Genomic DNA, 115,343 nt, shown 5'->3' with positions numbered 1-115,343 from the left:
GGCGGTTCTTGCCAGCCATTTCACTGAGGTAAGTCGCGCTCGCGCCATATTCGCCACCGACACTGATGCCCTGCAGAAGACGGGCGAAAACCAGAATGGCAGGGGCTGCGATGCCGATCGCGTCATGGCCGGGGGTGATGGCAATCAGCAGCGAGCCGAGACACATCAGCGTGACCGACAGTGTCAGGCCGGCCTTGCGGCCCTTGCGGTCGGCATAGGTTCCCATGAACCATGCGCCGATGGGGCGCATCAGAAATCCGACGGCAAAAACGGCAGCTGCGCTCAACAATTCGGCGGTCTGGTTTCCGGAAGGGAAAAACACCGGCGCGAAATAAAGGGTGAAGGCCGAATAGACGTACCAGTCGTACCATTCAACGAGGTTGCCCGCAGATCCGCCGATAATGGATTTCAAACGGGTTTTCTGGTCCGGTGCCGTGGCAGGACCATTTGCCATAATATTCACGGTTTAACTCCAATTCATCTTCGTCTGGGAGATGGAAGGGCGAAAGGAAGGTGTGATAATTTGTCGCTCTCGGTGGGGGTATATACCCGTCATATTGCAATGCGCAAGCTTATGCCGCATCGCAATATGACGGGCGTAATGACGATAGGGGTGGATATTATCGCGATTTTTGGTGTTCGGGTACTGTGAAGTTCGGCATGTTTTAAAGCCGATGCCGCGACAGCAAAACCAGAGACCTGTTATCAATCTTGTCACCCGCCTTTGCTCAAACTAAAAAATATCAATGATTTACGATATATCCGACGTCCAGATCGAAAAGCTTCTCATACCCGCCGCCCGCGCGGGCGAAGCACTGGCGCGGCTGGACGAGCGGATCAGCCGCTCGCCGATGAAACAAGGCTTCATCGAAAGACAGGATTTTACCGATGCCATTTCATCCATGTGGGTGGATGGCGAACTCGTCCATATGGAAGATCTGGTCCTACATGACGCCCATATGGACGTGCGGGTGCCAACCCACGAGATGACGGCGGCGCACCGCATCCTGCGCTCGAGGCGACTGATATTTTCCAATGCGACCGGCTGGGCCTTCACCGCGCAGGGTCTTTCCCGCCTGCGCGGCAAGATGGCAATTGCCGCCGACGAGACGGCATTTGCGAGTAAAGCGGTCGCTCAATCCAACAGCGAAGAGGCGGAAACGGATGGAGAGACGCCGCTGGACGGGGCTTTTTCTGAGCTGGATGCGTTGCTGGCGCGAAGCGCCGCAACGCTGAGCGCCATCACCGCCGGCACGACGCCTGCGCCTGCGGCACATCGGGAAGAGGCCCATCCGATGGTCAACGATCCCGACTGGGATGAGGAGGAAAGGCTGAAGGAATGGCGGCAGGTCCACAGCCAGACGGAGAAACTGCCGACGATCCTGCGCACCGCAATCCTGCTGGATGCCTGGAACATGATCGAGGTCCTGCAGCGCAGTCCCTGGCTGGGCAGGCTGCTGGCGGCGGCTTTTCTGCGCGACGGAGCTGTTTCTCCCGATCATCTGCCGGCGCTCAGCACCGGTCTTCGCGCCGTTCCACGCGAGCGGCGGCACGCCAGAAACCAGACGCAGCGCCTCCTCGCCCTTCTCGACAGCTTTTATGAAGCAGCATTCGCCAGCATGAAGGAACATGACAGGCTGACCCATGCGCGCGAGCGCATGATGCGCAAGCTGGTTGGCCGGCGATCTTCCTCGCGTCTGCCCGAACTGGTGGAGCTTGTGGTCTCCCGGCCGGTGGTCTCGGCGGCGATGATCGTCAAGGAACTCGGCACCACGCCACAGGGCGCAATCGGGCTCGCCAATCAGCTGGAATTGCGGGAAGTTACCGGTCGTGGCCGTTTCCGCGCCTGGGGCATGCTGTAGGCCAGCCACCCTTAAAGGCCTGCGTGACACGGCAAACACACGTTTTATCCGCCCCTTTTTATAACTGAAAAATGCCTCGGGAATGCGGCGATCACGAATCTTAACAAAATTTAACTATTGCGTAGGTGGACGAAGCGTCTATGTTCCTCGCTGCGTTGCAGCACCAACTTATTCTCCGGCAACGCGGTCGCATTCGGTCCGGCAACTTTTTTCTGCCGCCCGCATTAAAGTGTCCATCATGAGGGAGATGCAAATGACAATTTCAGTCTCACAACCCGATTCAGATCAAGAAACAGATGCTCCTTTTGCCAGAAAGGTTTTGACCGCTCGCAATCTCGCCGGTTATACCGTCGAGCAGCTTGCAATAACCTGCGGCCTGACAACCAGCGAAATTCGCGCCCTGGAAGACGGCACGGACAGCGATCCGCTCCGCATCAGGCGTGTTGCCGCCGCCCTGCATATTCCCGTAGAAACCGTAATCTGATCGTTCAGAACGATCACAGCAACTTTCAGCGCCGCCGGGGACGATGTTCACACAAACATCCGGGCGGCGCGCGCGGCTGAGCATTGGCAGCCGTTGCGAACATTTTCCGGATCGCTCTCTTAACATTTCCGTTACCCGGCACCACATGTTGTCCGCACGGGCCATGCTCCGCATCTGGCCCGCCCGCACGAGAGCAGCAACAACCTCCGGAATCCTGCCATGACATTTAATCTCGACACCGAAGAACGGGTTTCTTCAGCTTTGGATGAATTATGGCCGGCGGAGAAAACGGAAATTCTCGACTGGCTCATCACCGGCACGAAGGATGAGCGTTTTATCGACGAGATTTTCGTCGAGCTTTGCAGCAGGTTGCGGGCAAGCGGCGTTTCCGTCGCCCGCGGCGTGCTCGCTTTCCGCATTCGTCATCCGCAATGGCTTGGCGCACGGATTTTGTGGAAAGCCGGCATGTCGTCCGCCGACATCGCCACCTATGGCTATGGCTCGGAAAGTACGCCGGAATATCTGAACAGCCCCATCAATGACATCCATCAGGGGGCCACAGAGATTCGCCTCCGCCTGGATGATGAGGGAGACGATGAAACCGGCTACACGATCTATGAGGAGTTGCGAGCCGACGGATTGACGGATTATCTGGCGTGGCCCATCGAACATACGTTCGGCAAGCGCCATGTCGCGACATTTTCCAGCGACCGGGCGGGCGGCTTTACGGAAGCGGAAATTCTCGCCTTGAAAAACCTGCTGCCGGCGCTCGCGCTGGTGAGCGAAATACGCCTGAAGAACCGCATGACGCGCACGCTGCTGGAGACCTATGTGGGTCCCCATGCGGGCGAAAAAATCCTCAATGGCGCAACGACGCGCGGCAGCGGCATGACGGTGGGCGCGGCGATCCTGATCTGCGACCTGCGCAACTTTACCCATATTTCCGACCTCTGGCCGCGCGACGACGTCATCGAACTTCTGAACGGTTATTTCGACGCCATGTGCGATCCGATCGAGGAGTTCGGCGGGGAAATCCTGAAATTCATGGGCGACGGGCTGCTGGCGGTTTTTCCGCTCAGCGATCCGAAGGCCTGTGAAAACCTGCTGAAAGCCATTGCCAGCGCGCAGAAAAGCCTCGTCGCGCTTAATGAAATCAATTGCCAGAAGGGCCACGATCCTCTGGGCTACGGCATCGGCGTCCATGTCGGCGATGTCATGTACGGCAATATCGGCTCAAAAACCCGTCTCGATTTCACCGTCATCGGCCCCGCCGTGAACATCGCCTCGCGGCTTGAAACCCTGACGAAGGAAACCGGCCGCAGCGTGCTTTTTTCCGAGGACTTCGTCCGTATGGCCGGATATCGGGACAAGCTGGAAAATCTAGGGCCATGGCTGCTGCGCGGCCTTGAAACCCCGGTCGAGGTTTATGCGCTTCCCCAAAATACGGTTACGGCGTCTACCACCGACTGATTGCCCCACCGGCCTTCAACGCCTCACGTTTTGTTTTTTCACCGCGACAGACCACCCGTGGCGGGCAGCCTGTCGCGGAATGATTTCGGTCGTCTCGACCATCGTCAAAACGCTTGACACGCCTCCGATGTCGATCTAGCAAAATGGAACATATATTCCATATCGAAACATTGTTTGCGTTCATATTCTGTCTTTCCGGGAGTGAGGGACGGGTGTGAGGAACCGGAGGAAAGATGGTTACGAAATTGGCACTGCTCGGCGCTGGACGGATCGGCAAGGTCCACGCCAAGGCGATTACCACCGACAGCCGCGCGAAGCTGGTTGCCGTCGTGGACGCCATGGCCGGTGCTGCGGAAGCAATCGCCCGCGAAGCGCAGTGCAAGGTCAGCACGATCGACGAGGTTCTGGCCGACAAGACGATCGACGCCGTCATCATCTGCACGCCGACAAACACCCATGCCGATCTGATCGAGCGTTTCGCCCGCGCCGGCAAGGCCATCTTCTGCGAAAAGCCCGTTGATCTGGATGTTGCCCGCGCGGAAGCCTGCGCCAAGGTGGTTGAAGAAACCGGCGCGAAGGTGATGCTCGGTTTCAACCGGCGTTTCGATCCGCATTTCCAGGCCGTGCACAAGGCAATCGAAGATGGCCGCATCGGCAAGGTTGAAATGGTGACCATTACCAGCCGCGATCCCGGCCCGCCGCCTGCCGAATATATCAAGGTTTCCGGCGGTATTTTCCGTGACATGACCATTCATGATTTCGACATGGCCCGCTACCTGCTCGGTGAGGAAGTGGAAAGCGTGTTCGCAACAGGTTCCGTTCTCGTCAATCCCGAGATTGGTGCACTTGGCGATTTCGACAGCGCCAGCATCATCCTGACGACGAAGAGCGGCAGGCAGGCGATCATCTCGAATTCGCGGCGCGCGACCTATGGTTACGACCAGCGTATCGAGGTGCATGGTTCGCTCGGTTCGGCAGCGGCTGAAAACCAGCGGCCTGTCTCCATCGAAATCGCCAATGCCGAAGGCTACACCCGTCCGCCGCTGCATGATTTCTTCATGACGCGTTATACGGCAGCCTATGCTGCGGAAATCACCGCTTTCATCGATAGCATCGAAAACAATGTCGCACCGGCACCCTCCATCAAGGACGGCCTGATCGCGTTGAAACTGGCTGACGCCGCGCTGAAATCCGCGACTTCGAAGACGGCCGTGACGATCGGCTGAAGGCTGCCGAACTGCGTTCGCGCAGCGCATTCTGAACATCCTGTCCGCCGCGCAATCGCTGACGGCGGACAGCACATTTTACCAGGTCCCCGCCAATGGCGGCGGCACTGTTTCGCCAGTCTCAACGTCACCCTCGGGCTTGACCCGAGGGTCCAGGGTTTCGACGTTTATGGATCCTCTGGTCAAGCCCGAGGATGACGGAGCGGAGGTTGTCGGGAAAAGCCCAATCACGGGCGGCAGCCGGCGATCATAGGCTATGAATCCTCTGACACGACGACACATCCAGCCAGCAGCCTGCCTTGAAAAAGCAGCCACCGCACTTGCATAGCAGCCATTCGGAAAATAAGGTTGTCTGACAAGATGCGGCCGTAACATATGGCGGCTATCACCTCATTCACGCCGATTTCGCCGGCAACATCCCGACGGTTTCTTATGCCATCTCACAAGACCGGTTATCTTTATGCGCTTGTCGCCTTCACGATCTTTGCGGCGCAGGATGGCATATCGAAACACCTGGGCACCTTCTATCCGCCCGTCTTCGTCGCCATGCTGCGATATTGGGCCTTCGCCGTCTTCGTTCTGCTGATGGCTGCAAGATCTTCTGGCGGCATCCGTGGCGCCGTCATGGCCAACCGTCCGTGGCTGCAAATAAGCCGCGGCGTCCTGCTTGCCGTTCAGATCGTTTTTTCCATCTTCACCTTTGCCGTTGTCGGGCTGGCGCACAGCCATTCCATCCTCGCCTCCGCCCCGCTGATCGTTGCGGCTCTTTCGGTGCCATTGCTGGGAGAACATGTGGGCTGGCGGCGCTGGTGCGCCATTTTCGTCGGCTTCATCGGCGTTCTCGTCATCCTGAAGCCGGATGGCGAGGGTTTCGACAACAGCCTGCTGATCACCTTTGTCGCCGTCTTCATGCTTGCGCTTTATAGCGTCCTGACCCGCCTCGGCAGCAAGCGCGACTCAGCGATGACGAGTTTTTTTTATACCGGCGTGGCCGGTGCGGCAGCACTGACGCTGGTCGGCCCGTTTTACTGGGTAAGCATCGCACCGCAGGATTGGGGATGGATGCTGGCGCTCTGCATTACCGGCATGAGCGGCCATTATTGTCTGATCAAGGCATTCGAACTGGCGGATGCAGCCTCGGTACAGCCCTTTTCCTATTACCAGCTGGTGCTTGTCTCCATCATCGGCGTCACCGTCTATGGCGAGGTCGTGACGTCGAATATGGTTCTGGGCGCAGCGATCGTGATTGCCGCCGGTCTCTTCACCATCTGGCGCGAACATGTGGTCGGCCGGAAGGAACGCCGGCAGGCGGACTAACGTCATCCGCGCCGGACAACCCTCAGACGAGAGCCGCCTCGCAACGCAGCAGCATTCCGAACAGGTCGCGCGGCTCGTCCGGATCGGCCAGCAAGTCAAGCTCGGTATAAAGCCCGGTCGCTGCCAGTTTCGAGCGCACATAACGCAGCGCCGAAAAATCCTCGGTCGCAAAACCGACGCTGTCGAAGAGCGTGATCTGCCTGTCGCTTACCCGCCCCTGTTTTTCCCCGGTCATGACCTGCCAAAGCTCGGTAACGGGATAGTCCGCCGGCAATTGCTGGATTTCGCCTTCGATGCGCGTCTGCGGCGGGTATTCGACGAAAATATCCGATCGCAGCAGAATATCCCGGTGTAATTCCGTCTTGCCGGGACAATCGCCGCCGACGGCATTGATGTGAATGCCGGGACCAACCATGTTGTCGGTGAGAATCGTTGCATATTGCTTGTCGGCCGTGACGGTGGTGATGATATCGGCACCTTCCACCGCGCTTTGCGCGCTATCGCAAATCTCGATGGTGAAGCCCTGCCCGGCAAGATTGCGGGCGCATTTTTCACTGGCCGAGCGGTCGATATCGAAAAGCCGCACCGTATCGACGCCAAGAATGGCCTTGAAGGCGCGCGCCTGAAACTCGCTCTGCGCACCATTGCCGATAATGGCCATCGAGCGGGCATTTTTACGGGCGAGATATTTTGCAGCGACGGCGGAGGTGGCGGCGGTGCGCAGCGCCGTCAGGATCGTCATTTCGGTCAGAAGCAGCGGATAACCGTTGCCGACATCGGAAAGCACGCCGAATGCCGTCACCGTCTGGCGGCCTTCCTTCATGTTTTTCGGATGGCCGTTGACATATTTGAAGCCATAAAGCGTCCCGTCACTGGTGGGCATCAACTCGATGACGCCCTCCTTGGAATGCGAGGCGATACGTGGCGTCTTGTCGAAGCTTTCCCAGCGGCGGAAATCTTCCTCCACCACATCGGCAAGCTCACGCAGGAACGTATCTATCCCCACCCGAAGCACGAGTTTCATCATGTGATCGACGCTGACGAAAGGCACGATATTGAGGTTCGGTATTACCGTCATCGGATCATCCCTTTCAGCCGGCCCGCGTGGGGCGGTCCATGACCCGCTTGCCCATGAGGCTGGCCGCGAGATCGACCATCAGGGTTGCGGTCCTGCCGCGCTCGTCGAGGAATGGATTGAGCTCCACCAGATCGAGACTGCACACCAGCCCGCTATCATGCAGCATTTCCATCACCAGATGCGCCTCACGGAATGTCGCGCCCCCAGGAACCGTGGTGCCGACCGCGGGCGCAATCGAAGGCTCAAGGAAATCGACGTCGAGACTGACATGCAACAGGCCGTTTGCCGCCTGCACCTTCGCCAGGAATGCACGCAACAGCACGGCCACGCCATGTTCGTCTATGGAGCGCATATCGTGAACGGTGATGCCGCTTTTTTCCAGCGCCGCCCTCTCGGCCGGATCAACGCTGCGGATACCGATCATGCCGATATTTTCTTCGGGAACCGCATGGGACAAAGGTGGGAAATAACCCGCAAACCCGTCGCGGCCGCTGAAATAGGCGACCGGCGTACCATGCAGATTGCCGCTGCGCGTCGTTTCCAGCGTGTGACAATCAGTATGGGCATCGAGCCAGAGCACGAAAAACGGACGGCCGCTTTCGGCCACCCGGCGCGCCATGCCGGCGACCGTTCCGGCCGAAATCGCATGGTCGCCACCAAGAAAGATCGGCACGGCCGAAGCGCTCTCGCGATAGGCGGCGTCCGTCAGCGCCTCGGTCCAGGCCACAGTCTCAGCGAGGTGATGCACCGCTGGATTGGGGTGGGAAAATTCCTTTAGCGGCGCTGGCGTCACATTGCCGGTATCAACCACGCGATGGCCCAGATCTTCGAGAGCGCGCGTGAGACCGGCGATGCGATAGGCACTCGGCCCCATCTCACATCCCAATTGCCCGGCACCGATTTGCAACGGCGCACCGATCAGCCTGATATCCATTTGAACCCTCGCTTTTCAATCGACCCTCAATAGACCACAGAGACATGGCGGAATGAACATCAAATATTGGCAATCTTATCGAAGAAGGCTATCAGTTTGGTAAAATCTATTTCTCAGAATGGCTATGTATGGATATTCTCGACGAACGGCTCGTGACCCTTTTGCGGCACAATGGCAGACGCAGCATTTCCGATCTGGCGATCGAGACGGCGACTTCGCGCGCGACGGTGCGGTCGCATATCGAAAAAATGGAAAATGACGGCACCATCATCGGTTACACCGTCATTCTGCGCGCCGATGCCGTGGAGGCAGCAATCCGCGGCATCATGATGATCGAGATTGAAGGCCATGTGACGGACCGCGTCATCCGCACGCTTGGCGGCTTCCCGGAAATATCCGAGATCCACACCACCAATGGGCGCTGGGATCTGATCGTAGAACTCAACGCCGCGACGCTCAGCGATTTCGACGCGGTGCTGCGCCGCATCCGCCTCGTGCCCGGCATCACCGGCAGCGAGACAAGCATTTTGCTCTCCACCCCACGCTCCACCCGCGCGCGGCTGTAATCAACAGACGAAGCACAAAAGAGCGGGTGAAAACGCATTTTTCGATTTTTTCGACTTGCGCGGCGCAATAAATCATCTATATGACGACCCACCAAAGCGAACGCGGCAACGCGCTTCGGGCTTTTGGGGAATAGTTCAATGGTAGAACGACGGACTCTGACTCCGTTAATCTTGGTTCGAATCCAGGTTCCCCAGCCAATCTTCTTCATCGATCAAATCAAGAAATTAGACAGGCCGAAGTGCCGAAATATCCGGTATTGCGCATTATGACGGCTGGTCCGGGACGATCCACCAGAATAGTTGCACGAGGTCGTTCCAGAGCCTGACGGTGTCATCGATCATCGCTGTCACTTCTGTATAGGCGTAAATGGCCAAAAGCGTCAGAACCGCCAGCAGCAGCCACGGCCAGATTGGGCGTCTTGGCTGTGTTGCATCATGTTCTTTTTCATCGAGGTTCAATAGCAGCCTCCCGGTTTGCTTTGAGACTATGACGAAAAGCAGCGGGGCCGCAATGACATGCGCAGCCCCGTTCACGCGATGCGGCCTGTCGTTTTTTGAGTTGGCTTAAACTTGATAAATCACTGCACCTCCGGTCAGGCCCGCCCCTGCCGCAGTCAATAACAGCGTCTCTCCCTCAACAAAGCGTCTTTCAGCATTGGCAACCGAAAGCGAAAGCGGAATGGTGGCAGCGGACGAATTACCGAAAGTCTCGACCGTACGCACCGTCTTTTGCCGGTCAATGCCGAGATTGCCGCAGACAGCGTCGAACATGCGTGCATTGGCCTGATGCGGAACGAAACGGTCGATACTGGCTGCTTCAATTCCAGCCTGTTGCAGCACCTGCTGTGAAGTCTGCGTCATCATGGCTACGGCGCGGGAGAAGACTTCCCGGCCATCCCGCATCGTCATCAGGGCATCTTCGGAGGGCATCCCAGCGGAAAAAGGCTGGCTGCTGCCGCCGGCCGCTATCTGGATAAGGTCGTAACCGCTGCCATCAGAAACGAGATCGGCGGAGAGAAGTCCGCGTTGCGCGTCCCGGCACGGGGCAAGCACGACGGCCCCGGCGGCATCGGCGAACAGAACCGCGCTCGCCCTTTCCGCCGGATTGATGCGGCGGCTTAAAATATTGGCGGCGACGACGAGTACCGCGCGGCCGTGGGTGCGGACAAAACCATCCGCAAGGGTGAGCGCATAAAGAAAACCGGAGCAGGCACCGGCCAGATCGATTGCGCCGGAGCGTGTCAGGCCCAGCTGATGGGCAAGCAATGGTGCGGAAGGCGGCAGAAGGTGGTCTGGAGTTGACGTCGCCAGCAATGTCAGGGCGATGTCCTCAGAGCCAAGTTTCGCGTCCTCCAGCGCCATGCGCCCGGCTCTTGCCGCAAGGCCGCTTAACGTGTCGCCCTCTTCGGCCCAATAGCGTGTCCGGATGCCTGTCCGCCGCTCGATCCAGCCCGCTTCCAGCCCAAGACGCGTCTCAATCTCGGCATTGCCGACACATCGCGCCGGGACGGCATGTCCGAAACCGGCCATGCGGGAAGAACGTGTCTGCATTGTCAGGCCTTTCGGAAATTCTTGAAAAATGCGGCTGTCCGGCTTACGCGATCCCGGCGACACGAGAATTTGCCGGCATGGCCTCGGTTACGATCGCGGCCACTTCATCAATGGCGTCGAAGACGTGGGTCAGGTCCTGCGCCGTCGTGCAATAGGGCGGCATCAGATAGATGACGTTGCCTAGCGGGCGGATGATGAGCCCACGCTCCCGGAACAGTTTCCGCATGCGCGGGCCGGCCTCGGCGAGATAACCGCCGGAGGGCACCGCGAGGTCGAGCGCCGCTATGGTTCCCGCCTGGCGAATATTGGTGAAACGCCTGTCCCCCGCAAAACGCCCGAGGTTGTTTTGCAGGGCTTCTTGCAGTTGCCCGATGCGCTGCGCTACAGGCTCATCGCGCCAGACCTGCAGATTGGCAACGGCGGCGGCGCAGGCGATCGGGTTGGCGGTGTAGGAACTTGAATGGAAAAACGTCTTGCGGCGATCGGTTGAAAAATGCGCGTCGAAGATGCCGCCGCTGCACAGCGTTGCCGCAAGCGGCAGCGAACCGCCGGTAAGCCCCTTGGAAGTGCACAGAATATCCGGTGAAATCCCGGCCTGTTCACAGGCGAAGATGGTTCCCGTTCTGCCCCAGCCCGTCATCACCTCATCGGCTATGAGCAGGCAGCCGTAACGTTCGGCGATCTGCTTCAGCCCGGTCAGAACCTCCGCGCCGTAAATCTTCATGCCACCGGAGCCGAGAACCAGCGGCTCGATGAGCAGGGCGGCAATGCGGCCCGAACGGCAGTAACTCTCGAACATGTCGAGCGTCTCCTGCTCGCGGCCATGTTCTGGAAAAGCGAGCCGGTCGACACCAAAAAGCAGCGCTTCATAAGCGGCATTGAACACGCCGCGCTCACCCGTCGACATGGTGCCGATCGTATCCCCATGATAGCCGTGCTCCATGACCACGATGCGGTCGCGCTTTTCCTCGCGATTGTGAAAATAACCGAGCGCCATTTTCAGCGCCACTTCCACAGAGGTCGAGCCGCTATCGGAATAAAACACATGATCCAACCCGGCAGGCGCGCGTTCGATCAGCCCTTTCGCCAGCGTTTCTGCCGGTTCATGCGAGAATTCGGCGAAGATGATCTGGTCGAATGCCTCGGTCGCGGCGCGAATGGCTGCCATGATCGCCGGGTGCCGGTGGCCGTGGGTGATGACCCACCAGGACGAAATGGCATCGAACAGCCGCTTGCCATCCTCATCGACCAGAAAGGCGCCTTCCGCCGAGACGATGCGTTTCATCGGCGGTTCCAGCCCATGCTGGGTGAAAGGATGCCAGACAGGGGAACGGCTCATGCCGGCACCTCCAGAAAATCAGCGCGATCGAATTGTTGGGCGAATGTCTGGTGGAGCGTCTTGGCGCTCATCTCCGGCAGGTGCGGCATCCGGCCAAGTGAGCGCACACCGCCAATATCGGCGATGATGCGCTGGTTTTCCCGGTTTTCGTCGCCGATGAAAACCACACCGTGGACCGGAATTGCCCTTTGCCGCAGGGCCTCAAGCGACAGCAGCGTGTGGTTGATGGTGCCGAGTGAAGTTCTGGCGCACAGGATCAGCGGAATTCTCCAGCGGGCGAAAATATCGGCGAACAGCAATTTGTCGGTCAGCGGCACCAGCAGACCGCCCGCGCCTTCGATCACCAGCGGCCCGTCCGTTTCCGGCGGAATCAGACGTTCGGGATCGATCGTCACGTTTTCAAGTCGGGCCGAAAGATGCGGTGAGGCCGGCATTTTCAACCGATAGGCTTCCGGCAGGATACTTGCGCGGTACGCGCCGCCCAGCCGTGCCACCACTTCGCTATCGGTCTCTTCATCGAGACCGGATTGCACCGGTTTCCAGTAATATGCCTGCAGGGCATGGGTGAGCGCGGCGGAAAAAATCGTCTTGCCGATACCCGTATCGGTGCCGGAAACGACGAAACGAGGGCTCATCGTTCCTCCTCCATAGCCAGGGCAAGCCGCCCGATCATGGCGGCGATCTGGTTCTCATCGACATTGAGCGTGATGGAGATGCGCAGGCGCGCCGTGCCTTCCGGCACCGTCGGCGGGCGGATTGCCCTGACGTCGAAACCGCCATCCCGCATACACGCGGCAATCCGCATCGCACGGGCATTGTCACCTATCATCACCGGCAAGATCTGCGAGCCGCTGGGTGCCATACCAAGCCGGGCATGCAATTGTTCGCCGGCAAAGTTCATCAACTCTTTCAGCCGCGTGCGCCGCCAGGATTCGTCGGTGACGATCCGCAAGGCCTCCCGCATCGCCGCCGCCATCAGCGGCGACGGGGCGGTCGAATAGATGAAACCGCGGGCTCGGTTGGTGAGATAATCGGCAAGAATCGCAGGCAGGCTCAAAAGCGCGCCGGAGAGGCCAAGTGCCTTGCCGCAGGTATGCAGCGCCACCACATTGTCCCGGCCTTCCAGTTCCGCAGCAAAGCCACGCCCGCCGGGGCCAAACACGCCGGTGGCATGGGCCTCGTCGACGACAAGGACGCCTTCGTGTTTCCGGGCGAGATCGGCAAGGGCCGCAAGCGGCGCGCAATCTCCATCCATGGAATAAAGGCTTTCCACCGCGATCCACGGTCGACCTTTGCCGCCCGCCTGTCGCCAGCGGTTTATTTCCCGCTCAAATGCCTCGACCTGATTATGCGACACGGCGACCGCATTCGCCTTGCCCGCCGCAATGCCATCATGCACGCTGGCATGGATCAGTTCATCGTGAAGCACGAGATCGTCCCGAAGCGGCAAGGCAGAGAAAAGCGCGACATTGGCGGCAAATCCGCTGCCGAAATAGATCGTTCTTTCGGAACCGAAGAACATCGCCGCCTCCGCTTCAAGCGCCTCATGTTCCGGATGGTTACCGCGCAGCAGCCGCGAGCCACCGGCTCCGACGGGCACACCCCGGTCGATCGCGGCGGCAATCGCTGCCTTCAGCCGGGGCGCATCGGCAAGCCCCAGATAATCGTTGGAGGTGAAGTCGATCCCCTCCTGAGGGGAGAGCGCGCGCAGCCGCGATTTGCGTCGCAGGCCAGCGAGCTTCGTCTCATAGGGAGAGAGCGCCGAAACGGTCACCGGCACCCTCCCGCCTCCGCAGGCTGCAATTCCATAGGCTTCAGACCCAGCCGCCGGAACAGCGCCGTATCGTGATCCTCACCCGGATTATCCGCCGTCAGCAGCGTCTCGCCAATGAAGATGGAATTGGCCCCGGCCAGGAAACAGAGCGCCTGCGTCTCATCGCTCATTTCCGTGCGCCCGGCGGAAAGTCGCACATGCGACGTTGGCATCAGGATGCGCGCAAGCGCAATGGTGCGGACGAAATCGATCGGGTCGACCGGATCGGCATTGGCAAGCTTCGAGCCGGGGATCGGGATCAGCATATTGATCGGCACGCTTTCCGGCGGGACCGGCAGATTGGCGAGCGTCACCAGCATCGAAATACGGTCATCAACCGTCTCCCCCATGCCGAGAATGCCGCCTGCGCAGACCTTTATGCCGGCATCACGGACATTGGCGAGCGTTTCCAGCCGGTCCTCGAAGGTGCGGGTGGTGATGATCTGCGAATAGAACCGCTCCGACGTGTCGACATTGTGATTGTAATAATCGAGCCCGGCATCGGCGAGCCGTTCGGACTGTTCCGGCGTCAGCATGCCGAGCGTCATGCAGGTTTCCATGCCGAGCGCCTTGACGCCTTCGACCATGGCCACCACCGCTTCCATGTCGCGCTCCTTGGGATTGCGCCATGCCGCCCCCATGCAATAACGCGTCGCCCCGCCCTCCTTCGCCTTGCGCGCCTCGGCCAGCACCCGCTCCACCTCCATCAACTTGGAGGCCTTCAGACCCGTCGGATTTCGGGCGGACTGGCTGCAATAGCTGCAATCCTCCGGGCAGCCGCCAGTCTTGATGGATAAAAGCCGGCTCATCTGAATGGCATTGGCATCGAAATGACGGCGATGCGCCTGCTGAGCGCGGAAGAGGAGATCGTTAAATGGTAAATTATAGATAATTTTTGCTGCTGCGAATGACGTATCCGCTTCAATGACGGGAGTCGACACCATATCCGGCTCCATTTGCGCGACAATCTGATCCATTTGGCGGTCTTTCGATTAAAATAAATAGATAGAACTCCTTTTTATCTATTTTTTTTAACGCGTCTTTTGCAAGTGCTTTTTTCGCGAAAATTGTCGGCCTCAGAAATCGAAGGGAATATGCGCAGCCAAATCGCCGGGCTTCGAAGGGTAATTCAGCAGATGAAAAAACACTTTTTGAGAAAGATCAGAATCACCCCCATGGCGCGAAAAGCCGGTAATTGCTAAGGGAAAGCCATGATTACACTTCGCACTTCCGACACTCGCGACACGGGCCGCATCCTTGAGATATGGCGCAAGGCCGTTGACGCCACCCATGGTTTCCTTCGCGCCGAAGATCGCATCGCAATCGAGGACGAAGTTAAGGCTTTTCTTCCGCAGGTCCCTTTGACACTCGCGGTCGATGCGTCGGATCAGCCGATTGGCTTCATGTTTCTGCATGAAGGGCATATGGAGGCGCTTTTCATCGATCCGGGCCATCATGGCAAAGGGATCGGAAGCGCGCTCGTGCAGGCGGCGCTCGCAGCGCATCCGGCGCTGACCACCGATGTCAACGAACAGAATGCGCAGGCCATGGGCTTTTATCGCAAGCTCGGTTTCGAACCGACGGGACGTTCCGATCTCGACGGGCAGGGACGGCCCTACCCACTCGTTCATCTGCAATTTCGCGCGACGGAAAAATAAGCCGCCGGGGCCGGGATCATCGGGGAGGAGGACGTCACGAACACCATCATCCGCTTCGCAACCGAGGATTTTCTGCCCGAGCACCGCTTCGATCAATGGCGCGAAGTGCGCGGCAAAAGCCTGTTCGGCGTGACGATCGAGCTTGCGCCGGATCGTCGCCACAGCTTCAAGGGTTCGTTTCAGGCGCGCGCCATTGCCGGCGCCGTCGTGAGTGAGATGCGCGCTTCCTCCTATCGGGTCAACCGCACGCAGGCCGATATCGCCCGCATTGCCGGCAACAGCCTCTGCATCGGCCTGCAGGTGACAGGGTCTGGGCTCCTGCATGCAGGCAGAGACCGGGTCCATTCCGTCAGCGGCGGAGACATCACCATCAACTATTCGGATTTGCCCTATGACGCGATACCGGGCGGCGAGGCGGATTTTCACTATAAGATGCTCAAGATCCCCGTCGACGACGAGCTCATGCTTGGCCAGACGGCCGATGACCTGTTTGCGACGCGTTATGGCGACAATACCGCATTTTCCCGGCCGTTTCGGGCGCTCTTTAATGCGCTGAACGCCGAGCATGGCAGGCTCATCGATCCCGCTCGTGATGTGGCGCATGTCGCGCGGCTTGCCATGACGGCGCGCGGACGCCTTTCGCCCGCCATGCCGGAAGTGCGAGCCGCACTCCGCACCGGACTTTGTTATGCGGCCCAGGACATCATGATGCGCAAGAAATCAAGGCAGAACCTGACGCCTGCCACGGTGGCAAGGGAGCTCGGCATTTCGCTTCGGCAGCTGCACGTCGTTTTCGAGGGCGCGGAACTTTCGTTTTCGCGGACACTGTCCTCCATGCGGATAGAGGAAGCGAAACGCCTGCTGCTGGAATTTCCCGCTTTGCCAATAACGCAGATCGCCTATGGCTGCGGCTTTGACAGCCTCGCCACCTTCTACCGGGTGTTCAGCCGCACCTATGGCATGGCGCCCGGCGAAGTCCGCACGATCCGCCTGCCGACGGCATAAAATTCGCCTCTGCGCGCAATGAGAAGACGCCTCATCATCACCTCTGTAAAGCCCATGGATCGTGCAGTCCAGGCCGGCAATTCGAGGAGCGCTTCCCATGACCAATTTTTTCGATTTCGCGATTTCCGGGCTGCCGGATGTCACCGCATTTCGCCGCAGCCCGCCGCCCAGCGAAATCGAGCGGCTGATTCGAACGGAGTGTTTTGCCGCCGCGCTGCGTCTGCTGTCGGGAAGTTTCATTACCCTCTACGAAGGCTCGCCCGAGCTGACCGGGCTTTTCGCCACACGCCAGAGCCGGCTGCTTTGCCACGCGCTGTTGGCGCTCTATTTTCAAAAGCGCGATACCTGCACGAACGGAGCGGGGGAACCTGCCCTGACTCGGGAAGATTTCGGCCGCCTCGCATTGCGCCATGGCCTCGCCAGCGACGATGTCGCTTATGCCTTTTTCAAAGAGGCGCTGAAACGCGGGCTGACAATTGAGGTGAAAGCCAGCGGACAGGAGACCGATGGGGTAACGCCTTCACCGCTGACACTGGCAATGCTTGCCCAATGGTACGATGTGCATTTTCAGGCACTGGACCTCATCGACGAGGGGTTCAGGGCCTCAAGGTTCATCAAGCAATCTCAAACCATGCTCGCACACATCCATCCGCGTGTGGCGGACGCGCTGCTTTCCAATCCGGAGGTACGTTGCCCGGGCCCGCTTTCCATCATCTTCAACTGGTTCGATGCCGGCGGGTTGCTGATGGACCGCCTGATCGCAGGGATTGACTGGGAAAAACCGACCGAACAGGGCAGGCACCTGACAGATGTAAAAACGGTATCGGAACTGGCAAAACCGCTCTGCCTGACCCGCACCCATGTCGCCCGCAAGCTTGACGCGGCCGAACTGATCGGCGGCATCGGCTGGAGCGGAAGGCGGGGTCGCTCGGCGCTCTGGATATCCCAGGGCTTTTACGAGGAATATGCCCGCATGCAGGCGCGCAAGCTCCTCATTCTCGATGATGCCTTCATGGAGACGACGTGAGGTTGCGGAACCGGAGGGCACGGTATTTGTCGATGGTTATGAGTGATACCCATTGACAAAATTCGAGAACTACGGCTCTTCTACTGTCCATGCGTAAGATGTTGCAAACATCGAAATTGACGGCACTGCTGTTTAGACTGGTGATGATACTGTCACTGGCGGGTTACAGCGTTTCCACCGTCAATGCCGCAATGCATGGCCCAGACGCTGCGGGAATGCCGCATGACCAATCGGTCAAGATGGATCATGGCGCGATGAAGAGCCACGGTGGTTCGGCCATGGCGTCCGATGATCATCACAAGATGGATGCGGCAGAGCATGACAGCGGCGTTAAAAAGCCGGTCAAGCCGGAATGTTGCGGCGATTTCTGTCTCGGCATGGCCGTGCTGATCGCTCATGATGCGCTGGGCAAACCCGTCGTCAATTCCATCCGTTCCTTCCTCGACGACAGCAAGGCCGTGGGCGAGATCCCGCTCCTTCACCGTCCACCGAATATCTGAACAGGCAAGGCCCGCCTTCTGGGCAATGACCGTGCGTGAGCGGCTTTAGCGCCGTCGCGCCGTTACATCTCCTGTTCGGACATTACCATGAATCCTATTTACATCGTGGTGGCAGCGCCCCTGCTTCTGGGCGGCTGCACAGCCACATCGTCAATGAACGAGGCTGCCTCGTATGAAGACGCGGCGAACCCGTCGCTCGGCGTCGCACCCATCCGTTATCAAACGCCGGTCACGGGTTATACCCACCGCGCGCCGGCGGATCCGAAGCCCTGGCGTAACCAGAACGATGCGCAGGCTCCGAAAGGAGACGCATCATGACAATACGCCTATTCAAACTCGCGGCCGCCCTTTCCTTCCCCGCCATTCTCGGCGGCTGTGTCACGGCCGCCGAGTACTCCTCGAAGAATGCGGGCTTCACCACCGTCTCGGCCAAAACATCCGAAGCGACCGGCAAGCAGACGGTCTGGATACAGAACCGGGCCGAGGCGCAGGCAACCGCAACCCGCGTCAAATCGCTGATGTCAGCGAAGACCATCGATGTCGAGACGGCGGTTCAGGTCGCACTGCTCAACAATAAAGGCCTTCAGGCGGCCTATACGGATCTCGGTGAGTCTGCCGCAACCGCCTGGCAATCGACCATGCTGGTCAATCCGAGGGTCGGTATCGGGCTGACGGGCATCGGCACTCCGGGGCTCAGGGCCTACAAGGCGATCGAGGGTGTAATCGTCACCAATATTCTGGCGCTGGCAACCCTCAAACAGAATGTCGAAATTGCTGATACCGGCTTCCGCAAAGCCCAACTCGCCGCCGCGCTGAAGACGCTGCAGCTTGCGGCAGATACCCGTCGCGCCTGGATCACCGCCGTTGCGGCCTGGGAAAATGTTGGCCAGCTGGCTCAGGCGCAGGCTGCGGCGGATGCCGCCTCGGAACTTGCCAAGAAGCTTGGTGAGGCGGGCTCGCTCAACAAGGAAGGCCAGGCCCGCGAACAGGTCTTTTATGCCGAGCTGACAGGCCAGATCGCCAAGGCGCGGCTTGAGGCCCGCCTTGCGAAGGAGGAACTGACAAGGCTGATGGGACTGTGGGGAGGAGACATCGAATACACCATCCCCAACCGCCTGCCGCAACTTCCGAAGGATCTGGCCAAACGCGACATGATCGAGGCCGAGGCGCTGCAGCGCCGCGTGGATTTGCAGATCGCCAAACTCGATCTGGAATCGACCGCCCGGTCGTTCAAGCTCACCGAGGCCACCCGATATGTCACCGATCTCGAACTTCGTTCCGGTTTTGAAACCGAACGCGAGCGCGATGAGGACGCCATAAACAAGCAGACGACGGGCAATGCCGAACTGGAATTCGTCATTCCGATCTTCGATTCCGGCCGGGCGAGAATGCGGGAATCCGAACTTGCCTATATGCGCGCGGCAAATCTGCTGGCGGAGAAGGCGGTCAATGTCCGCTCCGAAGCCCGCTCGGCCTATCAGGCCTATCGCTCGAACTACGACATCGCCCGGCACTATCGCAACAGCGTGGTGCCGCTGCGAACGAAGATCGAGGAAGAGTCGCTGCTCACCTATAACGGCATGCTCACCAACACCTTCGAACTGCTCGCCGACAGCCGCGAAAAGGTCAACTCGAACCTGCTCGCCATCAATGCCAAACGCGACTTCTGGCTCGCGGAAGCCGGCCTCGCTCCCGCCATCTATGGCGGTGGCGCGGCTACGGCAGGGGCAGAAACAGAAGTTGCCGCCGCTGGTGGCGGCGGTGGCGGACATTGAGAAAGGAAACGGCCATGTTCAATAGAAGAAACTTTCTGGGTGTCGGCGCCGCAATGGTCTCCACGGCGGCCTGGGCAAAGACATCGAATAGCAGCCTGCCGGAAGCGGCCGTGATGGAAACGGCGGCGACCCAGGCGCCGGTCAAGCCAACCACCGGTCCCGATTACAACCCGGTCGTCACCCTCAATGGCTGGACCCTGCCCTTCCGGATGAACAACGGCGTCAAGGAATTCCACCTTGTCGCCGAGCCGGTGGAACGCGAAATGGCGGAGGGCATGACCGCCCGCCTCTGGGGCTATAACGGCCAGTCTCCCGGCCCGACCATCGAGGCCGTCGAAGGCGACCGGGTGCGCATTTTCGTGACCAACAAGCTGCCGGAACATACGACGATCCACTGGCACGGCATGATCCTGCCATCAGGCATGGACGGCGTCGGCGGCCTGTCACAGCCGCATATCCCCGTCGGCAAGACCTTCGTTTACGAGTTCGATCTCGTGAAATCGGGTACCTTCATGTACCACCCGCATTCGGACGAAATGGTCCAGATGGCGATGGGCATGATGGGCTTCTTCGTCATCCATCCGAAGGATCCGACATTCATGCCGGTTGATCGCGACTTCGTGTTCCTGATCAACGCCTATGACATCAACCCCGGCTCCTATGTGCCGAAAATCATGACGATGACGGATTTCAATCTGTGGTCATGGAACAGCCGGGTGTTTCCGGGCATCGATCCGCTGGTGGTTTCCAAGGACGACCGGGTGCGCGTGCGCGTCGGCAACCTGACCATGACAAACCATCCGATCCACATGCATGGCTACGATTTTGAGGTGACCTGCACCGATGGCGGCTGGGTGAGGCCCGAGGCGCGGTGGCCGGAAGTGAGCATCGACATCCCCGTCGGCGCGATGCGGGCCTATGAATTCGACGCCAAATATGTCGGCGACTGGGCGATCCATTGCCACAAGTCGCATCATACGATGAACGCCATGGGGCATGACGTCCCGACCTTCATCGGCGTCGACAAGAAAACCGTCACCGAAAAGATCCGCAAGGTCCGGCCGGAATATATGCCGATGGGTACCGCCGGCATGGCCGATATGGGCGCCATGGAAATGGAAATCCCTGAGAACACCGTTCCCATGATGACCGGCTGGGGTCCGCATGGCCCAATCGAGATGGGCGGCATGTTCTCCGTGGTGAAGGTCCGCGAAGGCATCTCCGCCAGCGATTACTCAGATCCCGGCTGGTACGAAAACCCGCCCGGAACCCAGGCCTGGGAATGGACCGGCGACGTGCCGGCGACCGAAAAGACCAATGATCCCAAAACACAGATCACGCCGAAACCGATGAAACACGGCTGATCGTGCAGACCACCCCCACAAAACCAAGGAAACCAAGCAATGACCAGACTGAAACTTGCACTGCTTCTCACCGCTCTTGCCACGCCCGCCTTCGCCTCCGGCACCCACGGCGGTGGCCACGAAGCGATGGCGATCGGCGAACCCGGTGACAAATCCAAGGTAACGCAGACCATACAGGTGACGATGAAGGAAACACCTGACGGCAAGATGCTGTTCACCCCCGCCAAGTTCGAATTCAAGAAGGGCAAGACCGTGCGTTTTGCCGTGAAGAATGTCGGCGAGCTCGATCATGAATTCATTCTCGATGAACAGAGCGCCAATCTGGAGCACAAGGCCGCCATGGAAAAGGCCCCGGAGATGGAACACGACAATCCGAACGCGATCAGCCTCGCACCGGGCGAAAGCGGCGAAATCATCTGGAAGTTCACCAATGACGGCATGTTCGAATTCGCCTGCCTGAAGCCCGGGCATTACGAGGCCGGCATGCGCGGCGATCTCAAAGTTTCGGCAAAGTAACCCATTCACCAAAGGAATCTGACCATGAAGACAATCGTTAGAATCTCCGTTGCAGCAGCGTTCCTGCTTGCCGCTCCCTTCGGCGCATTTGCACAGGAGTTCACCAAGGGCACGGTGAAGAAGCTCGACGCCGCCGCCAAGAAAGTCACCATCATCCATGAGGAACTGAAGAACCTCGACATGCCGGCCATGACGATGGTGTTCCGCGTCAAGGACGATGCCCTGCTCGCCAAGCTCAAGGAAGGCGCGAACATTGAGTTCGTCGCCGAACGTGCGGACGGCAAGCTGGTCGTCGCCCAGGTGAAATAAAGCCTCCACAGCCTGCACACACCCGTGAGGTCCAAAAGGAACCGGAACGGGTGTGTGCGATATCATATTCCCACAATAGTCTGGCCGCCGGGCCCGAAGCAGAATTGCAGGTTTTGAAAACGCCTGACGTATCGTGCCCGATCACCCCCCTAAACGTGGACAGGCTTTCGCGCCGGGCCGAAAACCACGAAGCTGAGAGCAGCCAGCAGCCAGACACTGATGCCGGCATAGAGCATGACCAGACCGAAACCGTCGGCCAGCGCCTGATGGACGAGCACGTCAGAAACATGTTCTGCCGACGATCCCGCTGTTCCCGCCGCAATCTTCTCCGCGAGCGAACGCAGGTCGTAAGCATCCATGCCGGACGGCAAATTCGCCTGAAGCGAAGACCAGACACCCTCGACCAGAATAAAACCCATGATCGGGATGTTGATGGCAAGCGAGATCATTCTGGCGCTCATGTCGATGCCGGAGGCCATGCCGGAACGGGCAGCGGGGACCGCACCCGTGGTCGTGTTGGTCACCGGCGTGTTGGTAAGGCCAAGCCCGACACCGGACAGAATGCAGCCGGGCAACATGGTCAGCCAGCTCGCATTTGCGGCATCGCTGCCGAGCTTCATCAGCATGAAACCGAGACCGATGGTGAACAGCCCGGCCGGGACGACAAGGCGGGGTTGATAACGCAACGACAGGCGCTCCGCCAGCGGCGGCACGACCAGTGCGGGCAGCGTATAGGCGAGCAGACCGAGACCGGCGGTGACACTGTCATACCCTAGACCCGCCTGAAACCAGATCGGCAGATAAATCATGAACGGCCAGAAACTGATGTTCATCGCCGCTGAGCCGATGATCGCGCCGGAAAAAGGCCGGATGCGAAACACGGAGAAATCGAACATCGGCCTTGGCGTGAGCTTTTCGACGATGACAAAGGCGATGAAACTCGCAGCCGCAACACCAAGGATCAAAAGCGCCCCTGGGCTGGCAAATCCGAGTTCCGGTCCCTGGGTGATGAAAAAGGCGAGGCAGAACACGGCAGCAGAGAGCGTCGCAATGCCCGCAAGATCAAGGCGTGTCGCCTCCGGGTCGTGCGATTCCTTCACACCGCCCATGGCAAGCAGCAATGTGACGATGCCGAGCGCCACGTGAACGAGGAAGACCCATTCCCAGCTCCACAGGGCAACAATGGCGCCGCCGATGATCGGGCCGAAGCCCAGCCCCACGCCGGAAACAATGCCCCACCAGCCAAACGCCATGCCACGCTCGCGCGCCGTGCGGAATTGATGGGACAGGATGGCGATCTGGCACACCAGCATCGCCCCGCCGCTTAAGCCCTGAAGAAAGCGCGCGCCAATCAGCACCGCCACACTTTCCGTCATTCCGCAGGCGAGTGAGGAAAGCGAGAAAGCAACGATGCTTCCGATGAAGACCCGTTTGCGGCCGAAGCGGTCGGCCAGCGCGCCGGTTGCCATCAGCACCATCGTCACGCCGATCGTATAGGCGTTCATGATCCACTGAAGCTGCCGGAAATCCGCATGCAGAACCTGTTCGAGCGTCGGCAGGATTGCCGGCACGCTGGAGATTTCCAGTCCGAACATCAGCGCGGAAAGACAGACGGCAGCAAGCGCAAGCGCGCTTCTGCTGGCGGTTGGGGCGGTAACGGCAAGGGTCACTTCTTCAGCCTTTCGTGGTTCAGACCGCGGCGGTAAATCCGGGCATGACGGGGTGCGCTCGCTGCGGTCGATATGTTGCAATGTCGAAGGCAAACTAGTGAAAGCTTGACCATAACTGAATTGGATGATTGGATATTTCAGAGACAACAAATTTGGATCATTGCCATGACCACGCTGGATGTGGATGCCGTCCAGGCTTTCGTCACCATCGCCGATCTGCAGAGCTTCACCCGTGCGGCCGAAACGCTCGGAACCACACAGGGCGCCATCAGTGTCAGGCTGAAGCGGCTTGAAGACCGGCTCGGCCAGCGGCTCCTCGAACGGACACCGCGCTCGGTGAGGCTGTCTGCGCAGGGCGCCGTATTTCTCGCACCCGCGCGCGAATTCCTCGCCGCGCATGATCGCGCCATGGCCGGGCTTTTTTCCACGCGCCGACGCTTTGGCCTTGGCATCTCCGCCCATGTTGCCGGCCCGGAAGTGCCAACGCTGCTGGCGCGGCTCAACGCGCATGATCCCGGACTGACGATTGAGGTGCGGATGGACAATTCCCGCACGCTGCTGGATGCCTTCGACCGCGGCGAGATCGACGCCGCGATCATCCGGCGCGAGGATGACAGGCGGGATGGCGAAGTACTCGGGCCAGAGCATTTCGGCTGGTTCGCAGCCCCGCAGTTCGAGCATCGTCAGGGCGAGCCGTTGCGTCTGGCGGCACTTTCGCCCGCCTGCGGCGTGCGCGACATCGCCGCCCGCGCGCTCGACTCCGCCGCCATCGCCTGGACGGAAGTCTTTCTTGGCGGCACCTCCTCGATGGTGACCGCGGCCGTTTCGGCCGGTCTCGCCATTTCTGCTTTTTCCTGCCGTCTGGCGCCGCCCGGCACTGTCGAGGTCAGCCAGCGTTTCGGCCTGCCGGCGCTGCCTTCCACCGAGATCATCATGTTCTCGACCCTGACCGACAGCAGATCCCGCGAGGCGCTGCGCACGCTCGCCGCCGCTTTCCGGGAGCATCGGCCGACATTGTGAGCAATGAGAATTGCCGAACTGCCGGGAAACCGGATTTGACTTGCCGGGCGATCGCTGCGGCGCTATAGAAAAGCGTCGAAAAAGGCACGACTTGGTGTGGTCTAGCCCAAGTCCTTTCGGAAACGAAAGCTCTGTCCATGCTCCGTGCATGAGTCCCACGACGAACAACGACGCTGTTCAGGCGTCAAATTGTTCGTCCGTGTGGTTCTCAAAAACGACGAGCCGCTCCGGTCGAACGACCCAAAAGAGCAGTTCATGTCAAATACCCCAGAGACTTACGATGTTGTCATTGCCGGTGCCGGTCCGGTCGGCCTGTTTCTCGCCTGCGAGCTGTGTCTCGCAAACCTCTCGGTGCTGGTGCTGGAGCAGGGGTCGGACCCTTACTCGCCGCTAAAGCAACTTCCCTTCGGCATGCGCGGTCTTTCCGCACCCACGATCGAAAGCTTTGACCGGCGCGGCCTGCTGGATGAGCTTACCGAACGGCAGCGCGCGAAAGAGCAATCGAGCACCGGCCAATCGGCCGCACACTGGATGCATCAGCAGCGCCGGCCGGGCGGCCACTTCGCCGGCATTCAGTTCTTCCACGACAATATCGACATTTCGAAATGGGCCTATCGCCTTGCGGATTCGACACCCGTCACCCTGGCTTCCAGCATGGAAGAAATCGAAGCCGTTCTGGAAAAACGAGCAACCGCAATGGGAGCCGAGATCAGGCGTGGCGCCGGTGTTGAGGGCTTCGAGCAGTCGGAGGAGGCCTTGACCATTCGCGCCGGCGGCGAGACATTTCATGGGCGGTGGCTCGTTGGCTGCGATGGCGGCCGCAGCACCGTGCGCAAGGCTGGCGGTTTCGATTTCGTTGGCACCGATCCCGAATTCACGGGCTATTCCGTCGAGGTCGACATGGCGGATGCGGAAAAACTCACTTCCGGCCGCCACTACACGCCGACCGGCATGTACACCTATCAAAAACCCGGAACCATCGCGATGGTCGATTTTGATGGCGGCCGGTTTCACCGAACCCAGCCGATCACGCGTGAGCATGTGCAGGCCGTGCTGCGGCATGTTTCCGGCACCGACGTCACAGTCTCAAGCCTTCACATCGCAACCACCTGGACGGACCGCGCCTATCAGGCCACGACCTATCGGAGAGGCCGTGTATTGCTGGCGGGCGATGCCGCGCATATCCACTCTCCGCTCGGTGGGCAGGGGCTCAATCTCGGGCTGGGCGATGCGATCAATCTCGGCTGGAAGCTTGCAGCGACGATCCGTGGCGATGCACCGGACGGATTGCTGGACAGCTATACGAGCGAACGGCACCCATTGGGCGCACAGATCCTTGACTGGTCGCGTGCCCAGGTTGCACTCATGCGCCCAAGCCGGAGTACTCGGGCGCTCGCAGCCATCATTCGCGATCTCATCGAGACCCGTGATGGCGCGACATACTTCGCCGAACGCGTATGGGGCGTTTCCATCCGCTATGAGCTTGGCGGCGAACATCCGCTTGTCGGCCGCAGCGTTCCTGATTTCAAACTGGCAGACGGGAGGAGGACCGGAGAACTTCTGAGGGAAGGAAGCGGTCTGCTTTTGAACTTTGCCTCGGACGCATCCCTTGAAGCGCTGGCGCATCGCTGGAATGGACGGATCGCCTATGTCGCAGGCGATGTCGAAGACCGGTTGGGATTGAGCGCTGTTCTGGTGCGACCCGACGGCATCGTCGCCTGGGCCACGGAGTCCATTCCTGACGAGGCGGAAATCGCGGAGGTAGCGGCCCGATGGTTCGGTGAAATTTGACGTTCAGCTGAAGCAGGAACTGGCATTGCGTAGCGATGCGAAATCGACAGGGATTTTGCATCGCTACATTTTCCGCGCCGGCAATTTGACCAATTCTTCCAGCGACTTGTCGATCTTGAGCTGAAACCGTCTACTGCCTCATCACTCGATCACTTCCCCTCGCATCAGAAACTTTGCGAGCGCGACTGTCGAAACGAAGCCGAGAATTGCAAGGATGAGAATAAAGGGGAGATAGAGGGCGTTTCCGGTTTTGATCGCCAGCACCAAGGCCTGCAATATTGCCAGATTGTAGATCGTGTCGACAGCCATGACGCGATCCTGCGCCCGTGGCCCCTTGATCAGGCGATATGTGACGAGCGCCATGGAAAGTAGAAGCATTCCCTGCGCAAAGGTGGTCGACCAGTAAATGATATCCGAACTCAACATCGCCGGCACCGCTCAATGCGGTCGCGCGGGAGAAAAAAGACAAATCTGCTCAGGGTAATTGCAAGGGATCATGGCTTTGCTCCTCGTGTTCTCTACACACGGGGCCGTCCCCTCTTGATCCGGATGGCGCAGGTCGTCCTGCACGGAAGTGTGCTATCATCAGCGGCACAGATCTTCAAGGTAGGCATTCCAGCACCATTGCCTTCAAGAACCCTGTCATGATATCGCTAGCCGCAACTGCTTGACGAAGCTTCGTTCGGGACGACCCGAATGCGACAGATTGCCGGGGACGACCCCAGATGAGGTCGCCTGCAATGTCAGATACAAAATCTCCATCATTTATCCGGGGCGCCTGGCCCAAACTCGTCGTGGCTTGGCTGGTCGTCGTGGTTTTTCAGTCCGCCGGGACGTCGTGGCTTTCGCCGGATATGACCCCGACAGTTGCAATATCCTGCTTTCTCGTTCTCTTCGCCACCATTCTGATGGCGGCTTTCGGGGTTGTGAAAGAAGCCGATGAACTGGCCCATCAGTTGGGCGAACCCTACGGAACGCTCATTCTCACCCTGTCGATCGTTGCAATCGAGGTGATCCTGATTGCCGCCGTGATGCTCGGGCCAAACGAGGCCCCGACGATCGGAAGAGATTCCATATTCGCCGTGATGATGATCATCCTCAACCTCGTGACGGGTATCTGCCTGCTTGCGGGCGCGATACGGTATGGCGAGCAGGAATATAATGCGCCGGGTGCCGTCTCCTTCATCGCAATGACGGTCGTATTGGCCGGTGTCGCGCTTCTGGTTCCGAATACGCTGCCGGCTGCCGATGGCACGTTCACCGCTCTCCAGGCCATTGTAGTTTCGGTCGTAACCGTGATTGTCTACGGCGGTTTCCTCGTGCTTCAGATGGGCCGTTACCGCAGCCATTTCATGCAGCCCGCGCCGGGACGGATGTCGATCCGGCTGGCGGAGCCAATTGCTCGCCCGGCCCCAGAGGCCGATATTGCGACGGGTGGCGGAGCCCGCAAAAAGAACATCGTTCACTCGGCGATGCTGATCGGGTTGATGTTACCGATCGTGCTGCTCGCGCACGACCTTGCCATCGTCATCGATTTTGGCGTCGCCCGGGCCGGTGCTCCCGTTGCGGTTGGCGGCGTGCTCATCGCGATCATCGTCTTCACGCCGGAATCGATCACGGCCGTGAAGGCTGCGCTGAAAAACGAGACGCAACGGGCAATCAACCTGTGCCTTGGGGCATTCGTCTCGACTGTCGGGCTGACCGTGCCGGCGGTTCTAACGGTCGGCCTCCTGTCCGGCAAAATGGTGATCTTCGGAATTTCGCCCACGGAAACCATCCTCTTTGCGCTGACCATCGCGCTGACGACCCTGACATATCTTGGCCGGCGGACATCTGCGGTGCAGGGGCTGCTGCATCTGATGCTGTTTGCAATCTTTGGGCTGCTCCTGTTTACGGCCTGAGAACGTCCGGCATCGCGGGACGACCCGCGCTCTGCAAACCCACACGGGGACGACCCCACAATCGTGAGATTCATGATGTGGAAAACGCAGCAGACGCTTTATCGAGACATTTCGAATACGGCCATGCGAAGTGCACACGAGCGCACTGCAAGCTGGAAAACGCTGATCTCAGCGGCCGTGATCTTCATTCTTGTCGCCAACAACGCGGTCAGACTTTCCCGCGCCGATGCATTTGCCCGAAAGCCATTGCCACCCGCCGACGATTTGGCTAGAAAGCGCTCGCGCGGGACGACCCGCGCCTTGAAACGTTCCGGGGACGGCCCTGATTCTCAAACTTGGGATCAGGATGACCGACATAGCGAACACCCTCCTCATTTCTGATGCTCCACCACACACGCGGTCTTCCTGCGTCCGGCACAGCCGCGACCTGGAGCATCAGCATATTCCTGTCATTGCCGCAAGTTACTGAAGGACCCTCCATGGCCGGCCCTATCGAGCAATTCGAAGTCAAACCTCTCGTTGAAATTACCATCGGTGATATCGATCTCAGCTTCACCAATGCCTCGGCATACATGTTCCTCACCGTCACCCTGGCGAGTTCGTTCCTGCTGCTTGCCACGAGCAGGGCGCGCCTCGTGCCCGGCCGGTGGCAATCCAGTGCTGAAATGCTTTACCTGTTCGTCGCCAAGACCCTGCGTGACAATGCCGGCGAGCAGGGAATGCGGTTCTTCCCCTTCGTTTTCTCGCTTTTCATGTTCATTCTGTTTGCGAACATGATCGGCATGTTTCCTTACGCTTTCACGGTTACGAGCCAGATCATCGTCACATTTGGCTTGGCGATGATGGTGTTCGGCACCGTCACGCTGTATGGCATCTTCAAACACGGCATCCGTTTTCTCGGCCTGTTCAAACCGGCGGGAATACCGGCAATCCTCGCGCCCATCATCGTGCCGATTGAAATCATCTCCTATATTTCGCGACCGGTCAGCCACTCCGTCCGCCTGTTCGCCGTCATGCTTGCCGGTCACATCACCCTGAAGGTCTTTGCCGGTTTTGTCGTGTCGCTGGCGAGCGTCAATGCTCTCGGCATGATCGGCGCCATCGCGCCGCTTTTCATGACGGTCGCAATCACGGCGCTGGAGTTTCTGATGGCCGCAATTCAGGCGTATGTGTTCACGATGCTGACCTGCATGTACCTCAATGACGCCCTGCATCCGGGGCACTAGAGCATCGATCTGGAAAACGGCCATCTCCTTGTCGACAATTCCGGGTGGAAAATTTAGCATTGCGTGACAAACAGACGACAGACGTATCTTTCGGCCCTCGCCGCACGGAGCAAGCATGTCCCTTCCCCAAAAGATCGGTTTTATCGGAACCGGAGCGATCACCGATGCCATGGTAAGGGGCCTACTCGGCAAGCCCGCCGCCGTGCCGCATGTCATGGTGTCCCAGCGCAGCGCAGATATCTCCGCCAGGCTTGCCAGCGATTTCCCGCAGGTGATCGTGTCCGGCGATAATCAGGCTATCATCGACGGCTGCGACACCGTCATGCTAGCGATCCGTCCGCAGATCGCCGAAGAGGTCATCCGCGCCTTGCGATTCCGGGATGGGCAAAAGGTCATAAGCGTCGTTGCCGCGACAGACCGGCAGGCCCTTCTCGACTGGATCGACGCGGATGTGCGCCTCACGCAGGCGATCCCCCTGCCCTTCGTTGCCCGGCGCAAAGGCGTCACTGCCCTATATCCGCCCGATACGGATACGGCGGCGATCTTCAACGTGCTCGGCAATGCGGTGGAATGCGAAACAAAGGCGGAATACGACCTTCTCGCCGCCGCAAGCGCGTTGATGGCCACCTATTTCGGCATCATGCAGCACACGACGGAGTGGCTTGTTGAGAACGGCCTGCCGGAAGAGAAAGGTCGCGCCTATCTTGCACCTCTCTTCGCCGGCCTCTCCGAAGTGGCGCTGAATGCCGGCAGGGACGCCGACTTCATCGATCTCAGCCGCGAATTCGCCACCAAAGGCGGGCTCAACGAGCAGGTCTTGAACGATTTCAACGACAATGGCGGTTCGGACGCGCTGAAGCAGGCTTTGAGCCGCGTTCTGGACCGAATTACGCAATAGGCGCAATTCGACGCCTACAGCGCCTTTGCCCACTCGTGTTCCGGGTGGAGGCGCTCGAGACAATCCCGCAGCCACCGACGCTCCGCCGCGGGCAATTTCGGCACGGCGTATGCGAAGTCTTCCTCGTCCTTGGGCCGGCGGTGCTTTGCCTTGAACAGCAGCACGGCGGCGGGGTTGAGGTAAGGAATCCCGCCCGCGGTCCGCGAGACCATTTCGGTGCGGGGCCGGCTAATCTGCGGCTCCCTCTTATAGACCCAGCTTTCATCCGTTCCCGGCTCGATCATCATATCAACCCGCCAGCGGAGGGCGGCACGATCAAAACACCATATCTGGAAAATCTCCGTCGCCGGTTCCCGGTCGGCGGCCAACCGTTCGAGCACGCCGTCATTGACGGTATAAAATTCCACATCGTTCAATTCGCGCCGGAAAATGTCCAGATCCGCACGAAGAATCGTGAATTCCAGATCCTCGTGCTCGCGTGTCTTCTTCCCATGCCAGAGATCGAGCGCCCAGCCGCCAACCACGCACCAGGGTCGCGATACACTGCTCAATCGCCGGAAAAGCTCGGCAGGGCTCCAGGCCTCCCAGGCATCCTGGTCCGGGACGGGGGTTTGATTATTCATGCTGGCAGGTCTCTTTATGCGGTTGTCATGGTGGTGAGTTTAGTCTCGGTGGCCGCCGGGATGTTATAGGCATCGGGATGTGAGACAAGTTCGTTCGCACCGAAGAAAGAAACGGCTCGGGGCGGGGCGCGCCTCCTCGATCGACCGCGGCGACGTAGCGATATCAAGACGATTATTCTGCTGCAGCATTTCGCCCTTCGGCTTTTACAGGAAAACGAGGGGTCTGCAGACAATAAAAAGGGGCCTGTCGGCCCCTTTTCCAATTCAAGCTTTCCCAGGACGATTGATTGTCAGGAAGTGCCGCACGACCGGTCTTTCCAGCCCCGAGTGATAGGCGAGTACCTTGCCCTGGAGATCCGCATCGGCATTGGAGACCCGCTTGTGCTGGCGCAGGTGCTCCGCCCAGGATTCGACCATGAACCATTCGACGATCTTCTGCGGATCGGCGGAGTCTTCGGTCACACCCCACCCATAGGCGCCATCACGCCGACGCTCCTGGGAGAGTTCGTCAAGCGCATGCAGGAATGCGCTGCGGTGATGTTTTTCGACATTGTATTCGATCAATATCAGAACCGGGCCGCGGTCATGGGCCACCGGCTCGGCAATGAGCGGCTCCGGCCAATGGTTGGAAGGCACCATATCCGCATCACCGGTGGGCAACTTCAGGCGATGCATGACGAGACCGGCGACGAACAGACCGGCCGCGCCGATCAGCAAGGTTCCCGGCACGCCCGCCGCTTCGCCAACCGCACCCCAGCCGAGGCTGCCCGCCGTCATCGCGCCGTTAAAGACGGTGAGATAGACCGCAAGGCCACGGCCGCGGACCCAGTTGGGCAGGACGGCCTGCGCAGTGCCATTCAGCGTCGTTAGCGCCGTGATCCAAGCGCCGCCGAGGAAGAGCAGGATGATGAGGGCCAGCCATTGGGGCGGAGCGAACGACAGCCCGGCCATGACGAGCGCAGTGATGAGGGCAGCCCCTAGAAGCAGGGCGTCGGCATCAAAACGTGCGCGCAGTTTCGGCATGATCAGCGCGCCGCCGATGGCGCCGGCACCGACGGCACCCAGCAATATGCCATAAAAGCTCGCATCTCCACCCAGCAACTGGCGGGCAACCAGAGGCAAAAGCGCCCAGACGGCACTGGCAAAAGCGAAGAAGATCGCGGCCCGCAGCAGGACGACATGCAGCGGACGGCTGGCACGTGTATAACGAAGGCCTGCCCGGAACGCGCCGAAGAAACCTTCGGCCAGCGCATCATTGGCATTCTTCGCCCTTGGCCACCACAGGAGCGCCGCGATAACGATGAAGTAACTTGCGACATCGGCACCATATGTGACGGCCGCACCGAAGGCTGCGAGCAGGATGCCGCCGACCGCAGGACCGATGGAACGGGCGATATTGATACCCAGCGAATTCAGAGCGACCGCGCTTTTAATGTCCTCACGTTTCACCAGTTCCGGCACGATGGCCTGCCATGTCGGCCCCATCAGCGCCGCACCGATACCGCCGAGAAATGTAAGCCCGATCAAGGCGCTGACTGACAGCATTCCAGTGTGCGCAAGAACCATGAGACTGACGCTTACCGAGGCCAGCAGCAGCTGGATGGCGATCAGGAACTTGCGGCGATCGAGAATATCGGTCAGCACACCGGCTGGGATGGCCAGCAGAAAGATCGGCAGGGTTCCGGCCGCCTGAACCATGGCGACCGCCGCCGGCGAGGCCGAGAGATCGGTCATCAGCCAGGAACTGGCGACATCGCGCATGAAACTGCCGGTATTTCCCAAAACCGTCGCCGCCCAAAGAACGGCGAAGACCGGCTGTGCTAGAGGAGCAAAGCTGCTCGTTGAAGATTTTGCGGCACTCATTTGCCCGTCCCTTTCGTGAGATCGATTGCGGCGACGACAATGAAGGCGCCGGCCAGGCCGAGATGTTCGAAGAAGGCATTGGTGGCCATCATGCGCTCCATGCCGGGCGCCATTTCCCAGAAACGAAGAGCGATGAAAGTGGCCAGAAGCGTGAAGCCTGCCAATGCCAGAGCACCGGCCCAGCGCAGGAACCCTGACACCACCATTGCGGAAGCGGTGAGCTCAAAGACGATGACGACGATAGCAAACGCGGCGGCCGGATGAAGGCCGAAGTGGTTCATCTCGGCGATCGCGCCGGGGAAGTCTAAGATCTTGGTGAGCGGGCCCTGAATATAGGCCGAACAAAGCGCCAGAAGCGCCAGCGTTTTTGTGGCAGGCGCGGCGACGATATCCGCAAGAAACCCGCGAAGGCGAAGCGTTGAAGATGGATCGGTCATTTTTTGCTCCCGTGATTCTGGCCGGTCGTTTCGAGCGGCGCTGCGTTCATCTGATGGAGCGATATTGGTCGAAACTATTATCGCCAACAATTGCATCAATAGTTTCGATATAATTGCGATATACGCAATATTAGACCGTCGGGGGCCGTCTGTCCGTTACACCGCAGAAAACGGGCAGCGAAAAGCCGCTGCCCGCCGGATTTTGTATTCGTGGCCTAAACTCAAACCGCCCAGCAGGAGCAACCCAGTGCTCCGAAGAAACCCTTCAAGTCGGCGATCGGCAGTTTGGATGTCCAGGCGCCGGCATGATCGTGGCCATGGACACCGCAATCACTGGCACAGCCGCACGTCGAAATCGCCGTCCGGCGCAGCGAGCGAGCGCCGGCCCTTGCGGCTCGCCCCAGGCGGCGTAACCACCGAAAGCGCGCACGGGAGACCAGTCGGGCATGGCCGGCGGAACGTCGTTTTCATCCAGCGACTTGAAGTCCCCGGCGCCATAGACGATTCTGCCGCCAACCATTGTCAGATCGGATGTGAGGAAGGAAATTTCATCCTCGGCGCAGGAGAAATAATCCTTGTCCGGCACAACGAGATCGGCGAACTGGCCCTTCTCAATGCGGCCCTTTTTTCCTTCCTCGTTCGAGAACCACGTGACCTTCTCCGTCCACATGCGCAGCGCCGTCTCGCGGTCGAGGCAATTGGCGCGCGGATAGAGCTGCATGCCGCCCACTGTCTTGCCCGTCACCATCCAGAACAGCGAAACCCACGGATTATAGGAGGCGACGCGCGTCGCATCCGTGCCGGCCGAAACATTGACGCCCTTCTCAAGCATGCGTTTGATCGGTGGGGTCGCTTCGGCAACGCCATGACCATAACGCTCAACAAAATATTCGCCCTGATAGGCCATGCGGTGCTGGGTCGCGATGCCGCCGCCGAGAGCCGCGATGCGGTCGATCGACCGTTCAGAGATCGTCTCGGCATGATCGAAGAACCAGTTCAGCCCTTCGAGCGGAATGTCCCGGTTGACCTTTTCGAAGACATCGAGAGCACGGGAGATCGTCTCGTCGTAGGTGGCGTGCAGACGCCAGGGCCAGCGGTTTTCCGCCAGAACCCGGACAACCTCTTCGAGTTCGCCCTCCATTTCCGGTGGCATGTCCGGTCGCGGCTGACGGAAGTCCTCGAAATCGGCAGCGGAAAAGACCAGCATTTCGCCTGCGCCATTGTGGCGGAAATAGTCGTTGCCCTGTTTGTATTTCACCGACGAGGTCCAGTTGAGGAAGTCCTCCTTTTCCTGCTTGGGCTTCTGCGTGAAGAGGTTGTAGGCGAGACGCACGGTCATCTGGCCTTCGTCGGAAAGCTTCTGGATCACCTCGTAATCGTCAGGGTAGTTCTGGAAGCCGCCGCCCGCATCGATGACGCCGGTGACGCCCAGCCGGTTCAGCTCACGCATGAAATGGCGGGTGGAATTGACCTGATAGTCGAAGGGCAGCTTCGGCCCCTTGGCGAGCGTCGAATAGAGGATGCCAGCATTCGGCTTGGCCAGCAGCATTCCCGTGGGATTGCCGTTCACATCGCGAGTGATCTCACCGCCGGGTGGGTTCGGCGTATCCCTTGTGTAGCCGACGGCCCGAAGGGCTGCGCCATTCAGCAGCGCGCGGTCGTAAAGATGCAGCAGGAAGACCGGCGTGTCGGGCGCCACCGCATTGATTTCCTCGATGGTCGGCAGTCTTTTTTCGACAAATTGATGCTCGGTAAAACCACCGACGACGCGCACCCATTGCGGGGCGGGTGTGATCGCCACCTGACGCTTCAGCATGTCCATGGCATCTGCGAGCGAACGCACGCCATCCCAGCGCAGTTCCATGTTGAAGTTCAAGCCGCCGCGAACGACGTGGGTATGGTTGTCGATCAGGCCCGGCAATACGCGCTTACCCTTCAGGTCGATGATCTTTGTCTCCGGTCCGGCGAGCGCCATGACATCGGTGTCCGTTCCCACCTCCATGAACAGGCCATCCTTGATGGCGACTGCGGTTGCATTCGGGTTGGCGCGATCGAGTGTCGTCAGGCGGCCATTATGAAGGATGGTATCGGGATACATGGAACGGGCTCCTGTCTGAATGGGGTCAGCCGCACTAGCGGGTGAAAACAGATGGGGGAAGGCGAGGCTCGATGCCGCGCCGAGAAAGGTGCGTCGCGTCGGCATCAGCTTCTCTCCCTGTCTGCAGGCCGTTCAGCCTTGGCGAGATCTGTGCGCTCTTCGCTACCCTTCGGCAAATGGCCGAACATATGCGGCTTGATCTGGTTGATCCACGAAACGACGGCCGGCTCCTTGCCGATGATCGTCCTTGCAAAGGGAATAATCTGTTCTCCAACCAATATGCCGAGCAGGCCGACCAGAGCAATGACGGGCGGTGCGGGCGAACGCACATTGAGCAGGCTGTAAACAATGCCGACCAGCAGACCGGCACCAAGGGACAGAAGATAGACTTTCATGGAAACCTCCTCGATCAATGAAGGCCGCACCGGACTGGATGTCATCCAGCCGGCACGGCACGGTTGAAAGCTTATTTGTTGGCCGGGTTCGGGCCGATGCGCTTGCCATGCTTGACGCGTTCCTCACCGCCATGGACATGGGTGACGGCGTAGTCGATGCCCATGCCGTAGGCGCCTGAATGTTCCTTCACGAGCGAGGTGACGGCATCGTAGGTTTCCTTGCGCGCCCAGTCGCGCTGCCATTCAAGCAGAACCTGCTGCCAGGTGACGGGAATGATGCCGGCCTGCACCATGCGGTCCATGGCATATTTGTGTGCATCGACAGAGGTTCCGCCGGAGGCGTCCGCCACCATGTAGATCTCGTAGTCCGCGACATCATGGAGCGCCGAGAGCGCGAAGGTGGTGTTGCACACTTCCGTCCAGAGGCCGGAGACGACGATCTTCTTGCGGCCGGCCGCGGCATTCTTCGCCAGCGCGTCGCGAACATTCTGGTCATCCCAGGAATTCATCGAGGTGCGCTCGAGAATGTCGTTTTCCGGGAAGACCGTGAGCAGTTCCGGAAAGGTGTTGCCAGAAAAGCTTTCCGTTTCAACCGTGGTGATGGTCGTCGGGATATTGAAAATCTTTGCCGCCTTTGCGAGGCCGACGACATTGTTCTTCAGTGTCTGCCGGTCTATCGACTGCACACCGAAAGCCATCTGCGGCTGCTGGTCGATGAAGATGAGCTGGCTGTTGGCGGGGGTAAGGACTTCGAGCTTGGACATTTTCAGTTCTCCGTTCAGGTGGTGATTGCCGATCTGCGGCGGTGGAAATTGAGAAGGCTTCGCCGGTCGGCTGCCCGGCAGGGGCAGCCGTCTTGAAAAGCGCAAATCTGTTTCGGTCAGTGGATGCGGGTCAGCGGCCCGGTCTATGCCGCAAGGGGAGCGAGGTTCGCCTCGATCTGGTTGCGAAAAGGCTCGTAGCGGTTCGGAAGCTTGAGCGCTTCACCCAGATGCGCGGTATCCTCGTCCCGGTCGAAGCCGGGTTCGTTGGTTGCGATCTCGAACAGGACACCGCCCGGCGTGCGGAAATAGATCGCCCAGAAATAATCGCGGTCGATGACGGGGGTGACCTGATAGCCGGTATCCATCAGCGCCTTGCGCACTTCGAGCTGCTTTTCGCGGTTTTCGACTGCGAAAGCGATATGGTGGACCGAGCCGGCTCCCGGACGGGCAAAGGGGGTCTTCGGCAGGGCCGCAAGATCGATCGTATCTGCCCCGTTACCGCCGGGAATGACGAAACGCGTTACATTGCCTTCAACCTCAGTCCGCTCATATCCCATGAAACGCAGGAGTTCTTCGGTCGCAGCCGTATCATGCAGATTGAAGCGTGCGCCGGTGAAACCGCGTATGGCGTTGTCTTCGGAAATGCCTTCGGCGAGCCAGCCTTCACGGGCGTCATCGCCTGTTTCGATTAGTGCAAGGCCATCGCCGTCAGGACCGGTGAAGCGCAGGCGATTGGCGCCAAAGACCGTGTCGGCCTGAATGCCGGTGGCGCCTTTGGCAATGAGACGCTCTTTCCAGAAGCCAATTGCACCCTTGGGAATGGAGAACTGGGTCTCGCCCACTTCGCCGACGCCTGGACGGCCGGTCATCATTTGAGCGAAGGGAAAATAGGTCATCACCGTGCCCGGCGTTCCCTTTTCGTCACCGTAATAGAGGTGATAGACGCTGGGTTCGTCGAAGTTGACGGTCTTCTTTACCCGGCGAAGCCCAAGCGTTTCGGTGAAAAATCTGTTGTTCTGCCGCGCATCCGACGCCATGGACGTGACGTGGTGCAGACCCTTGATATCCTTGATCATGGCCGGAGCCTTTCTACTGGTTGTCCGTTTCGCTGGACAAAGATTTAACCCGCTTGATTGCATCGCGGAATTGCAATATTTTTCTCGAATGAATTGCGGATTTTGAAATAATCAAATGAACGACCACAAAGCTCTCAAAACGTTTCTGATGGCGGCCGAAAAGCGCAACTTCGCGCAGGTGGCACGCGAACTGGGCATGACGGCGGCTGCCGTTACCCGGGCCATCGCCGCGCTCGAAGATGACCTGGGTGTGCAACTGTTTGTCCGCACCACGCGTCAGGTGTCGCTGACGACGGACGGCGCCGTCTTTGCCGCCCAGATTCAACCGGCGGTCGAGGCACTCGAAAATGCGCGGCGCGATGTCCGCAATGCCCACAAGGCCGATGAAGGGCGGCTTAGGATCAGTGCGCCGACATGGCTCGGCAAGACGGTGCTGCCGCCGATCCTCTCGGGCTTCCGCGAATTATATCCGAAAATGTGCTTCGAGATTTCCCTTTCGGACGGCCTCGTCAACATCGTTGATGACGACTACGATCTCGCGATCCGCATCTCGTCCGCCCCCTCCGACAAATTCACCATCTGGCGCAAGATCAGGGCCGTGCCGAGAATATTGGTCGCGGCACCGGGCAGCCGGTTTGCGCAGATGGAGCATCCAGGCGAACTAACCCCTGACGATTGCCTTGCCTATAGCGGTGAAAGCCGGCGGGAAAACTGGGCGCTCTCGGACGGCGGATCGAGCATCAGCATCGCGGCCGGCCGCGCATTCAGCGCCAATAATGGCGAGGTTCTGGCTGATATGGCTGCGGATGGTGCGGGTGTGGCCATGCTGCCGGGATTTCACATTGCCGAACATCTCCGCAGCGGCCGGCTCGTTCACGTTTTGCGCGGCTGGGCGCCGCCGGAACTCTGGCTGACGCTCTATTATCCGCCCTACCAGGCCCTGCCACCCCGCATCGCCACTTTTTCGAAATTCTTCGAGGAGCAGCTGCCGGCCTATATGGTTGCGCTCGAATAGGCAGCGCGCTGTCGCATGATCGTCGCACGTTACCAAAGGCCCGAGCAATAAATCGCGTCAGTACAGCGCCTAAGCCTCCATCCTTTTGATTGCAAAGCCGCATCTCGCCCCGAAATTGCTCGGGCGAGAGTTGGCTTACAATTGCAAGTTAAAGCCTTACGCTCCCCGCATTGCAGACCTCTCAAGCTGCATGAGAGCGCCGGCTCTTCAACAAAGACATCCACTCCTCCAGCGCCTAAGGCGAGCTCATTGCCCATTCGCACCGATCGGCAGCAACTGCCACTTGACTCACCAAAACACAACAGATATGTCATAACAACATCTGATATCTCAGTTTGGTAATTGATATGTCTAACCCCATCGAATTTCCATCGCTGCCGCTGTCCGAACTCGTCACCCCGCAAGACCTGCCGGCTGAGGGGAACATGACCAATCGGATCCATGCCTTGCTTCGCAAACTGATTGTCGAGGTGAAGCTGCTTCCGGGGCGGGCGCTGTCGGAAAAGGAAATCGCGGCACTGCTGCATGTCAGCAAGACGCCCGTGCGCGAAGCGATCATTCGCCTTTCCGAAGAAGGTTTTGTGACCGTCGTGCCGCAGGGTGGCACTTACATCTCGCCGATCGACGTGCAGCGTTACATGGAAGCCTGCTTCATCCGGTTCAAGCTGGAAGAGGGCGCCGTCATCGAGGCGACCAAGCGGCATTCGCTGGAAGATATCGCCCGTCTGAAAACCTGCATTTCCCAGCAGCGCACCGCCGCCGAAGACGAGGAATTCACGGACTTCTTCCTGCTGGACGAAGAGTTCCACCGCACCATCTTTGCGGCCGCCCGCCTTCCCGGCGCCTGGAGCGTCGTCAATCAGGCGAAGGGCGAAATGGACCGGATGCGCCACCTGAAGCGCGTTTTTGCAGTGCGACGCACCGAAAAGGTGATCGAAGAGCACGAAGCGATCGTGAATGCCATCGAGTCGGGCGATGTCGAGGCCGCACGCGAGGCTGTCCAGCGCCATCTCGGATCCCTCGAAACCAAAATCGCAGAACTCTCCAAGAACCCGAAGATCTGGACCTTCATCGAGCAGGTCAACACGCGTGTCACGAGGAAGCGCGTTTCACGGGGGCGAAGACGCCTGACTGAACATTCAAGGCTTTTGAGGAGGGGCCTTTCATGTCCGCAGTTCAAATCAACGATGTCGTCAAGCGCTACGGTGCTCTCGAAGTCGTCCATGGTATCAATCTTTCCATACAGCCGCAGGAATTCGTTGTCCTCGTTGGTCCTTCGGGATGCGGAAAATCCACCACGCTGCGCATGCTTGCAGGTCTGGAAGACATCTCGGACGGCACGGTTTCGATGGACGGCCGAGTGGTCAATAAGATCGCCCCGAAAGACCGCGACGTCGCAATGGTATTCCAGAACTACGCGCTTTACCCGCATCTAAGCGTTGCCGATAACATCGCCTTCGGCCTGCGCGTCAGGGGCGAGAAACGAGCCGTCATCGACAAGGCGGTTGCGGAAGCTGCACAAATCCTCGGGCTCACCGAATATCTTACCCGCAAGCCGGCTGATCTTTCCGGCGGCCAGCGTCAGCGCGTCGCCATGGGCCGCGCCATCGTGCGCAGGCCGAAAATCTTCCTGTTCGATGAACCGCTCTCGAACCTCGACGCCAAGCTGCGCACCCATATGCGCGCCGAGATAAAGCTTCTCCACAAGCGGATGCATGCCACCAGCATCTACGTTACCCATGATCAGGTCGAAGCGATGACGCTCGCCGACCGCATCGTCATCATGAATGGTGGCCATATCGAACAGGTCGGCTCGCCGATGGAGGTCTTCCTCGAACCGGCAAATACGTTTGTCGCAAGCTTCATAGGCTCGCCGCCGATGAACCTTCTCGATGGGATCATCGAGAAGCGGGATGGCAGCGTGAAGGTTACGCTTACGGGCGGTTCCGGCCAGCACTTCAGCATTCCCGAAGCTTTCGCAAAGAACGCCACGGAAGGGCAGCCGGTCAAACTCGGCCTGCGGCCGGAAATCATGTCGGTAGAGACCGAAGAGGGTCGTGAAACATTAAATTGCAGCATCGACCTCGTGGAGCCGCTGGGTGCGGAAGCGCTCCTGCATGGCACCGCCGATGGCCAGCCATTTATCGCCAAGGCCGAAACGCTCTATGGCGATCATACACTCAACGGCGTCAGCCAGCTTAGCATCGATACCACCCGCGTCCACGTCTTCGATGCAGCGACCGGCAGGTCGCTGAAAGCCAAAGGCGGAGCGCGGGCATGAAACAGGGTTTTCAGGAACGTCTTGATGATCTCCAGGAAGATGTGCGCCGCGACTGGCAACTCTACCTGCTGCTGGCGCCGATGATCATCTGGTTTGCGGTCTTCCTCTACAAACCCATGTACGGGCTGGTCATCGCATTCCAGGATTTCTCGATTTTTCGCGGCATCGAAAAAAGTCCCTGGGTCGGTTTTGCGAATTTCGTCGAACTCTTCCAAAATGACATGTTCGTGCGCTCCTTCTGGAACACCATCAAGATCAGTGGCCTTGGCCTGATTTTCGCCTTTCCCGTCCCCATCATCCTGGCCCTGATGTTCAACGAGGTTCAAAGTGGCGTTGCCCGCCGCTGGGCGCAGACGGTCGTTTACCTGCCGCACTTTATTTCGGTGGTGATCGTTGCCGGCATCGTCATCAACTTCCTGTCGCCATCGATCGGCATCGTCAATCTCCTGCTGAAAGGCCTTGGATTCGAGCCGATCTACTTCCTGACCCAGCCGGAATGGTTCCGTCCGATTTACATCGGCTCGTCCGTCTGGAAAGAGGCAGGCTTCGAATCCATCGTCTATCTCGCCGCCATCGCAGGCGTGAGCCCGACGCTTTACGAATCCGCCCGGGTTGACGGCGCATCGCGCTGGCAGATGATGTGGCGGATTACCCTGCCCTGCATCCTGCCGACAATCGTGATCATGCTGATCATCCGCATCGGCAATCTGGTCGAGGTCGGGTTCGAATATATCATTCTGCTCTATCGCCCATCCACCTACGAGACGGCGGACGTCGTTTCCACCTTCATCTACCGCACCGGCCTGCAGGGCACCCAATATGACCTGGCCACGGCCGCCGGACTGTTCAACGCCGTCATCGCTTTCGTTCTCGTCTATTCGGCCAATCGCATCAGCCGAAAAGTCTCGTCGACATCGCTGTGGTGAGGAGCTGAAACATGGCTAACTTCAATCTGTATTCCCGCGGCGACCGGATTTTTGGCTGGGCTAACGCCATTCTTCTGGGCCTCTTCGTCCTGTCGACGCTTTATCCCTTTATCTATGTGCTGTCGGTCTCGCTGTCTTCGGGTGCCGCAGTCACCGCTGGCCGCGTCACCTTCTGGCCGGTCGATGTCACGCTTGCCGCTTACGACAGGGTATTGTCCGACAGGATGTTCTGGGTCGCCTATGGCAACACCTTCATCTACACCTTCGGCGGCACGATGATGAGCCTGCTGATCATGATCCCCGGAGCCTACGCCCTTTCGCGCAAGCGCCTGCGCGGCCGCACCTTCTTCAACATCGCCATCGCGTTTACGCTTTGGTTCAACGCCGGCATGATCCCCTTCTTTCTGAACATGCGCGATCTCGGACTTCTCGACAGCCGTTTCGGCATCATCCTCGGCTTTGCTGCAAACGCCTTCAACGTCATTCTGCTGCGCAATTTCTTCGAGGCCGTTCCGAAGTCCTTCGAAGAAGCCGCCAAGATGGATGGCGCCAGCGAATTACAGCTGCTGTGGAAGGTATTCATTCCGCTTTCCAAACCCGCCATCGTCACCGTTGCGCTGTTCTGCATCGTCTCGCGCTGGAACGGTTATTTCTGGGCCATGGTGCTGCTGCGCGGCGAAGAGAAAATCCCGCTTCAGGTCTATCTGAAGCGCGTGATCGTCGATCTGAATTCGAACGACGAATTCGCCTCGAGCCTGCTCACCGCCCACTATTCGTTCGAGACGGTGACGTCAGCGATCATGATCGCTTCCATCATTCCCGTCCTCATCATTTACCCCTACGCGCAGAAGTATTTCACCAAAGGAATTCTGCTGGGCGGAGTGAAAGAGTAGCAGCACAAGGGAGGAGAACCTGTGAGAGCACTACGAAAAGGCGCGCCCCTACTGGCGTTGATAACAGCCGCGACCCTGGCCTTGCCGGCATTGGCACAGGATTCGGGCAAGATCACCGAAGACCCGCTAGAACTGACAATCCATTTCCATTTCCGTGACAAATACGTCTATTCGGAAAAATGGCCGGTGGAGCAGAAGGCGGCGGAAATCACCAACATCCATGTCCGCAACGTGGCGTCGCTGGCAACCACCAGCAGCCGCGATGCCTTCAACCTTCTGATCGCCTCTGGCAACCTTCCCGATATCGTCGGCGGCGACGCCACCGGCGGGCTGAAGGAAGACTTCATTCGTTACGGGCTGGAGGGCGCATTCATTCCACTCGATGACCTGATCGAGGAAAATGCCCCCAACCTCAAGGCCTTCTTCGACAGCCACAAGGAAATCCGCAACGCGATCTCCGGACCGGACGGCAAGCTTTATTTCATTCCCTATGTGCCTGATGGCAAGTTCTCGCGCGGCTGGTTCATCCGTCAGGACTGGCTCGACAAGCTTGGCCTCAAGCAGCCGGAAACGCCGGAAGAAGTCTATGAGGTTCTCAAAGCCTTCCGCGACAAGGACCCGAACGGCAACGGCCTCAAGGATGAAGTTCCTTATTTTGCCCGTGAGGAAATCGATGCCGTCCGCCTCATCAATCTGTGGGATGCGCGCGTGTCCGGATCCGAACGTTATGGTGACTTTGCCGTCTATGACGGACAGCTGCGTCACCCTTGGGCGGAGGTAAACTACAAGACCGGCATTTCCAATGTGGCCAAGTGGTACAAGGAAGGCCTGATCGACAAGGAGATTTTCACCCGCGGCGCCCGCTCGCGTGAATATCTTCTGGGCAACAATCTCGGCGGCATGACGCATGACTGGTTCGCCAGTACCTCGACCTATAACGACGCCCTGTCGCCGAAGATCGACGGCTTCGCGCTGAAGCCGATGCTGCCGCCAAAGACGGTCTCCGGCCAGCGCTTCGAAGATTCCCGCCGCCTGCGTGTCCAGCCCGTCGGCTGGGCCATTTCGGCGACCAATGAGCACCCGGTCGAAACCATCAAATATTTCGATTTCTGGTTCTCGCAGCAGGGCCGCATCCTGTCGAATTTCGGCGTCGAAGGCCTGACCTACGAGATGGTCGACGGCAAGCCGCAGTTCAAGAAGGAAATCCTCGACAACAAGGATCCGGTCAATGCCCAGCTATGGGCGGTCGGTGCGGCGATCCCGCGCGGATACTGGATGGACTACGAATATGAACGCCAGTGGACGAACAAGATCGCGCTCGAAGGCATCGACATGTACAAGAAGTGCAATTGCCTCAAGGACGAATTCATGGGTGTTTCCCTGAACGCCGAGGAGAAGGCGACCTTCGACCGCTACTGGCCAAGCATCCTCACCTACATGACCGAGATGCAGCAGACCTGGATTCTCGGCGCGCAGGACGTCGATACCGGTTGGGACGCCTACAAGAAGCGCCTCACCGCCCTCGGTTACGACGAGGTCATCAAGATGATGCAATCGGCCTATGACCGCCAGTACAAGGCGGCGCAATAAACCCTCCGACCACGATGGCGGCTTTGTCGCCGCCATCCTTTTCCTTCCGTTTTCATAGGAGTTAGAGCGCAATGCGTCCCTCTGCCCCGGCCATCTCCAGACAGACACTTCTCGATGAACCCCGGCCGGGTTCATTGACCATTGGCTACGAGCCGAGCGAAGAAGCACCACCGACGGAGAACCCTCCGCGCTTTTCATGGCTACCCGACATCGACGACGGCGCGCGTTACGTGCTGCGCATTTCCACCGATCCCGGTTTCGCCGACAAAAAAACACTCGTTTTCGAAGATCTCGCCTGGAATTTCTTCACGCCGGATGAGGCCTTGCCGGAAGGCCGTTATCACTGGTGTTATGCGCTGTGGGACCAGACGTCCGCAACGCCGGAGTCCAACTGGAGCGCCGTGCGCAGCTTCGAGATCGGCGCGTCGCTGCCGAAAACGCCGCTGCCCGGCAGACAGGCGCGCCATGCCGCCGCCCATGCCAGCCATCCGAGGCTCTGGCTCAATCCCGAGCAGTTGCGCGCCTTCGCGGACGCCGTGGCAAAGGACCCCAACCATTGCGGCTGGTCCGAATTCTACGAAAAATCGGTAAAGCCCTGGCTGGAGCGGCCGGTCATGCCGGAGCCACAGCCCTACCCCAATAATATGCGCGTCGCGTCGCTCTGGCGGCAAATGTATATCGACTGCCAGGAAGTGATCTATGCGATCCGGCACCTGGCGATTGCCGGCCGTGTGCTCGGACGCGACGATCTGCTCGATGCATCCCGCAAGTGGCTGCTGGCCGTCGCCGGCTGGGATCCGAAAGGCGCGACCTCCCGGGCCTATAATGACGAGGCGGGATTCCGTGTCGTCGTCGCACTCGCTTGGGGTTATGACTGGCTCTACGACCATCTGAGCGAGGACGAGCGCGAAACCGTGCGGTCGGTTCTTCTCGAACGAACGCGGGAGGTTGCCGACCACGTCATCGCGCATGCCCGCATCCACGTATTTCCCTATGACAGCCACGCGGTGCGTTCGCTTTCGGCAGTCCTGACACCGGCCTGTATCGCGATTCAGGGCGAAAGCGACGAGGCGGGCGAATGGCTCGATTATACCGTTGAATTCCTCGCCACCCTCTATTCTCCCTGGGCTGGAACCGATGGCGGCTGGGCGGAAGGGCCGCATTACTGGATGACCGGCATGGCCTATCTCATCGAGGCCGCCAATCTCATCCGCTCGTATATCGGCTACGACCTCTATCAGCGGCCGTTTTTCCAGAGCACCGGTCGCTTCCCGCTTTACACCAAGGCGCCGGGAACCCGCCGCGCCAACTTTGGCGACGATTCCACACTTGGCGATCTTCCCGGCCTGAAGCTGGGTTACAATGTTCGGCAATTTGCCGGCGTTACCGGCAACGGCCACTATCAATGGTATTTCGATCACATCAAGGCCGATGCGACGGGTACGGAAATGGCCTTCTATAATTACGGCTGGTGGGACCTGAACTTCGACGATCTCGTCTATCGCCACGACTACCAGCAGGTGGAAGCCGTTTCACCGGCCGATTTACCCGCACTCGCGGTTTTCGACGATATCGGTTGGGCGACCATCCAGAAACACATGGACGACCCGGACCGGCATCTGCAATTCGTCTTCAAATCCAGCCCCTATGGTTCGCTAAGCCACAGCCATGGCGACCAGAATGCCTTTGTCCTCTATGCCCATGGCGAGGATCTGGCGATCCAGTCCGGTTATTACGTGGCGTTCAATTCGCAGATGCATCTGAACTGGCGACGCCAGACACGGTCGAAGAACGCCATCCTGATCGGCGGCAAGGGACAATATGCGGAAAAGGACAAGGCGCTCGCACGCCGCGCCGCCGGCCGCATCGTCGCGGTTGAGGAAAAGCCCGGACATATCCGGATCCTCGGCGATGCGACAGCCGCCTATCAGGTCGCGAACCCGCTGGTCCTAAAGGCAGAGCGCGAAATTCACTTTGTCAACGACAGCTACTTCGTGATTGTCGATGAGGTGGAATGCTCCGAGCCCCAGGAACTGCAATGGCTTTGCCACACGACGGGGGCACCGCAGACCGGCAGGTCGAGCTTTCGCTACAATGGCCAAAAGGCGGGCTTTTACGGCCAGTTTGTCTTCTCGTCAGCCGGCACACCGCAGATCGCGGCCGTCGAAGGTTTTCCCGATATCGATCCCAAGGAGTTCGAGGGTCTTGATATCCACCATCACGTCTGCGCCACGGTTGCGGCGGCCACCCGGCATCGGCTGGTCACCCTTCTGGTGCCCTACAGTTTGAAGGAGCCGAAGCGCATCTTCAGCTTCATCGACGACCAGGGTTTTTCGACCGACATCTATTTCAGCGATGTCGACGACGAGCGTTTCAAGCTCTCCCTTCCCAAGCAATTCTAACCATACGAGGTTTTTCAAATGCAGCGTTTTACCAACAGGACCGTTGTTGTCGCCGGTGCAGGCCGGGATATCGGCCGCGCATGCGCCATACGTTTTGCGCAGGAAGGCGCCAATGTCGTCCTCACCTATAATGGTGCGGCCGAGGGTGCAGCCACGGCGGTTGCCGAAATCGAAAAGCTTGGCCGTTCGGCTCTGGCAATCAAGGCGGATCTGACAAATGCAAGCGAAGTCGAGGCTGCGATTTCTGCTGCCGCAGACAAATTCGGCGAGATCCATGGCCTCGTCCATGTTGCCGGTGGCCTTATCGCCCGCAAGACAATTGCGGATATGGACGAAGCCTTCTGGCATCAGGTCCTCGACGTCAACCTGACGTCGCTATTCCTGACAGCCAAAGCCGCACTGCCCAAAATGGCAAAGGGCGGCGCGATCGTCACCTTCTCGTCGCAGGCGGGCCGTGACGGCGGCGGTCCGGGTGCGCTTGCCTATGCCACCTCCAAAGGTGCCGTGATGACCTTCACCCGCGGACTTGCCAAGGAAGTCGGCCCGAATATCCGCGTCAACGCCGTCTGCCCGGGCATGATCTCGACCACCTTCCATGACACCTTCACCAAACCCGAGGTACGTGAAAGGGTGGCGGGTGCCACATCGCTGAAGCGGGAAGGCTCGAGCGAAGACGTTGCCGGTCTGGTGGCTTTCCTTGCGTCCGACGATGCCGCCTATATCACCGGCGCCTGCTACGACATCAATGGCGGCGTCCTGTTCTCCTGATATCCCGGTAAAACCATGTCCGTATCGTTACCAAGGGCGAGCCGGATTGCCATTCTCGGCACCTCGCTCGTCCAGCAGAACCATATTGCTGACGCCAGTTCGCTTGCCACATCGGCACGCGGCTGGATGAGCTGGGCCGAGGTCCTGTCGCATGGCAGGCTTTGCTGCCCTGTATACCACGATCCAGGCGTGCCGCCCGGCTGGGAGCCGAGCAATCGGCCGGGTGTCAGCCGGTTCTTTTCCGGCCTCAATTTCGGGGTTTCCGGCCAGAAGGCAATCGAGATCGAACGGCGGCTGACGCGACTGCTGCAATCGGATTTCGACCTGATCATCGTCGATGCCGGCACCAACGACATGATGGTGGAAACACGCCAGACGATTGCCGATACCCGGGCGCGGATCGTCTCGGCTTTGCTCGACGCGGGCAAGGTGGTCATCCTGCTTCCGATCCTCGCCCGTGGCGTCGGGAAATGGCCGGCTGGCGGTGCGGAGCGGGCAAAGGCGCATTGGATCAACCGGCAAAGCATCGAATTTGCCGCAGATCACGCCAATTGCCATGTCTTCGACTGGAACTCGGCCTGGGTCGATCCCGAAAGTGAATTCGGCGAGCCCCATCCGGGTTATTCGGACGACGGCACCCATTTTGCGGTGACCGGCGCCTTTGCTGTCGGAAAGCTGCTTGCGAACTATCTGCAGACGATCGTGCCGCGTGCGCCAGCCCGTATCCTTGCGAGAGACGATCGTTTTGACAAGGTGAACAATCCAGCAGGCAATCTGGCATCGGATTTTTCAGCCCTGACAGTCACGGAAATGCGTGAGCAGAGCCACCGTCTCGGCGGGCAGCTTGTCCATCCGGGCACAGGCTCCTGGGTGGAGGCCATATGCGATGTAGAGGTGCCGGCGCATAGCGACGTGCTCGGAATATCGCTCCGCCTGAAAGATGCGGCAGCCGAAGGGCAGGAGGCAGTCGCACTTGCGCCTTTCCGTGGAGAGGACGGCACATTTTTTCCTTTCCCAGCCACCCAATGGAGCGGCGCGCTTAGAACTCCCTCCCTGAAACTCAGGGCAGGTGAAGCCCCTCCCGAGCTTTTTCTCGATGTGATCCTGCGGCCCGGTTCTCGACCGATCGAAATCGACGTCGCCCGTATCGAGCTTCGCCCCCTTTCAAGTCCGGTGCGCCCATGAGACAATATCAAGACAAGCCACGGCTGTTGATCGCCATGCGCAACGAGCTTCCCGAAGGTTTTTTCGGTTCGCGCGAATGGGCACGGTTGAATGCCGTAACCGACATCATCCCCGGCTTCCCCTATACGGATTTCGACACGGAAGCGGGCGCCGAGGCGCTGGCCGAGGCGGATATTCTGCTGGCCGCCTGGGGCACGCCGTCCCTGACGCGCGCGCGCCTCGCCCGTGCGCCAAAGCTCAGGATGGTTGCCTATGCCGCATCCTCGGTGCGCACCGTCGCACCCGCCGAATTCTGGGACACATCCGATATCCTCATCACCACGGCGGCATCCGCCATGGCCGTTCCGGTTGCCGAATTTACCTATGCGGCAATCATCATGTGCGGCAAGGATGTGTTTCGTCTGCGAGACGAACATCGGGCAGAGCGCGGCACGGGCGGTTTTGGCAGCAGGCGTGGGATGAGCCTGCCCTATCTCGGCAATTATTCGCGCAAAGTCGGCATTGTCGGCGCATCAAGGATTGGCCGGCTGGTCATGGAGATGCTGGCGCGCGGAAAATTCGAGATCGCCGTCTACGACCCCTTTCTTTCGGTGGAAGACGCGGCCGCACTTGGTGCTACGAAAATGGAGCTCGACAAGCTTCTCGCCTGGTCCGATGTGGTCTCCCTGCACGCGCCGATCCTGCCCGAAACCCGTCACATGATTGGCGCCCGCGAACTGGCGTTGATGGCCGATCATGCAATCTTCATCAACACGGCACGGGGCTGGCTGGTCGATCACGACGCATTGCTGGCAGAGGCGCTTTCCGGACGGCTGCGTATTCTGATCGATACGCCGGAGCCGGAACCCTTGCCGACGGATAGCCCGTTCTACGATTTGCCCAATGTCGTGCTCACCCCCCACATTGCCGGGGCGCTGGGCAATGAATTGCGGGCACTTTCCGATCTCGCCATTACCGAGATCGAACGTTTCGTCGCAGGGCTTGCCCCGCTTCACCCAGTCCATAAACGGGATATGGAGCGCATGGCATGAGCGCTTTCGATTATTGTTTTTCAACGCTTGGCTGCTCCGAACTCAGTCTGCACGAAACGGCCGATCTGGCACAGCGACATGGCATCGCGCATGTGGAGTTGCGCACGCTGTCCGGCACGGTCGACCTGATCCCGGCGCTCACGGTCGAGTTTGCCACTCCTTCCAGATTTGCAGCCTTTCTGGCCGAACGCGGTCTCAAGGTCGCCGCTCTCAACACGTCCATTCGGCTGTTCGGCAGCACCGATCTTTCCGCCGTCGAGCCTTTCATCGACTGGGCGGAAGCCGCAGACATTTCCTATCTGCGCATCTTCGACGGCGGCAAACAGGTGGGACTGGACGAGATGACACTGGCAGCGCGCCTGTTGGACGACTGGCGGGCGCTGCGACAATCACGCGGGCTGAATGTCGACCTGATGATCGAGACACACGACGCGCTGGCGGACTTCGAGCAGCTTCTCGCCTTCGTCGCGCGCGTGCCGGCAGCCAGGATTTTGTGGGACACCCACCACACCTGGGCCAAAGGCAGCGATCTCAAAACCCTTTGGCAGCATATCGCACAAAATGTCGTCCATCTGCACGTCAAGGATAGCACGACGGACAGCGATGGCCGACGACGCTATGTATTGCCGGGCCATGGTGATTTTCCCATGGCGGACCTGCTTTCGATTTTACAGTCGGATGAACGACAAATCCCCCTCAGTCTGGAATGGGAGCGCCACTGGCATCCCGAACTGCCCCCGCTGGACGATGCGCTGAAGGCGGCGCGCGGCTGGTGGCGACAAGGAGCTTTTTGATGCGTATAGCCGAAATTCATCTCACGCCGGTCGCCATTCCCGACAGGCCGCTGCTGAACTGTAAAGGCGTGCATCAGCCCCATGCGCTGCGCACCGTCATCGAGGTCATATGTGACGACGGCACGGTCGGCCTCGGGGAAAGTTACGGAAGCATCAAGGCGCTGGATGGGTTGCGACGCGCAGCCCCCGCTCTGATCGGGCTCGATCCGTTTCATCTTCACGCGCTGAAATCGCGCGTCCTCACCGCATTGCCCGGCAGCGGCGGCATCAATGCCAAATCGGCGGTGGCCGATCACAAGCTGACGGACGTGGTCGCCTCGGCTTTCGAAGTCCCCTGCCTCGACATTCAGGGCAAGCTTCTCGGGCGGCCGGTCTCAGACCTGCTTGGCGGTGCGGTCCGCACCAGCGTTCCCTTCAGCGCCTATCTGTTTTTCAAATTCGCGGCCCATATTGGGGAAGCCCGGGATGAATGGGGAGAGGTTCTGACACCCGATCAGATGGTTGGCGAAGCCCGCAGGATGGTCGATACATACGGCTTCCAGTCGCTGAAGCTCAAGGGCGGCGTGCTGCATCCCGATCTCGAGATCGAGACCATGCTGAAGCTTCGGGAAGTCTTTCCCAATCATCCGCTGCGGATCGATCCCAATGGCGGCTGGACCGTGGAAACTGCGATCTACATCGCCAGCAAGCTCGAAAACATTCTCGAATATCTCGAGGATCCGGTCATCGGCATGGACCAGATGGCGCAGGTCGCAGCCTCGACGTCTATCCCGCTCGCCACGAATATGATCGTTCTGGAATTCGACCAGATCGCCGCTGCCTTCCGCAAAAACGCGGTGCAGATCGTGCTGTCCGATCACCATTACTGGGGCGGGCTGCGCGCCTCGACCCATCTCGGAAAGATCTGCGAGACACTGGGGCTCGGCGTCTCCATGCATTCCAACTCGCATCTCGGCATCACCCTTGCGGCAATGATCCATGTGGCCGCCGCAACGCCGAACCTGAGCTTCGACTGCGACACACATTACCCCTGGACCGGCGTCGACGTGATCGAGGGCGCACCGTTCACGTTCCGTGGCGGTCGCCTGGATGTACCCAAAGGGCCGGGACTTGGCGTTACGCTCGACCGGCGGAAACTCGCTGAACTCGCGGCTCTTTATGATCAGACCGCGATGAAAGAGCGCGATGATACAGCCTATATGAAGCTCTTCGATCCAGCCTATGAAAGGCGGGTGCCGCGCTGGTAACGGATCATAGGCGATGTGCTTGGCCGTTTTGGATTTGCTCATCGCCGGCAGAGCCGGCCTCACCTTGTTTTAAAACCGGATCAGAAGATCGCGAACCGGATCGTCATGGCGACCCCTCATCGCTTCGGATTGTTTCAAGCGGCACAGGGCGATGCCTGTTTACCATACGGGTTCCATCTTCGTGCGGCGATGCGCACCAGCGGGCCGCATTGGAGAGGACCCGATGGATTTCCGGCATGAAATAGATCGGAAAGCTTTCATGGCCGGGACTGAAATAGAAAATGCGCCCGCGTCCCCTGTGATAGCAGCAACCCGATCGAAAAACCTCTCCGCCCTCAACCCAACTAACGAAAACCAGGTGGTCCGGCTGCGGGATATCGAAGGGCTCGCCGTACATTTCCGACTGGGGAACAACAATGGATTCCGGCAGGCCTTGTGCAATGGGATGTGCGGGGTCGATAACCCATACCCGTTCACGCTCGCCGCCTTCATGCTCGCGCCAGCTAAGATTGCAGGAGGTACCCATGAGCCGTGCAAACAGCTTCGAATGATGTCCGGAATGCAGGACGACGAGACCCATGCCATCGAGAACCCGCTTCTGTACACGGGTAACGAGTTCGTCAGGTATTTCCTTGTGAACCACGTGGCCCCACCAGAACAGCACGTCGGTCTCAGCCAGAACTTCGTCGGTCAGGCCGAATTCCGGGTCGAAGAAGGTAGCCGTTCTGATCTGGAAATCTTCTGCCGCTATTCCGTTTGCGATGGCGCCGTGTATCCCCTCCGGATACACCGCCCGGATTTCTGGCTGCTTGGTCTCATGCCAGTTCTCGTTCCATATCGTAATGCGGATTGGTCTCGTCATTTCAGGTCTCCAGGCTTGGTTTGCAGCGTCAGACGCTCACCGCCATGTTGCGAAGATTGCTTGATCAGATCCCACAGTTCTGCGAGATGCAGGCTTCGCTCGGCGGTGGATGGATTGGCGCGGCGACCCGCGCAGGTATCAGCGAAGATTTCGAGAACAGCGTTCAGGTCTTCCCCGGCGGTTTCACGTATGGATATCTGTCCCTGGCGCAGCTCCGACCATTTGCCCCAGATATCGACGCGGAGAATGGCCCTTTCGTAGAAGAGCGTCAGGCAGGATTCACAGCCGGGAATCGTGTCGCCGCAGAAAGTCAGATTTACGGTCGTTCCATTTTCCAATTTGGCGAAAACGCCTCCGACCAGTTCAAAGTCGCGGCCGCGGTTATCGAGGCTCGCGGAAACGCTCTGATAACCAATTCCGGTCATCTGCAGGACCGCGTTAAAAAGATGCGAACCGGTGTCGAAGATGAAGCCACCTCCGGAAAGGGCTGGCACCTGCTTCCAGCTGGTGCCGTAGCGGCTTTGCCAATTCTCCCAGACCTCGCCGTGAACCGCCAGCAGCGCGCCGAATTCACCGGCATCGGCCCGTTCCCGCATGCGCCGTAGAAGCGGCGAGAGCGAGGACTGATAAGCGACAACGACCTGGCGACCGGCGCGTTCACGGGCCTCCAGAATTTCGCGCGCCTCATGCGAATTGAGCGACATCGGTTTTTCGAGGAGCAGATCCAGCCCATGTTCCAGAGCCGCTTTGGCATAGCCGGCGTGAAAGGCATGCGGCGTTGAGATGTAGATGGCATCGAGATTGGCCGCCTCCGACGCCAGCAGCGCGTCGGCCGTGTCATATACTTTCGGCTCGCCGCCTTGCCGAACGATCTCGACAAAACGTTCTACCGAAGCGGGGCTGGTATCGGTCAGGGCGACGAAGGTGGGAGCAAGCGGACTTTTCACCCATGCTCGCGCGTAGCCAGCGGCCTTCAGGCCACAGCCAATAACTCCGAGTTTCAGAGGCATGTTTTCTCCGTATCTAGTGATTTTGAAAGCGCTGGATCGCTCGACCGGATTGGTCGAAGAGATGGCACGCGAGGTGGTTAATCTTCAGGGGCACGGGCTCCCCGGTTCCGATCCGATGATCTCCGACAATTCTGGCGATCGCCGGAGTGCCGTCGGTTTTGAAGGAGATATAGGTCTCCATACCGAGACGTTCCGACAGGAGGGTTTCGGCGGTAAAGTCCGCATCCGAAGGATCTGTGAGAGAAAGGTCCTCCGGGCGAAGTCCAAGTTGCACGGCTCGCCCGGGGACAAGCTCTTTGAACCCTTCCAGGCGCACTCTCCATCCCTCAACGGTCAGTATCGTGGCGATGGCGTCGTTTACAGCTTCGACATGCGCGGAAAATACGTTCATCCTGGGGGAACCGATGAACTGGGCCACAAAAAGGTTGTCTGGCTCCTTGTAGAGTGCGATCGGATGATCCGCCTGCTGTACCTCCCCGTCTTTCAGGACGACAATACGATCAGCGAGTGTCATAGCCTCCACCTGATCATGGGTAACGTAGATGATGGTGGAACCTGTCGTGCGGTGCAGCTCCTGTAACTCCGCGCGCATCTGGACCCGTAACGCAGCGTCCAGATTGGAAAGCGGCTCATCAAACAGGATCACCTTGGGCTCTTTTATGATTGCCCGACCGATCGCCACCCGCTGACGCTGACCGCCGGACAACGCCTGAGGCTTGCGATCGAGCAGCGCGCTCAACTGGAGTTTTTCCGCCACCGCACCGACTTTCCGCTTGATGTCGGCCTTGTCGACGCCTTTCAGATCAAGGGAAAAGCCGATGTTTTCCGCGACCGTCATGTGCGGGTAAAGCGCGTAGGACTGGAAAACCATCGCGAGCCCCCGCTTGTCCGGCGAGACATCGTTCATGAGCTCGCCATCAAGGCGGAACTCACCACCACTGATCGATTCCAGGCCCGCGATCATGCGCAGGAGCGTGGACTTGCCGCAGCCGGAAGGGCCGACAAAGACTGCGAATTCGCCTTGCTTGATCGAGATGTCGACGCCTTTGATAATCTCGAGTGCGCCGAAGCTTTTGCGAATTTTGCTGAGGGTAATGGAAGACATCAGTGTTATCCCTTCAATCCGCCGCCGAAGGTCTGAACCAGAAAGCGCCGTGCGAAGGCAAAAGCGATTATGGCGGGGATGGTGTAGATGGTTGCGATCGCGGCCAGAAGGCCGTAGTCGATCTCGCTGGTGCGCAGAAAGGCACTGTAGATTCCAAGCGGGAGCATCCGCAGTTCCGGCGACGAGATGAAAGTCAGTGGCAGAAGAAAGTCACCCCAGGCGGCGATGAAGGCAAAAAGACCTGAGGCGGCGAGACCCGGCATTGCGAGTGGAATAAGCACGCGACGCAGGCGTTGCGCGAAGGTTGCGCCATCCATGATCGCCGCCTCTTCATATTCCCGCGGAACCGTGTCGAAAAAGGTCTTCATGATCCAGAGCGCCAGCGGCAAATGCATCGTCGCCATCAGCACTATCAGCCCAAAATAGCCGTCGATGAAACCAACGATACGCATCGTCGCCCGGAAATATTCAGGATCGACAACCGGGCGGACAACACTCGCGATAAACTGATTGCCGCTCAACATGACCTTGTAGAGCGGAACGATGAGCGCGGTCGTCGGGAGGACCCGGATGAGTATGATCGAATAGAGAAACGGCCGTTTCCACCAGGCTTGCGTCCTCGACAGAGCATAGCCCCCGAACCCCGCGAGGAAGAGAACGAGCACGGTCGACAGGCCACAGACGATGAGGGAGTTCATCAGCCATCGCAGCCCGTCCTGCTCCAGGAAAACCCGGAAGACGTTGGTCAGGCTGAACTGCGCAGGCATTTTCAGGAACAGCGTCGCATCCGCGTCGAAGGCGGCTGCAAGAAGCCAGAGGAAGGGCATTATACAATAGAGGCTAATGACGAGGAGGAGCCCATAACGGCTCGCGGCTGCCTTCGCGGTCTCGGTGCGTTCAGCCATCAGACTTCCACCTTCAGCGCGCGGACATAGATCATCCCGATCACCAGCGAGAAGGCCAGCACCACAACGGCGACCGCCGAACCATATCCGAGTTGATAGGCGTTAAATGACTGATTGTAGATGTAGATGCCGATGATCTCTGTTGCCCCGGCCGGCCCACCTCGGGTCAGCGCGAAAACAAGGCCGAATATTCCTATGGTGGAGACCGTCGAAACGAGAAGATAGAGGAAAATGGTTGGAACAAGCAGAGGCAGTGTGATGCGGCGGAATATCTGGCTGGCACTGGCGCCGTCCATCCAGGCCGCTTCATAGAGTTCGTCCGAGATCGCGCTCAGGCCCGACGTCATCAGGATCATTGCAAAGCCTATGCCGCGCCAGATGTTGATGATGACGATCATCGTCAACGGAAAGGTCGTCAGCCAGCGCTGCGGATCGATACCGAACCAAGCGACGATGTTGTTGAGCGTGCCATATTCCCCGGCCGCGAGCATCGATGCCCACATCAAGGCCGCGACGACTTCCGGCACCGCATTGGGCATCAGGATGATGGCGTTGATCAGGGGTCTCAGTGCAAAACGCCGCCGCAACAAGATGGCGGAGAGGAGACCGAGCAGAAGCTGGCCGATCACGGCTGAGAACAATACGAACCAGAAGGTGATGGCCAGCGAGCGCCAGAAGTTGCCGTCGGAAAGAAGCCTGGAGTAGTTCGCCAGACCGATAAAACGGGGGCTCATTGCGGCAGGTCCCGTCAGGGCCGCGTTGGTCAGGCTCGTTTGAATTGCAACGAAGGCGGGATAGATCACAAAGGCTGTCAACAGCAATACGGAAGGCAGGATGAGCAATCGGTTGCGCCATACCTCCCTGTGTCTGAAGCTCTCTGACATGTTTCACTCGTCTTTCATGAAAGATGTGGCCAGGCCAGCCGTTGATCGACCGTCGCAGAGCGGACCGTTTCGTTCGGTGGCGACCGGGGCGCTTGCCGTGCCCCGGTCTCGAGATGGTCGGTCGGCTTACTTGACCACATCGTCGCCGAGCGTCGCCTTGACGTAATCGACGAGGATTTTTTGGGCGCCGGCTGCGTCGGCCTTTTCGAGCAGCAACGCCTCCGTGGCTCGACCGACACCTTCCATAACCGTCGAGAAGCCCGGTGCGCTTTTCAGATAGGCACCGCGATCCAGGTCCTTCATGAGTGGGACGAGTGCTGTGAGTTTCTGAAATTCCGTATCGTCCACCGCATCCTTGCGCGAGGGCAGATTGCCTTCGTTTGCGGCATAACTAACCATGAGCTTGACCGAACCCATGGCTTTGAGGACGTTCTTGGCAGCATCCGGATCTGAAGCCGAAGTATTCACCGCCCAGGGATGGCTGAGATCCACCATCACGTATTGGCCACCGTCCTTACCGGGAACCGACCATGTACCCACTGTCTTGGTGACATCAGGAATAGGGTTCTTGCTTTTTGGACCCCAATCGAAAATGTAGCACCAGGATCCACAACTCGTGATCAACAACTTGCCCGCAGGAAACATCTCGTATTTCGGGATCACCCAGGGCTCTGGGCCAAGCAGCGGATCGACCGGCAGGAGCTTGTTAGCCACCATCTGCTCATAGAAGCCAAACACCTCACCGACCCCCTTGCTGGTCAGATCGAGCTTCCCACCGGCGGACGCAATCTGCGGTGTGGAGCTGCCGGCAATTAAAAATCTGAAACTCTCAACGAAAGACCCCGAGCCCCAGGTCACGCCCATCGGCAGCATCAGAGCGTAACTGCCGGTTTTTGCCTTTGCGTCAATCGAACGCTGCAGCAGGTCGTTCCAGTCCTTGGGCTGTTCCGTTGAGATGCCCGCCTTTTCCAGAATGTCGCGGCGAAAAAACAGCTGCTGCACCGACAGCATGGTCGGCATCACATAGATTTTGCCGTCATCGAATGTGGCGGCCTTTTTGGTGATATCGTAGAAGTTGCTATAGGCGTCCGATGCCTTCACCTCTTCGGTCACGTCCTGCAGATAGCCGGCGGTCGCGAAATCGACGACCTGACTGATGCTCGGCAGAGAAAACACGTCGGGGCCAGCCCCGGCGGCAATCTCTGTCAGCAATTTTGAAACATACTCGCGATCAGGGCCTGGATATTCCACAAGTTCAATGTCGACACCGGTCTGCTTTTCGATGTCCGGGATAACAGCTTTCAGGGCTTCGATCCTGGCCTGCCGGTGTTCTGCAATTCTGACGGTTGCGGCAAAGGCCGGAGTGCCAACGACACTCAATGCCAGGACACAACTCGCCCACAAAACTTTCTGCAACATCTGCGTTCTCCTCCCTAGTCATTGTCCAAACCGCTTCCCCGTTGGAGCCGCCTCTCCCAGACGACTGATCCAACAACCACGACTTGACAATCATTGACAATGTTATTCAGATACTCCCAGATTTCTTGGGCCAGCTTGATAATTTTACGGGATTATTTGATGTGAGTAAGCGTTTCACAATCAGTCTTGCCGCAAAGATCGGGCCAAATGAAGCATTCCATGTCAATCGACCTTGGATCGAACGGACACCCCCTCCTGCGCTTCACGATCATGATTTTTTCGAGTGTTTCTGGATTGTCACCGGCAGTTGCTCGCATTTCATCAATGGTGCGGTCGAGCGAGTCGAATCCGGTGGGCTGATGTTCATTCGCCCGTCGGACCGTCACGCGTTTCAAAACACCGAGGAAGCACCCTGTCGGATGGTCAACGTTGCATTTAGCCTGGAGACCGCAGCGCATCTTCTTGACCGCTACGTAGGCGAGTTGGCAGGACGTTACTTCTGGACAAATGGCCGGATGCCGGCCGCATTCCGGCTGAATGCTACGAAGCTCAGAGAATTGTCCGCTTTGGAACAGATCCTTGACCGCGGGAACAGATCGCTCGCACGTATCGAATCTTTCCTGCTCGCGTTGATGACTGATCTGCTCATCGATGCGGTGGATGCAGCGCCTGCAGAGGCACCGGACTGGATGATGCGGGCCTGCGATGCGATGGCAGATCCGCAAGCATTACGGAGTGGCGTGCCGGCGCTCGTCAAGTTTTCCGGCCGTAGCCATGAACATGTTTCGCGCACGTTCCGCCGGCTTCTGGGTCAAACGCCCTCTGCCTATGTCAATACCGTGAGAATGGACCACGCCGCCCGGCATCTGGCGACGTCAAACACACCGATTTCGGAGATCGCGCTCGACTGCGGCATCGATGACCTTAGTCATTTCTACAGGCTCTTCCGACAAATCCACGGCATCAGCCCGATGCGATACCGCCGCAAGGTACATGTCGATCTTGTACACCCGCAGGATGCAACATTCTGAAGGCATGGAGGCCGGACAGACGGGCAGAATTCTGGCGGCCAACCTATTTTTCGGGCTCGGAAGTTTAAGATCTATCCCGGCCACTGAAAACTCCACAGTTATATAACCGGGGATCGTCTCCCCGGTTATAGTTCTCGATTCGGCTTTCAAGCATCTCATTTTTTGGCTTTTGCCGCCTTTTCGATGACATCAGCGACGGCTTGCGGGTTCGAGACATAGACCGCGTGGCTGCCGGGAACCTCGGTGACGGTCGCTCCGGCGCGCTTGGCCATCAGGCGCTGGGCGGGCGGCGGGATCATGTGATCATCGGAGGCGACCAGATAGAAGCTCGGTTTCACCTTCCAGGCCGGTTCGGTCACGGCGCCAGCCAAGGCTTCAACACCCCATGGAACCTGGGAGTCGGCCATGAAGGCGGCAGTTTCGGGATCGACGTCGGCGGCGAAGGACGCTGCGAACTTTGCCTTGTCGAGGAACAGGAAGCCGTCAACCGGGGGCAGGATCGGCGGCACCGAAGCGCCTTCCGGCGGATTGGCGATCAGCGAGGAAACAGATTCGCCCTTGTCGGGTGCAAAAGCGGCGATGTAGACGACCGACTTGACCTTCTCGTTGGTGCCGGCCTCACTGACGACAACACCGCCATAGGAGTGGCCGACGAGCACGACCGGACCATCCAGCTGGTCGATGGCGCGCTTGGTAACGGCAACGTCATCCGCAAGGGAGGTGGTCGGGTTCTGGACGATGCTGACCGTGTAGCCATCCTTCTTCAGGATATCATAAACGCCCTTCCAGCCGGAACCGTCGACGAAGCCGCCGTGGACCAGGACGATGTTCTTGACGGCAGCATCATTCTGCGCCGATGCGATGGAGGTGCCGGTGGCGGCCACTGCGATGGAGGCGGCGGCGGCAAGCAGGATATTCTTGAGCATGTGCGTAACTCCTTTTTCTGTTTCGCGATAACCATTATTGCGATAATCATCTTGTACGCCATCACGTTTTATCTGTCTACTTTTTTATTATCGCAATAATGGTTTCTGTGATAATGTCATGAAAACATTCGCAGAAAATTTTGGAGATCCGACATGACCGATGCCCCGACCCTGCCGCTCGACAGCCAATTGTGCTTCTCGATCTATTCCGCTGCCATTGCGATTAACCGGGCCTACAAGCCCATGCTTGACGCGCTTGGCGTCACCTATACGCAGTATCTGGCGCTGAGCGCCTTATGGGAGCGCGACGGCCTGAGCATATCCGCCATTGCCGACCGGCTCGGACTTGAGCCGAGCACGATTACGCCTGCTGTCAAACGGCTGGAAGCTGCCGGTTTTCTGTCGCGGCGGCGCAGCACGACGGACGAGCGTCTGGTCGAAGTGTTTCTCACCCCTAAGGGGACTGAACTCCAGCCCAAGACCGGCTGCCTCACCGATGCGCTGCTGCGCCGCTCCGGATTCACCATACCCCAGATGATCGATCTGAACGAGAAGGTTCAATCACTGCGAGATGGTTTGGTCCGCGCCAGCACCGAGCAGCCATAGGCGCAGCGCGCCGATAATGCCATGGCACATCGCGGCCAGCCGTCATCGAGGGCAGCGGCAGGTGTCGAAGCTCTATAGCGCTGGCTGCGTGGCAGCTCGGCGCAGGCCATCGCATGGAGGCTCGGCAAGGCCCTCGGCTGACAGGCGGTCGAGTACAGCCACGACCTCGCCAAGACCGCGCTCCCCGGCATAATGCATCGGCCCGCCGCGCCATCGCGGGAAGCCGTAGCCATGGATCTTGACGAGATCGATATCGGCGGAGCGCAGGGCGATGTGCTCCTCCAGAATGCGCATCGCTTCGTTGACCATCGGCAGAATGATCGCGTCGGCGATCGATGCTTCGTCCCAAACCCGCTGCGTTCGACCGCCCATCTCCTCGGCGATGATCGCCGCCACGGTTTCGGACGGCTTTGGCGCACGGTCGACCGGCAGGTAATCGTACCAGCCACCGCCGGATTTCTGGCCGAAACGCTCAATGGCGCAAAGCCGGTCCGCCACAGGTGCAAAAGGTGTTTCGCCCCGCGCGCGGGCAGCCTTGCGCTGAAAGGCGGCGATATCGAGACCGCCGAGATCCTGCGCTTCGAAAGGCCCCATCGGCAGGCCGAAAGCGCGCATGGCGGCATCCACAGCCGAAGGCGTTGCGCCGGAAAGCAGCAACCGTTCGGCCTGCGCCCGCGTCACCTTCAGAATGCGGTTGCCGATGAAGCCATCGCAAATACCGGCGCGAACCGGGATCTTGCCCAGCAGCCGGGCGAGCGCGAAGCCGGTTGCCAGTACCTCCGGCGACGTCGTCGCGGTCGGCACGATTTCCAGCAGCTTCATGACGTGAGCGGGGCTGAAGAAATGCAGGCCGAGGAACCGTTCGGGCTGCCTTACGCCTTCGCTGATCGCGTCGGGATCGAGATAGGAGGTGTTTGTCGCCAGCACCGCATCCGGCCGGCAGATGTCGGAGAGTTTTTCAAAGACAGCGCGCTTCACGGCGAGGTCCTCGAATACGGCTTCGATAACGAGATCGGTATCGGCAAGCAGGCCATAATCATCGCTGCCGATGACGCTAGCCGTGCGCTGGTCTGCAACGTCCTTCGTGATACGGCCGCGTTTCACCGATCCTTCGAAGATGGAACGGATATTCGCAAGCCCGCGCTCGACCGCCGCTGTGTCTCGCTCGATGAGGGTGACCGGCAGGCCGGCGTCTAGCAGCGCCGCGGCAATGCCGGCCCCCATCGTGCCACCGCCGATGACGGCTGCGGAGCGAATATCACGCGGCGTAATGCCGGATAGCTCCGGCGGACGTGGCGCCGCGCGCTCGGCGAAGAAGACATGGCGCAGTGCGGTTGCCTGGGAAGAACCACGCAGCTCCAGGAAGGTCTCCCGCTCGAAGGCCATGGCGTCGGCGAATTCGGCCTCGCTCGCCTTGCGGATGGAAGCGAGTGCGCGCAGTGGTGCAACCTCGCGTCTGGCTTTGGCGGCCACGGCTTTTTCAGCGCTTTCCCAAAAGCCGGTTTCGACGGCCGGCACGGCACGGCTGGAGATCGGCTGCGGGAGGGGTTCTTCAGCGACACTTTTCGCGAAGGCAATCGCACCTGCGCGCAGGTCGCTGTCGATCACGGCATCGATGAGACCAAGGTCTCTTGCCCTCTTCACCCCGACCGGGCTGCCACTCGTCACCAGATCGACGGCGGCAGCGGCACCGATCAGCCGCGGCAGGCGCACCGTACCGCCGGCACCCGGAATGATGCCGAGCTTGACTTCCGGCAGACCGAGGCTGGCGGTGGAAAGCGCTACCCGATAGGCGCAGCCAAGCGTCACCTCGAGACCGCCGCCAAGCGCGCTGCCGTGAATCGCCGCGACCCATGGCTTTTTTGCGTTTTCGATACTCGCAACCACGTCCGGCAGATGCGGCGGAAGCGGCGGCTTGTCGAACTCGCTGACGTCAGCGCCGGCGATGAAGGTGCGTCCGGCGCAGAGCAGTACCACGGCCTTCACCCCCGCATCCGCGTCCAGTTCCGCCACCGTGTCGACGAGCGCCTGGCGGAGCGCCTGCGACAGCGCATTGACGGGCGGATTGTCCACTGTGACGACGGCGATGGTGTCTTCGCGGGCGATGGTAACGGTCATTGTCTCATATTCCCAGGTAAGCGGCGCGGATGCGTTCGTCCGCAATCAGGTCTGCGGCAGGGCCGGACATGGTTATGCGCCCCGTTTCCATGACATAGCCGCGATCGGCGACGGACAGCGCGCCGAAGGCGTTCTGCTCGACAAGAAGCACGGTGACACCGCGCGCCTTCATGCTCTTCACCACATCGAATATCTGCGCAACGAGGATGGGGCGAGGCCCATGCTCGGTTCATCCAGAAGCAGACAGGAGGGGCGTGCCATCAGCGCCCGGGCGATCGCCAGCATCTGCTGCTGGCCACCGGAAAGGCCGCCCGCCGCAAGGTTCCGCTTCTCCTTGAGGATCGGAAACATCACGAAGGCATCCTGCATATCGCGCTCCACCTTGTCGTCGGCGAAGAGATAGGCGCCGAGCCGAAGATTCTCCTCCACCGTGAGATTGGTGAAAATCTGGCGACCTTCCGGTGATTGGGCGAGACCGCGTTTCACACGGGTATGCGCCGGAACAGTCGTCAATGCCTCACCCCGGAACATGATGGAGCCTGCCGAAACCGGCTGGATGCCGGAGAGGCACTTCAAAAGCGTCGTCTTGCCGGCGCCATTTGCGCCAACGACAGTAACGATTTCGCCGGAAGCCACGTCGAGATCAATGCCGTGCAGCACCTCGATGCGGCCGTAACGTGAGCGTAGTCCTTCAACCGTCAGCATTCTGGACCTCCGCTGCCTGTGTACCAAGGTAGGCCTCGACAACGCGCGGATCGCGCGAAATCGCCGCCGGTTCGCCCTCGGCGATCTTTTCGCCATGGTCGAGCACGACGATGTGGTTGGAAATGCGCATGACCATCTTCATGTCGTGCTCCACCAGCAGGATCGACACGCCCTCGGCCGCGACCTGCGCGATGAGATGATCGATCTCCTCCGTCTCGACGGCGTTACAACCTGCGGCCGGTTCATCGAGCAGCAGCGCGCGGGGTTTCAGCGCCAGCGCGCGGGCAATCTCCAGGCGTTTCAACGCGCCATAAGAGAGCGAGCCCGCCTCCTGTTCGGCGGCCCGGCCGAGACCGACCCGGTCTAGTAGGGCCCGCGCACTTTCCTCCGACGCCCGGCTGCGGCGACGCGTGGCAGGCAGCGAGAAGAGATCGGCGAAGACCGAACCGCGCTCATGCAGATGATGGCCGACAATGGCGTTTTCGAGCACGCTCATCGACTGGAATATCTGCAAATTCTGAAAGGTCCGCGACAGGCCGCGGCGGGCGAGCAGGTGCGGTGACATGCGGGTAACGTCCTCGCCATCCAGCAGGACACGGCCGCGCGTCGGGGCATAGACGCCGGAGATCATGTTGAAGAGGGTCGTCTTGCCGGCACCGTTCGGGCCGATGACGGAGACGATCTCACCGGGTTTCAGGGAAAAGCCGACATCCTGGACGGCGCGCAATCCGCCGAAATCGATGCCGAGACCCTCTATCTGAAGCAGGCTCATTCTCCCCTCCCTCTGAGACGGCGCGCGATGGACGGCAGCAGGCCCTCGCGCATGAAGATCATCACCAGCATCATCACGAGGCCGAGCATGAGCTGTTCGTATTCCTGAAAGATCGTCAGCACCTGCGGCAGCGTGGTGAGGATCGCAGCCCCCAGAATGGCGCCCGGCACCGAACCGGCACCGCCGAGCACCGTCATGGTCACCATTTCGATGGAGTGCATGAAACCCGCGACATCCGGCGTGATGAACTTGTTCTGCAACGCCAGCAGCGAGCCCGAAACCGAGGCATAGACCGCCGAGATGACGAAGGCGACCAGCTTATGGTGCGCAACATCGACGCCAACCGTGCGGGCGGCGACTTCCGAGCCATGCAATGCACGCAGCGCCCGGCCGGTCGGGCTGTGGTACAGATTGAGCGCCAGCCAGGCGCCGATTACCAGCACGAGGCCGGAAAAAGCATACCAGAACTCGGTGTTGGACAGGTCGATGCCGATTGACTTCAGCATGGTGCGCAGGCCCAGTTCCGGCACCGCCATGCCATCCGGCCCGCCGGTCAATTTGGCCTCGTTCGAAAGCACCATCGAAACAAGGATGCCGAAGCCGAGGCTGGCGACGGCAAGATAATATCCCTTGAGGCGCAGGATCGGCCGACCGACGAGATAGGCGATGGCCGCAGAAACAAGCGCGCCGAGGATGGCGGCAAGCGCCGGGTGCAGGCCGAGATGGACGGGCGCAAGCGCGCAGGCATAGGCACCGATACCCGCAAAGCCCGCATGGCCGAGGCTGATCTGACCGGCATAACCGATGAGGATGACGAGGCCCGTCACCGCAAGGCCGTTGACGAAAATCAGCGAGCCGACACGGAAATAATAGGACGACGGAAAAAAGACCGGCGCAATCGCGATGACTGCTGCGAGGATGAGAAGCGTGGCTGCCTTGTTCGATAACCGCATTGTCACACCCGATCCGTCGACTTGTGGCCAAACAGCCCCTGTGGCATGGCGAAAAGCACGGCGAGGATGATGATGAACGCAGCCGCATCCTTATATTGCGAGCTGATATAACCGGCCGTCATTGCTTCCAGAATACCGAGCAGCAGGCCACCGACCAGCGCGCCCTTCGGGTTGCCCATGCCGCCCAGCATGGCTGCGGCAAAACCTTTCAGCGCCAGCGCAAGGCCGACATCATAGCCCGTCAGCGTAATCGGCGTCACCAGCACGCCGGCCAGTGCCCCGATCGCGGCGGACATGGCGAAAGAGAGCGTCATCACATAATTGGTGTTGATGCCGACAAGCTGCGCGGCGACGCGGTTATTGGCGGTTGCCAGCACCGCACGGCCGATCAGCGTGCGGGTGAAGAACAGCCAGAGACAGAAGAAGACGGCCAGCGCACCGGCAATGACCCAGAGGCTCTGCGGCAGGATGGTCGCGCCGCCGATGGCAATCGGCTGGTCGCCTGAAAAAGCCGGGAAACGGTGAAGCTGCTTGTCGAAGACGAGCTGCGTGGCGCCTCTGATAAAAATCGAAGCGCCGATGGTGATGATGATCAGCGAAACAACCGGCGCGCCGCGCGCGGGCTCTATCGCCAGCTTGTTGAGCGCAACGCCAATCGCCGCCGTCGTCACGATGGCGATGAGCGCGGCCAGCGGCAGCGGCACGCCTGCGGCATGCGCGAAAAACGTGATCATGCCGCCCAGCATGACGAACTCGCCCTGGGCGAAGTTCACGACGTCGGAGGCATTGTAAATGATCGTGAAACCGAGAGCGACCAGCGCATAGACGGCGCCGACCGTTATCCCGGACAGAAGGAATTGCAGCAATTCGGGCATGGGGGCCTCCGCTTGGCGCGACGGTTCCCGCCGGTCAGCGCCTTGATGGCGCAGACCGGCGGCACGGTCCGGTTATTCGACGATTTTCCAACCGCCGTTTTCGATCTTCAGCATGCGAAAGGCTGAGAGATCGAGGCCAAGATGATCCGTTGCCGACATCGTCACCGTACCGGTCGTTCCGACAAGACCCGATGTGCCTTCAATGGCATCACGGATTGCCGACGGCTCGGCGCTGCCAGCCCGCTTGATCGCATCAACGAGAATGCGCAGGGCGTCATGAGCATAGCCACCGAAGGTCGAGACCGGCTTTCCGGTCGCTTTCTCATAGGCTTGCTTGTAGGCGACGACCACGGCGCGCTGCGGGTCGCTTTCCGGAAGCAGTCCGGCGACGAGCAGCGCCGTGCCCGGCAGGCGCACGCCTTCCGCAGCCTGCGCACCGGCAAGCTCGATAAAGCCGTCCGAGGCGACGCCGTGCGACTGGTAGAGCGGCAGGCCGACGGCAAGCTGCGCATAGTTGCGCGTGACGATCGCCGGGCCCTGGCCGAAGCCCGGATTGAGCACGGCCTGAATGCCATTCTTGCCCTTGATGTTGGTCAGCTGCGGCGTCATGTCGGCATCGGTCGGGCCATAGGTCTCGTCAGCCAGAACCTCGATGCCATATTCGCCGATGATCGCCAGGCACTGCTTGCGCATGGAAGCGCCGAAACCGTCCGAGCCGGAGATCAGGCCGATCTTGGCGATACCGGCCTTCTTCATGTCCTCGAAAATCTTGGCGCAGGCCATGCGATCCGTATGCGGCGTCTTGAAAACGAAGGGCTTGACCGGATCGATGATTTCGATTGCGCCGGCAAGCGAGATGAACGGCACTTCGGCATCAGAAAGGACCGGGATGACGGCCATGGATGTGCCGGTCGTGGTGCCACCGATGACCGCAACGACTTCATCATCCTCGACGAGGCGGGTCGCAAAGGTGCGGGCCTTGTTCGGGTCGCCGCCATCATCATAGATGACAAGCTGCAGCTTCTCGCCATTGACGCCACCTGCCGCATTGATCTCTTCCACGAGCATCTTCAGCGTCTTGGCTTCCGGGTCGCCCAAAAACGATGCGGGGCCGGTTTCGGAAACGGTGGCGCCGATCTTGATGTCAGCCAAAGCGGGCGCGGCAAAGCCGAGGGCAAAGGCCAGCGAAGCTGCAAGCGCAGTCGTCGTCAAAAATTTCATGTTGATTTCTCCTCCCAAAGAAAAAAGTTTAAGTCGAAATTCCTCTCACGCCGCCACAGGGCGGCGCCACATCACCACGCGGAACCGGTTTGCAACAAATGCCGCATCCGTCAGGCTGGCATTGCCCGCAGGGTTGGCACCGGTAACGTGGAAATCGCTGAAAGCGGCGCTCTGGTTGACATAGATGCCGCCGGTCAGATTGACCGAAAGATTGACGCCTGCGGCAGCGAAACGGTCGGCTGCGCCGAGAATTCGTGCCTCGTCTGTTTCGTAGAGTGCGGCCGTAATCGCCCCCTTGCGCTCGGCAAGTTCAGCAGCGCGGTTGACGCCCTCGGTCACGTTGTCGACAGCAACGACGAAGGCAATCGGGCCGAAGCGCTCCTCACCATAAGCATCCGTATCGGCCGCATCGACGGCAAGGATCAGGGGTGTCGCGGTGCGCGCCTCGTCAAGTCCCTCGACCGGCATGGACTCGCGCAATACACGTCCGACCGACCGGGCCGCCGCAATGCGGGCAAGCGTGTCGGGATTGGCGATCGCTCCGCAGATACCGGCCGCACGCGCCGGATCGGCAAGCAGGGCATCGACGGCAGCGGTGATACCGGACGCGACCTCCTCGAAGCTCTTGTGACCCTCATTCGTTTCGATACCGCCGCGCGGCACGAAAATATCCTGTGGCGCCGTGCACATCTGGCCGGAATAGAGCGACAGCGAAAAGGCAATGTTGCCGCACATGCCGGCGAAATCGTCGGTGGCGCCGATGACGATGGAATTGACGCCCGCCTCTTCGGTATAGACATCGGCGCTGCCGGCGTTTTCGCGCACCCAGCTGCCGAAACTGTTCGAACCGGTATAGTCGATGATAGCGATGGCGGGATGCCGCACGAGATCCTTCGTAATCTCGGCGCCGGGCGCATCAGTGGCAAGCAGCACGATGTCGGCCGCAAACCCCTCTTCCACCAGCACCTGACGGGCTATCTCAACGGTGATGGCCAGAGGCAGGATCGCGGCCGGGTGCGGCTTGACGATGACCGTATTGCCGGTGGCAAGGCTGGCGAAAAGGCCGGGATAGCTGTTCCAGGTGGGAAACGTGTTGCAGCCGATGACCAGTGAAATACCGCGCGGAAAAATGCGCCAGTGCTTCTCCATGACGATAGGCTCGCCCCTGCCCTGCGGCTTCGTCCAGATCGCCTGCAAAGGTGTGCGGCTCATCTCGGCATAGGCATAGGCCACCGCCTCAAGACCACGATCCTGGGCATGCGGGCCGCCGGCCTGAAAGGCCATGGCAAAGGCCTGGCCCGTCGTATGCATAACGGCATTCGCCATCTCGAAGCTTCTGGCATTCAGCCGCGCCAGGATTTCGAGACAGATGCCGGTGCGCACCTCCGGCGATGCGGATGCCCATTGCGACGCGGCGGCGCGAGACGCCGAAATCAGCAGATCGGGGGATGCGGCGGGATAGGTAATGCCGAGCGCCGGGCCGAAGGGAGAGATTTCCACGCCGACAGGACTTTTGTCTGCAGGGTGTCCGGGCAGGTCGAAGGGCTGCGCGAGGCGCGCCTTGTAAGAGGCTAGACCATCATCCTTGGCGGTTTCGCCATAGATCTTGCCGCTTGGGACCTCGGGATAGGCCGACCAGTAATCGCGCTTGGCCGCAGCATCAGTCGCCGCTTGCAGCGTCGGTTGATGGCGCTCGAATAGTCCGGTCATATCTGGCTCCTCCCAGTCTGCTGTTTTATAATTGACTGACCGGCCGGTTTATGCAAGAACTTTTTTACGGTCGCCGCTGGGAAGGGCGACAGGGAGGAAACATGTCGGATTCAGACACTATTCTGTCTGCGTTTGCCGATGGCGTTCTCAGCCTGACGCTGAACCGCCCGGACAGGCTCAATGCCTTCAACGAAGAAATGCATCTTGCACTACGCGCCGGTTTCGAGCGCGCCAATGCGGATGCGGATGTCCGCGCCGTCCTGTTGACCGGTGCCGGCCGCGGTTTCTGCGCCGGCCAGGACCTTGGCGATCGTGACCCTAAGAAGGGCGTGCCGGATCTCGGCCACACCATCGAGACCTTCTATAATCCATTGCTGCGCCTGATCCGCAGCCTGGAGAAGCCGGTCATCTGTGCCGTCAACGGCGTTGCCGCCGGCGCTGGCGCCAATATCGCCTTTGCCTGCGATATCACCCTTGCCGCCCGCTCCGCCCGCTTCATCCAGGCCTTCGCCAAGATCGGCCTCGTGCCGGATTCCGGCGGCACCTGGAGCCTGCCGCGTCTGATCGGCGAGGCCCGTGCCAAGGCGCTCACGCTCACCGCAGAACCGCTTGCAGCCGAAACCGCCGCCGACTGGGGCCTGATCTGGCGCGCCGTCGATGACGACAAGTTGCTGGAGGAGGCATCCGCGCTCGCCACCCGCCTCGCCGCAGGTCCGACCAAAGGGCTTGGCATGACGAAACGCGCCATACAGGCGGCTGCGACCAATTCGCTGGATCAGCAGCTCGACCTCGAACGCGACCTGCAGTGTGAGGCCGGGCGCAGCGCCGATTATGCCGAAGGCGTTGCCGCCTTCCTCGAAAAGCGCAAACCGGAGTTCAAAGGCAAATGAGCGCCGCCAGCCTTTCCCCGCAGGCACTGGCCGAAGCCTGCGCCAAAGCAATGTGGGACGATGACAACGCCACCCGCCATCTTGGCATGGAGCTTCTTGCGGTCGCGCCCGGCGAGGCGACGATCACGATGACGATTGCCGAAACCATGACGAATGGCCATGGCACCTGCCATGGCGGATATATCTTCACGCTGGCGGATTCCGCATTCGCCTTTGCCTGCAATACCTATAACCAGCGCACTGTCGCCCAGCACTGTTCGGTGACCTATATCGCGCCGGCTTTCAAGGGCGACCGGCTGACGGCGACGGCACGGGAGGTGTCGCGCCGCGGACGGGCCGGGATCTACGATATCCGCATCACCAATCAGGAGGGCGAGCACGTTGCGGAATTCCGCGGCCACTCGCGAACAGTCAAGGGTACCCATCTGCCGGAGTAGAGCCGACGCCGGTACCATCGCATTCTCGGAGGAGATTTTAATGGAAGACCTTTCCCCCGCCCCGGCGACCTCGACACGATCGAGACGGCGTCGCGCGACGAGATTTCCGCGCTGCAACTTGAGCGCATGAAGTGGTCGCTGACCCACGCCTACGAGAATTCCCCCTTTTACCGCCAGCGCTTCGATGAGGTCGGCGTTCACCCCTCAGACCTGAAGACGTTGTCGGATCTCGCAAAATTCCCCTTCACCACCAAGAAGGACCTGCGCGACACCTATCCGTTTGGCATGTTCGCCGTGCCGCGCGAAAAGCTCGCCCGAATCCACGCCTCCTCCGGCACCACCGGCAAGCCGACCGTCGTTGGCTACACCGCAAAGGACATCGACACCTGGGCAACCGTCGTCGCCCGTTCGATCCGCGCCTCGGGCGGCCGTGCCGGCGATATCGTCCATGTCGCCTATGGTTATGGCCTGTTCACCGGCGGCCTCGGCGCGCATTACGGCGCAGAGAAACTCGGCTGCACGGTCGTGCCGATTTCCGGCGGCATGACAGAACGCCAGGTGACCTTGATGCAGGATTTCAAGCCGCGCATCATTATGGTCACGCCTTCCTATATGCTCTCCATCCTCGACGAGTTCCGCCGTCATGGCATCGACCCGCGCGAAAGCTCCCTCGCCGTCGGCATTTTCGGCGCCGAACCATGGACCAATTCGATGCGGCAGGAGATCGAGCAGGCTTTCGACATGCACGCCGTCGATATCTACGGTCTTTCGGAAGTGATGGGGCCCGGTGTCGCCAACGAATGCGTCGAGACGAAGGACGGCCTGCACATCTGGGAGGATCATTTCTACCCCGAAATCATCGATCCGGTGACAGGTGACGTGCTGCCGGATGGCGAACTTGGCGAGCTGGTCTTCACGACACTGACCAAGGAAGGCCTGCCGATCGTGCGCTACCGCACGCGGGACCTGACGCGGCTGCTACCCGGCACGGCGCGGTCCATGCGCCGCATGGAGAAGATAACCGGACGTTCCGACGACATGATGATCCTGCGCGGCGTCAATGTTTTCCCCACGCAGATCGAGGAACAGATCCTGAAATGTCGCGGCCTTGCCCCTCATTTCCAGATCGAGCTCAGCCGTTCGGGCCGTATGGACAACATGACGGTTCACGTCGAATGTACGCTGGACGCGACCGATGAGGGCGCACGCACCGGATCTGCGAAAGAGCTTGCCCACCACATCAAGAGCGTGGTTGGCGTTTCCACGAAGATTTCGGTGCATGAGCCCGGAGGCGTGGCGCGCTCGGAAGGCAAGGCGAAGCGGGTGGTGGACAACCGCCCGAAAGAATGAATGAAGGAAAAGCCGGAATAGTCCGGCACCGGGTTGACTGTGTAAAGGGAGGAGCGGCACCCCTCCCACGGCAATCACCCGGGAATGAGCAGAAACAGGAAGACCATGGCACGGACGCGGGCAGTTGATTTCGAGGAAAAACAGCGTGGCATTCTGACGAGTGCCGCGGCGGTGTTTGCCGAGGTGGGCATGGAGAAGGCTTCCATGTCGATGATCGCCTCGCACAGCAATGTCTCCAAGGCCCTGCTCTATCACTATTATCCCGGCAAGGACGCGTTGATATTCGACATCGTCCGCACGCACCTGACGGAACTCGACGGCGCGATCGAAGCGGCGGATCGTAGCGATGTGGCGCCGCAGGAGCGCCTGCGCCTTCTCGTGAAGGCCGTCATGAAGAACTACGAAGGCCGCGATAACGAACACAAGGTGCAGCTCAACGGCACCAGCGCGCTGTCGCAGGAACAGCTTGCGGAGCTGCAGGCGATCGAAAGACGAATCGTCAAGCGCTTCTCCGGCGTGATACAGCAGGTCAACCCCGACCTTAACCGGGACCGGCCATTGCTGATGCCAGTGACCATGTCGCTCTTCGGCATGATGAACTGGGTCTATATGTGGTTCAGGCCGAACGGCCCTGTCACACGCGACGAATATGCGGATATCGCAACCACGCTCATCCTCGAAGGCGTTAAAGCCGTGCGCTGACGCGCACCATCGCTCTTTTCCACAACGAACGACTCAAGACGCCCTTCTCCACATCTCCCGTGATCCGACAGGCCCGATCTCGCACTCAAGATCAGGCCTCCTCGCCGTGCCCAAAGGTTCAGCTTCTCGTTTTCGCCACCATGGTCAGAACGTCATACTGGGCGACGGCAACATCGTTCTGGTTGGTGACCTTGCAGTCCCAGCGCACCTCCCCGTGCTCGGCATCGACGCGCGGATTGATTTCCTTGCAGGTCAGCTGCACCTGCAACGTGTCCCCCGGATTAACCGGCGTGAGGAAGCGCAGATTGTCGACACCGTAATTGGCAAGCACCGGACCCGGTGCGGGATCGACGAAAAGGCCTGCCGCGAAGGAGACGATCAGATAACCGTGGGCAACGCGTCCCTCAAAGAACGGATTGGCCCTGGCCGCTTCCTCGTCCATATGTGCGTAGAATGTATCGCCGGTAAAATTGGCGAAATGTTCGATATCCTCCAGCGTCACCCGACGAGTGGCGGTGACCAGCTGATCGCCGATGCGAAGCTCCGCCAGCGACTTGCGGAAGGGATGTTCACCGTCCGTCTGTGTCTGCGCGCCGGCAACCCAGCGGCCGGTGACCGCTGAAAGAAGTGTCGGCGAGCCCTGTATGGCAGTGCGCTGCATGTAATGTTTGACGCCGCGCATGCCGCCAAGCTCCTCGCCGCCGCCGGCGCGGCCGGGACCGCCATGGACGAGGCCGGGCAACGGCGAGCCGTGGCCGGTCGAGGTCCTGGCGCTGACGCGGTTGCCGATCATCACCCGGCCATGGAACGGCGCCATGCCAAGCACGACCTCCTCCGCAAAGGCCGGATCATTGGTGAAGACCGAGGCGACGAGACTGCCCTTGCCACGACGCGCGAGATCAACGGCCTCCTCGGCGCGGTCATAGGGCATGACGGTGCTGACCGGGCCGAAAGCCTCGACGTCATGCACGGCCTTCGCCTCGAAGGGGCGGTCGCAATAAAGCAGCACCGGATTGAGAAAGGCACCGGCCTCGGCATTACCGGAAACGATGCGCGGCATATCGGGATCACCGGCAACGATTTCCGCATCGCCGAGCAGATCGCGGATGCGGGCACGCACTTCGTCGCGCTGGTCGAGGCTGGCGAGCGGACCCATGCGGACGTTTTCGTCGGTGGGATTGCCAAGCACCGTCTTGCCCAGCCGGTCGCCCAAGGCCGCGACCAGCGCATCACAATGGGCGCGCGGCGCGATGACACGGCGGATGGCCGTGCATTTCTGCCCGGCTTTCGACGTCATTTCACGAGCAACTTCCTTGACGAAGAGATCGAATTCCTCGGTTCCGGGCCCGGCATCGATGCCGAGCACGGAGGCATTGAGGCTATCGGCTTCCATGGTGAAGCGGACGGAATTGCCGATAACGGCAGGATGGCTCTTTAGTTTACGGCCGGTGGAGGCCGAGCCGGTGAAGGTGACGACGTCCTGACCCTCGACATGATCGAGCAGATCGCCGACCGAGCCAGCAATAAGCTGCACCGCACCTTCCGGCAGAAGGCCTGTCTCAATCATCCGGCGCACCATCAGTTCCGTCAGATAGGCCGTCTGGCTAGCGGGTTTGACGATTGCCGGCATGCCGGCAAGCAGCGTCGGGGCAAGCTTTTCCAGCATGCCCCAGCAGGGAAAATTGAAGGCGTTGATGTGTACCGCCACGCCTTGAAGCGGGCTTAGAATATGCTGGGCGGAAAAAGTGCCGTCCTTCGACAAAGCCTCGGCATCACCATCCAGCAGCACGCGGGTATTGGGCAGTTCGCGCCGGCCCTTGGAGGCGTAGGAAAGCAACGTGCCGATGCCGCCGTCAATATCGACCCAGCTGTCGGCGCGGGTAGCGCCGGTGGCTGCGGAAAGCGCGTAAAACTCTTCCTTGCGGTCCATCAGCGCCAGGCCAAGCGCCTTCAGCATCGCGGCCCGTTCATGGAAGGACATGCGGCGCAGCGCCGGACCGGCCTTTTCCCGACCATAGGCAAGGGTGCTGGCAAAATCGATGCCGCTCGAATCGATGAATGCGACGGGCGCACCGGTCGAGGCGTCAAGAAGCGGAACGCCTTCCCTGGCCCCCGTAGTCCAGCTGCCGCAGACATAGCTTTCGAGCCGGCGAGGCCGGGACGCCAGAACGTTCATAGTCATTTCCTTCCTGTCAGATCAGTTTCAGCGCAGACAATTGCGCTTCGACGTCCGCCTGCCATTCGGCAAGGAGTGTTTCATTGGGAGTATGGCGAAGGCCGAACCGTGCCAGCGTGCCAAAGCGCGCTGAGCCGGAAAGCCCGAAGCTCGCGGCAACCCGCGGGCGCCAATAGGTGATGGAGGCCATGGCCGCATCACGTTCGGCCGGATTTGCCGCGATGCGCTCAAGACCGGCGATGCCAAGTTCGAGATGGCGCGCCTCGCGCGGCAGGATGCGGCGGAAAACCTCGGCCAGCGGCTGGTAGGAGACATGTGAAAGCTCGCGCAGCTGAATGACCCCCGCCTTGCCCATCAGCACATTCATGACGACGGCGTCGACCCAGCCGCCGAGCGGATAATGGAAGACCGAAAGACGCATGTCGCCTTTCTGGCGGGCAGCCCCGATATCGGCATCGCGGGGAAGGCGCTCGGCCCAGGGGTGGTGGACGGCGTAACGTTCGCCATCGGCGCCGAAGCTTTCCATCACCTTCAGGATCTGGCCGGCATGATCGGTCTTTTCGAGCACGATGCGGGCGGCAGAGATACGCTCCTGGATACCCGGCGCGTCGTTGATGATATCGGCAAAACCGGCGGAGCCCGCCAGTTCGCTATCGACGAAGCTTGCCATCAGGCGCAGCAATTCGCCGCGATAGCGCGCCGGCACATTGTCCGGGGAGGTTAGGACACCGCCCTGCGCGAGATAGTCTTCGATCGGCATTGTTTCGGTGTGGGTCATGCGGTCGTCCTCCGCTCTCACTGGTCGTAGCTGACGACGACCTTGTCGCTCAGCGGGTAACACTGGCAGGTCAACACGTAACCCTGCCGAACCTCGTAATCTTCAAGCGCGTGATTGACCTCCATCTCAGTCTCGCCCTCGATGACCTTGGCGCGACAGGTGGAGCAGACGCCGGCCTTGCAGGCATAGGGCGCGTCGATATTGTTTTCGAGCGCAGCGTCGAGCAGGCTCTGGCCCTGTTTGGGCATGTTGAAGATACGGGTGGCGCCATCGAGCGTCACCGTTGCCTGACAGCTGGCATTCGCATCCGTGCCATGGGCGTTCTGTGCCCTCGCCCGTGCGCGGCCTGGCTGCGAAGAAGCGAAAAGCTCGAACTTGATCTGGTCGTCGCGCAGTCCGTGCTCGCGCAGCGCGCCTGCAATCGCCAGCATCATCGGCTCGGGACCGCAGATGAAGGCTGTCGTCACCGAGGTCAGGTCGATCCAGCTCTTGAACAGCGCTGCACATTTTTCCGCATTGACGCGGCCGGTGAAAAGGTCGATGTCCTGCGCCTCGCTTTCGAGCACATGCAGGACGGAAAAACGGCCAAGATAGCTGTTCTTCAGGTCCTCCAGCTCCTCACGGAACATGATCGAGGAAATCTGGCGGTTGGCATAGACAAGCGTGAAGCTGGAGCGCGGCTCGCGCTTGAGCGTCGTCTTGATGATCGACAGGACGGGGGTAATCCCGCTGCCGCCGGCAAAGCCGAGATAATGCTTGGATGCTTCGGGTTCGATATCGGTGAAAAAGGCCCCCATCGGCGGCATGGCCTCCAGCGTATCGCCGGCTTTCAGCCCCTCATTCGCCCAGCTGGAGAAGCAGCCGCCATCCACCCGCTTGATGCCGACGCGCAACACGCCTTCATCGCGTCCCGCGCAGATCGAATAGGAGCGGCGCAGTTCCTCACCATCGAACTTGCGGCGGAAGGTCAGGTACTGGCCCTGGGTGAAATCGAAGGCGGCGCGGTCTTCCTCGGCGGGAACCAGCGTCACGACAACAGCATCGCGGGTTTCGCGGCGCACTTCAGTAACATTCAGGGAATGGAAACGTGCCATGGGTGGCCCTCATCCTTTGCGTCAGGTCAGATGCACTTGAAATAATCGAAGGGTTCCAGGCAGTCGGTGCAGCGATAGCTGGCCTTGCATGGAGTCGAGCCAAACTGGCTGATCTTTTCGGTATTGGCCGACCCGCAGCGCGGACAGGCGATCGTCAGGTTGGAGCGGCCCGAAAGCCGGTCGATGCGCTTCATCAGCACACCGTCAGCAGCGGTTCCGTCAATCGGCGGCGCGATACCGTAGGTCCTGAGCTTCTCGCGGCCTTCCGCGCTGATCCAGTCGGTCGTCCAGGCGGGCGAAAGCTGGCGCTTCAGCCTGACCTTTTCGATACCCCGCTCGTTCAACGCACGCTCGATATCGAGGTTGATAATCGTCGTTGCCGGACAGCCGGAATAGGTCGGCGTGACCGTCACGACCAGCCCCTCTTCTTCCCAGGCGACATCGCGGATGATGCCGAGATCGACCAGCGATATGACAGGAATTTCCGGGTCCGGAACGTCCGCAAGCCAGGTCCAGACCTGCCGCGCAGAAGGGTGATGCTCGGCCGCCTTCATCGACGCCTCCTACCAGGTCCCGCCGGGATAGGCCCGTTGCAGGAACTGCAGATCAGAGAGAATGAAGCCGAGATGTTCGGTGTGGATGCCGCGCTTGCCACCCTTCTGCATATAGCCATCGGCCGGCGTCTTCAGCGTCGCCTCTTCCAGCGTCTCGGCCACAAGTTCATCCCAGGGCGCCTTCAGCGATGCAGGCTCCGGCGCCACGCCGGCGGCAGCAACCGCCGTATCCGAGGCATCGCCGATGAACAACTCGCCGGTAAAGGGCCAGAGATCGTCGAGTGCCGCCTGCATGCGGCGATGGCTCTCCACCGTGCCGTCGCCAAGCCGGATCACCAGATCGCGGCTGCGATCGAGATGATAGGACACTTCCTTCAAGGATTTTTCGGCGATTTCGGCGATGCGATGGTCGCTGGAGCTTTTGAGCCACTTCAGCAGAACGTAGTGCCACGCATCGAACAGGAACTGCCGCATCAACGTCTTGCCGAAATCGCCGTTCGGGCGCTCGACAAGCAGCACGTTGCGGAAATCCAGCCCGTCACGCAGATAGGCTAGATCGTCGGCGGAACGCCCCTTCCCCTCCACTTCGCCGGCAAGGCCAAGCCAGAGCTGCGTCTGGCCGATCAGGTCGAGCGCGGTGTTGGAAAGCGCGATATCCTCTTCGAGCGCTGGCGAGTGGCCACACCATTCCGAAACGCGATGACCGAGAATGAGGGTATTATCGCCCATCCGCAGCAGGAACTCAAAAAGGACGGCATTGTCGACGGTGGCAGTCTCTTGAGCCGCGCCCATCACATATGCCCCACTTCTTCCGGCACGTCGAAGAAAGTCGGATGACGGTAAACCTTGGAATTGGACGGCTCGAATAGCGGTCCCTTTTCCGACGGCGCACTGGCGGTGATGTCGCTGGAGCGGACCACCCAGATGCTGACACCCTCATTGCGGCGGGTATAGACGTCGCGGGCATTGTTGACGGCCATTTCCGCATCCGGCGCATGCAGGCTGCCGACATGGCGATGATTGAGGCCGTGCTGGCCGCGGATGAAGACCTCCCAGAGGGGCCATTCGCTGGACATGATTTCTCTCCCTTATTCGCGCTCGTCAGCGGCGGACCGCGGTGAGAGCGTATTGACTGCGATTGGGACCAAGGGACCGCAAGCGCGATCCGGAACACACCTATTCGGCGGCGATGCGGGCGGCCTGCCGGCGCGACTGCACCTTTTCTGCATGGGCGACGAGACCGTCACGGAACCACTCGCCATCGTCCCAGGCCTTTTTGCGGGCATTGAGACGCTCGGCATTGCAGGGGCCATTGCCGGCGATCACCGCGAAGAATTCGCTCCAGTCCGGCTCGCCGAAATCGTAGCCGCCCTTTTCCTCGTTCCACTTAAGGTCCGGGTCGGGGACGGTCAGACCGAGATAGGTTGCCTGCGGCACGGTCTGATCGACAAATTTCTGGCGCAGCTCGTCATTCGAATTCTGCTTGATCTTCCACGCCATCGACTGGGCCGAATGCACGGAAGCGTCGTCGGAAGGACCAAACATCATCAACGACGGCCACCACCAGCGGTTCAGCGCATCCTGAACCAGCGCCTTCTGTGCCGGGGTGCCCTTCACCATTTTCATCAGGATGTCGAAACCCTGGCGCTGATGGAAGCTTTCTTCCTTGCAGATGCGGACCATCGCGCGGGCATAAGGCCCGTAGGAACAGCGCTGCAGCGGCACCTGATTCATGATCGCCGCGCCATCGACCAGCCAGCCGACCGCACCGATATCGGCCCAGCTCAGCGTCGGATAGTTGAAGATAGAGGAGTATTTGGCCTTGCCGGAATGCAGCTGCTCGTACATTTCGTCACGGCTGATACCGAGGGTTTCGGCGGCGCAATAGAGATAGAGACCGTGACCGGCTTCGTCCTGCACCTTGGCCAGCAGGATCGCCTTGCGCTCCAGTGTCGGTGCGCGGGTGATCCAGTTGCCTTCCGGCAGCTGGCCGACAATCTCGGAATGGGCATGCTGGCTTATCTGGCGCACCAGCGTCTTGCGGTAACCTTCCGGCATCCATTCCTTCGGTTCGATCTTCTGGCCGGCGTCGATGCGCTCCTGGAAGGCGCGCTCGACCGGGTCCATTTCATCGAGGCTGCGGACGTGGGCGGCGTCGGTTTTCACCATCTGTGCATACATGGCCATTCCTCCTGTTTTATCGTGTCAGACACGTTCGAGAATGAGTGCGATGCCCTGGCCGACACCGATGCACATCGTACACAGCGCATAGCGGCCGCCCTGACGATGAAGCTGGTAGGCGGCGGTGGTGACGAGACGGGCGCCGCTCATGCCGAGCGGATGGCCCATGGCGATCGCGCCACCATTCGGGTTCACATGCGCCGCATCGTCGGGCAGACCGAGGTCACGCAACGTGGCGAGCGCCTGCGAGGCAAAGGCCTCGTTCAGTTCGATGACATCCATCTGGCCGATGGACAGTTTAGCACGTTCCAGCACGCGGCGCGCGGCAGGCGCAGGGCCAATGCCCATGATGCGGGGCTCGACGCCGGCGGCGGCCATGGCCACGATGCGGGCCTTCGGCGTCAAGCCTTGTGCCCTGGCCGTCATCTCGCTCGCGATCAACAGCGCGGCAGCGCCATCATTGACACCTGAAGCATTGCCGGCGGTGACGGAAAGGTCCGGTCCGTTGACCCCCTTGAGTTTGGCCAGCTGCTCGGCCGTCGTTCCGGGTCGCGGATGCTCGTCCCGATCAACGATGATCGGGTCGCCCTTCTTCTGCGGCACGGAAACGGGGGCTATCTCATCGGCAAAGACACCGGCCTCGTATGCCGCGGCCCACCGCGCCTGGCTGCGCGCAGCAAAAGCATCCTGATCCTCACGGCTAACCCCATAATCGGCGGCGACATTGTCGGCCGTTTCCGGCATGGAATCGACGCCAAAAGCCTTTTTCATCTTCGGATTGATAAAGCGCCATCCGATTGTCGTGTCGTATACGGCATTGGCCCGCGAAAAGGCGCTCTCCGCCTTGGGCATGACAAATGGGGCGCGGCTCATGCTTTCGGTGCCACCGGCAATGACGAAATCGCAGTCACCGGCACGAATGGCCCGGGCGGCCATGCCAACGGCATCCATGCCGGAACCACAGAGGCGGTTTACGGTCGTGCCGGGGACGGAGACAGGCATGCCCGATAGAAGGGCCGCCATGCGCGCAACATTGCGATTGTCTTCGCCGGCCTGATTGGCGCATCCATAAATCAGGTCATCGACCTTCGACCAGTCAACCTGCGGATTACGCGCCATCAGTGCTGCGAGCGGAACTGCGGCAAGATCGTCGGCACGCACAGAGGCCAACAGACCCGCATATCGTCCAATCGGAGTGCGAACAGCGTCGCAGATAAATGCTTCAGGCACGAATTCCTCCTCGTCCTCCTCAGCCCGGCGGGCCATTAGCCGACCGATCGGTTAGTTAATACCATTCCTTATGTCACAGTTCAATACGATTTTTGCAGATTCTTGTGACATTAGAAATTCTGCGATTTTGTTCGCACGCTTGCGCTCGCAAAAAACAGGACTCACATGATGGCGAGGAGACCGTCTAGTCGATGCCTGGTGGCAGCCGTCTCGGCTGGCAGAGGGCCGTCCTCCGTCAAAAATCTCCGCGCAATGAAGTCGTCCGCCTTTTTTGACAGGCGGACATAGAGCCGGGCAAAAAGGCGCCGTACTTCGGCATGAGGCCAATCATCCGGTAGCGCGGTCGCCGGAAGCCGCGGGTCGTGCAGGACAATCATCCGGTATTCATGCACAAGAAGAAGGCGGGCGGCCAGATGCTCTATCGGGCTGAGTGTCGCTCCCCCTTCCAGCGCCTCGGAAAATTTACCGTACCGTTCAAGGAATTCGCGATAAGCCGTGTCGTAGCTCGTTAAATTCCAGTGCTCGTTTGCCAGTTCCTTGAGACCTGAGGGGGTACCGGCAACCTCGGCATTGAAGGTGACGGCTCCGGCGGACAGGGGCGGAAGCGGCCGTGCTCCAATTGACAGGCGGGAACCAAGCCTGGTGTATCCAGCCTGTTCCAAAGCCCGCGCATCGGCCTCGAAGGCAGGTCCCCCGAGGTACACGAAACGCCAGACGGGCTGATCGGCAGTGCCGAAAAGCAGACGCGCGGCCGCCGCAAAATCAGTCTGCGCTACCTCGGTAAGACGGTAATAGCTGCGACGCCCCTGCCGCTCGCCGATCAACTGACCGGCGGAAACCAGCCTTGACGCTGCCGTGCGCACCAAAGTCTCGCTGATGCCGACTTCCGCGCAGGTTTCGATCAGGTTACCGACCCAGATCGCGCCGCCCCTCGGCTCGACGACATCACCGTAAATCGTGACGATGAAGCTCGCAGCTCTGAGCGAAGCATTACCCAAGAGAAGGCTTAGCGACATGTCCTCGTGATCCACCTTTTATGCGGGCTTTCCCCTGTCGTGGATGAATCAGGACGAAAAGCTGCGCGGTCGCTCACCTGCATGCATGACATCGATGGATAAGGCAACTCGGATGCTGGCGGCAATCTTTCCAATCGGAGACTATCGGGCAGAGAGCCCCGGAGTTTAGACCACTGGCATGCCAGCGCGTCTTAACGAATGTCATATGGGGTAGGGATTTTGGTCGTTTGCCAGAACTATTCTGGATTAAATAGTTTCCTGCGGTGTTCTCCTGGGTACGACGACGTACGTATAAGGAGGTAGCGCCGTGAAATCCCCCTGCTCCATCATATTCCTGATTGTGACACTTGCTTATACGCCAGTGTCTGCCAGTCCGTTCTCCGCCGCTGCCGGACATTATCGGATCGATCCCGCATCCCACATATGGTTTTCAATTGCGCAGGTTGCCGGCCCGGGAATTAACGGCACAATTCCCGATATATCCGGCCGCTTCGACATCGACCCGGACCAGCCTTCCAGATCCTTCGTGGAAATCAAATTGAACCCTTCCAGCGTCCGGACAGGACAGGAACGGGTGGAAAATTTCCTGCGATCCAGCGCGGTTTTCAACATCGCCGCCTATCCGCAAATCGTGTTTCGCTCCAGCCGCGTTACCCAGGACGGGCCGCGCAGCGCGGTGGTCGAGGGTGTTCTGACGGCCAGAGGCGTATCCAGATCCGAAACCTTCCACGCAACATTCGTCGAACAGCAAAAGGGATCGGTCATCTTCCATGTCACAGGCAATGTCCCCCGGATGCCCTATGGAATGGGTGTCGGCGTTCCGCTCTATTCGAATACGGTTGCGTTCGACATAGATTTGAAGGGCGTCAGATAAAAACCAGCGGGACCGGGATTAAGTGCCGCTGGCCGGTGTTTTGTCCAGTATCGGACATGGTGTCCGATCCGTTATTCTCAAAGGACTATCTCATGCGTGTAGATCATTTCGTTCTGGTCGGCACTCTGGCGCTCATCTCCACCGTTGCCCTTGCCGAACCCTACGCCGGTGGCGCCGTGGTTGAAACGGCAACGGCCAAGGGCACAATCCTGACTGACGCCAAAGGCATGACCCTTTATACCTTCGACAAGGATGCCGATGGTTCGTCGGCCTGCTATGATGCCTGTGCGAAGAAATGGCCGCCGCTCGCCGCATCGAAAACCGATAAGGCGGATGGCGACTACAAACCAATCGCCCGCAAGGACGGGACGATGCAATGGTCGCATGACGGAAAGCCGCTCTATCGCTGGCAGATGGACAAGAAGCCCGGAGACGTCACAGGCGATGGTGTCGGCGGTGTCTGGCACGTTGCCAAGGAATAGCACTCATGCCGGATTTTCTGGACGAGATGACGAGTTGCATACCAGCGCTTCGACGTTATGCGAACGCGCTCACGCACGATCGCGACACCGCTGACGATCTCGTTCAGGACTGTCTGGAAAGGGCTATCCGTAAAAAGGCGTTGTGGCGGCCGCAGGGTCCGTTGCGTCCATGGCTGTACCGGGTGCTTGTCAATGTCTACCGCAACAATCTGCGCGGCCGAAATCGACGGCCGCTGCAAATCCCGATTGACGATGTCGCGGAACAGCTGTTTGTGCCGGCCGCGCAGACAGGCCGGATAGCGCTTGCCGAAATGGCCCGCGCTATTGAAAACCTGTCCGGCGAACACCGCGAAGCACTCCTCCTCGTCGTCATCGAGGGTCTGAGTTATGCGGAAGCGGCAAAGGTTCTTGAAATTCCGCTGGGTACCCTGATGTCCCGTCTGGGGCGAGCCCGGACAGCCTTGGCCCGAATGACACAGGAAGACCAGCCAAATCTCAAGGTGATAAAATGACTGGCAGCCAGCCTCGGATAACCGAAACCGATCTGATCTCTTATGTCGACGGGCAGCTTGAGGACGAGCAGCGGCGTGACGCCGTTCGTGCCCATCTTGCCTCCAATCCGGTCGATGCACGCAAGGTCGAGATGTGGCAGCAGCAAAATGCCACGCTGGCAGCTCTCTATAACCCTGTTGATGTCGATGTCTTGCCCGCGCGCCTCGATGTCTATCGGATGGAGCGGCGCTTGCGATCAAAGCGGGCCGACTGGCGCAACATGGCGGCGGCTTCCATCCTTATCCTGGCTGTTGGACTGACGGGCGGCTGGTTTGCGCGCGGGCTTCTCTCACAGGTCGCGGAGCCTGCCCATTCCATCGTGGCGGATGCGACGCAGGCACATAAATTGTTCGCGAGCGATATTCTCCATCCGGTGGAGCTTCGCGCCGATGCCGAGAACGCTTCCAGTCTGCCAAAATGGCTGTCGAAACGGCTGGACCGCAAACTGAATATCCCGGACCTCACCCGCCACGGTCTGTCCCTTCTCGGCGGACGGATACTTCCGAGCTCGCAAGGAGCCGCAGCTCAACTGATGTACGAAGACAAAAGTGGACAGCGCCTCACTCTTTATATCGTGGCCGCGACTGACTCGAGCGACACCGCCATGCGGCGCTCCAGTTTCGGCTCGCTCGAAACCGTATCCTGGGACGATGAAACGATCCGCTGCGCTCTGGTCGGCAACCTGCCGGGCGACCGCATGGACGCCATCGCCAAAGACACCTATCAACAGCTGAGTTGACCGATGCAACATTTTCAGGAGCATTTCGATGGCGCACCGGCGGCTGAACGGAGGTGGCGAAATACGGCCGCTTCCTTTGGACTGGTGACGATCGCTTTCCACTGGGCGATCGCGGTCCTTTTCCTCGCGCAGCTTGGGCTGGGATATTGGATGAGCCGCGACAACATCGACCCGGTGCTCCAGTTCGACCTTTTTCAATATCACAAATCGATAGGGTTTCTGGTGCTGACCTTGGCCGTGCCCCGTTTGCTATGGTCGCTTTTCAGCAGGAGGCCGAGGGCACTCGATGGTGAAGGTCTCGTTTCCCGGCTGGCCGCGCGGGCCGCTCATGCTGCGCTGCTGTTTCTTACCCTTGCCGTTCCGCTTGCCGGTTGGGCAGTCGCGTCGACATCTCCTCTGCAGATCCCCAGCTATGTCTTCGATCTCATCGTCGTGCCAGCGCTGCCCATGGCGATCTCGGACCAGGCCGAAGCCTTCTGGACGGAGGTTCACGCTACTCTGGCCTATCTCGCAGCAATTATCGTCTTTTTTCATGTGATAGCGGCATTGTGGCACCATTTCATCCGAAGAGACCCGACCCTTCGGCGCATGATCCCTTATCTGGCACCCGCAGATAACGAGAGGGGAGCATCCTCCACTCGAAAATAGATGGCAGTTAAGCGTCTGTGATTGATATTTGCACCTGCCAGTGCCCTATGACCCGCCTCCGAGAAAAGTCTCTCGCGCAAGGAGCGTGTAATTGGATTCCGACGCCATCAAAGCTGTGAAAACCAGCACGAGCACGGGGGAAGAAGGATGGCGTAGATCAAGATCAGCCGTTCCCAGGCCATGTGCATGAAAATCGCAATGATCAGCCCCGCCTTCAGGAGCATAAAAGCGATGATCAGAGACCATCTGGGATAGCTCTGTATGCCGAGATAATCGACGAGATAGGAGCAGGCACTGAGGACGAAAAGCAGTCCCCAGACCACCATGTAAAGTCTTATCGGATGCTGCTGTCCCTGTTGTGACTGTTGCTGCGCCATGATGTCATCCTCACTCACCACAGATAGAAGAATGCAAAGATGAATACCCACACCAGATCGACGAAGTGCCAGTAAAGCCCCATTATTTCGACGATCTCGTAGTTGCCTTTCCGGCTGGTGAAAAATCCCCGTCTTTCCTGATCGAAATCTCCCCGCCAGACCTTGCGCGCCATGATCAGAAGGAACACCACCCCGATCGAGACATGGGTGCCGTGAAAGCCCGTGATCATGAAGAAAGACGAACCGAATTGCGCAGCACCGAAGGGGTTCTCCCAGGGGCGAACGCCTTCCCCGATCAGTTTCGTCCATTCGAATACCTGCATTCCGACGAACGTCGCGCCGAGAGCGGCCGTTACCACCATCAGCGCGGCGGTTTTACGCCGATCGCGGCGGTATCCGAAATTGACGGCCATGGCCATCGTTCCGCTGCTGCTGATAAGGACGAAGGTCATGATGGCGATCAGGATCAGCGGAATATCCTTGCCACCGATCGTCAGAGCGAAAACCTCGCTCGGATTGGGCCAGCCGACAGTGGTCGACATCCTCGCCGTCATATAGGCCAGGAGAAAGCAGCCGAAAATGAAGGTGTCGCTCAGAATGAAGAGCCACATCATCGCCTTGCCCCAGGAGACGTTCTTGAACGCCCGCTGGTCCGATGACAGATCGGCGGCAACGCCGCGTAGTCCCGTTGGCGGCAGATGTGGATCGTTTAAAGGTCTTTCCATGGATGCGGCCATGATCGGCACTCCTCAGGTGATCAATTGACGGCAGAGATCGACAAAACTGTTCGCCCAGCCGGCGAAAATTGCAAAAAGGATCAGCCAGACGACGAACATGAAATGCCAGTAGATGGTGCAAAGCTCCACGCTCAGGCGAACTCTCGCCGCAGGGCCGATCCCGGCGCGGATTGCCGTGCGCCCGAGCACGAAAAGCCCGCCCAATATGTGCAGGCCATGCAATCCGGTGATCATGTAGAAGAAGCTGTTCGATGGGTTATCCGCCAGCACATAACCCGCGGACGCCAGTTGCCGCCATGCCAGAACCTGCCCGACAACAAAGAGAACAGCCGCAACAAACGCCACGGCAAGAGCTACGTCCAGCATTTCGCGGCGATCCAGGCGGGCTTCGGTTTTCGCCCATTGCAGCGCTACGCTGCTGGTGGCAAGGGCCACAGTATTCACCCACAGCAACCGGGGGATCGGGATACCCCACCAGTCGGCACCGCCCATGCGCCCGAGATAGGCGCTGATGAGCAGCGCGAACAGCGCGCCGACGACGGCAAGGAAGATGCCGAGCCCGAGTTTCGCTTTTGTCTCCGACGATCCGCGCATCTGCGGCGCATCGCCTGCCAGACCTACCTCCAGCCAAGGCTTGGAGGCCAGTCTCTGCCTTGCCATCCACCAGCCGATGATGCCGCCGATCCCGGCCAGGAAAATGAGAATGGCGCTCATGACAACGCCCTCTCGGAAGGCCCGGCCGCAGCCGGCTGGTTTTGCGGCAGGAAGTCCTCAGCCGCGCCGGGAACGCTGTAGTCATATGGCCAGCGATAGACGACCGGCAATTCTCTGCCCCAGTTTCCATGAACCGGCGGCGTTTGCGGGGTCTGCCACTCCAGTGTTGTCGCCCGCCATGGATTGCCGCCGGCCTGCTTGCCCCAGCGCAGGCTCCAGGCGAGATTGAACAGGAACAGAAGCTGGGCAGCGCCGACGACAAGTGCTGCGACGGAGATGAACATGTTCAGCGTATGCGCCGAAGGTGGAATGAAAGCGGTTTCACCCAGTTCGTAATAACGGCGCGGCACACCGATCAGGCCGAGATAATGCATGGGGAAGAAGATGGCATAGGCGCCGATAAAGGTGATCCAGAAATGGATATGCCCCATAGTCGCATTCAGCATGCGGCCGGTGACTTTCGGATACCAGTGGTGGATCGCGCCGAAGATCACCATGATCGGCGCAACCCCCATCACCATATGGAAATGGGCAACGACGAACATGGTATCCGAAAGCGGCACATCGACGACGACATTGCCGAGGAAGAGGCCGGTCAATCCGCCGTTGACGAATGTGACGATGAAAGCGAGCGCAAACAGCATCGGCAAATTCAGATGGATATCGCCGCGCCAGAGCGTCAGCACCCAATTATAGACCTTGATCGCCGTCGGCACGGCGATAATCAGCGTCGTCGTGGCGAAAAAGAACCCGAAGTTCGGATTCATGCCGCTGACATACATATGATGCGCCCAGACGACGAAGCTCAGCGCCGCGATGATGACGATTGCCCAGACCATCATCCGGTAACCGAAGATGTTCTTGCGCGCATGGGTGCTGATGAGATCAGAAACGATGCCGAAGGCCGGAAGCGCGACGATATAGACTTCCGGATGACCGAAGAACCAGAACAGATGCTGGAACAGGATCGGACTGCCGCCCCCTGCTTCAATTGCTCACCCATCTCCACAATGGAAGGCATGAAGAAGCTCGTGCCGAGCAATCGGTCGAACAACATCATGACGGCGGCGACGAAAAGTGCCGGGAAGGCGAGCAGCGCCATGACGGTCGCCGTGAATATGCCCCATATCGTCAGGGGCATTCGCATCAGCGTCATGCCGCGCGTGCGCCCCTGCAGCACCGTGACGACGTAGTTCAGCCCGCCAAGCGTGAAGCCGATGATGAAAAGGATGAGCGACGAGAGCATCAGGATGATGCCCCAGTCGCGCCCGCCAGGCGTTCCCGAAAGCAGGGACTGCGGCGGATAAAGCGTCCAGCCTGCACCCGTTGGCCCGCCGGGCGCGAAAAAACCGGCGACCAGCACGAGGACGGCGAGCAGATAAAGCCAGTAGCTCAGCATGTTCGCATAGGGGAAGACCATGTCTCGCGCGCCGAGCATCAAGGGGATCAGATAATTGCCGAAACCACCGAGAAACAGCGCGGTGAGCAGATAGATCACCATGATCATGCCGTGCATGGTGATGAACTGATAATAATGTTCCGCATCGATGAAGGAGAAATAGCCGGGAAAACCGAGTTGCAGTCGCATCAGCCAGGACAAAACCAATGCCACCATGCCGATTGCCGTCGCAGTCAGGAAGTACTGAATGGCGATGATCTTGGCATCCTGGCTGAAGACATATTTCGTCCACCAGCTTTTCGGATGATAAAGCTCGACATCATCAACTTCAGCGGGCTGGATGACCTGCCCGGCGCCGGACCCAATCTCGACCATATTCCATCCTCCCTCTTCCCCTGATGCTGCTTTCCCTTCAACGACACATGGCGCTCATCGGGCCGCCGACTTTTCCGCCAATGCCAGCGATTTCGCGAATGTCGGCTGCTGTTGCAGCCAGGCCTGATAGTCAGCCTCGGTATCAACGACGACGGTGCCGCGCATCTGTGGGTGGCCGACGCCGCACAGTTCCGCGCAGAGAACCTCAAAGGTTCCCGTCCGTATCGGGGTGAACCAGTAATAGGTGACCGAACCGGGGATCATGTCCATCTTGGCCCGGAACTCCGGCACGTAGAAATCATGCACCACGTCAATCGCGCGCAGCAGCATTTTCACCGGCCTGCCGGCGGGCAGATGCAACTCGCCGCCTTCAACGATGACGTCGTCCATTCCGGCCGGGTCGTTCCGGTTCAAACCAAGCGGATTGTCCGACGTAATGGCGCGCGTGTCCGCCCGTCCGAGCCGTCCATCCGCTCCCGGCAACCGGAAACTCCATTGCCATTGCTGACCGACGATCTCCACCTCGCTGGCGCCGTCCGGCACCGTGACGAACTGTTTCCACACGAAAAGGCCCGGCAGCAGCATCGCGGCCACTCCGATCCCGGTTCCACCCGCCAGCCACCATTCCAGACGCTTGTTTTCGGGCTGGTACGCCGCCCGGTTTCCGGGGCGGTGCCTGAAGCGGAACACGCAATAGGCGACAAACAACACGACGGCCGAGAAAACAAAGCCGGTGATCCAGAAGGTGATGATGATGGTATTGTCGATGTAGCTCCAGTTCGAGGCAATCGGCGTCCACCACCAAGGGCTCAGCAGGTGGAAAGCGATTGACCCCACTACCAGCAGAACGAGAACCACAACGACAGCCATCGTCTCCTCCCCTGACACGGCCGCGACAATTTCTACAATCCTGTCGCGAAACGTATTAGCATTATCTCATTAACAGGTATGGCGAGCAATTGCGGCGCCAACAGCGGCTCGCCCCTCAATCGGCCCGATTCTCCCGATCCGCCCCGGCTCTTCCGCGCGTCATCCCGCTACTTGGAATATTGCTTCAGATAGGCGATCAGATTGGTGATATCGGTGTCGTCCTTCAGCCCGACGAAGGCCATTTTCGTGCCCTTCACCTTCGCCTTGGGGTCGTGCAGATAGTCGCGAAGCGACGTCTCGCTCCACACCAGCCCGGCCTTGCCGGCATCCTGCATCGCCTGGGAATAGGCGAAATTCGGATGCGTGCCGGCGGTTCTGCCAAACAGGCCGTTCAGCGAGGGGCCGACCTTGTTCTGGTCCGTTTCCACGACATGACAAATGCCGCATTTTTTGAAGACCGTGGCGCCTGCGGCAGGGTCACCCTCCTGGGCGTGCGCCTCAAGCGGAAGGGTAATGGCGAAAAGCAGACAGATGGCAGGAAAACGATACGACATGACATCCTCACGCGCTCCATCGCCATCCCGGCCGAGACTGCCCGCGCAAGGCGGGCCGCAACGGCGGGACGGATGATCTTAAGCTGGATTTCCTTTATGAATTCAGGGCATGCGATTTGGATAAACGGGAACGATCAGTTTTCGATACAGATGCCAGGTCGAATGCCCGAGGACAGGCATGACCACAGCAAGGCCGATGAAAACCGGGATCGTCCCGACGACGAGCAGCGCCGCGACAATCAAGCCCCAAAGTGCAACCGGCACCGGATTGGCAAGCGTGGCGCGGATGCTCGCATCCACGGCCGCGACAGCACCCACATCCCGATCCAGCATCAGCGGAAACGCCACAACAGTTGTCGCCAGCACAATGACCGCAAAAACGAAACCGGCCAGATTGCCCCAGATTATAAGGGAAAGGCCCTGCGAGGTCGTCAGAACATCTGACAGAAATGTTGAGAAAGAGACCGGACCGACCGCTTCGAAAGTCGTGGTGTAGATATGCTGCGCAACAATCAGCCAGACGATGAAAAGAGCAAAAAGCATAAAGCCGACCGCGAGGATCGACGGCAGCGCCGGAGAGTGGCGAACCTCCAGCGCGTGACGCCAGGAGCTATCCAGCCCCTGCTCGCGGCGTCGACTGATTTCATATAGACCGATGGCCGCAATGGGGCCGATCAGCGCAAAGCCCGACATCAGGGGATAAATCAGCGGCAATAGATTGGCGCCGGAACTCCACATGACGAGAAAAACACCCGCTATCGGATACATGAGACAGATGAAGACATAGTGCGACGGTTTCTCCCGAAAATCCGCCAGCCCCAACCTCAGAGCATCAACAAGATCCGCAATACCTATCTTCCGGACTTCCGGGCGTGCAAATCCGCCGCTCGCGCCGGCCATGACATGGAATGCCGTCATAGCATCTCTCCTCCTGCGCCATGATCCGGCTGGCGGTGTAAGGACGTGCGGTGACTTTTTACCTATGCGTCAAACCGCAACCGGTTGTTTTAAATCTATCAAATTTTCTCGCCTTTGTCGCCTGTTCTTTAAATTGGGAAAATTAGCTACAGGCCGTCGTCACTGGCGGCGATTTTCAAGGCGGACACCTCAGGACAAGACTGCGGACCTGAAGGGCGGATTTGCCAGCTAGTCGAGCAGCGCATCCTGAAAACAGCATTTGCGTCAGCCACCCGCCCCCGAACCGCTAGACATTGACCTTCCCACAACGGAAAAGCTGCCCTCGAAGGTAGCTTTTGCTAGATCTTGGAATTTGCACGCGCCATCGAAAGCGAGACCACCAGTCCCGGCTGGTTGTCGGCCAGCGTAATATCTACGCCATGCAGGTCGGCGATGGCGCGGACGAGACTGAGGCCGAGGCCGCTTCCGGGTGTCGAGCGGCTCTTGTCGAGCCGGTAGAGGCGGCGGAAGACCTTGTCGCGCTCGGCTTCCGGAATACCCGGGCCCGTGTCACGGACGGTCGCGACCAGTCTATTTCCGTTGGCCGCAAGCGAAAGGTCGATGTGGGTACCCGGCCGGCAATGATTGATCGCATTCTCGACGAGATTGACGAGGAGCTGCATCAGCAGCTCGCGATCGCCGGATACCAGCCAAACACCGGGCGAGGGTGCGGCAAAACTTAGGAACTGGCCGTTGTCTTCGGCGACATCGGCATAAATTTCCACGATGTCGTTCATCAGGCCGAGAAGATCGACAGGGCGGAAACGAACCTTGCGGCCACCCGCCTCGATCTGTGAAATTCGCAGCAACGCCTCAAAAGTGGCGTTGATCTGGTCGCTTTCGCCAAGCGCATCGGCGAGAAGATCCTCGATCGGCTCAAGACGCTCGTTGCGGCCCATGGCATCCTGGATCGTCATCTTCAGGCGGTTGAGCGGCGTCTTGAGATCGTGAGCGATGTCGGCGCTGACCTGGCGCATGCTCTCCACCAGCCGAGAGAGGCGCTCCAGCGCGTCGTTGATCTGGATTGACAGCAGATCAATATCATCGCGCCTGCCACTCAAAGGAATGCGCGCCTGCATCCGGCCATTGGAAATATCCACCATGGTCTCGACCACACCGTCAAGGCGCCTCTGTGCCCGCTTCGCCAGGATGACCCCACCCACCGCGGCAAAGGCAATGGTCAGCACCGCCACCCAGGCGAAACTGAAAAGGGCGATATCCTCGAAATCATCGGTTTCCGAGAGGCTGCGTCCGACAGTCAGGCGGTTCTGGCCGACCGGCCCGGAGACAACACGGAAGACCGTATCATCCGGCAGACCGATTTCCCTAGCCGTAATGCTCGCGAGACCATCCGGAAGGTGCGGAACGGTGGCGTTGCCGGCGATGCGCCGACCGTTGGGATCAACCAGTGAAAAGACCCGCTCGTCCGACGTCGGGTGCCTGCCATAGGCTTTGATCGCCGCGACGAGGTCTTCCATGTCGTTGGGTGCATAGTTCGATGTGGTAACCGCATACATTTCCGTGACGGATGTATCCAAGGCACCCATCAGTTCCCGCTTCAGGTACTGATAGGTGATGAAGCCGGAAATCAGGAAGCCGAGGATGAACAGCAGGCCGAAGGCCAGCGCCAGCCGGAAGGGCGTGCTGCGATACAGCCTAGCGCGGTGCATGCAGGCTATAACCGATATTGCGGATCGTATGGAGAAGCTGGACCGTGAAAGGCTTATCGATCTTGGCACGCAGGCGGCTGATATGCGTCTCGACGACGCTTGTCTTCGGATCGAAATGAAAGTCCCAGACGCGTTCCAGAAGCATGGTTCGGGTGAGCACCCTGCCCTCGCCGCGCATTAATGTTTCGAGCAACGTGAATTCGCGGGGCTGCAGGTCGATGGTCTGATCGCTCCTGCGCACCACCCGCCTGATCAGGTCGATCTCGAGATCGGCCACACGCAGCACCGTCGTCTGCTCTTGGGGCGGCGGGCGGCGGCCAAGTGCATTGACCCGCGCGAGCAGTTCGGAAAAGGCGAAGGGCTTGACGAGATAGTCGTCTCCGCCGGCTTCCAACCCCTCCACCCGATCGTCGACGCCGCCGACGGAGGTCAGGAAGAGCACCGGCGTCTTGACCTGCGCCGCCCGGATTGCCTTGACGACTGAAAGACCGTCAAGACCCGGCAGCATCCGGTCGACGATGAGAACATCATAGGCTTCACGGGTCGCCTGGAACAGGCCATCACGCCCGTCATCAATCGGATCGCAGACATGCCCCGCCTCCGTCAGGCCCCTGACGATATACTCGATGGTTTTTCGATCATCCTCGATCAGAAGGATACGCATTGAAATCTCGCTTGTTCCGTCAGGCGTCTCATTAGCAGGAAACGGGCCGCCGGTCTTCACCGGATCAGCCCCTCTGACACAGGGGAGCGGCCGCTCCGGCCAAGGCTGTTGCGCGGGCCGGAACCTTCATTGGGTGTCAAGCAGCCGCCTCTAGTGCGCCACGGGATCGTCGAGCACGTTCAGCAGCCCGGTAACGGCCTGCTCCGCTTCGGTCGCATCCGGATTGCTCCGGCGCAGAGAGCGAATTGCCGCATCCGCAGCGTCATCGATGACACCCCATTCGGTCTTGTTCATCGGGTAGAGTGTCGGCTCATTCTTATCCCACGCGGTTTCGAAATCCGTTATCCGCTTTTTTGCCGTGGCAAGATCACCCTTGGCAACAAGCGCCAGCGTGTCCTTGGCGATCGTCTTGAAAGTGGACAGATCGCCGAGATCGCTGACTATCGTCGCCGCAACCGCCGCATTCGTGAAATTCGTCACCGTGACGAACGCCATGAAGAGTGTAGCGACTAGGAGTATTTTTTTCATCGTTGTCTCCGTTCGAGTGCGGACCTCTCGTCCGACCCGGCAACCATGAATGCACGATTTTACCGCAGCTTCGCACCGGGATTACCGATTTGTAAGTTCCGGTGGAGGTGCGCCTTTTTCATCGGCAGACGGGCCGCCTGCTCAAGCATATGCGGCATTCCGACACGAATTGCGAAGTTGGCTGAGGCATGTTCGTGCTCACCTTACGAAACCGTATCCTTACGGCAAAGCGAGCGTATGGGCGCGCCGGTAGAGAATGTTCGTCCGTCACGGCTCGACGGTCCGAATTCGGGCAATCACGCCCAGCATTTAAGGATAGATCCAATGAAAAAAGTCTTTTTCGCCACTGCGCTCCTCACCAGCATCGCCGGCGTATCGCTTTCCGTTTCCAGCGCGCACGCAGCCAATGTCCCCTGCGAGGAAATGCTGAAGGACATGCGTGCAGCCAAGGCAAAAGCAACGCTGAGCGAAGCTGACATGGCCAAGGTCAACGAGCTGGAAACAAAAGCCGTCGAACGCTGCAACGCCGATGACGATGCCCGTTCCGACGGCTTCCTGAAAGAAGCCATGACCGTCATGGGCAAGTAACCCGTCCACGTTTGATCGGAGTACGACGATGACACAAACCGCTTCCCCTTCCATTCCGGAAAACCGGGTTCCCGAAGTCACCGTGGAATTCTGGCTCATCAAGCTCATGGCCGTCACCATGGGCGAAACCGCTGCGGACTATCTGGCGGTCAACCTGGGTTTCGGCCTGACGGTCACCTCCATTTTGATGACGGCCATCCTCATTGTCGCGCTCCGGTTCCAGTTTGCGCAGAAACGTTATGTGCCGGGCGTCTATTGGACGGCGGTGGTTCTGATCAGCATTGTCGGCACGCTTGTGACGGACAACCTCGTCGATAATTTCGGCGTCGCACTGGAAACCACCGCGATCGGTTTCACGCTGGCCCTGGCCGCAACCTTTGCCATCTGGTACGGGGCGGAAAAGACGCTGTCGATCCACTCAATCTTCACGGCACGCCGGGAAGGATTCTACTGGCTCGCCATCCTTTTCACCTTCGCGCTCGGAACGGCCGCCGGCGACCTTGTGGCCGAGGTTTTCGCACTTGGCTACCTGACGACCGGTATCCTGTTCGGGGCCGTCATCGCCGCGATCGCGGCGGCCTATTACTTCCTGAAGATGGATGCGATCCTGGCGTTCTGGCTGGCCTATATCTTCACCCGCCCGCTCGGCGCATCCTTCGGCGACCTGTTGTCGCAGCCAGTCGATTATGGCGGCCTCGGTTTCGGCACCATCGTGACCAGCTTCATCTTCCTCGCCGTCATCATCGCTCTGGTCTGCTACCTGACGCTCAAGCCGACCCCGAGCCCGGTGGCGTTGCAGGGTGAGCAAAATTAACGACGATTGGTACGCTGCCATTACGTTCAACCGCGACGACACTTTTGGAAGGCCTTCCCGGAAATACCGAGGAGGCCTTTTCCATGACCGGTGCATGGCCGGGAACGGTACACGCCGCCCAACAAAAGGCCTCCGCAATTTCTTGCGGAGGCTTTTTTTGAATTCAGGTGGAATACCGTCATATCACCGGCGACTATTCAACGTCGTTTTCGCCGCCGTTCTCGCCCTTGGCATCATCCGCGACCGGATTGACCTTGCCAGTCATCGCATCGACCGAAACGCTCTTCGATCCATCGGCCGTCATCAGTTCGACTTCAAAAACGGCATCAGCCTGTTCGTTGTCGAGTGCGGCGTTGACCGCCTTGCCACCAATGGACTTTTCGGCCGCGCCGATGGCGTCCGCAAGGTTAAGTTTCGCGCCATTCAACTTGGCAAATTCGGCGGAATCATCCGCCCCGTTCTGGTGTTCAGCAGCCATCGCGGCAGGAAGGACGGTCAATGGCGCGAAGGTACCTACGGCGATGATGGCAGCCATTGCCGTGACGAGGGATTTGTATCTGGTCATGATCTACTCCAATCGGGCGAACCGGAATGGTGCACCTGGCGGGAATATGAGCGCCCCAGCTTACGACGGTCTCGGCCGGAACTTACACTTCGGTAAAGGGCGCATGGCGCAGGACCGAAACAGGGGTATCGGCTGTCAATCCACGAGTTTTTTGACACTATCGGCAATAGCCAGCGATGGTCAGAACGGATGGCCACGACGCAAGCGGCTTCCCTTTGTAAGCACGACAGATCGGATCAGAGCGGGCACGGTGATTGCGAATTAACTGATTGAGATCAATCATGATCGTCTGGAACGAGCCGATTGCGCCCGTCTCCCCGTCCGCAACCGCACTTCCCCGGAACCGCCGACTCAAGCTTGGGATGCCGGGCACGTCCGCCAAACTGAAAGTCATGGTTGCGCATGAACTCACAATTTATTGTGGTTGCACTTCGGAGCAATTTGGCCTTGTTTGTGGACTCAAAATACTCACGGGGAGAGAAAACAATGTCGATAACAGCAACAACTCGCGCCACCCTGCTGGTGGGATCGCTTCTGATTGGCGCCAGTTCCGCATTTGCAGAAACAGTTCTGCATCGTGGCAATGCCGGGGAACCGCAGACGCTCGATCAGGCGCAGACCTCCATCAACATCGAAGCTTTTATCCTGAAAGACCTTTATGAAGGTCTCACCATTTACGATGCCGCCGGCAAGATCATTCCCGGGACGGCAGAAAGCTGGACGCTTTCTGAGGATGGCACCGTTTACACGTTCAAACTGCGTGCGGATGCAAAGTGGTCGGATGGCACGCCGGTAACGGCTGGAGATTTTGTTTTCTCCTACCAGCGCGTCGAAGACCCGAAGACCGCAGCCAAATATGCGAATATTCTCTACCCGATCAAGAACGCCGAAAAGATCAACAAGGGCGAAACGCCGGTTGACCAGCTTGGCGTCAAGGCGGTGGATGACAAGACCCTTGAGATCACGCTTGAGCGCCCGACACCTTTCTTCGTTGAGCTCCTCGCTCACCAGGCGGCTCTGCCAATTTCGAAGGCAAGTTACGAAAAGAACGGCACCGACTTCGTAAAGCCGGGCGTCATGGTCTCGAACGGTGCTTACAAGCTCGAAGCGCATGTTCCCAATGACAGCTTGACGGTCGTCAAGAACACCAGCTTCTGGGACGCATCGAACACCAAGATCGACAAGGTCATTTTCTACCCGATCGATGATCAGGCCGCATCCGTCCGTCGTTTCGAAGCCAAGGAAATGGACCTCGCGTATAATTTTTCCGCGGACCAGATCGACCGTCTGCGCAAGTCCTATGGCGAACAGGTTCACGTTTCGCCGACGCTTGCGACCTATTATTACACCTTCGACACACGCGAAGCGCCGTATGACGATGTCCGTGTCCGCCAGGCTCTGTCCATGGCAGTCGACCGCGATTTCCTTGCCAAGGAAATCTACAGCGGTTCGCAGGTTCCCGCCTATTCCATGGTTCCCCGGGCATGGACTCCTACGGTGAACCCGCAAAAGCCGATTTTGCCACGCTGTCGCAGCTTGATCGTGAAGACGAGGCCCTCAAGCTGATGAAGGAAGCCGGTTACGGTGAGGGCGGCAAGCCGCTTTCCATCGAAATCCGCTACAACACCAACCCGAACCACGAACGCGTCGCAACGGCTATCGCGGATATGTGGAAGAACACCTTTGGCGCGAAGGTATCGCTGGTGAACCTCGACGTCGCCTCGCACTATGGCTATCTCCAGGAAGGCGGCAAGTTCAACGTGGCGCGTGCCGGGTGGGTTGCCGACTATGCGGATGCGGAAAACTTCCTCGCCCTTTCCATATCCTCCAACAAGACCTTCAACTATTCGAAGTTCAACAATGCCGAATATGACGCGCTGATGCAGAAGTCATATGACGAAAAGGATCCGGCAGCTCGCTCCAAGCTGCTGCATGAGGCAGAAACCATCCTCATGAAAGAACAGCCGGTCGCTCCGCTTCTGACGCAGGCAGACCTGTGGCTGGTTTCCAACCGCGTGAAGGGTTGGGAAGACAATGCTGCTAACGAACACCTCAGCCGCTTCCTGAGCGTTTCCGAATAAGCAGTGCTGGCACGGTGGCTGACACCACCGTGCCATGCGGGGAGCCTGAAAAATCATGATCTCGTTTATCCTGCGCCGTTTGGCGAGCGCCGTGCCGACGTTGTTTATCGTCGTCACGATTTCGTTTTTCCTGATGCGTTTTGCACCGGGCGGTCCGTTCAACCTCGAACGCCCCCTGCCGCCGCAGACCATGGAAAACCTGATGAGAACCTATCATCTGGATGAGCCATTGTGGCGCCAGTACCTCATCTATCTCGGCAATGCCGTCACCGGCGATTTCGGCCCGAGCTACATCTACAAGGACAACACCGTCGCGCAATTGATCGGCAAGGGTCTGCCTTATTCGCTGGAGCTCGGTTGTTATGCTCTTCTGCTGGCGCTGGTCGGCGGTGTTCTTGCCGGCACCTTTGCCGCACTCAGGCAGAATAGCGCCTTCGATTTCTCGATCATGTCCATCTCGACCGTCGGCATCACCGTACCGAACTTCGTTGTCGCGCCTGTCCTCACACTGATCTTCGCCGTGTTGCTCGGGCTCCTGCCCGCCGGCAGCTGGGGTGATGGATCGCTGCGATATCTCATTCTTCCGATGATCGCGCTCGCTTTGCCACAGCTCGCCGTCATCGCGCGTCTGACACGCGGCGCAATGATCGAGGCGCTGCGGATGGACCATATCCGCACCGCCAGGGCTTATGGCCTTCCAGCCCGCAGCGTGGTGGTGTTTCACGCCATGCGCGCGGCAATGCTGCCGGTCGTTTCCTATCTCGCGCCTTGTGCCGCAGCTCTGTTGACGGGTTCGGCGGTCATCGAGACGATCTTCACTATCCCGGGTGTCGGTCGCTACTTCGTTCTTGGTGCCATCAATCGTGACTACACGCTGGTCATGGGAACGGTCGTTCTCATCGCCATTTTTGTCATCCTGTTCAATCTCGTGGTCGATATTCTCTACGGCCTGCTCGATCCGAGGGTCAGACATGACTGATATCTCCGGCAATATCGCCCCTCAACCATCGGTGAAAAGCCGAAGCCTGTTCCAGCTTGCCGCCATGCGTTTCAGACGAAACAAAGCCGCCATGGCTGGCTCCATCATGCTCGTGCTGATCACGCTTTTCTCGTTTATCGGCCCGCATTTCCTTTCACACACCTATGATCAGGTGTTTTCGTCCTATGTCTCCGTCGCACCAAGCCTTGAGCCGCGGCCGGACGTCAACAATCTCCAGAGCGTCATGGAAGGTGTGGCAGGCCGCGCCCGCGTGGAGCTGAAGGAGTTTTACGTCGAAGGCCAGACCTTCACGGCAACCGTCACATCCAGCGACCCGATCGACCCGCGCACGACACGGTATTTCGACCGCGCCAACGAATTCGAAAACACGAAGGTCGTTGCAACGGAAGATGATGGTCGAACGCTGAAGCTGGAAGGCGATGTCAATCGCGAATACTTCTTCTTCGGCACGGATTCCAACGGTCGCGATATGCTGGCTCGCGTCATGCTGGGCGGTCAGATCTCCATCGCCGTCGGCGTTCTCGCCAGTCTCGTTTCGCTCGGCATCGGCGTTCTTTACGGCGCAACGGCGGGCTACATCGGTGGGCGCGTCGACAATGTGATGATGCGTTTCGTCGAAATCCTCTATTCGCTCCCCTTCGTCTTCCTGGTCGTCGTTCTCGTGGTCTTTTTCGGGCGCAGCTTCATCCTGATCTTCCTGGTCATCGGTGCGGTGGAGTGGCTGGATATGGCCCGTATCGTGCGTGGCCAGACACTTGCCCTGAAACGGCGGGAATTCGTGGGTGCGGCCCAGGCTTTGGGCCTGACCGACTGGCAGATCATCCGCCGCCACATCATTCCGAATACGATCGGCCCCGTCGTCGTGTTCGTCACGGTTGTCGTACCCAAAGTCATTCTTCTGGAAAGTTTCCTCTCCTTCCTCGGGCTTGGCGTGCAGGCGCCACTGACGAGTTGGGGAGCGCTGATTTCCGAAGGCGCGAACAATATCCAATCAGCCCCGTGGCTATTGATATTTCCGGCAATCTTCTTCGTGCTGACCCTGTTCTCGCTCAATTTTGTGGGCGACGGGTTGCGTGATGCACTCGATCCCAAGGATCGTTGACATGAATACGACATCTGAAACCATCCTCACTGTCCGCAATCTCAAGGTCGATTTCACGACGCCGGACGGCACGGTGAACGCCGTCAAAGGCATCGATCTCGATGTCAAACAGGGGGAAACGCTTGCCGTTGTCGGAGAATCCGGCTCCGGCAAAAGCCAGACCATGATGGGCATCATGGGACTGCTCTCCTCCAACGGCGTCATCCAGGGTTCTGCCAAATATCGTGGACGTGAGTTGATAAACCTGCCGGTCAACGAACTGAACACTATTCGTGGCGCGAAAATCACCATGATTTTCCAGGAGCCGATGACCTCGCTCGATCCGCTTTACAGGATCGGCGCGCAGATCGCGGAACCCATCGTCCACCACCGGGGCGGTAGCAAGAAGGAAGCGCGGGCACGCGTTCTCGAACTTCTGAAGCTCGTGGGGATTCCGGAGCCGGAGCGGCGCATCGACAGCTATCCGCATGAGCTTTCCGGGGACAGCGCCAGCGCGTCATGATCGCCATGGCACTGGCAAACGAGCCCGATATTCTGATCGCGGATGAACCAACCACCGCGCTCGACGTGACAATCCAGGCGCAGATTCTCGATCTTCTGAAGTCATTGCAGCGACGCTTCGGCATGGCCGTGGTGTTGATCACGCACGATCTGGGTGTGGTCAGGCATTTTGCCGATCGTGTTGCGGTAATGCGCCGCGGCGAGATCGTTGAAGCCGGTACAACGGAAGACATCTTCGAACGCCCGCAGGCGGACTATACCAAGATGCTTCTCGATGCCGAGCCCAGCGGGCACAAGCCGCCTGTCGGTGAAGCGAAGCCGGTCGTTCTCGCTGGCCAGAACGTGACGATTGATTATGTGATTCCGGGCGGATTCCTGTCGAAGTCGCGGGAGTTTCGCGCCGTGGACGGCGTCAATGTCAGCCTTCATCAAGGGCAGACCATCGGCATCGTCGGTGAATCCGGATCAGGCAAATCCACGCTCGGTCGTGCACTTCTTCGCCTGGCACCGTCAAAAGGCCAGATTTTCTTCGGCAAGACGGAAATCACCGGACTTGATCGTAAGGCAATGAGGCCCTTGCGGCGGCAGCTGCAGCTTGTGTTTCAGGATCCCTATGGATCTCTTTCGCCAAGACAGACTGTTGGAGAGATCATCACTGAGGGCCTTTTTGTGCACGAGCCACAGCTCAGCCGCGCAGAGCGAGACGAGCGGGCAATCGCCGCTCTGAAAGAAGTCGGCCTAGACCCCGCTGCCCGCAACCGCTACCCGCACGAGTTTTCAGGCGGACAACGTCAGCGTATCGCAATTGCCCGCGCGATCATCCTCAAGCCGGATGTCGTCATTCTCGACGAACCCACATCTGCGCTGGACCGATCCGTTCAGGGACAAGTTATCGACCTGCTGCGTGGTTTGCAGAAGACACATGGCCTTTCCTACATCTTCATCAGCCACGACCTTTCCGTGATCAAGGCCATTTCGGATTACGTCATCGTCATGAAAAACGGGAAGATTGTCGAGGAGGGAGAAACGGACGCGATATTCGACAGGCCTACGGCTGAATATACCAAAACACTGATCAAATCCGCGTTTTCGGCAGAGGTGGCACGATAGATTAGTCCGATACCGACGAGACCAACCGGAAGCACGCATCCCATACAGCGTTCCTGACGAATAGGGTGCCGAGGTCTTCGGGCCGTGCCGCAAGCATCAAGTCTTTGCTTTGCGAAACGGAACCGAAGACATCGGTCCTCTCATCTGTTCAACACCAATATAACAACCGCTCAACGGGCCTTGAGAAACCGATAACCCGTACTGAAATCATTGCTATATATTCGGTCCACCGCCACAAAGGGCACATTGCGGCGATAATCTTCAAACAGCGCTTTTGTTCCCGCCCCCAACTGCCCGGGTTTGCGCAGATCAACGGCTTGCGCCGCATGTAGCAACTGGATCGAGGACATCCAGTAAAGATTATCCAGAATTCGGCTGAGATTGGCGACCGAAAGCGGTGCGTGGCTGTCCAGATCCTCGATATTTCCTGCCATCGCAATCGAGCCGACGGGAGCCTGCGCGCCGATCTGCTGGTTTTCGGCGAGAAGCGCGACGAGCGGCTTCTGGATCGCACCAAACGCATGTCCTTGATTGGTTTCAGCAGCAAGGAACCGCGAAAGATGCGTCATGTCCGGGTTTTCGAAGCGGATCGTCTGCATCGTAATGGCCTGCGACAGACGCACCAGTGCCGTGTTCAGTGTTTCAACCCTCGAGGCCACCGGCAACATCTCAAAACCCGCACTCGGATAGATCGCTCCCGATACTTCGCCCTCGATAAAATACTGGGAGACCTGTCCGGAAGCCTTGTCGTCCGAGGCTCCCGCAACCACGCCCGGATTGTCATCACTGTGATTGATCTGGATTTCCAGCGCCTTGGTCAAATCCTGCGTTGCAATTTCGGCTCCGCCAAGCACATAGGCCATAGTGCGATAAGACAGTGGGTCCTGCAGCGCCCGATCCTTCGCGGGCGACCAGAGATAGCTGCCGTCAAGGGCAGAGCGAACCATCAGTGCCCCGGATGTGTTTTCGGCAAAGGGGCGCAACTCGTTCGTCGCCGCGAGGAAAGGGGCGACATTGCCGTTAAAACCTTCCAGTGCCAAACCAAAGACTACCGCTTCCTTTTGGAGATAACCCGCCGTGTCGTGCGCCAGCAGGGCAGCCTGCCCGGCGGTCAGCGCATTCGTGCTGAGGATCGAAAGGAAATCCTTGCCAACCGGTTCGAGCGGAGCGATGCCGGCCTCTGCCAAGGCACGCGCTGCGGGAATGCGATTGCCTTTCATGAAGACCTCCCCCTCGCCGACCATCGCCAGACCGATATGGGAGGCAAGGGTGATATCCGCCTCGCCCACAGAACCGCGTGAAGGAACGACCGGGGTAATCCCCTGCTCCAGAAAATGTCGATACATTTCCGCGACAGCACTCTGAACGCCGGTTCGGCCGGTTGCAATCTGGTTTAGACGGATCGCCATGCCCGCCCTCACGGCCTCGACCGCCATCGGCTCGCCCACGCCTGCGCCATGCGCGCGCAGGGATGTCGAATTGAAAGCACGTGACAGTTTCAGCAGATCGTCGTCCAGCACGCGCTTGCCGTCCTTCATCGCGAAAACTGGGCGATCCTTGTTCCAGCCAACGCCGACCGTGAGGCCATAGACCGCCTTACCTTGCAGGGCGGCCTCCATCACCAGATCGAAGCCTTCGGCGATCCGTTTGCCCGCGCTCTCGGTGAGAGTAATTTTGGCGTTGCCGTCCCGCGCCAGGCCGACGACCTGTTCCACGGTCAGGTTTTGACCGTCGATGGACCAATGTTCCGCCCGTGCGTTTGAAGCAGCAAACCCGGCGATCGCAAAAGCTGTGACAATGGAGAGGCGATGAATAGTCCCGTTTTTAACAGACATGATGTTCCCTTGTGTTGGTTATTATTATGCCGTCATGTTTGCAGCACTGTCCGGCGTCGAAACGGCTTCGCTTCGACTGGAAACTTCCAGACATGACGGGTGGAGCAATTGGGCGAGCTGGGCCTTGAGCGGCCCATCTCCTTTAGTTCGTGGAATACGGCTTCGGCAGGATCAGGACCGCTATCAGCGATATGAATGCGGCGGCCATGACGTAAAATCCGGGCGCGTGATAACCGATGCCCGTGCTGCCAAGCCACGTCAGCGTCGCCGGGGCAAATCCTCCGAAGATCGTTACGGCGGCATTGTAGGCCAATGACATGCCGGTGGTGCGGATATTCGTCGGGAAAACCTCAGAGAGGGTTGCGGGCGCGACCCCGACATATCCCGAGACCATGATGCAGAAGAGGCTTTGCACGATGATGAGCGTCGTCAGCGTCGGCGAAGATTGCAGCCACCAGATCAGGGGATAGACAGCGACCAGCATTGCGCCGGCGGCAATGGCGAGCATCAAGCGTCGACCGATCCTGTCCGAAATGCTGCCGGCGCTGACGCAACCGACGGCAAGGAAGACGTTACCAATCAGCGATGCCGTAAACGCCTCCGAAGGGCTGAAACCGAAAGCACGCTGAACGAAGATCGGCATGTAGATGATCAGCACATAAACGCAAACCGCCCACAGGATCGAGAAAGCGAAGCCTTTGATCAGATGGCCGAAATAGTCCGAGAAGACGAGCTTCAGGGGTGTTTTGGCGGACTGGTTCTCCAGACTTGCCTGTTCAGCCTGAAAAGCCGGCGTTTCGTCCAGCGTCTTGCGCAACCAAAGACCCACCGGCGCGATCAATACGCCAATGAAGAACGGAATCCGCCAGCCCCAGTCTCCGATCTCCTGCTCCGTCAGAAGCGAGGTAACCGCAAAGGCGACGAGTGCACCCATGATGTTGGAAATCGCCATGCTTGCCTGCAGCCAGGAAGCATATTTGCCTTTCTTATCAGCGGGCGCATGTTCGACAAGAAAGGCGGCCGCTCCGCCGATTTCTCCACCCGCAGAGAAGCCCTGAAGGACTCGTCCGGCAAGGATCATGAGCGGCGCTCCCACACCAATCGCGGCATAGGTCGGCGCCACCGCGATCAGCAGGGTGCCCGCCGCCATGATCATGATGGTCAGGAACAGTGCGGCCTTTCGGCCGGCCTTGTCGCCATAGACCCCGATCACGATGGCTCCCAGGGGGCGGATCACGAAGCCTAGCCCAAAGGCGAGGAAGGCTCTCACGAGTTCGACCGTGTGATCGCCGCCGGGAAAGAAATTATGGGCGATGTAGATTGCAAACAGCGCATAGACGGTGAAGTCATACCATTCCAGGGCGTTGCCTATCGATGCTGCCGCAACAGCGCGCTCCGGTGATGACCGTCTGGCCGGTGTCACTGACAAATTTTGATATGTTTTTTCCATTATTGTCCCCTCTTGGCCTGCCGGTGGCAGCAGGCGATGTTGATTGGTGATCGTAATTTTCCGCCCTTCGTGGCGATTGATGGCGTCTCCTCGCTTTGACCTGTCAGATCTGCACGTGATTTATGCCCTTGCTGGCAATTTCATCCTGTGCCTCGGCATAGCCCGCATCCGCGTAACGGATGACGCCGAGCCCGGTATCATTGTCGAGTGATTGCGAAAGCCGGTCGTCAGCCGCATTGGTGCCGTCAGCGACGATCGTGACCCCTGCCGAGGTCATGAAACCCGCATATCCCCCACCGCCGGAATGAAGCGCGACGAGGTCGGCGCGCGAAGCGCAGAGCAACATCGCATCGAGAAGCGGCCAGTCGGCGATGGCGTCCGAACCGTCGAGCATGTTCTCCGTCATGATATTCGGATGCGCCATGCCCGCTGAATCGAGGTGATCGCGAGAGAAGGCAACCGGCCCCTTCAATTCGCCCGAAGCGACCAGAGCGTTGACCCGCCGTGCGAGTGCACTTCTTTCGCCATGGCCGAGCCAGGCGATGCGCGCCGGCAGCCCCTCGAACGGAACATGCTTGCGCGCCAGTGAAATCCAGTTGGTGACGATCTTGTTGTCCGGAAACATCTCCAGCACCAGCTCGTCTATCCGCGCAATGTCCGAGGCCTCGCCCGACAGGGCCATCCAGCGGAAGGGACCAATCGCCCGGCAGAACAGCGGGCGCAGATAAGCTTCAGTGAAGACCGGAATGTCGAAGGCGTCAGCAACGCCGCCGGCCTGCGCCTGCGTGCGGATCAGGTTGCCATTGTCGAAAACCTCCGAGCCGGCCCGCTGGAATTCCAGCATGGCTGTTACCTGTTTGGCAATCGACGCCCTGCCAGCCTCGATCAGCTCATCCGGATTCTGGCTGCGCAGGCGGCGTACCCGTTCCAGATCGTAACCGATTGGAATATAGCCATAAACGAGATCGTGGGCGGAGGTCTGGTCGGTCACTATATCCGGGATGATCCCGCGCGCGGCTATTTCGGGATAGATTTCCGCTGCATTGCCGACAAGGCCGACGGACAGCGCCTCACCCTTCGAACGGGCCTCTTCAATCCGCGCCAGTGCGCTATCGAGATCATCGGCAATCTCGTCCAGATAGCCGATATCCTTGCGGGTGCGGGCCCGTTCCGGATTGATCTCCACGCACAGGATGGCCGCGCCCGCCATGCGGCCGGCAAGCGGCTGTGCGCCTCCCATGCCGCCAAGGCCCGCGGTCAATACGAAACGCCCGTTCAGCGTGCCGCCGAAGCGGCGTTCGGCAATGCGCATGAAGATTTCATAGGTGCCCTGAATGACGCCCTGCGAGCCGATATATTGCCATGCCCCCGCAGTCAGGCCGCCCCAGCATATGAGGCCCTTGCGTTCGAGAGCATAAAAATTCTCGGCCTTGGCCCATTGGCCGACCATGTTGCAATTGGCCATGATGACCATCGGGGCCTCGGTCGAAGTCTTCATCAAGCCGACCGGCTTTCCCGACTGAATGACGAGTGTCTGATCCTCATCCATGGTCGTCAATGCGCGTACGATGGCATCATATGCGGCCTTGTTGCGGGCCGCCTTCCCGAGTGCTGCGTAGACGACGAGGTTTTCGGGGTCTTCACCGACAGCCAGCACGTTTTCCATAAGGCGCAGCAGCGCTTCCTGCCGCCAGCCCTTCGCGCGAAGGTCTGGGCCTGAAGGGATCGGGAAGCCGGGATTGCGGGGATTTTCTCTCGGCATCTTCAGGCCTCCAATGCGTAGTTGGTCAGGTTGATACCCATGACCTTTTCGGGGTGGACATAGATCGCCGGGTCCATCAGACCCGCGCCGATCGGAATGAGGGTCTTCGGGACATGCAGCAGGTGGATCTTCATGCCTACCTTCAGCTCACCGACAGACAGCGGTTCGATCTCCTGCGACAATGTGGTGATGACGTCCGGAAAGGTTGCGAGACGACGGCCATCGACCGCATCGACCGCCATGTATTCGTTCATCACATGCAGGGTCAGCGCCGCATCGCCCCTGCCGATGGTGACCGTACCGACGTCGAAAGCCTCATTCGTATAAACGACATCCTTCGCCGTGATCTCTCCTTCAATCATGATCCTGCCGCCGGTGGTCGAAAGGATCGCGTCGAGAACGGCCGCATGCCCTCGAGGTTCGGCGGCGAGGATTGCGTGACCAAGCTCCAGCGCCTTGGAAATTCCGCCGAGCGCCGCATTCTTCGCAACGTAGCCGGCGCGAACCGGATTGCGGGCCGAGGCGATGAAACCGCCCGACATGTCGGAGGCCGTGCGCAGGATGGGAGAAATGCGGCCAGTTGCGCCGCGCGTTACGAGTTCGATATAGCGGTTCTGATCGCGATTTCCGCCAACCGCCGTCTGAATTGACTGGTCCGGTTTACCGGCCATGCCGATCGCCCCCATGTCGCCGGTCGGATGGGCGCGCATGTCACCCACCGCGTCCAGCACCTTGCAGCCGAGGATAGCCGAAGGCAGCCATGCGTTGAGGGTCGAGGACTTGCCGTTCTGCCCGATCATCAGGGCCGCGACCTTCGCACCAAGCTCATCCTGCAAAAGCTGCACGGCCTTGACATAATCCACGCCCCGCATTTCCCAGGGCGTCGTGGAGGCCGGCGCACCGATGGCGGCAGCCGTCGCCACCCAGTCATCTTCGTTCAATTCGTCGATGGAGACGAGTTCAGGCGCACCGGCGTTCACCGCGGCATAGCCCAGCATCCGTCCGTGGTGGACCCAGCCGCCACCCCCTGCCGCATAGACCGCGCCTCCCCGCACCGCGGGTTCCACATCCTTCTCCGTCAGAATTCTGGCCACTTTCAGCCCTCCCTTTTTCTGTCCAATTCCATAATCGTGTTCGCCAGAACTTCAGCCGCCAAAGCGAGATCGGCTGCATCGGCCCATTCTTCCGGGCAATGGGACCGACCGTCGCGGCAAGGGACGAAGAGCATCGCCGAAGGACATAGCCGTGCCATGAATGCCGCGTCATGACCCGCGCCCGACACCATCTTTCGATAGGGCGTGTCCAGCCCATCGGCGGCCTTTGCCAGCGTCTCCTGCAATCCATCATCCATCTGCACGCCGGGATTGGCGGAAATCAACCGCGCCTCGATCGCGTTTTCACCGTCCGCATCAAGTCCGGTCAGCCAGGATACGAATGCTTCCTTGTCCTCGGCCCGCTCGGCGCGGATATCAACCAGCATGCGGACCCGGCCCGGCACCACATTGGCGGCGTTGGGGGAGATTTCGAACTCGCCCACAGTTGCGGTGAAATGGCCGGGACCACGGGAAAGCTCCGTCGCGTACCGCTCGATCTCACTTACGATCCGCGCCGCAGCGACGAGGGCATCCGCGCGCAACCCCATCGGGGTCGTGCCGGCATGATCGGGACGACCCGTCACCTCGATCTCGACGCGATTGATGCCGACAATGGTTGTCACCACCCCAAGCGCAATCTTTTCCCGTTCGAGAACCGGCCCCTGCTCGATGTGCAGTTCCAGAAAGGCCTTCAGGTCATCAGCCAAGGGAGCTTCAAGACTTTCCGGCTTGCCGCCCACATCGCGTATGGCCGTCGCCAGATCGCGCCCGTTACTGATACGCCTCAGCCAGTCCTGCGGCAGAACGCCCGCCATCGCTCGCGAACCGATGCAGGAAACGCCGAAAATGGAGACTTCTTCAGCAAGAAAATCGACGACGGCCAGGTTGTGCCGCAAGGCAACATCGCGCCGCGAGAGAATGCGTGCGACCTCCAATGCAACGACGACACCGGCAACACCATCAAAACGTCCGCCGTCCGGCACGGTGTCGGAATGCGAACCCAGCATGATCGTTCCGGCCTGCGGCTCGGTACCTTCGCGGCGGCCGATCAGGTTCCCGCCCGCATCCGTCGAGACATTTAATCCTTCACCCAGGAAACGTCGCCGAAGATAGTCGCGCCCTTCATCAAAACGGGGCGAGAAGGCGCGGCGGGTCCAGGGACGTTCCGGATCGGTAATCTGCGCCAGTGCGTCGAGATCCGCTTCTATGTCCTTTATTGACGCGTCGAGATTGCGGCGCATCACAACAGCACCTTGCGTAGACCAAGTGTTTCGGGCGGCCGCACAAAAATGCCAGTCCCCGGCGCAGCCAGCACGTTTTCACCGTCAAAGACCATCTCGCCTCGCCGCCAGGTGGCTGCGACCGTCCAGGGCAGTTCCATGCCGTGATAAGGCGACCACCCCGCAATGGAGTGAGGACTGGTGGTTGCGTCATACACCATGGGCCGATCGACGAGCACCATGACGTCGGCGTCACGCCCGACCTGCAACCCGCCTTTCTGGTGATCCAGACGAAAATGCCGGGCCGGATTTTCGGCCATCAGCCGGGCCGCCCACACCAGCGGCACACCGCGTGCGATCGCGCCCTTGACGAAGAGCGGCACCATCACCTCCAGCCCCGGGACGCCAGAGGCATTTTTCAGCATATCGGGATTGGTCTTGCGGTCCTCGCTCCAGCTCACATGATCGGTAGACACCATCGACACCCGCCCTTCCGCCAGATGGCGCCAGATCGCCTCCACTTCTTTGCGGGCGCGTATCGGCGGGTTGATCTTGGCCTTGCCGCCAAGCCGCGCGACATCGTTCTCCTCATCCAGAACAAGGTAGTGAATGCAGCATTCGACGGAGGAATATCGGCCGTTCCTGCGATACATCTCGGCGATTTCGTAGCCGCGGCTGACGGAGCAATGGACGACATGCGCCGGGCAATCCGTCTCGGCGCCAGTTTCGTAAATCTGCAGCATCGCCAGCGTCTCGGCCAGTTCGGGACGTGACAGACCGTGCGCACGCCAGTCGGTTATACCGGATGCCTCCACCTCGGAAATCGCGGCGCGGACATAGGCGTCGTCCTCATTGTGCACGCCAGCGGCAAGCCCGGTCTTTGCAATCTCGGCGAAACAGGCGCGAAGCAGCGCAGGTGGGATACGCGGAAAGCGTTGAGGATCTGTGCCGAAGGTCGAGAATTTGTAGGCGCAAACTCCCGCCGCCGCCTGTTCGGCAATGCGGGCAGACCCCTCTTGCGGATCGACAGTGCCATAAAGCGCAACGTCGATGCGCGCCTCTTCGTCGATCATCGCGACCTTGCGCCTGACGGCCTCGGCGGAACACACAAGATTGCCCTCATCATAGGGCATGTCCACGATTGTCGTGACGCCGCCCGCCGCCGCCGCACGGGTCGAGGCCGCAAAACCTTCGGCCCCCTTTTGCGACAGCGAATGCACCTGTGCGTCTATGGCGCCAGGCAATAGAAGGCCGGTGCCGAAATCATGATTTTCTCGTCCAGCCGGCGCCGGCCCCTCTCCGATGAGTGCCGTTTTCCCCTCGCGAATGGCCACGAAACCTCGAGAAATCTCGCGGTCGGTCAGAATGACCCGTCCCGCCAAAACCGTATCGAAATCCGCCATGTCGTCCTCCTGTCATATTTCGACTATGAGGCACAATTAAATTAGTGGTATATCCCAAAATCCGGACAGACGATGCCGAAATGGGAAGGCCAAGACGAGGCGTGGGCGGTGAAGGTTTCGACGATTCTTTTATGTGACCAGGTGGTTCGGCTCGGCGGCATCCACCTTGCGTCCAATACAACGGGAATTCCGGTTTCAACCGTATCGGACGCCGTCAACCGCCTGGAAACCGCCCTCTCCGTCAAGCTTTTCGTGCAGGGCGCAAAAGGCCTGATCCTGACGGCGGAAGGCGGGAGACTTGGCCCTTATCTCGCGCAGGCCGCCCATGAAATCTTCTCGATCCATGGCAAGTGCGGCGATGACCATACGAAAGATATTTATCAGAGAAGCGTGTCGCTGATTGCACTCTTCCGCTTCGTGGACATTCTCGAATCTGGCTCGATCCGTAAATCCGCATTGAGGCTTCAAATCGGGCAACCACAGCTGACGCGGATGATGGCGATGCTGGAGGACAATCTGGGCGTCCGGCTTTTTGAACGGACCCGCAGCGGCTCGCGCGCGTCGCCCGAGGGGCTGCGCATATCGCCCCACGTCAACAAGTTACGCGACATCTGGGCTGCGCTGGACTCCACATCCGCCCTGCGTTTCAAGCGGCATTTGCGGCATTGGTCATTCGGCGGCATTCCTCCTGCAACGACGGACAGCCCGTCGGCAATTATTCTGGCACGAATTGCCGCCAACTGGGCACGCCGTTTCGACACACCGCTGCTGATGCGGCCCGGACTTGCAGACAGTCTGCTGGAAGGACTTGAACAACAGCGATACGATGCAGTCCTTGTCGACATGCCAGTCAACAATTCGCGGCTCCTCAGCCGTGAGGTTCTGCGCAGCCACCTTTCATGTTTCCTGCAGCACGAAGCACCTGAATTGACGGATGCAGATTCGCCGTCACAGATGCGCGAGGCGATCCTTAAGCACCCTCTGGTACTACCTTCCCGCGCCTCCGGACTGCGCCAGACGGCCGAAAGCTTCCTAGAGCATCTGCTTGGACCTACGTGGCTATCAAAGGTGCAGTTGATTGAGATCGACAGCATACCGGTGGCAGTGCAGCTGATTGTGGGCCACGGATATTGTTCGATATTGCCGTCCGGCGTGGGAATAACCTCCCCAAGGTGACGAAAATCCCATTGCCGATGACATTTTCCGTTCCATTGCTATTAGCCTGGCGCGCCGATGACAGAGGCACAGATATGGCGCAGCGGGTTCTTCAGCTGCTTGACATGACGAACTAATGGTGGCCCGGCAGGCTCGGCTCCTGCAACTCGGCTTCAAATATCCAACACGTCGCGGAGCGCTGGGCTTGCGGCGCAATGAACTTGCAAAAGAAATAGAGGCCGATCACGGGAAGCCTGTCTTCAGGCACTCTAAAGCTCAACACTATCTCTTCTATTTTTGCCATCACGGCGCTGATGTCGGTCGGTTCAGCTTCGGGATGTCCAAATGTCGCTCGCGACAGTTCCTGAAAGTGCGCGACCAATCGCGACTTCGATGCTTAGTCGAGAACCCATCCACCTCACTGGCCCAGTACTGGCTTGCCAGCCTCATAGTGGCAATGTCCGGCAGAAGCTTTCGGATAGACTGTCGCTGCATGGCAGGGGAGACAAAAGCTTGATTTTCCAGTGATCGTGAGTTTTGCGCTTCTGGAGGATCGACAGAAACAAAAAACTCCCGCAGCCTTGCCACAGGAGTTTTGTTGATATTGGTTGCGGGGGCAGGATTTGAACCTGCGGCCTTCAGGTTATGAGCCTGACGAGCTACCGGGCTGCTCCACCCCGCGTTACCGGCGTAAATCCCTATTGGATTTATCGCGACTGCATCACAGCGAAGCTGTGATCTATACTGCCGGATCAAATTGCCGAAGGCGATTTGTCTCCTGTGAGGGACGCACGAGGCGTTTGCCTTATGGTTTTATGTCCCGGAATGCAAAAAGGCCGCTTGATGCGGCCCTTGGTATCGGCTGGGCCGAAGTGTGATTGAGAAGATGTTTGTTGCGTTTTGCAGACCTGGCAGCGACCTACTCTCCCGCGTCTTGAGACGAAGTACCATTGGCGCTGGGGCGTTTCACGGCCGTGTTCGGAAAGGGAACGGGTGCAGCCGCCCCGCGATAACCACCAGGTCGGCAAAACGCAACAGAGTTCATGTTTTCACATGAGTGTTGTTTTCGAGAAGCTGGGAAGCTTGCGCTTCATTTAATTTAACACGTCTTTCTGTGACCCGTCCGTATTGCTCCCTTGCTCAACAATGAGCGTGGCAGCCATACAGACCAGAGGTCGTCGCGCCCTATGGCGCGGCCCGTCCGGAGCCCTTCGGGCGTCAGGACAGAACAATGATGTCATCAAGCTTTGCTTGATGAACATATTCAATGGGAACGAAGAAGTCGATCGAGCTATTAGTAACGGTAAGCTTCACATGTTGCCATGCTTCCACACCCGTCCTATCAACGTGGTCGTCTTCCACGGCTCTGATAGGGAACACTCGTTTTCAGGTTGGTTTCCCGCTTAGATGCCTTCAGCGGTTATCCATTCCGTATATAGCTACTCTGCTATGCCCTTGGCAGGACAACAGATCCACCAGAGATACGTCCATCCCGGTCCTCTCGTACTAGGGACAGATCCTGTCAATATTCCTACACCCACGGCAGATAGGGACCGAACTGTCTCACGACGTTCTGAACCCAACTCACGTACCGCTTTAAATGGCGAACAGCCATACCCTTGGGACCTGCTCCAGCCCCAGGATGCGATGAGTCGACATCGAGGTGCCAAACAACCCCGTCGATATGGACTCTTGGGGGTCATCAGCCTGTTATCCCCGGCGTACCTTTTATCCGTTGAGCGATGGCCCTTCCACACGGGACCACCGGATCACTATGACCGACTTTCGTCTCTGCTCGACTTGTCAGTCTCGCAGTCAGGCGGGCTTATGCCATTGCACTCGACGACCGATTTCCGACCGGTCTGAGCCCACCATCGCGCGCCTCCGTTACTCTTTCGGAGGCGACCGCCCCAGTCAAACTACCCACCATACACTGTCCCGGATCCGGATAACGGACCGCGGTTAGACATCCACGAAGATAAGGGTGGTATTTCAAGGATGGCTCCACAGGAACTGGCGTCCCTGCTTCAAAGCCTACCACCTATCCTACACATGCCTTGGCGAATGCCAGTGTAAAGCTATAGTAAAGGTGCACGGGGTCTTTCCGTCTGACCGCAGGAACCCCGCATCTTCACGGGGAATTCAATTTCACTGAGTCTATGTTGGAGACAGCGGGGAAGTCGTTACGCCATTCGTGCAGGTCGGAACTTACCCGACAAGGAATTTCGCTACCTTAGGACCGTTATAGTTACGGCCGCCGTTTACTGGGGCTTCAGTTCAGAGCTTGCACCCCTCCCTTTAACCTTCCAGCACCGGGCAGGCGTCAGACCCTATACGTCGTATTGCTACTTCGCAGAGCCCTGTGTTTTTGATAAACAGTCGCTACCCCCTGGTCTGTGCCACCCCATCATAGTTGCCTAAAATGGGGTCACGCTTCTTCCGAAGTTACGCGTGCAATTTGCCGAGTTCCTTCAACATAGTTCTCTCAAGCGCCTTGGTATACTCTACCTGACCACCTGTGTCGGTTTCGGGTACGGTCTATACGGTGGAGCTATTTCCTGGAACCTCTTCGCCGCACATTCAATCCAGTAAGAATGTACAACACACGAGATCCGTCACTACCACCAGGCCCACGAATATTAACGTGGTTCCCATCGACTACGCGTGTCCGCCTCGTCTTAGGGGCCGGCTAACCCTGCTCAGATTAACTTTAAGCAGGAACCCTTGGTCTTTCGGCGAGGGAGTCTCTCACTCCCTTTATCGTTACTCATGTCAACATTCGCACTTCCGATATCTCCAGCAGCCCTCACGGGTCCGCCTTCACAGACTTACGGAACGCTCCGCTACCACATGCCTTACGGCATATCCTCAGCTTCGGTGCATGGCTTTAGCCCCGTTACATTTTCGGCGCAAAGACCCTTATTTAGACCAGTGAGCTGTTACGCTTTCTTTAAATGATGGCTGCTTCTAAGCCAACATCCTGGTTGTTTTGGGATCCTCACATCCTTTCCCACTTAGCCATGACTTGGGGACCTTAGCTGGAGGTCAGGGTTGTTGCCCTTTTCACGACGGACGTTAGCACCCGCCGTGTGTCTGCCGACTAGTACTCCTCGGTATTCGGAGTTTGGTTAGGATCAGTAAGACGGTGAGTCCCCATAGCCCATCCAGTGCTCTACCCCCGAGGGTATTCGGTCGACGCTCTACCTAAATAGATTTCGCGGAGAACCAGCTATTTCCGAGTTTGATTGGCCTTTCACCCCTAGCCACAAGTCATCCCAATCTATTGCAACAGATACGGGTTCGGCCCTCCAGTTGGTGTTACCCAACCTTCAGCCTGCTCATGGCTAGATCACTCGGTTTCGGGTCTAATGCAACTAACTCAATCGCCCTATTCAGACTCGCTTTCGCTGCGCCTACACCTACCGGCTTAAGCTTGCTAGTTACACTAAGTCGTTGACCCATTATACAAAAGGTACGCCGTCACCCTTGCGGGCTCCGACTGTTTGTAGGCATCCGGTTTCAGGTTCTATTTCACTCCCCTCGTCGGGGTGCTTTTCACCTTTCCCTCACGGTACTTGTTCGCTATCGGTCATGCACGAGTACTTAGGCTTGGAGAGTGGTCTCCCCATGTTCAGACAGGATTTCACGTGTCCCGCCCTACTCAAGGACAATGACTGTTCTACGCGTAAGGGGCTATCACCCTCTATGGCCGACTTTTCCAAATCGTTCCGCTTTATTCATCATTGCCACTGGCCTGGTCCGCGTTCGCTCGCCACTACTTGCGGAGTCTCGGTTGATGTCCTTTCCTGCAGGTACTTAGATGTTTCAGTTCCCTGCGTTCGCTTCTTACCCCTATGTATTCGAAAGTAAGATACCTTATCACAATGCTTGGAAACCTGTTCGGTTCTGTCCTCACGGCCAAAGGCCTGCGGACGGCGCGGTGCAAAAGCACCGACGGGCTAGCGCCCTGTATGGGAGACCCAAACAGACCAACTAACCAACAAAACAGATTTCCCAAGCATTTAAGGTGGGTTGCCCCATTCGGAGATCCATGGATCAAAGCTTATTCGCAGCTCCCCACGGCTTTTCGCAGCGTATCACGTCCTTCTTCGCCTGTGCATGCCAAGGCATCCACCAAATGCCCTTAATTCACTTCTTCGTTCTCATTGTCTATGCTCATCCATATTTGCTTGATTTGGAATTCTTGATCCTCCTCGCTTGCGCTCGAAGGGGTTCCAAATCTGGCCATACGGTCACCTCTCGGCAGCCGCTAACCAACAAAATCTGATTACCTTTTACAATCAGATCGTTCTTGATGACATCGA

The 115,343-nt window shown here is 59.3% G+C and carries 103 protein-coding genes, 2 tRNA genes, 2 rRNA genes and 7 pseudogenes (1 of these 114 cut by a window edge); 52 read left to right on the top strand and 62 right to left on the bottom strand.

The genetic code is table 11. The features are described from left to right. Positions 1-454, bottom strand: partial view of an MFS transporter gene (locus tag G3A56_RS22275; protein ID WP_003498264.1) — the 5' end (the start) only. 851 nt of this gene lie to the left of the window's left edge; only the first 454 of its 1,305 coding nucleotides appear in the window; the start codon lies at positions 452-454; the stop codon falls past the left edge of the window. Between the two features lie 292 nt (positions 455-746). On the opposite strand from G3A56_RS22275, the gene G3A56_RS22270 reads away from it, so the two are divergent. The 5 genes from G3A56_RS22270 (at position 747) to G3A56_RS22245 (ending at position 6,359) form a co-directional block, all read left to right on the top strand. After that, positions 747-1,862, top strand: coding sequence for an RHE_PE00001 family protein (locus G3A56_RS22270; protein WP_082185141.1), 1,116 nt, complete (start codon positions 747-749; stop codon positions 1,860-1,862). A gap of 253 nt (positions 1,863-2,115) precedes the next feature. Then, entirely contained in the window at positions 2,116-2,346 is a 231-nt protein-coding gene (locus G3A56_RS22265; protein ID WP_035223798.1) for a helix-turn-helix domain-containing protein, read from the top strand. A 219-nt stretch (positions 2,347-2,565) separates the two neighbouring features. Further along, positions 2,566-3,816 (top strand): adenylate/guanylate cyclase domain-containing protein, encoded by a 1,251-nt coding sequence (locus tag G3A56_RS22260; RefSeq protein ID WP_082185142.1) that lies wholly within the window; start codon positions 2,566-2,568, stop codon positions 3,814-3,816. A gap of 233 nt (positions 3,817-4,049) precedes the next feature. Then, positions 4,050-5,042 carry an inositol 2-dehydrogenase gene (iolG, locus tag G3A56_RS22250; RefSeq protein WP_035242991.1) on the top strand — a complete coding sequence of 331 codons (993 nt, stop codon included), beginning with the start codon at positions 4,050-4,052 and terminating at the stop codon, positions 5,040-5,042. 432 nt (positions 5,043-5,474) lie between these two features. Beyond that, positions 5,475-6,359, top strand: coding sequence for a DMT family transporter (locus G3A56_RS22245; protein ID WP_035243288.1), 885 nt, complete (start codon positions 5,475-5,477; stop codon positions 6,357-6,359). 22 nt (positions 6,360-6,381) lie between these two features. Here G3A56_RS22245 and G3A56_RS22240 read toward each other — a convergent pair whose 3' ends face one another. Both G3A56_RS22240 and rocF read right to left on the bottom strand, forming a co-directional pair. Further along, positions 6,382-7,437 carry an ornithine cyclodeaminase gene (locus G3A56_RS22240; RefSeq protein ID WP_003498255.1) on the bottom strand — a complete coding sequence of 352 codons (1,056 nt, stop codon included), beginning with the start codon at positions 7,435-7,437 and terminating at the stop codon, positions 6,382-6,384. A gap of 13 nt (positions 7,438-7,450) precedes the next feature. Further along, on the bottom strand, positions 7,451-8,371 hold the full coding sequence (gene rocF, locus G3A56_RS22235; protein WP_003498253.1) for an arginase: 921 nt from the start codon (positions 8,369-8,371) through the stop codon (positions 7,451-7,453). Positions 8,372-8,499: 128 nt separating this feature from the next. On the opposite strand from rocF, the gene G3A56_RS22230 reads away from it, so the two are divergent. Together G3A56_RS22230 and G3A56_RS22225 are read left to right on the top strand one after the other, a co-directional pair. Beyond that, entirely contained in the window at positions 8,500-8,937 is a 438-nt protein-coding gene (locus G3A56_RS22230) for an Lrp/AsnC family transcriptional regulator (protein WP_003498251.1), read from the top strand. Between the two features lie 124 nt (positions 8,938-9,061). Further along, positions 9,062-9,135: transfer RNA gene (locus G3A56_RS22225), tRNA-Gln, on the top strand. Between the two features lie 66 nt (positions 9,136-9,201). Here G3A56_RS22225 and G3A56_RS22220 read toward each other — a convergent pair. The 6 genes from G3A56_RS22220 to bioB all read right to left on the bottom strand — a co-directional run bounded on the left by G3A56_RS22220 (position 9,202) and on the right by bioB (position 14,617). Next, a complete protein-coding gene (locus G3A56_RS22220) occupies positions 9,202-9,396 on the bottom strand; it encodes a hypothetical protein (protein ID WP_082186011.1) in 195 nt (64 codons plus the stop codon). A 105-nt stretch (positions 9,397-9,501) separates the two neighbouring features. Continuing rightward, positions 9,502-10,488: a beta-ketoacyl-ACP synthase III gene (locus G3A56_RS22215; RefSeq protein ID WP_082186012.1), complete on the bottom strand. Its 987-nt coding sequence runs from the start codon at positions 10,486-10,488 to the stop codon at positions 9,502-9,504. A 43-nt stretch (positions 10,489-10,531) separates the two neighbouring features. After that, positions 10,532-11,827, bottom strand: coding sequence for an adenosylmethionine--8-amino-7-oxononanoate transaminase (locus G3A56_RS22210; RefSeq protein ID WP_082185143.1), 1,296 nt, complete (start codon positions 11,825-11,827; stop codon positions 10,532-10,534). Next, complete coding sequence (bioD, locus tag G3A56_RS22205) at positions 11,824-12,462, bottom strand: dethiobiotin synthase (RefSeq protein ID WP_082185144.1); 639 nt, start codon at positions 12,460-12,462, stop codon at positions 11,824-11,826. The genes G3A56_RS22210 and bioD overlap by 4 nt, the downstream gene beginning before the upstream one ends. Continuing rightward, the gene (locus tag G3A56_RS22200) at positions 12,459-13,601 is read right to left on the bottom strand and encodes an 8-amino-7-oxononanoate synthase (protein ID WP_082186013.1); all 1,143 of its coding nucleotides are present in this window, start codon (positions 13,599-13,601) and stop codon (positions 12,459-12,461) included. The genes bioD and G3A56_RS22200 overlap by 4 nt, the downstream gene beginning before the upstream one ends. After that, positions 13,598-14,617 (bottom strand): biotin synthase BioB, encoded by a 1,020-nt coding sequence (gene bioB, locus G3A56_RS22195; RefSeq protein ID WP_082185145.1) that lies wholly within the window; start codon positions 14,615-14,617, stop codon positions 13,598-13,600. Before bioB ends, G3A56_RS22200 begins: the two co-directional genes overlap by 4 nt. A 234-nt stretch (positions 14,618-14,851) precedes the next feature. Between bioB and G3A56_RS22190 the strand changes: the two genes are divergently transcribed. From G3A56_RS22190 to G3A56_RS22150, 9 genes are all read left to right on the top strand, one after another. After that, complete coding sequence (locus G3A56_RS22190) at positions 14,852-15,298, top strand: acetyltransferase (RefSeq protein ID WP_082185146.1); 447 nt, start codon at positions 14,852-14,854, stop codon at positions 15,296-15,298. Between the two features lie 105 nt (positions 15,299-15,403). After that, positions 15,404-16,303, top strand: coding sequence for an AraC family transcriptional regulator (locus G3A56_RS22185; protein ID WP_137067613.1), 900 nt, complete (start codon positions 15,404-15,406; stop codon positions 16,301-16,303). A gap of 97 nt (positions 16,304-16,400) precedes the next feature. Then, a complete protein-coding gene (locus G3A56_RS22180) occupies positions 16,401-17,330 on the top strand; it encodes a hypothetical protein (RefSeq protein ID WP_082185147.1) in 930 nt (309 codons plus the stop codon). A gap of 89 nt (positions 17,331-17,419) precedes the next feature. Further along, positions 17,420-17,830, top strand: coding sequence for a hypothetical protein (locus G3A56_RS22175; RefSeq protein WP_035242985.1), 411 nt, complete (start codon positions 17,420-17,422; stop codon positions 17,828-17,830). Between the two features lie 87 nt (positions 17,831-17,917). Then, entirely contained in the window at positions 17,918-18,148 is a 231-nt protein-coding gene (locus G3A56_RS22170; protein ID WP_035242983.1) for a hypothetical protein, read from the top strand. After that, positions 18,145-19,605: a TolC family protein gene (locus tag G3A56_RS22165; RefSeq protein WP_082185148.1), complete on the top strand. Its 1,461-nt coding sequence runs from the start codon at positions 18,145-18,147 to the stop codon at positions 19,603-19,605. The genes G3A56_RS22170 and G3A56_RS22165 overlap by 4 nt, the downstream gene beginning before the upstream one ends. A gap of 14 nt (positions 19,606-19,619) precedes the next feature. Next, the gene (locus G3A56_RS22160; protein WP_082185149.1) at positions 19,620-20,969 is read left to right on the top strand and encodes a multicopper oxidase family protein; all 1,350 of its coding nucleotides are present in this window, start codon (positions 19,620-19,622) and stop codon (positions 20,967-20,969) included. 39 nt (positions 20,970-21,008) lie between these two features. After that, on the top strand, positions 21,009-21,485 hold the full coding sequence (locus G3A56_RS22155) for a cupredoxin domain-containing protein (protein ID WP_003498221.1): 477 nt from the start codon (positions 21,009-21,011) through the stop codon (positions 21,483-21,485). Positions 21,486-21,509: 24 nt separating this feature from the next. Further along, positions 21,510-21,794, top strand: coding sequence for a copper-binding protein (locus G3A56_RS22150; protein ID WP_082185150.1), 285 nt, complete (start codon positions 21,510-21,512; stop codon positions 21,792-21,794). Between the two features lie 149 nt (positions 21,795-21,943). Here the strand turns inward: G3A56_RS22150 and G3A56_RS22145 are convergent, their stop codons facing one another. Further along, the gene (locus G3A56_RS22145) at positions 21,944-23,464 is read right to left on the bottom strand and encodes an MFS transporter (protein ID WP_082185151.1); all 1,521 of its coding nucleotides are present in this window, start codon (positions 23,462-23,464) and stop codon (positions 21,944-21,946) included. A gap of 165 nt (positions 23,465-23,629) precedes the next feature. Between G3A56_RS22145 and G3A56_RS22140 the strand changes: the two genes are divergently transcribed. Continuing rightward, entirely contained in the window at positions 23,630-24,484 is an 855-nt protein-coding gene (locus G3A56_RS22140; protein ID WP_003498218.1) for a LysR family transcriptional regulator, read from the top strand. Positions 24,485-24,739: 255 nt separating this feature from the next. After that, positions 24,740-26,275: an FAD-dependent monooxygenase gene (locus G3A56_RS22135; RefSeq protein ID WP_082186015.1), complete on the top strand. Its 1,536-nt coding sequence runs from the start codon at positions 24,740-24,742 to the stop codon at positions 26,273-26,275. A 141-nt stretch (positions 26,276-26,416) separates the two neighbouring features. Here G3A56_RS22135 and G3A56_RS22130 read toward each other — a convergent pair whose 3' ends face one another. Continuing rightward, a complete protein-coding gene (locus G3A56_RS22130) occupies positions 26,417-26,698 on the bottom strand; it encodes a K+/H+ antiporter subunit F (protein WP_164056877.1) in 282 nt (93 codons plus the stop codon). Between the two features lie 431 nt (positions 26,699-27,129). Here G3A56_RS22130 and G3A56_RS22125 point away from each other — a divergent pair, with 431 nt between their 5' ends. The 4 genes from G3A56_RS22125 to G3A56_RS22110 all read left to right on the top strand — a co-directional run bounded on the left by G3A56_RS22125 (position 27,130) and on the right by G3A56_RS22110 (position 30,300). Then, entirely contained in the window at positions 27,130-28,176 is a 1,047-nt protein-coding gene (locus G3A56_RS22125) for a calcium:cation antiporter (RefSeq protein ID WP_246231408.1), read from the top strand. A 72-nt stretch (positions 28,177-28,248) separates the two neighbouring features. Next, a complete protein-coding gene (locus G3A56_RS22120) occupies positions 28,249-28,557 on the top strand; it encodes a hypothetical protein (RefSeq protein ID WP_137039357.1) in 309 nt (102 codons plus the stop codon). Between the two features lie 98 nt (positions 28,558-28,655). After that, entirely contained in the window at positions 28,656-29,402 is a 747-nt protein-coding gene (locus G3A56_RS22115) for a F0F1 ATP synthase subunit A (protein WP_082185155.1), read from the top strand. A gap of 115 nt (positions 29,403-29,517) precedes the next feature. Beyond that, entirely contained in the window at positions 29,518-30,300 is a 783-nt protein-coding gene (locus tag G3A56_RS22110) for a pyrroline-5-carboxylate reductase (RefSeq protein WP_082185156.1), read from the top strand. Positions 30,301-30,314: 14 nt separating this feature from the next. Here G3A56_RS22110 and G3A56_RS22105 read toward each other — a convergent pair whose 3' ends face one another. The 7 genes and pseudogenes from G3A56_RS22105 to G3A56_RS22075 all read right to left on the bottom strand — a co-directional run bounded on the left by G3A56_RS22105 (position 30,315) and on the right by G3A56_RS22075 (position 37,556). After that, positions 30,315-30,923: a nucleotidyltransferase domain-containing protein gene (locus G3A56_RS22105; RefSeq protein ID WP_082185157.1), complete on the bottom strand. Its 609-nt coding sequence runs from the start codon at positions 30,921-30,923 to the stop codon at positions 30,315-30,317. A gap of 264 nt (positions 30,924-31,187) precedes the next feature. Then, a complete protein-coding gene (locus tag G3A56_RS22100) occupies positions 31,188-32,786 on the bottom strand; it encodes an MFS transporter (protein WP_082185158.1) in 1,599 nt (532 codons plus the stop codon). Next, a complete protein-coding gene (locus tag G3A56_RS22095; RefSeq protein WP_003498201.1) occupies positions 32,783-33,223 on the bottom strand; it encodes a DoxX family protein in 441 nt (146 codons plus the stop codon). The genes G3A56_RS22100 and G3A56_RS22095 overlap by 4 nt, the downstream gene beginning before the upstream one ends. A 221-nt stretch (positions 33,224-33,444) precedes the next feature. Beyond that, positions 33,445-35,426 (bottom strand): annotated as a pseudogene (locus G3A56_RS22090) (amidohydrolase). Next, on the bottom strand, positions 35,426-35,716 hold the full coding sequence (locus G3A56_RS22085; RefSeq protein WP_082185160.1) for a XapX domain-containing protein: 291 nt from the start codon (positions 35,714-35,716) through the stop codon (positions 35,426-35,428). Before G3A56_RS22085 ends, G3A56_RS22090 begins: the two are co-directional and overlap by 1 nt. 71 nt (positions 35,717-35,787) lie before the next feature. Beyond that, positions 35,788-36,480 (bottom strand): hydrolase, encoded by a 693-nt coding sequence (locus G3A56_RS22080; protein ID WP_082185161.1) that lies wholly within the window; start codon positions 36,478-36,480, stop codon positions 35,788-35,790. A 143-nt stretch (positions 36,481-36,623) separates the two neighbouring features. Continuing rightward, on the bottom strand, positions 36,624-37,556 hold the full coding sequence (locus tag G3A56_RS22075; protein ID WP_082185162.1) for a VOC family protein: 933 nt from the start codon (positions 37,554-37,556) through the stop codon (positions 36,624-36,626). Positions 37,557-37,671: 115 nt separating this feature from the next. Here G3A56_RS22075 and G3A56_RS22070 point away from each other — a divergent pair, with 115 nt between their 5' ends. The 12 genes and pseudogenes from G3A56_RS22070 to G3A56_RS22015 all read left to right on the top strand — a co-directional run bounded on the left by G3A56_RS22070 (position 37,672) and on the right by G3A56_RS22015 (position 51,688). After that, complete coding sequence (locus G3A56_RS22070; protein WP_035242972.1) at positions 37,672-38,571, top strand: LysR family transcriptional regulator; 900 nt, start codon at positions 37,672-37,674, stop codon at positions 38,569-38,571. A 347-nt stretch (positions 38,572-38,918) separates the two neighbouring features. After that, positions 38,919-39,706, top strand: a pseudogene (locus G3A56_RS22065) (GntR family transcriptional regulator). 30 nt (positions 39,707-39,736) lie between these two features. Further along, a complete protein-coding gene (locus tag G3A56_RS22060) occupies positions 39,737-40,852 on the top strand; it encodes an ABC transporter ATP-binding protein (protein WP_082185163.1) in 1,116 nt (371 codons plus the stop codon). Beyond that, on the top strand, positions 40,849-41,778 hold the full coding sequence (locus G3A56_RS22055; protein ID WP_082185164.1) for an ABC transporter permease: 930 nt from the start codon (positions 40,849-40,851) through the stop codon (positions 41,776-41,778). The genes G3A56_RS22060 and G3A56_RS22055 overlap by 4 nt, the downstream gene beginning before the upstream one ends. An 11-nt stretch (positions 41,779-41,789) precedes the next feature. Further along, positions 41,790-42,671 (top strand): carbohydrate ABC transporter permease, encoded by an 882-nt coding sequence (locus G3A56_RS22050; protein ID WP_082185165.1) that lies wholly within the window; start codon positions 41,790-41,792, stop codon positions 42,669-42,671. Between the two features lie 21 nt (positions 42,672-42,692). Continuing rightward, positions 42,693-44,261: an extracellular solute-binding protein gene (locus G3A56_RS22045; protein WP_246231407.1), complete on the top strand. Its 1,569-nt coding sequence runs from the start codon at positions 42,693-42,695 to the stop codon at positions 44,259-44,261. A 71-nt stretch (positions 44,262-44,332) separates the two neighbouring features. Further along, a complete protein-coding gene (locus tag G3A56_RS22040) occupies positions 44,333-46,663 on the top strand; it encodes an alginate lyase (RefSeq protein WP_082185166.1) in 2,331 nt (776 codons plus the stop codon). An 18-nt stretch (positions 46,664-46,681) separates the two neighbouring features. After that, positions 46,682-47,431: an SDR family NAD(P)-dependent oxidoreductase gene (locus G3A56_RS22035; protein WP_082185167.1), complete on the top strand. Its 750-nt coding sequence runs from the start codon at positions 46,682-46,684 to the stop codon at positions 47,429-47,431. Between the two features lie 15 nt (positions 47,432-47,446). Beyond that, entirely contained in the window at positions 47,447-48,616 is a 1,170-nt protein-coding gene (locus tag G3A56_RS22030; protein ID WP_082185168.1) for an SGNH/GDSL hydrolase family protein, read from the top strand. Next, positions 48,613-49,647: a hydroxyacid dehydrogenase gene (locus G3A56_RS22025; protein ID WP_164056827.1), complete on the top strand. Its 1,035-nt coding sequence runs from the start codon at positions 48,613-48,615 to the stop codon at positions 49,645-49,647. Before G3A56_RS22030 ends, G3A56_RS22025 begins: the two co-directional genes overlap by 4 nt. Beyond that, positions 49,644-50,441 carry a sugar phosphate isomerase/epimerase family protein gene (locus tag G3A56_RS22020; protein ID WP_082185169.1) on the top strand — a complete coding sequence of 266 codons (798 nt, stop codon included), beginning with the start codon at positions 49,644-49,646 and terminating at the stop codon, positions 50,439-50,441. The genes G3A56_RS22025 and G3A56_RS22020 overlap by 4 nt, the downstream gene beginning before the upstream one ends. After that, positions 50,441-51,688 carry a glucarate dehydratase family protein gene (locus G3A56_RS22015; protein ID WP_082185170.1) on the top strand — a complete coding sequence of 416 codons (1,248 nt, stop codon included), beginning with the start codon at positions 50,441-50,443 and terminating at the stop codon, positions 51,686-51,688. Before G3A56_RS22020 ends, G3A56_RS22015 begins: the two co-directional genes overlap by 1 nt. Before the next feature lie 103 nt (positions 51,689-51,791). On the opposite strand, the gene G3A56_RS22010 is transcribed toward G3A56_RS22015, so the two are convergent. The 6 genes from G3A56_RS22010 to G3A56_RS21985 form a co-directional block, all read right to left on the bottom strand. After that, the gene (locus tag G3A56_RS22010) at positions 51,792-52,550 is read right to left on the bottom strand and encodes a ThuA domain-containing protein (RefSeq protein ID WP_035242971.1); all 759 of its coding nucleotides are present in this window, start codon (positions 52,548-52,550) and stop codon (positions 51,792-51,794) included. Then, entirely contained in the window at positions 52,547-53,560 is a 1,014-nt protein-coding gene (locus tag G3A56_RS22005; protein ID WP_035242970.1) for a Gfo/Idh/MocA family protein, read from the bottom strand. The genes G3A56_RS22010 and G3A56_RS22005 overlap by 4 nt, the downstream gene beginning before the upstream one ends. A gap of 13 nt (positions 53,561-53,573) precedes the next feature. After that, positions 53,574-54,665: an ABC transporter ATP-binding protein gene (locus G3A56_RS22000; RefSeq protein WP_035243281.1), complete on the bottom strand. Its 1,092-nt coding sequence runs from the start codon at positions 54,663-54,665 to the stop codon at positions 53,574-53,576. A 5-nt stretch (positions 54,666-54,670) separates the two neighbouring features. Continuing rightward, entirely contained in the window at positions 54,671-55,570 is a 900-nt protein-coding gene (locus G3A56_RS21995; protein WP_003498163.1) for a carbohydrate ABC transporter permease, read from the bottom strand. Beyond that, the gene (locus G3A56_RS21990) at positions 55,570-56,454 is read right to left on the bottom strand and encodes a carbohydrate ABC transporter permease (RefSeq protein ID WP_082185171.1); all 885 of its coding nucleotides are present in this window, start codon (positions 56,452-56,454) and stop codon (positions 55,570-55,572) included. Before G3A56_RS21990 ends, G3A56_RS21995 begins: the two co-directional genes overlap by 1 nt. A 126-nt stretch (positions 56,455-56,580) precedes the next feature. Next, on the bottom strand, positions 56,581-57,873 hold the full coding sequence (locus tag G3A56_RS21985; RefSeq protein WP_082185172.1) for an ABC transporter substrate-binding protein: 1,293 nt from the start codon (positions 57,871-57,873) through the stop codon (positions 56,581-56,583). Between the two features lie 83 nt (positions 57,874-57,956). On the opposite strand from G3A56_RS21985, the gene G3A56_RS21980 reads away from it, so the two are divergent. After that, positions 57,957-58,904 (top strand): helix-turn-helix transcriptional regulator, encoded by a 948-nt coding sequence (locus G3A56_RS21980; RefSeq protein WP_082185173.1) that lies wholly within the window; start codon positions 57,957-57,959, stop codon positions 58,902-58,904. Positions 58,905-59,059: 155 nt separating this feature from the next. Here G3A56_RS21980 and G3A56_RS21975 read toward each other — a convergent pair whose 3' ends face one another. Beyond that, the gene (locus G3A56_RS21975; protein WP_082185174.1) at positions 59,060-59,830 is read right to left on the bottom strand and encodes an alpha/beta fold hydrolase; all 771 of its coding nucleotides are present in this window, start codon (positions 59,828-59,830) and stop codon (positions 59,060-59,062) included. A gap of 153 nt (positions 59,831-59,983) precedes the next feature. Between G3A56_RS21975 and G3A56_RS21970 the strand changes: the two genes are divergently transcribed. After that, positions 59,984-60,436: a MarR family winged helix-turn-helix transcriptional regulator gene (locus tag G3A56_RS21970; RefSeq protein WP_003498154.1), complete on the top strand. Its 453-nt coding sequence runs from the start codon at positions 59,984-59,986 to the stop codon at positions 60,434-60,436. A gap of 72 nt (positions 60,437-60,508) precedes the next feature. On the opposite strand, the gene G3A56_RS21965 is transcribed toward G3A56_RS21970, so the two are convergent. The 7 genes and pseudogenes from G3A56_RS21965 to paaN form a co-directional block, all read right to left on the bottom strand. Beyond that, positions 60,509-62,554: a 3-hydroxyacyl-CoA dehydrogenase NAD-binding domain-containing protein gene (locus tag G3A56_RS21965; protein ID WP_082185175.1), complete on the bottom strand. Its 2,046-nt coding sequence runs from the start codon at positions 62,552-62,554 to the stop codon at positions 60,509-60,511. Positions 62,555-62,558: 4 nt separating this feature from the next. Continuing rightward, a pseudogene (locus tag G3A56_RS21960) lies at positions 62,559-63,259 on the bottom strand (ABC transporter ATP-binding protein). Next, on the bottom strand, positions 63,246-64,031 hold the full coding sequence (locus tag G3A56_RS21955) for an ABC transporter ATP-binding protein (RefSeq protein WP_003498148.1): 786 nt from the start codon (positions 64,029-64,031) through the stop codon (positions 63,246-63,248). Before G3A56_RS21955 ends, G3A56_RS21960 begins: the two are co-directional and overlap by 14 nt. Then, complete coding sequence (locus G3A56_RS21950; protein WP_137067612.1) at positions 64,028-64,984, bottom strand: branched-chain amino acid ABC transporter permease; 957 nt, start codon at positions 64,982-64,984, stop codon at positions 64,028-64,030. The genes G3A56_RS21955 and G3A56_RS21950 overlap by 4 nt, the downstream gene beginning before the upstream one ends. A gap of 2 nt (positions 64,985-64,986) precedes the next feature. Beyond that, a complete protein-coding gene (locus tag G3A56_RS21945) occupies positions 64,987-65,859 on the bottom strand; it encodes a branched-chain amino acid ABC transporter permease (protein ID WP_003498144.1) in 873 nt (290 codons plus the stop codon). Between the two features lie 72 nt (positions 65,860-65,931). After that, a complete protein-coding gene (locus G3A56_RS21940; protein WP_035227468.1) occupies positions 65,932-67,080 on the bottom strand; it encodes an ABC transporter substrate-binding protein in 1,149 nt (382 codons plus the stop codon). Between the two features lie 45 nt (positions 67,081-67,125). Continuing rightward, entirely contained in the window at positions 67,126-68,790 is a 1,665-nt protein-coding gene (paaN, locus tag G3A56_RS21935; RefSeq protein ID WP_082185177.1) for a phenylacetic acid degradation protein PaaN, read from the bottom strand. A 101-nt stretch (positions 68,791-68,891) separates the two neighbouring features. Between paaN and paaG the strand changes: the two genes are divergently transcribed. The 4 genes from paaG (at position 68,892) to G3A56_RS21915 (ending at position 72,169) form a co-directional block, all read left to right on the top strand. Next, a complete protein-coding gene (paaG, locus tag G3A56_RS21930) occupies positions 68,892-69,680 on the top strand; it encodes a 2-(1,2-epoxy-1,2-dihydrophenyl)acetyl-CoA isomerase PaaG (protein WP_082185178.1) in 789 nt (262 codons plus the stop codon). After that, on the top strand, positions 69,677-70,117 hold the full coding sequence (gene paaI, locus G3A56_RS21925) for a hydroxyphenylacetyl-CoA thioesterase PaaI (protein WP_082185179.1): 441 nt from the start codon (positions 69,677-69,679) through the stop codon (positions 70,115-70,117). The genes paaG and paaI overlap by 4 nt, the downstream gene beginning before the upstream one ends. 126 nt (positions 70,118-70,243) lie before the next feature. Continuing rightward, positions 70,244-71,467: a phenylacetate--CoA ligase PaaK gene (gene paaK, locus G3A56_RS21920; protein ID WP_308400319.1), complete on the top strand. Its 1,224-nt coding sequence runs from the start codon at positions 70,244-70,246 to the stop codon at positions 71,465-71,467. A gap of 105 nt (positions 71,468-71,572) precedes the next feature. Continuing rightward, positions 71,573-72,169 carry a TetR/AcrR family transcriptional regulator gene (locus G3A56_RS21915; protein WP_003498136.1) on the top strand — a complete coding sequence of 199 codons (597 nt, stop codon included), beginning with the start codon at positions 71,573-71,575 and terminating at the stop codon, positions 72,167-72,169. Positions 72,170-72,287: 118 nt separating this feature from the next. On the opposite strand, the gene paaZ is transcribed toward G3A56_RS21915, so the two are convergent. The 9 genes from paaZ to G3A56_RS21870 all read right to left on the bottom strand — a co-directional run bounded on the left by paaZ (position 72,288) and on the right by G3A56_RS21870 (position 81,198). Next, complete coding sequence (paaZ, locus tag G3A56_RS21910; RefSeq protein ID WP_082185180.1) at positions 72,288-74,345, bottom strand: phenylacetic acid degradation bifunctional protein PaaZ; 2,058 nt, start codon at positions 74,343-74,345, stop codon at positions 72,288-72,290. Between the two features lie 16 nt (positions 74,346-74,361). Continuing rightward, positions 74,362-75,123 carry a Phenylacetic acid catabolic protein gene (locus tag G3A56_RS21905; RefSeq protein ID WP_082185181.1) on the bottom strand — a complete coding sequence of 254 codons (762 nt, stop codon included), beginning with the start codon at positions 75,121-75,123 and terminating at the stop codon, positions 74,362-74,364. A gap of 17 nt (positions 75,124-75,140) precedes the next feature. Then, the gene (paaE, locus tag G3A56_RS21900; RefSeq protein WP_080839388.1) at positions 75,141-76,217 is read right to left on the bottom strand and encodes a 1,2-phenylacetyl-CoA epoxidase subunit PaaE; all 1,077 of its coding nucleotides are present in this window, start codon (positions 76,215-76,217) and stop codon (positions 75,141-75,143) included. Between the two features lie 26 nt (positions 76,218-76,243). Next, entirely contained in the window at positions 76,244-76,771 is a 528-nt protein-coding gene (gene paaD / locus G3A56_RS21895; RefSeq protein WP_082185182.1) for a 1,2-phenylacetyl-CoA epoxidase subunit PaaD, read from the bottom strand. 9 nt (positions 76,772-76,780) lie between these two features. Beyond that, positions 76,781-77,563 (bottom strand): 1,2-phenylacetyl-CoA epoxidase subunit PaaC, encoded by a 783-nt coding sequence (gene paaC, locus G3A56_RS21890; RefSeq protein ID WP_082185183.1) that lies wholly within the window; start codon positions 77,561-77,563, stop codon positions 76,781-76,783. Further along, entirely contained in the window at positions 77,563-77,847 is a 285-nt protein-coding gene (gene paaB / locus G3A56_RS21885; protein ID WP_003498121.1) for a 1,2-phenylacetyl-CoA epoxidase subunit PaaB, read from the bottom strand. Before paaB ends, paaC begins: the two co-directional genes overlap by 1 nt. A gap of 100 nt (positions 77,848-77,947) precedes the next feature. After that, positions 77,948-78,952: a 1,2-phenylacetyl-CoA epoxidase subunit PaaA gene (gene paaA, locus G3A56_RS21880; RefSeq protein WP_035242963.1), complete on the bottom strand. Its 1,005-nt coding sequence runs from the start codon at positions 78,950-78,952 to the stop codon at positions 77,948-77,950. A 24-nt stretch (positions 78,953-78,976) separates the two neighbouring features. Next, positions 78,977-80,182, bottom strand: a complete 1,206-nt coding sequence (gene pcaF / locus G3A56_RS21875; protein ID WP_035227489.1) for a 3-oxoadipyl-CoA thiolase — start codon at positions 80,180-80,182, stop codon at positions 78,977-78,979. 161 nt (positions 80,183-80,343) lie between these two features. Further along, entirely contained in the window at positions 80,344-81,198 is an 855-nt protein-coding gene (locus tag G3A56_RS21870) for a PaaX family transcriptional regulator C-terminal domain-containing protein (RefSeq protein ID WP_246231405.1), read from the bottom strand. A gap of 307 nt (positions 81,199-81,505) precedes the next feature. Between G3A56_RS21870 and G3A56_RS21865 the strand changes: the two genes are divergently transcribed. The 5 genes from G3A56_RS21865 to G3A56_RS21845 all read left to right on the top strand — a co-directional run bounded on the left by G3A56_RS21865 (position 81,506) and on the right by G3A56_RS21845 (position 84,493). Continuing rightward, on the top strand, positions 81,506-82,072 hold the full coding sequence (locus G3A56_RS21865) for a YceI family protein (protein WP_082185186.1): 567 nt from the start codon (positions 81,506-81,508) through the stop codon (positions 82,070-82,072). A gap of 92 nt (positions 82,073-82,164) precedes the next feature. Beyond that, on the top strand, positions 82,165-82,554 hold the full coding sequence (locus G3A56_RS21860) for a COG4315 family predicted lipoprotein (protein ID WP_082185187.1): 390 nt from the start codon (positions 82,165-82,167) through the stop codon (positions 82,552-82,554). Positions 82,555-82,559: 5 nt separating this feature from the next. After that, on the top strand, positions 82,560-83,066 hold the full coding sequence (locus tag G3A56_RS21855; RefSeq protein WP_082185188.1) for a sigma-70 family RNA polymerase sigma factor: 507 nt from the start codon (positions 82,560-82,562) through the stop codon (positions 83,064-83,066). Continuing rightward, complete coding sequence (locus G3A56_RS21850) at positions 83,063-83,845, top strand: anti-sigma factor family protein (RefSeq protein ID WP_082185189.1); 783 nt, start codon at positions 83,063-83,065, stop codon at positions 83,843-83,845. The genes G3A56_RS21855 and G3A56_RS21850 overlap by 4 nt, the downstream gene beginning before the upstream one ends. Positions 83,846-83,848: 3 nt before the next feature. Continuing rightward, the gene (locus tag G3A56_RS21845) at positions 83,849-84,493 is read left to right on the top strand and encodes a cytochrome b (protein ID WP_082185190.1); all 645 of its coding nucleotides are present in this window, start codon (positions 83,849-83,851) and stop codon (positions 84,491-84,493) included. 45 nt (positions 84,494-84,538) lie between these two features. Here G3A56_RS21845 and G3A56_RS21840 read toward each other — a convergent pair. The 10 genes and pseudogenes from G3A56_RS21840 to G3A56_RS21795 all read right to left on the bottom strand — a co-directional run bounded on the left by G3A56_RS21840 (position 84,539) and on the right by G3A56_RS21795 (position 93,338). Beyond that, a pseudogene (locus G3A56_RS21840) lies at positions 84,539-84,870 on the bottom strand (cytochrome C oxidase subunit IV family protein). A 14-nt stretch (positions 84,871-84,884) separates the two neighbouring features. After that, positions 84,885-85,607, bottom strand: a complete 723-nt coding sequence (locus G3A56_RS21835; RefSeq protein WP_082185192.1) for a heme-copper oxidase subunit III family protein — start codon at positions 85,605-85,607, stop codon at positions 84,885-84,887. Between the two features lie 12 nt (positions 85,608-85,619). Then, positions 85,620-86,321, bottom strand: a complete 702-nt coding sequence (locus G3A56_RS21830; RefSeq protein ID WP_082185193.1) for a cytochrome c oxidase subunit 3 — start codon at positions 86,319-86,321, stop codon at positions 85,620-85,622. After that, positions 86,318-88,095 (bottom strand): annotated as a pseudogene (locus G3A56_RS21825) (cbb3-type cytochrome c oxidase subunit I). The gene G3A56_RS21830 and the pseudogene G3A56_RS21825 overlap by 4 nt, the downstream one beginning before the upstream one ends. A 54-nt stretch (positions 88,096-88,149) precedes the next feature. Continuing rightward, the gene (locus G3A56_RS21820; RefSeq protein WP_082185195.1) at positions 88,150-88,965 is read right to left on the bottom strand and encodes a cytochrome c oxidase subunit II; all 816 of its coding nucleotides are present in this window, start codon (positions 88,963-88,965) and stop codon (positions 88,150-88,152) included. 167 nt (positions 88,966-89,132) lie between these two features. After that, positions 89,133-89,519, bottom strand: coding sequence for a c-type cytochrome (locus tag G3A56_RS21815; RefSeq protein WP_082185196.1), 387 nt, complete (start codon positions 89,517-89,519; stop codon positions 89,133-89,135). Positions 89,520-89,621: 102 nt separating this feature from the next. Then, on the bottom strand, positions 89,622-90,437 hold the full coding sequence (locus G3A56_RS21810; protein ID WP_082185197.1) for a DUF2189 domain-containing protein: 816 nt from the start codon (positions 90,435-90,437) through the stop codon (positions 89,622-89,624). Positions 90,438-90,775: 338 nt separating this feature from the next. After that, on the bottom strand, positions 90,776-92,146 hold the full coding sequence (locus G3A56_RS21805) for a sensor histidine kinase (RefSeq protein ID WP_082185198.1): 1,371 nt from the start codon (positions 92,144-92,146) through the stop codon (positions 90,776-90,778). Next, positions 92,133-92,810: a response regulator gene (locus G3A56_RS21800; RefSeq protein WP_082185199.1), complete on the bottom strand. Its 678-nt coding sequence runs from the start codon at positions 92,808-92,810 to the stop codon at positions 92,133-92,135. Before G3A56_RS21800 ends, G3A56_RS21805 begins: the two co-directional genes overlap by 14 nt. Positions 92,811-92,960: 150 nt before the next feature. Beyond that, positions 92,961-93,338 carry a hypothetical protein gene (locus G3A56_RS21795; RefSeq protein ID WP_035242954.1) on the bottom strand — a complete coding sequence of 126 codons (378 nt, stop codon included), beginning with the start codon at positions 93,336-93,338 and terminating at the stop codon, positions 92,961-92,963. 324 nt (positions 93,339-93,662) lie between these two features. On the opposite strand from G3A56_RS21795, the gene G3A56_RS21790 reads away from it, so the two are divergent. Then, entirely contained in the window at positions 93,663-93,926 is a 264-nt protein-coding gene (locus tag G3A56_RS21790; protein WP_003498075.1) for a hypothetical protein, read from the top strand. A 28-nt stretch (positions 93,927-93,954) separates the two neighbouring features. Then, a complete protein-coding gene (locus G3A56_RS21785) occupies positions 93,955-94,740 on the top strand; it encodes a COG4705 family protein (protein ID WP_003498073.1) in 786 nt (261 codons plus the stop codon). A 193-nt stretch (positions 94,741-94,933) separates the two neighbouring features. On the opposite strand, the gene G3A56_RS21780 is transcribed toward G3A56_RS21785, so the two are convergent. Continuing rightward, positions 94,934-95,305, bottom strand: coding sequence for a PepSY domain-containing protein (locus G3A56_RS21780; RefSeq protein ID WP_082185200.1), 372 nt, complete (start codon positions 95,303-95,305; stop codon positions 94,934-94,936). 486 nt (positions 95,306-95,791) lie between these two features. Here G3A56_RS21780 and G3A56_RS21775 point away from each other — a divergent pair. The 4 genes and pseudogenes from G3A56_RS21775 to G3A56_RS21760 all read left to right on the top strand — a co-directional run bounded on the left by G3A56_RS21775 (position 95,792) and on the right by G3A56_RS21760 (position 101,099). Beyond that, positions 95,792-97,386, top strand: a pseudogene (locus G3A56_RS21775) (peptide ABC transporter substrate-binding protein). A gap of 55 nt (positions 97,387-97,441) precedes the next feature. Further along, complete coding sequence (gene oppB, locus G3A56_RS21770; RefSeq protein WP_003498068.1) at positions 97,442-98,365, top strand: oligopeptide ABC transporter permease OppB; 924 nt, start codon at positions 97,442-97,444, stop codon at positions 98,363-98,365. Further along, positions 98,358-99,488 carry an ABC transporter permease gene (locus G3A56_RS21765; protein ID WP_082185201.1) on the top strand — a complete coding sequence of 377 codons (1,131 nt, stop codon included), beginning with the start codon at positions 98,358-98,360 and terminating at the stop codon, positions 99,486-99,488. The genes oppB and G3A56_RS21765 overlap by 8 nt, the downstream gene beginning before the upstream one ends. A 1-nt stretch (position 99,489) precedes the next feature. Next, positions 99,490-101,099: pseudogene (locus tag G3A56_RS21760) on the top strand (ABC transporter ATP-binding protein). Between the two features lie 170 nt (positions 101,100-101,269). On the opposite strand, the gene G3A56_RS21755 reads toward G3A56_RS21760, so the two are convergent. The 6 genes from G3A56_RS21755 to G3A56_RS21730 all read right to left on the bottom strand — a co-directional run bounded on the left by G3A56_RS21755 (position 101,270) and on the right by G3A56_RS21730 (position 109,863). Beyond that, positions 101,270-102,934, bottom strand: a complete 1,665-nt coding sequence (locus G3A56_RS21755; protein WP_082185202.1) for an HAL/PAL/TAL family ammonia-lyase — start codon at positions 102,932-102,934, stop codon at positions 101,270-101,272. A gap of 142 nt (positions 102,935-103,076) precedes the next feature. Further along, positions 103,077-104,384: an MFS transporter gene (locus G3A56_RS21750; protein ID WP_082185203.1), complete on the bottom strand. Its 1,308-nt coding sequence runs from the start codon at positions 104,382-104,384 to the stop codon at positions 103,077-103,079. A 103-nt stretch (positions 104,385-104,487) separates the two neighbouring features. Further along, positions 104,488-106,146 (bottom strand): thiourocanate hydratase, encoded by a 1,659-nt coding sequence (locus G3A56_RS21745; RefSeq protein WP_082185204.1) that lies wholly within the window; start codon positions 106,144-106,146, stop codon positions 104,488-104,490. A gap of 2 nt (positions 106,147-106,148) precedes the next feature. Then, the gene (locus G3A56_RS21740) at positions 106,149-107,240 is read right to left on the bottom strand and encodes a thiohydantoin desulfurase (RefSeq protein ID WP_082185205.1); all 1,092 of its coding nucleotides are present in this window, start codon (positions 107,238-107,240) and stop codon (positions 106,149-106,151) included. A 2-nt stretch (positions 107,241-107,242) separates the two neighbouring features. Then, positions 107,243-108,481, bottom strand: a complete 1,239-nt coding sequence (locus G3A56_RS21735) for a Zn-dependent hydrolase (RefSeq protein ID WP_082185206.1) — start codon at positions 108,479-108,481, stop codon at positions 107,243-107,245. Next, on the bottom strand, positions 108,481-109,863 hold the full coding sequence (locus G3A56_RS21730; protein ID WP_003498035.1) for a dihydroorotase: 1,383 nt from the start codon (positions 109,861-109,863) through the stop codon (positions 108,481-108,483). The genes G3A56_RS21735 and G3A56_RS21730 overlap by 1 nt, the downstream gene beginning before the upstream one ends. Positions 109,864-109,935: 72 nt before the next feature. Between G3A56_RS21730 and G3A56_RS21725 the strand changes: the two genes are divergently transcribed. Continuing rightward, entirely contained in the window at positions 109,936-111,039 is a 1,104-nt protein-coding gene (locus G3A56_RS21725) for a LysR family transcriptional regulator (RefSeq protein ID WP_164056826.1), read from the top strand. A gap of 112 nt (positions 111,040-111,151) precedes the next feature. On the opposite strand, the gene G3A56_RS21720 is transcribed toward G3A56_RS21725, so the two are convergent. The 4 genes from G3A56_RS21720 to G3A56_RS21705 all read right to left on the bottom strand — a co-directional run bounded on the left by G3A56_RS21720 (position 111,152) and on the right by G3A56_RS21705 (position 115,177). Then, positions 111,152-111,400, bottom strand: a complete 249-nt coding sequence (locus tag G3A56_RS21720; RefSeq protein WP_035242952.1) for a hypothetical protein — start codon at positions 111,398-111,400, stop codon at positions 111,152-111,154. Between the two features lie 223 nt (positions 111,401-111,623). Continuing rightward, positions 111,624-111,700, bottom strand: a tRNA-Met gene (locus G3A56_RS21715). 224 nt (positions 111,701-111,924) lie between these two features. After that, positions 111,925-112,039 (bottom strand): 5S ribosomal RNA (gene rrf / locus G3A56_RS21710). Positions 112,040-112,291: 252 nt separating this feature from the next. Beyond that, positions 112,292-115,177 (bottom strand): 23S ribosomal RNA (locus G3A56_RS21705). Positions 115,178-115,343 lie beyond the last annotated feature (166 nt).

The organism is Rhizobium oryzihabitans, from assembly GCF_010669145.1.
Lineage (GTDB): Bacteria > Pseudomonadota > Alphaproteobacteria > Rhizobiales > Rhizobiaceae > Agrobacterium > Agrobacterium oryzihabitans.
This window is presented reverse-complemented; position numbering and strand designations above follow the sequence as displayed.

Bases quoted from the DNA above. Each gene is read 5' to 3' on its own strand.
- G3A56_RS22270 (WP_082185141.1), top strand. From the start codon at position 747: ATGATTTACGATATATCCGACGTCCAGATCGAAAAGCTTCTCATACCC.
- G3A56_RS22265 (WP_035223798.1), top strand. From the start codon at position 2,116: ATGACAATTTCAGTCTCACAACCCGATTCAGATCAAGAAACAGATGCT.
- G3A56_RS22260 (WP_082185142.1), top strand. From the start codon at position 2,566: ATGACATTTAATCTCGACACCGAAGAACGGGTTTCTTCAGCTTTGGAT.
- iolG (WP_035242991.1), top strand. From the start codon at position 4,050: ATGGTTACGAAATTGGCACTGCTCGGCGCTGGACGGATCGGCAAGGTC.
- G3A56_RS22245 (WP_035243288.1), top strand. From the start codon at position 5,475: ATGCCATCTCACAAGACCGGTTATCTTTATGCGCTTGTCGCCTTCACG.
- G3A56_RS22240 (WP_003498255.1), bottom strand. From the start codon at position 7,437: ATGACGGTAATACCGAACCTCAATATCGTGCCTTTCGTCAGCGTCGAT.
- rocF (WP_003498253.1), bottom strand. From the start codon at position 8,371: ATGGATATCAGGCTGATCGGTGCGCCGTTGCAAATCGGTGCCGGGCAA.
- G3A56_RS22230 (WP_003498251.1), top strand. From the start codon at position 8,500: ATGGATATTCTCGACGAACGGCTCGTGACCCTTTTGCGGCACAATGGC.
- G3A56_RS22215 (WP_082186012.1), bottom strand. From the start codon at position 10,488: ATGCAGACACGTTCTTCCCGCATGGCCGGTTTCGGACATGCCGTCCCG.
- G3A56_RS22210 (WP_082185143.1), bottom strand. From the start codon at position 11,827: ATGAGCCGTTCCCCTGTCTGGCATCCTTTCACCCAGCATGGGCTGGAA.
- bioD (WP_082185144.1), bottom strand. From the start codon at position 12,462: ATGAGCCCTCGTTTCGTCGTTTCCGGCACCGATACGGGTATCGGCAAG.
- bioB (WP_082185145.1), bottom strand. From the start codon at position 14,617: ATGGATCAGATTGTCGCGCAAATGGAGCCGGATATGGTGTCGACTCCC.
- G3A56_RS22190 (WP_082185146.1), top strand. From the start codon at position 14,852: ATGATTACACTTCGCACTTCCGACACTCGCGACACGGGCCGCATCCTT.
- G3A56_RS22180 (WP_082185147.1), top strand. From the start codon at position 16,401: ATGACCAATTTTTTCGATTTCGCGATTTCCGGGCTGCCGGATGTCACC.
- G3A56_RS22175 (WP_035242985.1), top strand. From the start codon at position 17,420: ATGCGTAAGATGTTGCAAACATCGAAATTGACGGCACTGCTGTTTAGA.
- G3A56_RS22170 (WP_035242983.1), top strand. From the start codon at position 17,918: ATGAATCCTATTTACATCGTGGTGGCAGCGCCCCTGCTTCTGGGCGGC.
- G3A56_RS22165 (WP_082185148.1), top strand. From the start codon at position 18,145: ATGACAATACGCCTATTCAAACTCGCGGCCGCCCTTTCCTTCCCCGCC.
- G3A56_RS22160 (WP_082185149.1), top strand. From the start codon at position 19,620: ATGTTCAATAGAAGAAACTTTCTGGGTGTCGGCGCCGCAATGGTCTCC.
- G3A56_RS22155 (WP_003498221.1), top strand. From the start codon at position 21,009: ATGACCAGACTGAAACTTGCACTGCTTCTCACCGCTCTTGCCACGCCC.
- G3A56_RS22150 (WP_082185150.1), top strand. From the start codon at position 21,510: ATGAAGACAATCGTTAGAATCTCCGTTGCAGCAGCGTTCCTGCTTGCC.
- G3A56_RS22140 (WP_003498218.1), top strand. From the start codon at position 23,630: ATGACCACGCTGGATGTGGATGCCGTCCAGGCTTTCGTCACCATCGCC.
- G3A56_RS22135 (WP_082186015.1), top strand. From the start codon at position 24,740: ATGTCAAATACCCCAGAGACTTACGATGTTGTCATTGCCGGTGCCGGT.
- G3A56_RS22125 (WP_246231408.1), top strand. From the start codon at position 27,130: ATGACCCCGACAGTTGCAATATCCTGCTTTCTCGTTCTCTTCGCCACC.
- G3A56_RS22120 (WP_137039357.1), top strand. From the start codon at position 28,249: ATGATGTGGAAAACGCAGCAGACGCTTTATCGAGACATTTCGAATACG.
- G3A56_RS22115 (WP_082185155.1), top strand. From the start codon at position 28,656: ATGGCCGGCCCTATCGAGCAATTCGAAGTCAAACCTCTCGTTGAAATT.
- G3A56_RS22110 (WP_082185156.1), top strand. From the start codon at position 29,518: ATGTCCCTTCCCCAAAAGATCGGTTTTATCGGAACCGGAGCGATCACC.
- G3A56_RS22105 (WP_082185157.1), bottom strand. From the start codon at position 30,923: ATGAATAATCAAACCCCCGTCCCGGACCAGGATGCCTGGGAGGCCTGG.
- G3A56_RS22100 (WP_082185158.1), bottom strand. From the start codon at position 32,786: ATGAGTGCCGCAAAATCTTCAACGAGCAGCTTTGCTCCTCTAGCACAG.
- G3A56_RS22095 (WP_003498201.1), bottom strand. From the start codon at position 33,223: ATGACCGATCCATCTTCAACGCTTCGCCTTCGCGGGTTTCTTGCGGAT.
- G3A56_RS22085 (WP_082185160.1), bottom strand. From the start codon at position 35,716: ATGAAAGTCTATCTTCTGTCCCTTGGTGCCGGTCTGCTGGTCGGCATT.
- G3A56_RS22080 (WP_082185161.1), bottom strand. From the start codon at position 36,480: ATGTCCAAGCTCGAAGTCCTTACCCCCGCCAACAGCCAGCTCATCTTC.
- G3A56_RS22075 (WP_082185162.1), bottom strand. From the start codon at position 37,556: ATGATCAAGGATATCAAGGGTCTGCACCACGTCACGTCCATGGCGTCG.
- G3A56_RS22070 (WP_035242972.1), top strand. From the start codon at position 37,672: ATGAACGACCACAAAGCTCTCAAAACGTTTCTGATGGCGGCCGAAAAG.
- G3A56_RS22060 (WP_082185163.1), top strand. From the start codon at position 39,737: ATGTCCGCAGTTCAAATCAACGATGTCGTCAAGCGCTACGGTGCTCTC.
- G3A56_RS22055 (WP_082185164.1), top strand. From the start codon at position 40,849: ATGAAACAGGGTTTTCAGGAACGTCTTGATGATCTCCAGGAAGATGTG.
- G3A56_RS22050 (WP_082185165.1), top strand. From the start codon at position 41,790: ATGGCTAACTTCAATCTGTATTCCCGCGGCGACCGGATTTTTGGCTGG.
- G3A56_RS22040 (WP_082185166.1), top strand. From the start codon at position 44,333: ATGCGTCCCTCTGCCCCGGCCATCTCCAGACAGACACTTCTCGATGAA.
- G3A56_RS22035 (WP_082185167.1), top strand. From the start codon at position 46,682: ATGCAGCGTTTTACCAACAGGACCGTTGTTGTCGCCGGTGCAGGCCGG.
- G3A56_RS22030 (WP_082185168.1), top strand. From the start codon at position 47,447: ATGTCCGTATCGTTACCAAGGGCGAGCCGGATTGCCATTCTCGGCACC.
- G3A56_RS22025 (WP_164056827.1), top strand. From the start codon at position 48,613: ATGAGACAATATCAAGACAAGCCACGGCTGTTGATCGCCATGCGCAAC.
- G3A56_RS22020 (WP_082185169.1), top strand. From the start codon at position 49,644: ATGAGCGCTTTCGATTATTGTTTTTCAACGCTTGGCTGCTCCGAACTC.
- G3A56_RS22015 (WP_082185170.1), top strand. From the start codon at position 50,441: ATGCGTATAGCCGAAATTCATCTCACGCCGGTCGCCATTCCCGACAGG.
- G3A56_RS22010 (WP_035242971.1), bottom strand. From the start codon at position 52,550: ATGACGAGACCAATCCGCATTACGATATGGAACGAGAACTGGCATGAG.
- G3A56_RS22005 (WP_035242970.1), bottom strand. From the start codon at position 53,560: ATGCCTCTGAAACTCGGAGTTATTGGCTGTGGCCTGAAGGCCGCTGGC.
- G3A56_RS22000 (WP_035243281.1), bottom strand. From the start codon at position 54,665: ATGTCTTCCATTACCCTCAGCAAAATTCGCAAAAGCTTCGGCGCACTC.
- G3A56_RS21995 (WP_003498163.1), bottom strand. From the start codon at position 55,570: ATGGCTGAACGCACCGAGACCGCGAAGGCAGCCGCGAGCCGTTATGGG.
- G3A56_RS21990 (WP_082185171.1), bottom strand. From the start codon at position 56,454: ATGTCAGAGAGCTTCAGACACAGGGAGGTATGGCGCAACCGATTGCTC.
- G3A56_RS21985 (WP_082185172.1), bottom strand. From the start codon at position 57,873: ATGTTGCAGAAAGTTTTGTGGGCGAGTTGTGTCCTGGCATTGAGTGTC.
- G3A56_RS21975 (WP_082185174.1), bottom strand. From the start codon at position 59,830: ATGCTCAAGAATATCCTGCTTGCCGCCGCCGCCTCCATCGCAGTGGCC.
- G3A56_RS21970 (WP_003498154.1), top strand. From the start codon at position 59,984: ATGACCGATGCCCCGACCCTGCCGCTCGACAGCCAATTGTGCTTCTCG.
- G3A56_RS21965 (WP_082185175.1), bottom strand. From the start codon at position 62,554: ATGACCGTTACCATCGCCCGCGAAGACACCATCGCCGTCGTCACAGTG.
- G3A56_RS21955 (WP_003498148.1), bottom strand. From the start codon at position 64,031: ATGAGCCTGCTTCAGATAGAGGGTCTCGGCATCGATTTCGGCGGATTG.
- G3A56_RS21950 (WP_137067612.1), bottom strand. From the start codon at position 64,984: ATGCGGTTATCGAACAAGGCAGCCACGCTTCTCATCCTCGCAGCAGTC.
- G3A56_RS21945 (WP_003498144.1), bottom strand. From the start codon at position 65,859: ATGCCCGAATTGCTGCAATTCCTTCTGTCCGGGATAACGGTCGGCGCC.
- G3A56_RS21940 (WP_035227468.1), bottom strand. From the start codon at position 67,080: ATGAAATTTTTGACGACGACTGCGCTTGCAGCTTCGCTGGCCTTTGCC.
- paaN (WP_082185177.1), bottom strand. From the start codon at position 68,790: ATGACCGGACTATTCGAGCGCCATCAACCGACGCTGCAAGCGGCGACT.
- paaG (WP_082185178.1), top strand. From the start codon at position 68,892: ATGTCGGATTCAGACACTATTCTGTCTGCGTTTGCCGATGGCGTTCTC.
- paaI (WP_082185179.1), top strand. From the start codon at position 69,677: ATGAGCGCCGCCAGCCTTTCCCCGCAGGCACTGGCCGAAGCCTGCGCC.
- paaK (WP_308400319.1), top strand. From the start codon at position 70,244: ATGAAGTGGTCGCTGACCCACGCCTACGAGAATTCCCCCTTTTACCGC.
- G3A56_RS21915 (WP_003498136.1), top strand. From the start codon at position 71,573: ATGGCACGGACGCGGGCAGTTGATTTCGAGGAAAAACAGCGTGGCATT.
- paaZ (WP_082185180.1), bottom strand. From the start codon at position 74,345: ATGAACGTTCTGGCGTCCCGGCCTCGCCGGCTCGAAAGCTATGTCTGC.
- G3A56_RS21905 (WP_082185181.1), bottom strand. From the start codon at position 75,123: ATGACCCACACCGAAACAATGCCGATCGAAGACTATCTCGCGCAGGGC.
- paaE (WP_080839388.1), bottom strand. From the start codon at position 76,217: ATGGCACGTTTCCATTCCCTGAATGTTACTGAAGTGCGCCGCGAAACC.
- paaD (WP_082185182.1), bottom strand. From the start codon at position 76,771: ATGAAGGCGGCCGAGCATCACCCTTCTGCGCGGCAGGTCTGGACCTGG.
- paaC (WP_082185183.1), bottom strand. From the start codon at position 77,563: ATGGGCGCGGCTCAAGAGACTGCCACCGTCGACAATGCCGTCCTTTTT.
- paaB (WP_003498121.1), bottom strand. From the start codon at position 77,847: ATGTCCAGCGAATGGCCCCTCTGGGAGGTCTTCATCCGCGGCCAGCAC.
- paaA (WP_035242963.1), bottom strand. From the start codon at position 78,952: ATGTATGCACAGATGGTGAAAACCGACGCCGCCCACGTCCGCAGCCTC.
- G3A56_RS21870 (WP_246231405.1), bottom strand. From the start codon at position 81,198: ATGTCGCTAAGCCTTCTCTTGGGTAATGCTTCGCTCAGAGCTGCGAGC.
- G3A56_RS21860 (WP_082185187.1), top strand. From the start codon at position 82,165: ATGCGTGTAGATCATTTCGTTCTGGTCGGCACTCTGGCGCTCATCTCC.
- G3A56_RS21855 (WP_082185188.1), top strand. From the start codon at position 82,560: ATGCCGGATTTTCTGGACGAGATGACGAGTTGCATACCAGCGCTTCGA.
- G3A56_RS21850 (WP_082185189.1), top strand. From the start codon at position 83,063: ATGACTGGCAGCCAGCCTCGGATAACCGAAACCGATCTGATCTCTTAT.
- G3A56_RS21845 (WP_082185190.1), top strand. From the start codon at position 83,849: ATGCAACATTTTCAGGAGCATTTCGATGGCGCACCGGCGGCTGAACGG.
- G3A56_RS21835 (WP_082185192.1), bottom strand. From the start codon at position 85,607: ATGGCCGCATCCATGGAAAGACCTTTAAACGATCCACATCTGCCGCCA.
- G3A56_RS21830 (WP_082185193.1), bottom strand. From the start codon at position 86,321: ATGAGCGCCATTCTCATTTTCCTGGCCGGGATCGGCGGCATCATCGGC.
- G3A56_RS21820 (WP_082185195.1), bottom strand. From the start codon at position 88,965: ATGGCTGTCGTTGTGGTTCTCGTTCTGCTGGTAGTGGGGTCAATCGCT.
- G3A56_RS21815 (WP_082185196.1), bottom strand. From the start codon at position 89,519: ATGTCGTATCGTTTTCCTGCCATCTGTCTGCTTTTCGCCATTACCCTT.
- G3A56_RS21810 (WP_082185197.1), bottom strand. From the start codon at position 90,437: ATGACGGCATTCCATGTCATGGCCGGCGCGAGCGGCGGATTTGCACGC.
- G3A56_RS21805 (WP_082185198.1), bottom strand. From the start codon at position 92,146: ATGCACCGCGCTAGGCTGTATCGCAGCACGCCCTTCCGGCTGGCGCTG.
- G3A56_RS21800 (WP_082185199.1), bottom strand. From the start codon at position 92,810: ATGCGTATCCTTCTGATCGAGGATGATCGAAAAACCATCGAGTATATC.
- G3A56_RS21795 (WP_035242954.1), bottom strand. From the start codon at position 93,338: ATGAAAAAAATACTCCTAGTCGCTACACTCTTCATGGCGTTCGTCACG.
- G3A56_RS21790 (WP_003498075.1), top strand. From the start codon at position 93,663: ATGAAAAAAGTCTTTTTCGCCACTGCGCTCCTCACCAGCATCGCCGGC.
- G3A56_RS21785 (WP_003498073.1), top strand. From the start codon at position 93,955: ATGACACAAACCGCTTCCCCTTCCATTCCGGAAAACCGGGTTCCCGAA.
- G3A56_RS21780 (WP_082185200.1), bottom strand. From the start codon at position 95,305: ATGACCAGATACAAATCCCTCGTCACGGCAATGGCTGCCATCATCGCC.
- oppB (WP_003498068.1), top strand. From the start codon at position 97,442: ATGATCTCGTTTATCCTGCGCCGTTTGGCGAGCGCCGTGCCGACGTTG.
- G3A56_RS21765 (WP_082185201.1), top strand. From the start codon at position 98,358: ATGACTGATATCTCCGGCAATATCGCCCCTCAACCATCGGTGAAAAGC.
- G3A56_RS21755 (WP_082185202.1), bottom strand. From the start codon at position 102,934: ATGTCTGTTAAAAACGGGACTATTCATCGCCTCTCCATTGTCACAGCT.
- G3A56_RS21750 (WP_082185203.1), bottom strand. From the start codon at position 104,384: ATGGAAAAAACATATCAAAATTTGTCAGTGACACCGGCCAGACGGTCA.
- G3A56_RS21745 (WP_082185204.1), bottom strand. From the start codon at position 106,146: ATGCCGAGAGAAAATCCCCGCAATCCCGGCTTCCCGATCCCTTCAGGC.
- G3A56_RS21735 (WP_082185206.1), bottom strand. From the start codon at position 108,481: ATGCGCCGCAATCTCGACGCGTCAATAAAGGACATAGAAGCGGATCTC.
- G3A56_RS21730 (WP_003498035.1), bottom strand. From the start codon at position 109,863: ATGGCGGATTTCGATACGGTTTTGGCGGGACGGGTCATTCTGACCGAC.
- G3A56_RS21725 (WP_164056826.1), top strand. From the start codon at position 109,936: ATGCCGAAATGGGAAGGCCAAGACGAGGCGTGGGCGGTGAAGGTTTCG.